Source organism: Streptomyces sp. RPT161, from assembly GCF_027533845.1.
Classification (GTDB): Bacteria; Actinomycetota; Actinomycetes; order Streptomycetales; family Streptomycetaceae; genus Streptantibioticus_A; species Streptantibioticus_A silvisoli_A.
On the sequence record NZ_JAPZVN010000004.1, the window covers coordinates 227366 to 339989 of the forward strand.

The 112624-nt window shown below is 69.9% G+C and carries 106 protein-coding genes, 3 tRNA genes and 1 pseudogene (2 of these 110 cut by a window edge); 53 read left to right on the plus strand and 57 right to left on the minus strand.

Annotation, left to right across the window (positions count from 1 at the left end):
* Together O5O46_RS12045 and O5O46_RS12050 are read right to left on the minus strand one after the other, a co-directional pair.
* Positions 1-436, minus strand: the 5' portion of a protein-coding gene (locus tag O5O46_RS12045; protein ID WP_443072467.1) for a TetR/AcrR family transcriptional regulator. It extends 173 nt beyond the left edge of the window; 436 of the gene's 609 nt are visible here — the first part of the coding sequence; its start codon is at positions 434-436; its stop codon lies off the left edge, out of view.
* Positions 433-1947 carry a 3-hydroxyacyl-CoA dehydrogenase gene (locus O5O46_RS12050; RefSeq protein WP_269855347.1) on the minus strand — a complete coding sequence of 505 codons (1515 nt, stop codon included), beginning with the start codon at positions 1945-1947 and terminating at the stop codon, positions 433-435. Before O5O46_RS12050 ends, O5O46_RS12045 begins: the two co-directional genes overlap by 4 nt.
* Before the next feature lie 119 nt (positions 1948-2066).
* Here O5O46_RS12050 and paaN point away from each other — a divergent pair, with 119 nt between their 5' ends.
* Both paaN and O5O46_RS12060 read left to right on the plus strand, forming a co-directional pair.
* Entirely contained in the window at positions 2067-3758 is a 1692-nt protein-coding gene (gene paaN / locus O5O46_RS12055; RefSeq protein ID WP_269855348.1) for a phenylacetic acid degradation protein PaaN, read from the plus strand.
* Positions 3759-3837: 79 nt separating this feature from the next.
* The gene (locus O5O46_RS12060; protein WP_269855349.1) at positions 3838-4599 is read left to right on the plus strand and encodes a TrmH family RNA methyltransferase; all 762 of its coding nucleotides are present in this window, start codon (positions 3838-3840) and stop codon (positions 4597-4599) included.
* 9 nt (positions 4600-4608) lie between these two features.
* Here the strand turns inward: O5O46_RS12060 and O5O46_RS12065 are convergent, their stop codons facing one another.
* Together O5O46_RS12065 and O5O46_RS12070 are read right to left on the minus strand one after the other, a co-directional pair.
* A complete protein-coding gene (locus O5O46_RS12065) occupies positions 4609-5862 on the minus strand; it encodes an HTTM domain-containing protein (RefSeq protein ID WP_443072469.1) in 1254 nt (417 codons plus the stop codon).
* Complete coding sequence (locus O5O46_RS12070; RefSeq protein ID WP_269855350.1) at positions 5859-6620, minus strand: DUF5819 family protein; 762 nt, start codon at positions 6618-6620, stop codon at positions 5859-5861. The genes O5O46_RS12065 and O5O46_RS12070 overlap by 4 nt, the downstream gene beginning before the upstream one ends.
* A 204-nt stretch (positions 6621-6824) precedes the next feature.
* On the opposite strand from O5O46_RS12070, the gene paaA reads away from it, so the two are divergent.
* From paaA to O5O46_RS12100, 6 genes are all read left to right on the plus strand, one after another.
* Positions 6825-7814 carry a 1,2-phenylacetyl-CoA epoxidase subunit PaaA gene (paaA, locus tag O5O46_RS12075; protein ID WP_269855351.1) on the plus strand — a complete coding sequence of 330 codons (990 nt, stop codon included), beginning with the start codon at positions 6825-6827 and terminating at the stop codon, positions 7812-7814.
* On the plus strand, positions 7811-8104 hold the full coding sequence (gene paaB, locus O5O46_RS12080) for a 1,2-phenylacetyl-CoA epoxidase subunit PaaB (protein WP_269855352.1): 294 nt from the start codon (positions 7811-7813) through the stop codon (positions 8102-8104). The genes paaA and paaB overlap by 4 nt, the downstream gene beginning before the upstream one ends.
* On the plus strand, positions 8101-8823 hold the full coding sequence (paaC, locus tag O5O46_RS12085) for a 1,2-phenylacetyl-CoA epoxidase subunit PaaC (RefSeq protein ID WP_269855353.1): 723 nt from the start codon (positions 8101-8103) through the stop codon (positions 8821-8823). Before paaB ends, paaC begins: the two co-directional genes overlap by 4 nt.
* A complete protein-coding gene (gene paaD / locus O5O46_RS12090) occupies positions 8817-9308 on the plus strand; it encodes a 1,2-phenylacetyl-CoA epoxidase subunit PaaD (RefSeq protein WP_269855354.1) in 492 nt (163 codons plus the stop codon). Before paaC ends, paaD begins: the two co-directional genes overlap by 7 nt.
* Entirely contained in the window at positions 9308-10414 is a 1107-nt protein-coding gene (gene paaE / locus O5O46_RS12095; protein ID WP_269855355.1) for a 1,2-phenylacetyl-CoA epoxidase subunit PaaE, read from the plus strand. The genes paaD and paaE overlap by 1 nt, the downstream gene beginning before the upstream one ends.
* A 119-nt stretch (positions 10415-10533) precedes the next feature.
* Positions 10534-11664: an acyl-CoA dehydrogenase family protein gene (locus O5O46_RS12100; RefSeq protein ID WP_269855356.1), complete on the plus strand. Its 1131-nt coding sequence runs from the start codon at positions 10534-10536 to the stop codon at positions 11662-11664.
* Between the two features lie 189 nt (positions 11665-11853).
* Here O5O46_RS12100 and O5O46_RS12105 read toward each other — a convergent pair whose 3' ends face one another.
* Together O5O46_RS12105 and O5O46_RS12110 are read right to left on the minus strand one after the other, a co-directional pair.
* The gene (locus tag O5O46_RS12105; protein WP_269855357.1) at positions 11854-12186 is read right to left on the minus strand and encodes a rhodanese-like domain-containing protein; all 333 of its coding nucleotides are present in this window, start codon (positions 12184-12186) and stop codon (positions 11854-11856) included.
* Positions 12187-12246: 60 nt separating this feature from the next.
* A complete protein-coding gene (locus O5O46_RS12110; RefSeq protein ID WP_269855568.1) occupies positions 12247-13041 on the minus strand; it encodes a hypothetical protein in 795 nt (264 codons plus the stop codon).
* 243 nt (positions 13042-13284) lie between these two features.
* Between O5O46_RS12110 and O5O46_RS12115 the strand changes: the two genes are divergently transcribed.
* Positions 13285-15774, plus strand: a complete 2490-nt coding sequence (locus O5O46_RS12115) for an ATP-binding SpoIIE family protein phosphatase (protein WP_269855358.1) — start codon at positions 13285-13287, stop codon at positions 15772-15774.
* A gap of 27 nt (positions 15775-15801) precedes the next feature.
* On the opposite strand, the gene O5O46_RS12120 is transcribed toward O5O46_RS12115, so the two are convergent.
* Positions 15802-16854 carry a hypothetical protein gene (locus O5O46_RS12120; protein ID WP_269855359.1) on the minus strand — a complete coding sequence of 351 codons (1053 nt, stop codon included), beginning with the start codon at positions 16852-16854 and terminating at the stop codon, positions 15802-15804.
* Between the two features lie 82 nt (positions 16855-16936).
* Here O5O46_RS12120 and O5O46_RS12125 point away from each other — a divergent pair, with 82 nt between their 5' ends.
* Positions 16937-17377, plus strand: coding sequence for a MarR family winged helix-turn-helix transcriptional regulator (locus O5O46_RS12125; protein ID WP_269855360.1), 441 nt, complete (start codon positions 16937-16939; stop codon positions 17375-17377).
* Between the two features lie 79 nt (positions 17378-17456).
* Here O5O46_RS12125 and O5O46_RS12130 read toward each other — a convergent pair whose 3' ends face one another.
* Positions 17457-17816: a winged helix-turn-helix transcriptional regulator gene (locus O5O46_RS12130; RefSeq protein WP_269855361.1), complete on the minus strand. Its 360-nt coding sequence runs from the start codon at positions 17814-17816 to the stop codon at positions 17457-17459.
* Between the two features lie 105 nt (positions 17817-17921).
* On the opposite strand from O5O46_RS12130, the gene O5O46_RS12135 reads away from it, so the two are divergent.
* Complete coding sequence (locus O5O46_RS12135; protein ID WP_269855362.1) at positions 17922-18569, plus strand: FMN-dependent NADH-azoreductase; 648 nt, start codon at positions 17922-17924, stop codon at positions 18567-18569.
* Positions 18570-18665: 96 nt separating this feature from the next.
* Here the strand turns inward: O5O46_RS12135 and O5O46_RS12140 are convergent, their stop codons facing one another.
* A complete protein-coding gene (locus O5O46_RS12140) occupies positions 18666-19241 on the minus strand; it encodes a TerD family protein (RefSeq protein ID WP_269855363.1) in 576 nt (191 codons plus the stop codon).
* A gap of 263 nt (positions 19242-19504) precedes the next feature.
* On the opposite strand from O5O46_RS12140, the gene O5O46_RS12145 reads away from it, so the two are divergent.
* Positions 19505-20008: a hypothetical protein gene (locus O5O46_RS12145; RefSeq protein WP_269855364.1), complete on the plus strand. Its 504-nt coding sequence runs from the start codon at positions 19505-19507 to the stop codon at positions 20006-20008.
* 105 nt (positions 20009-20113) lie between these two features.
* Here the strand turns inward: O5O46_RS12145 and O5O46_RS12150 are convergent.
* Positions 20114-20197, minus strand: a tRNA-Leu gene (locus O5O46_RS12150).
* Between the two features lie 417 nt (positions 20198-20614).
* Here O5O46_RS12150 and O5O46_RS12155 point away from each other — a divergent pair.
* The 7 genes from O5O46_RS12155 (at position 20615) to O5O46_RS12185 (ending at position 29368) form a co-directional block, all read left to right on the plus strand.
* Positions 20615-21478, plus strand: coding sequence for an FhaA domain-containing protein (locus O5O46_RS12155; protein WP_269855365.1), 864 nt, complete (start codon positions 20615-20617; stop codon positions 21476-21478).
* A gap of 10 nt (positions 21479-21488) precedes the next feature.
* Positions 21489-22001 carry an FHA domain-containing protein FhaB/FipA gene (locus O5O46_RS12160; RefSeq protein ID WP_269855366.1) on the plus strand — a complete coding sequence of 171 codons (513 nt, stop codon included), beginning with the start codon at positions 21489-21491 and terminating at the stop codon, positions 21999-22001.
* A gap of 72 nt (positions 22002-22073) precedes the next feature.
* Positions 22074-23657 carry a PP2C family protein-serine/threonine phosphatase gene (locus O5O46_RS12165; RefSeq protein ID WP_269855367.1) on the plus strand — a complete coding sequence of 528 codons (1584 nt, stop codon included), beginning with the start codon at positions 22074-22076 and terminating at the stop codon, positions 23655-23657.
* Positions 23658-23676: 19 nt separating this feature from the next.
* Complete coding sequence (locus tag O5O46_RS12170; protein WP_269855368.1) at positions 23677-25077, plus strand: FtsW/RodA/SpoVE family cell cycle protein; 1401 nt, start codon at positions 23677-23679, stop codon at positions 25075-25077.
* Positions 25074-26531 carry a peptidoglycan D,D-transpeptidase FtsI family protein gene (locus tag O5O46_RS12175; RefSeq protein ID WP_269855369.1) on the plus strand — a complete coding sequence of 486 codons (1458 nt, stop codon included), beginning with the start codon at positions 25074-25076 and terminating at the stop codon, positions 26529-26531. The genes O5O46_RS12170 and O5O46_RS12175 overlap by 4 nt, the downstream gene beginning before the upstream one ends.
* 153 nt (positions 26532-26684) lie before the next feature.
* On the plus strand, positions 26685-28682 hold the full coding sequence (gene pknB / locus O5O46_RS12180; protein WP_269855370.1) for a Stk1 family PASTA domain-containing Ser/Thr kinase: 1998 nt from the start codon (positions 26685-26687) through the stop codon (positions 28680-28682).
* 239 nt (positions 28683-28921) lie between these two features.
* On the plus strand, positions 28922-29368 hold the full coding sequence (locus O5O46_RS12185) for a hypothetical protein (RefSeq protein WP_269855371.1): 447 nt from the start codon (positions 28922-28924) through the stop codon (positions 29366-29368).
* A gap of 117 nt (positions 29369-29485) precedes the next feature.
* Here O5O46_RS12185 and O5O46_RS12190 read toward each other — a convergent pair whose 3' ends face one another.
* From O5O46_RS12190 to O5O46_RS12215, 6 genes are all read right to left on the minus strand, one after another.
* Entirely contained in the window at positions 29486-30235 is a 750-nt protein-coding gene (locus tag O5O46_RS12190; protein WP_269855372.1) for a class E sortase, read from the minus strand.
* 38 nt (positions 30236-30273) lie between these two features.
* On the minus strand, positions 30274-31497 hold the full coding sequence (locus O5O46_RS12195; protein ID WP_269855373.1) for a class E sortase: 1224 nt from the start codon (positions 31495-31497) through the stop codon (positions 30274-30276).
* A complete protein-coding gene (locus O5O46_RS12200) occupies positions 31494-32132 on the minus strand; it encodes an aminodeoxychorismate/anthranilate synthase component II (RefSeq protein ID WP_269855374.1) in 639 nt (212 codons plus the stop codon). The genes O5O46_RS12195 and O5O46_RS12200 overlap by 4 nt, the downstream gene beginning before the upstream one ends.
* On the minus strand, positions 32132-32305 hold the full coding sequence (locus O5O46_RS12205) for a hypothetical protein (protein WP_269855375.1): 174 nt from the start codon (positions 32303-32305) through the stop codon (positions 32132-32134). Before O5O46_RS12205 ends, O5O46_RS12200 begins: the two co-directional genes overlap by 1 nt.
* A gap of 68 nt (positions 32306-32373) precedes the next feature.
* Positions 32374-33093 (minus strand): class E sortase, encoded by a 720-nt coding sequence (locus tag O5O46_RS12210; RefSeq protein WP_269855569.1) that lies wholly within the window; start codon positions 33091-33093, stop codon positions 32374-32376.
* A 33-nt stretch (positions 33094-33126) separates the two neighbouring features.
* A complete protein-coding gene (locus O5O46_RS12215) occupies positions 33127-33891 on the minus strand; it encodes a DUF881 domain-containing protein (RefSeq protein ID WP_269855376.1) in 765 nt (254 codons plus the stop codon).
* 138 nt (positions 33892-34029) lie between these two features.
* On the opposite strand from O5O46_RS12215, the gene crgA reads away from it, so the two are divergent.
* Positions 34030-34287: a cell division protein CrgA gene (gene crgA, locus O5O46_RS12220; protein WP_269855377.1), complete on the plus strand. Its 258-nt coding sequence runs from the start codon at positions 34030-34032 to the stop codon at positions 34285-34287.
* A 330-nt stretch (positions 34288-34617) separates the two neighbouring features.
* Here crgA and O5O46_RS12225 read toward each other — a convergent pair whose 3' ends face one another.
* Together O5O46_RS12225 and O5O46_RS12230 are read right to left on the minus strand one after the other, a co-directional pair.
* Positions 34618-35466: a rhomboid family intramembrane serine protease gene (locus O5O46_RS12225; RefSeq protein ID WP_269855570.1), complete on the minus strand. Its 849-nt coding sequence runs from the start codon at positions 35464-35466 to the stop codon at positions 34618-34620.
* A gap of 162 nt (positions 35467-35628) precedes the next feature.
* Positions 35629-36162 (minus strand): peptidylprolyl isomerase, encoded by a 534-nt coding sequence (locus O5O46_RS12230; RefSeq protein WP_269855378.1) that lies wholly within the window; start codon positions 36160-36162, stop codon positions 35629-35631.
* 196 nt (positions 36163-36358) lie between these two features.
* Between O5O46_RS12230 and O5O46_RS12235 the strand changes: the two genes are divergently transcribed.
* Positions 36359-37096, plus strand: coding sequence for a DUF5324 family protein (locus O5O46_RS12235; protein ID WP_269855379.1), 738 nt, complete (start codon positions 36359-36361; stop codon positions 37094-37096).
* Positions 37097-37260: 164 nt separating this feature from the next.
* Here the strand turns inward: O5O46_RS12235 and O5O46_RS12240 are convergent, their stop codons facing one another.
* The 4 genes and pseudogenes from O5O46_RS12240 to O5O46_RS12255 form a co-directional block, all read right to left on the minus strand.
* Positions 37261-40446: a BTAD domain-containing putative transcriptional regulator gene (locus O5O46_RS12240; protein ID WP_269855380.1), complete on the minus strand. Its 3186-nt coding sequence runs from the start codon at positions 40444-40446 to the stop codon at positions 37261-37263.
* Positions 40447-40721: 275 nt separating this feature from the next.
* Positions 40722-41672, minus strand: coding sequence for a serine/threonine dehydratase (locus O5O46_RS12245; RefSeq protein WP_269855381.1), 951 nt, complete (start codon positions 41670-41672; stop codon positions 40722-40724).
* A gap of 82 nt (positions 41673-41754) precedes the next feature.
* Positions 41755-42275, minus strand: a pseudogene (locus tag O5O46_RS12250) (MFS transporter); the annotation flags it as partial.
* A 126-nt stretch (positions 42276-42401) separates the two neighbouring features.
* Positions 42402-42474: transfer RNA gene (locus O5O46_RS12255), tRNA-Ala, on the minus strand.
* Positions 42475-42613: 139 nt separating this feature from the next.
* On the opposite strand from O5O46_RS12255, the gene O5O46_RS12260 reads away from it, so the two are divergent.
* Positions 42614-43165 carry a helix-turn-helix domain-containing protein gene (locus tag O5O46_RS12260; RefSeq protein ID WP_269855382.1) on the plus strand — a complete coding sequence of 184 codons (552 nt, stop codon included), beginning with the start codon at positions 42614-42616 and terminating at the stop codon, positions 43163-43165.
* A gap of 30 nt (positions 43166-43195) precedes the next feature.
* Entirely contained in the window at positions 43196-44347 is a 1152-nt protein-coding gene (locus tag O5O46_RS12265; protein ID WP_269855383.1) for a serine/threonine-protein kinase, read from the plus strand.
* 1 nt (position 44348) lies between these two features.
* Here the strand turns inward: O5O46_RS12265 and O5O46_RS12270 are convergent, their stop codons facing one another.
* From O5O46_RS12270 to dnaA, 11 genes are all read right to left on the minus strand, one after another.
* The gene (locus tag O5O46_RS12270; protein ID WP_269855384.1) at positions 44349-45593 is read right to left on the minus strand and encodes a hypothetical protein; all 1245 of its coding nucleotides are present in this window, start codon (positions 45591-45593) and stop codon (positions 44349-44351) included.
* A 126-nt stretch (positions 45594-45719) separates the two neighbouring features.
* On the minus strand, positions 45720-45860 hold the full coding sequence (locus O5O46_RS12275) for a DLW-39 family protein (protein WP_255926153.1): 141 nt from the start codon (positions 45858-45860) through the stop codon (positions 45720-45722).
* A gap of 156 nt (positions 45861-46016) precedes the next feature.
* Positions 46017-46093, minus strand: a tRNA-Ile gene (locus O5O46_RS12280).
* Positions 46094-46154: 61 nt separating this feature from the next.
* The gene (locus O5O46_RS12285; RefSeq protein ID WP_269855385.1) at positions 46155-46793 is read right to left on the minus strand and encodes a DUF3566 domain-containing protein; all 639 of its coding nucleotides are present in this window, start codon (positions 46791-46793) and stop codon (positions 46155-46157) included.
* Between the two features lie 3 nt (positions 46794-46796).
* Positions 46797-49415 (minus strand): DNA gyrase subunit A, encoded by a 2619-nt coding sequence (gyrA, locus tag O5O46_RS12290; RefSeq protein WP_269855386.1) that lies wholly within the window; start codon positions 49413-49415, stop codon positions 46797-46799.
* A gap of 49 nt (positions 49416-49464) precedes the next feature.
* A complete protein-coding gene (gene gyrB / locus O5O46_RS12295) occupies positions 49465-51498 on the minus strand; it encodes a DNA topoisomerase (ATP-hydrolyzing) subunit B (protein WP_269855387.1) in 2034 nt (677 codons plus the stop codon).
* Positions 51499-51792: 294 nt separating this feature from the next.
* On the minus strand, positions 51793-52314 hold the full coding sequence (locus O5O46_RS12300; RefSeq protein WP_269855388.1) for a DUF721 domain-containing protein: 522 nt from the start codon (positions 52312-52314) through the stop codon (positions 51793-51795).
* The gene (gene recF / locus O5O46_RS12305) at positions 52311-53444 is read right to left on the minus strand and encodes a DNA replication/repair protein RecF (protein WP_269855389.1); all 1134 of its coding nucleotides are present in this window, start codon (positions 53442-53444) and stop codon (positions 52311-52313) included. The genes O5O46_RS12300 and recF overlap by 4 nt, the downstream gene beginning before the upstream one ends.
* A gap of 52 nt (positions 53445-53496) precedes the next feature.
* Positions 53497-54384: a phosphogluconate dehydrogenase (NAD(+)-dependent, decarboxylating) gene (gnd, locus tag O5O46_RS12310; RefSeq protein WP_269855390.1), complete on the minus strand. Its 888-nt coding sequence runs from the start codon at positions 54382-54384 to the stop codon at positions 53497-53499.
* Positions 54385-54723: 339 nt separating this feature from the next.
* Positions 54724-55854 carry a DNA polymerase III subunit beta gene (gene dnaN / locus O5O46_RS12315; protein WP_269855391.1) on the minus strand — a complete coding sequence of 377 codons (1131 nt, stop codon included), beginning with the start codon at positions 55852-55854 and terminating at the stop codon, positions 54724-54726.
* 813 nt (positions 55855-56667) lie between these two features.
* Positions 56668-58449, minus strand: coding sequence for a chromosomal replication initiator protein DnaA (gene dnaA / locus O5O46_RS12320; protein ID WP_269855392.1), 1782 nt, complete (start codon positions 58447-58449; stop codon positions 56668-56670).
* A 483-nt stretch (positions 58450-58932) separates the two neighbouring features.
* On the opposite strand from dnaA, the gene rpmH reads away from it, so the two are divergent.
* The 10 genes from rpmH to O5O46_RS12370 all read left to right on the plus strand — a co-directional run bounded on the left by rpmH (position 58933) and on the right by O5O46_RS12370 (position 65798).
* Complete coding sequence (gene rpmH, locus O5O46_RS12325; RefSeq protein ID WP_003975051.1) at positions 58933-59070, plus strand: 50S ribosomal protein L34; 138 nt, start codon at positions 58933-58935, stop codon at positions 59068-59070.
* Positions 59071-59086: 16 nt separating this feature from the next.
* The gene (gene rnpA, locus O5O46_RS12330; protein WP_269855393.1) at positions 59087-59464 is read left to right on the plus strand and encodes a ribonuclease P protein component; all 378 of its coding nucleotides are present in this window, start codon (positions 59087-59089) and stop codon (positions 59462-59464) included.
* Complete coding sequence (gene yidD / locus O5O46_RS12335; RefSeq protein ID WP_269855394.1) at positions 59461-59790, plus strand: membrane protein insertion efficiency factor YidD; 330 nt, start codon at positions 59461-59463, stop codon at positions 59788-59790. The genes rnpA and yidD overlap by 4 nt, the downstream gene beginning before the upstream one ends.
* A 3-nt stretch (positions 59791-59793) precedes the next feature.
* Positions 59794-60903, plus strand: coding sequence for a membrane protein insertase YidC (yidC, locus tag O5O46_RS12340; RefSeq protein WP_269855395.1), 1110 nt, complete (start codon positions 59794-59796; stop codon positions 60901-60903).
* A gap of 54 nt (positions 60904-60957) precedes the next feature.
* Positions 60958-61467, plus strand: a complete 510-nt coding sequence (locus tag O5O46_RS12345; protein WP_269855396.1) for a Jag family protein — start codon at positions 60958-60960, stop codon at positions 61465-61467.
* 140 nt (positions 61468-61607) lie between these two features.
* Positions 61608-62339 (plus strand): 16S rRNA (guanine(527)-N(7))-methyltransferase RsmG, encoded by a 732-nt coding sequence (gene rsmG / locus O5O46_RS12350; RefSeq protein ID WP_269855397.1) that lies wholly within the window; start codon positions 61608-61610, stop codon positions 62337-62339.
* A 236-nt stretch (positions 62340-62575) separates the two neighbouring features.
* Complete coding sequence (locus O5O46_RS12355) at positions 62576-63667, plus strand: ParA family protein (RefSeq protein WP_269855398.1); 1092 nt, start codon at positions 62576-62578, stop codon at positions 63665-63667.
* Positions 63664-64791 (plus strand): ParB/RepB/Spo0J family partition protein, encoded by a 1128-nt coding sequence (locus O5O46_RS12360; protein ID WP_269855399.1) that lies wholly within the window; start codon positions 63664-63666, stop codon positions 64789-64791. Before O5O46_RS12355 ends, O5O46_RS12360 begins: the two co-directional genes overlap by 4 nt.
* A gap of 136 nt (positions 64792-64927) precedes the next feature.
* Positions 64928-65176 (plus strand): hypothetical protein, encoded by a 249-nt coding sequence (locus O5O46_RS12365; RefSeq protein ID WP_269855400.1) that lies wholly within the window; start codon positions 64928-64930, stop codon positions 65174-65176.
* Between the two features lie 4 nt (positions 65177-65180).
* Positions 65181-65798: a GNAT family N-acetyltransferase gene (locus tag O5O46_RS12370; protein WP_269855401.1), complete on the plus strand. Its 618-nt coding sequence runs from the start codon at positions 65181-65183 to the stop codon at positions 65796-65798.
* Between the two features lie 72 nt (positions 65799-65870).
* On the opposite strand, the gene trxA is transcribed toward O5O46_RS12370, so the two are convergent.
* The 7 genes from trxA to O5O46_RS12405 all read right to left on the minus strand — a co-directional run bounded on the left by trxA (position 65871) and on the right by O5O46_RS12405 (position 75403).
* Positions 65871-66194, minus strand: a complete 324-nt coding sequence (gene trxA / locus O5O46_RS12375; protein WP_269855402.1) for a thioredoxin — start codon at positions 66192-66194, stop codon at positions 65871-65873.
* Between the two features lie 50 nt (positions 66195-66244).
* On the minus strand, positions 66245-67222 hold the full coding sequence (gene trxB, locus O5O46_RS12380) for a thioredoxin-disulfide reductase (protein ID WP_269855403.1): 978 nt from the start codon (positions 67220-67222) through the stop codon (positions 66245-66247).
* Between the two features lie 171 nt (positions 67223-67393).
* Positions 67394-68278 carry an anti-sigma factor family protein gene (locus O5O46_RS12385; RefSeq protein ID WP_269855404.1) on the minus strand — a complete coding sequence of 295 codons (885 nt, stop codon included), beginning with the start codon at positions 68276-68278 and terminating at the stop codon, positions 67394-67396.
* On the minus strand, positions 68275-68970 hold the full coding sequence (sigM, locus tag O5O46_RS12390) for an RNA polymerase sigma factor SigM (protein WP_269855405.1): 696 nt from the start codon (positions 68968-68970) through the stop codon (positions 68275-68277). The genes O5O46_RS12385 and sigM overlap by 4 nt, the downstream gene beginning before the upstream one ends.
* 8 nt (positions 68971-68978) lie before the next feature.
* Positions 68979-70706, minus strand: a complete 1728-nt coding sequence (locus O5O46_RS12395; protein WP_269855406.1) for a protein kinase family protein — start codon at positions 70704-70706, stop codon at positions 68979-68981.
* Positions 70707-70854: 148 nt separating this feature from the next.
* The gene (gene murJ, locus O5O46_RS12400) at positions 70855-73035 is read right to left on the minus strand and encodes a murein biosynthesis integral membrane protein MurJ (protein ID WP_269855407.1); all 2181 of its coding nucleotides are present in this window, start codon (positions 73033-73035) and stop codon (positions 70855-70857) included.
* A gap of 43 nt (positions 73036-73078) precedes the next feature.
* Complete coding sequence (locus O5O46_RS12405) at positions 73079-75403, minus strand: DUF6049 family protein (protein WP_269855408.1); 2325 nt, start codon at positions 75401-75403, stop codon at positions 73079-73081.
* A 156-nt stretch (positions 75404-75559) separates the two neighbouring features.
* Here O5O46_RS12405 and O5O46_RS12410 point away from each other — a divergent pair, with 156 nt between their 5' ends.
* Positions 75560-77038, plus strand: coding sequence for a CCA tRNA nucleotidyltransferase (locus tag O5O46_RS12410; protein WP_269855409.1), 1479 nt, complete (start codon positions 75560-75562; stop codon positions 77036-77038).
* 129 nt (positions 77039-77167) lie between these two features.
* Here the strand turns inward: O5O46_RS12410 and O5O46_RS12415 are convergent, their stop codons facing one another.
* The 3 genes from O5O46_RS12415 to O5O46_RS12425 all read right to left on the minus strand — a co-directional run bounded on the left by O5O46_RS12415 (position 77168) and on the right by O5O46_RS12425 (position 80389).
* Complete coding sequence (locus O5O46_RS12415; protein WP_269855410.1) at positions 77168-78439, minus strand: MFS transporter; 1272 nt, start codon at positions 78437-78439, stop codon at positions 77168-77170.
* Positions 78440-78632: 193 nt separating this feature from the next.
* Positions 78633-79715: an inositol-3-phosphate synthase gene (locus O5O46_RS12420; RefSeq protein ID WP_269855411.1), complete on the minus strand. Its 1083-nt coding sequence runs from the start codon at positions 79713-79715 to the stop codon at positions 78633-78635.
* 50 nt (positions 79716-79765) lie between these two features.
* Positions 79766-80389 carry a PadR family transcriptional regulator gene (locus O5O46_RS12425; protein WP_269855412.1) on the minus strand — a complete coding sequence of 208 codons (624 nt, stop codon included), beginning with the start codon at positions 80387-80389 and terminating at the stop codon, positions 79766-79768.
* A gap of 403 nt (positions 80390-80792) precedes the next feature.
* Here O5O46_RS12425 and O5O46_RS12430 point away from each other — a divergent pair, with 403 nt between their 5' ends.
* A complete protein-coding gene (locus tag O5O46_RS12430) occupies positions 80793-83483 on the plus strand; it encodes a transglycosylase domain-containing protein (protein ID WP_269855413.1) in 2691 nt (896 codons plus the stop codon).
* Positions 83484-83600: 117 nt separating this feature from the next.
* Positions 83601-85103: a glycosyltransferase family 87 protein gene (locus tag O5O46_RS12435; protein ID WP_269855414.1), complete on the plus strand. Its 1503-nt coding sequence runs from the start codon at positions 83601-83603 to the stop codon at positions 85101-85103.
* A gap of 4 nt (positions 85104-85107) precedes the next feature.
* Here the strand turns inward: O5O46_RS12435 and O5O46_RS12440 are convergent, their stop codons facing one another.
* The 3 genes from O5O46_RS12440 to O5O46_RS12450 all read right to left on the minus strand — a co-directional run bounded on the left by O5O46_RS12440 (position 85108) and on the right by O5O46_RS12450 (position 87707).
* Positions 85108-86142: an alanine racemase gene (locus O5O46_RS12440; protein WP_269855415.1), complete on the minus strand. Its 1035-nt coding sequence runs from the start codon at positions 86140-86142 to the stop codon at positions 85108-85110.
* A 40-nt stretch (positions 86143-86182) separates the two neighbouring features.
* Positions 86183-87301: a lipid II:glycine glycyltransferase FemX gene (locus O5O46_RS12445; RefSeq protein WP_269855416.1), complete on the minus strand. Its 1119-nt coding sequence runs from the start codon at positions 87299-87301 to the stop codon at positions 86183-86185.
* 97 nt (positions 87302-87398) lie between these two features.
* The gene (locus O5O46_RS12450) at positions 87399-87707 is read right to left on the minus strand and encodes a hypothetical protein (RefSeq protein WP_269855417.1); all 309 of its coding nucleotides are present in this window, start codon (positions 87705-87707) and stop codon (positions 87399-87401) included.
* A gap of 257 nt (positions 87708-87964) precedes the next feature.
* On the opposite strand from O5O46_RS12450, the gene rpsF reads away from it, so the two are divergent.
* The 4 genes from rpsF (at position 87965) to rplI (ending at position 89668) form a co-directional block, all read left to right on the plus strand.
* Complete coding sequence (gene rpsF / locus O5O46_RS12455) at positions 87965-88255, plus strand: 30S ribosomal protein S6 (RefSeq protein ID WP_269855418.1); 291 nt, start codon at positions 87965-87967, stop codon at positions 88253-88255.
* 75 nt (positions 88256-88330) lie between these two features.
* Positions 88331-88909, plus strand: a complete 579-nt coding sequence (locus O5O46_RS12460) for a single-stranded DNA-binding protein (RefSeq protein ID WP_269855419.1) — start codon at positions 88331-88333, stop codon at positions 88907-88909.
* Positions 88910-88967: 58 nt separating this feature from the next.
* Complete coding sequence (gene rpsR / locus O5O46_RS12465) at positions 88968-89204, plus strand: 30S ribosomal protein S18 (RefSeq protein ID WP_014143881.1); 237 nt, start codon at positions 88968-88970, stop codon at positions 89202-89204.
* A 17-nt stretch (positions 89205-89221) separates the two neighbouring features.
* Positions 89222-89668, plus strand: a complete 447-nt coding sequence (gene rplI, locus O5O46_RS12470) for a 50S ribosomal protein L9 (RefSeq protein ID WP_269855420.1) — start codon at positions 89222-89224, stop codon at positions 89666-89668.
* Positions 89669-89796: 128 nt separating this feature from the next.
* Here rplI and O5O46_RS12475 read toward each other — a convergent pair whose 3' ends face one another.
* Complete coding sequence (locus O5O46_RS12475; RefSeq protein ID WP_269855421.1) at positions 89797-91194, minus strand: MATE family efflux transporter; 1398 nt, start codon at positions 91192-91194, stop codon at positions 89797-89799.
* A gap of 447 nt (positions 91195-91641) precedes the next feature.
* Here O5O46_RS12475 and dnaB point away from each other — a divergent pair, with 447 nt between their 5' ends.
* Positions 91642-93153, plus strand: coding sequence for a replicative DNA helicase (gene dnaB, locus O5O46_RS12480; protein ID WP_391858296.1), 1512 nt, complete (start codon positions 91642-91644; stop codon positions 93151-93153).
* A 56-nt stretch (positions 93154-93209) separates the two neighbouring features.
* Here the strand turns inward: dnaB and O5O46_RS12485 are convergent, their stop codons facing one another.
* Entirely contained in the window at positions 93210-94736 is a 1527-nt protein-coding gene (locus tag O5O46_RS12485; protein WP_269855422.1) for an FAD-dependent oxidoreductase, read from the minus strand.
* Between the two features lie 419 nt (positions 94737-95155).
* Between O5O46_RS12485 and O5O46_RS35310 the strand changes: the two genes are divergently transcribed.
* Positions 95156-96367: an alpha/beta fold hydrolase gene (locus tag O5O46_RS35310; protein WP_333482361.1), complete on the plus strand. Its 1212-nt coding sequence runs from the start codon at positions 95156-95158 to the stop codon at positions 96365-96367.
* On the opposite strand, the gene O5O46_RS12500 is transcribed toward O5O46_RS35310, so the two are convergent.
* From O5O46_RS12500 to O5O46_RS12515, 4 genes are all read right to left on the minus strand, one after another.
* On the minus strand, positions 96354-97454 hold the full coding sequence (locus O5O46_RS12500; protein ID WP_269855423.1) for an alpha/beta hydrolase: 1101 nt from the start codon (positions 97452-97454) through the stop codon (positions 96354-96356). The genes O5O46_RS35310 and O5O46_RS12500 overlap by 14 nt on opposite strands.
* A 69-nt stretch (positions 97455-97523) precedes the next feature.
* A complete protein-coding gene (locus tag O5O46_RS12505) occupies positions 97524-98621 on the minus strand; it encodes a DUF1648 domain-containing protein (RefSeq protein ID WP_269855424.1) in 1098 nt (365 codons plus the stop codon).
* Positions 98618-99058, minus strand: coding sequence for a GntR family transcriptional regulator (locus O5O46_RS12510; RefSeq protein ID WP_269855425.1), 441 nt, complete (start codon positions 99056-99058; stop codon positions 98618-98620). The genes O5O46_RS12505 and O5O46_RS12510 overlap by 4 nt, the downstream gene beginning before the upstream one ends.
* 73 nt (positions 99059-99131) lie before the next feature.
* Entirely contained in the window at positions 99132-99632 is a 501-nt protein-coding gene (locus tag O5O46_RS12515; RefSeq protein ID WP_269855426.1) for a DUF2269 domain-containing protein, read from the minus strand.
* Positions 99633-99756: 124 nt separating this feature from the next.
* Between O5O46_RS12515 and O5O46_RS12520 the strand changes: the two genes are divergently transcribed.
* The 3 genes from O5O46_RS12520 to O5O46_RS12530 all read left to right on the plus strand — a co-directional run bounded on the left by O5O46_RS12520 (position 99757) and on the right by O5O46_RS12530 (position 103911).
* On the plus strand, positions 99757-100389 hold the full coding sequence (locus tag O5O46_RS12520) for an HAD family hydrolase (protein WP_269855427.1): 633 nt from the start codon (positions 99757-99759) through the stop codon (positions 100387-100389).
* A gap of 1094 nt (positions 100390-101483) precedes the next feature.
* Positions 101484-103130, plus strand: a complete 1647-nt coding sequence (locus tag O5O46_RS12525; RefSeq protein WP_269855573.1) for a globin domain-containing protein — start codon at positions 101484-101486, stop codon at positions 103128-103130.
* A gap of 82 nt (positions 103131-103212) precedes the next feature.
* Positions 103213-103911 (plus strand): pyridoxamine 5'-phosphate oxidase family protein, encoded by a 699-nt coding sequence (locus O5O46_RS12530; protein WP_269855428.1) that lies wholly within the window; start codon positions 103213-103215, stop codon positions 103909-103911.
* Between the two features lie 7 nt (positions 103912-103918).
* On the opposite strand, the gene O5O46_RS12535 is transcribed toward O5O46_RS12530, so the two are convergent.
* Positions 103919-104419 carry an NUDIX domain-containing protein gene (locus O5O46_RS12535; protein WP_269855429.1) on the minus strand — a complete coding sequence of 167 codons (501 nt, stop codon included), beginning with the start codon at positions 104417-104419 and terminating at the stop codon, positions 103919-103921.
* Between the two features lie 83 nt (positions 104420-104502).
* A complete protein-coding gene (locus O5O46_RS12540; RefSeq protein WP_269855430.1) occupies positions 104503-105438 on the minus strand; it encodes a LysR family transcriptional regulator in 936 nt (311 codons plus the stop codon).
* Positions 105439-105786: 348 nt separating this feature from the next.
* Between O5O46_RS12540 and O5O46_RS12545 the strand changes: the two genes are divergently transcribed.
* Positions 105787-106197: an SSI family serine proteinase inhibitor gene (locus O5O46_RS12545; protein WP_269855431.1), complete on the plus strand. Its 411-nt coding sequence runs from the start codon at positions 105787-105789 to the stop codon at positions 106195-106197.
* 29 nt (positions 106198-106226) lie between these two features.
* On the opposite strand, the gene O5O46_RS12550 is transcribed toward O5O46_RS12545, so the two are convergent.
* Positions 106227-107360, minus strand: a complete 1134-nt coding sequence (locus O5O46_RS12550; RefSeq protein ID WP_269855432.1) for a cystathionine gamma-lyase — start codon at positions 107358-107360, stop codon at positions 106227-106229.
* Positions 107361-107470: 110 nt separating this feature from the next.
* Between O5O46_RS12550 and O5O46_RS12555 the strand changes: the two genes are divergently transcribed.
* From O5O46_RS12555 to O5O46_RS12575, 5 genes are read left to right on the plus strand one after another with little or no spacing between them, the layout of a single operon-like run.
* Entirely contained in the window at positions 107471-107848 is a 378-nt protein-coding gene (locus O5O46_RS12555) for a DoxX-like family protein (protein ID WP_269855433.1), read from the plus strand.
* Complete coding sequence (locus O5O46_RS12560) at positions 107845-108723, plus strand: DUF3419 family protein (RefSeq protein ID WP_269855434.1); 879 nt, start codon at positions 107845-107847, stop codon at positions 108721-108723. The genes O5O46_RS12555 and O5O46_RS12560 overlap by 4 nt, the downstream gene beginning before the upstream one ends.
* A complete protein-coding gene (locus O5O46_RS12565) occupies positions 108720-109493 on the plus strand; it encodes a DUF2071 domain-containing protein (protein ID WP_269855435.1) in 774 nt (257 codons plus the stop codon). Before O5O46_RS12560 ends, O5O46_RS12565 begins: the two co-directional genes overlap by 4 nt.
* A complete protein-coding gene (locus O5O46_RS12570; RefSeq protein WP_269855436.1) occupies positions 109490-110248 on the plus strand; it encodes a class I SAM-dependent methyltransferase in 759 nt (252 codons plus the stop codon). Before O5O46_RS12565 ends, O5O46_RS12570 begins: the two co-directional genes overlap by 4 nt.
* Positions 110245-110667: a hypothetical protein gene (locus O5O46_RS12575; RefSeq protein WP_269855437.1), complete on the plus strand. Its 423-nt coding sequence runs from the start codon at positions 110245-110247 to the stop codon at positions 110665-110667. Before O5O46_RS12570 ends, O5O46_RS12575 begins: the two co-directional genes overlap by 4 nt.
* 37 nt (positions 110668-110704) lie before the next feature.
* Here the strand turns inward: O5O46_RS12575 and O5O46_RS12580 are convergent, their stop codons facing one another.
* The gene (locus tag O5O46_RS12580) at positions 110705-111091 is read right to left on the minus strand and encodes a phage holin family protein (RefSeq protein WP_269855438.1); all 387 of its coding nucleotides are present in this window, start codon (positions 111089-111091) and stop codon (positions 110705-110707) included.
* Positions 111092-111162: 71 nt separating this feature from the next.
* Here O5O46_RS12580 and O5O46_RS12585 point away from each other — a divergent pair, with 71 nt between their 5' ends.
* Together O5O46_RS12585 and O5O46_RS12590 are read left to right on the plus strand one after the other, a co-directional pair.
* Positions 111163-111480 (plus strand): cupin domain-containing protein, encoded by a 318-nt coding sequence (locus O5O46_RS12585; protein WP_269855574.1) that lies wholly within the window; start codon positions 111163-111165, stop codon positions 111478-111480.
* 124 nt (positions 111481-111604) lie between these two features.
* A complete protein-coding gene (locus tag O5O46_RS12590; protein WP_269855439.1) occupies positions 111605-111823 on the plus strand; it encodes a DUF5326 family protein in 219 nt (72 codons plus the stop codon).
* Between the two features lie 101 nt (positions 111824-111924).
* Here O5O46_RS12590 and O5O46_RS12595 read toward each other — a convergent pair whose 3' ends face one another.
* Positions 111925-112624: the end of a flotillin family protein gene (locus O5O46_RS12595; protein WP_269855440.1), read on the minus strand. The gene runs 812 nt beyond the window's last position; the window shows 700 of its 1512 coding nt (coding positions 813-1512); its start codon lies off the right edge, out of view; it ends in the stop codon at positions 111925-111927.

Genomic DNA, 112624 nt, shown 5'->3' on the forward strand with positions numbered 1-112624 from the left:
CCGCCGCGTCGAGCAGCTCCGCCATCCGCTGGTCGAACTCCCGGCGCCGCTCCAACGCCCAGCGCTCGGTGTGCGTGTTGCCGCGCACCCGCAGCAGCAGGGTGACGTACGGCAGCTCCGCCATCAGCACGTCCGCGGTGCGGTGGACCGCGTACTCCAGCCGTTCGACGGCCCGGCCCTGGCACGCCCGCGGCTCCTCCAGGATGCCGAACAGGCCGTCGAGCGCGCGTCCCACCGCGCGCTCCAGCAACTCCTCCTTGCCGCGCACATGGTGGTAGATCGACGACTTCGAGATACCGGCGGCGCGCGACAGATGCTCCATCGAGGTCCCGTCGTAACCGCGTTCGTTGAACACCTCGACGGCGACCGCGAGGAGGGTTTCGGGCGTGTAGGTGTCCCGCTTGGGGTCGGAGGTGCCGCGCTGTGCCATGGTCATGATGAGAGCACACCTCCCGGCGACGTGCTCCAGCGGCTCAGCGCCACACAGGGCGCATAGCGGCCGGTGGGGTAGCTGCCGTGCAGCCGGTCGAGCACTCCGGCCACCCACCTCGGCGTCAGCCGCTCGCCCCACTCCAGGGGCCCGAGCGGGTAGTTGACGCCGAGCCGCATGGCGGTGTCGACGTCGGCGGGCGAGGCGACGCCCCGTGCGACGGCGTCCGCCGCGAAGTCGACCAGCATCGCCACGGTACGGGCGACGATCAGCCCCGGAGTGTCACGCACCACGCTGACCCGCTTGCCCAGGGCCTGGAACAGGCCGACCGCCGCCGCCACCGCCTCGGGCGCCGCGCCCTGCGCCGGGGCCAGGGCGATCCGGGTGGCGCCCCGGTAGTCCAGGGCCAGGTCGAACTGGATGGTGTCCGTGCCGTGGCTTGCCGCGAGCGAGCCGTCCGCGAGCATCAACTGGCCGGATTCGGGCAGCCCGAGGAAGCCGTATCGGCCAACCCCCGAGCGGCGCACCGGAATTCCGGCTTCGGCCACCAGTTGGACCAACTCGCGGACCGGCGCCGGACCGTCGGTGAAGACCACCGCCTCCGGCGGGTCGCCCGCAGTCGCGGTGTGCGGTTCCGGCTGGTCGTCCTGCGACCCGTAACGGAACCAACCCCGGCCGGACTTGCGGCCGTGCAGGCCGGACTGCACGAGTCGGCGCTGGGCGAGCGAGGGGGTGAACTTCGGGTCCTGGAAGAAGGACTCCCAAACGGACCTGGTCACCGCCTCGTTGACGTCCTGGCCGATCAGGTCGGTGAGTTCGAACGGCCCCATGCGAAAGCCGCCGCTCTCGCGCAGCACAGCGTCGATGGTGGCCGGGTCCGCGGCCCGCTCCTCATGCAGCCGGAACGCCTCCGCGTAGAACGGGCGGGCGATCCTGTTGACGATGAAGCCGGGGGTGTCGGTGCAGCGCACCGGTGTCTTGCCCCAGGCCGCCGCCGTCTCGTACGCGAAGTCGGCCACCGACTCGTCGGTGGCGTACCCGGAGACCACCTCGACCAGCGGAAGCAGCGGGGCCGGATTGAAGAAGTGCAGCCCGACGAAGCGACCGGGCAGCCGCAGAGCGCCCGCGATGGCGGTGACGGACAGCGAGGAGGTGTTGGTGGCCAGCACGCAGTCGTCCGCGACGACGGCTTCCAGGTCGGTGAACAACCGCTGCTTCACGGACAGGTCCTCGGCCACCGCCTCGATCACCAGACCGGCGTGGGCGAGCCCGGCCAGTTCGTCCGCCGGGGTGATCGCGGCCACGGCGGCGTCCCGCGCGGCCTTGCCGATCCGGCCCTTGTCCACCAGCCGGTCCAGGCGGGCGGATATCGCCCCCGCGGCCTGCTCGACCCGGCCGTGCACCGCGTCGTAGAGCACCACCGGGTGGCCCGCGACCAGTGCGACCTGTGCGATTCCCTGGCCCATGGTGCCGGTGCCGACGACGGCGACGGTGGTGCGCGCGACCGGTTCTTTCATCGTGTCCGCTCCCAGAGTTGTCCACAGGACCGAAAGCCCCTCTTGCCCCGACCGACCATTCGGTCAAGACTGATCCCGCACACCATATTGCCCGTACCCACTCAGCGAGGAGTGGCCGCATGGCCGCAGAGCTTTCCGCCGCACAGCTGATCGAACGGCATCGAGCCACTTTGGACAAGGCTCTCCAGGCGATCCGTACGCGCGAGTACTGGTCGCCGTACCCCGAGCACCCGAAGGCCTACGGAGACGGCAGCGGAATGGACGCGGCCGAGGGGAAGGCCGCCTTCGAGGCGCTACTGGGCCGGCGCTTCGACCTGGACCAGACCGGCACCGACGACTGGACGGGCGCCGAAGCCTCCCCGTACGGCATCGAGTTGGGGATCAGCTACCCGCACCCGGACGTCGACGCGCTGCTGCCCGCGATGCGGGCGGCGATCCCGCGCTGGCGGGAGGCCGGAGCCGAGACCCGCGCCATGGTCTGCCTGGAGGTGCTGGCCCGGATCAACGCGGCCAGCCATGAGTTCGCGCACGCGGTCATGCACACCACCGGCCAGGCGTTCACCATGGCCTTCCAGGCGGGCGGCCCGCACGCGCAGGACCGGGGCCTGGAGGCGGTGGCCTACGCCTACGAGGAGCAGACCCGGGTGCCCGGCGGGGCGGAGTGGGTCAAGCCGCAGGGCAAGCGCGATCCGCTGCGGCTGCGGACCACGTTCACGCCCGTGCCGCGCGGCGTCGCCCTGCTCATCGGCTGCAACACCTTCCCCACCTGGAACGGCTTCCCGGGCCTGTTCGCCTCCCTGGCGACCGGCAACCCGGTGCTGGTCAAGCCGCATCCGCGCGCTGTGCTGCCGCTGGCGCTCACCGTCCGGCTGGCCCGCGAGGTGCTGGCCGAGGCCGGATTCGACCCGAACCTGGTGTGCCTGGCGGCCGAGCGGCCGGACGAGGGGCTGGCCAAGTCGCTCGCCGTCCGCCCGGAGATCCGGATCATCGACTACACCGGCTCGACCGCTTTCGGCGACTGGCTGGAGGCCAACGCCCGGCAGGCGCAGGTGTTCACCGAGAAGGCCGGGGTGAACACGGTGGTCATCGACTCCACCGACAACTACCGCGGCATGCTCTCCAACCTCGCGTTCGCCCTGTCGCTCTACAGCGGCCAGATGTGCACCACCCCGCAGAACCTGCTGATCCCCCGCGGCGGCATCGACACCGACGCCGGGCACAAGAGCTACGACGACGTGGTGGCCGACCTCGCGGCGGCGGTGGAGGGGCTGCTGGGCGACGACGCCCGGGCCAACGCGCTGCTGGGCGCGATCGTCAACCCGCAGGTGCTGGAGCGGCTTGAGGCCGCCCCGTCGCTGGGCTCGGTGGCGCTGGCCTCGCGGACCGTGGCGCACCCGGAGTTCCCCGACGCGGTGGTCCGCACCCCGGTGATCGTCTCGCTCGACGGGGCGAAGCCGGACGCGGAGGCGGCGTATCTGTCCGAGTGCTTCGGCCCGGTCTCCTTCGCCGTCGCGGTGGACTCCACGGCGGACGCCACCGAGTTGCTGCGCCGCACGATCCGGGAGAAGGGCGCGATGACGGTCGGCGCCTACACCACCTCGCCGGAGGTGGAGCGGGCGATCGAGGAGGTGTGCGTCGAGGAGCTGGCCCAGCTGTCGCTGAACCTCACCGGCGGGGTGTACGTCAACCAGACCGCCGCGTTCGCCGACTTCCACGGCACCGGGGGCAACCCGGCGGCCAACGCGGCGCTGTGCGACGGGGCGTTCGTGGCGAGCCGGTTCCGGACGGTGGAGGTGCGCAGGCCGCAGTAGCGAAGGCGCGCCGACCAGACGGGGCGGACCCCACCCGGGGCCGCCCCGAGGGCGGCGGGGCGGACCGTAGGCTGAGGCCATGAGCGAGGACGAAGCCATGGCCGCGGCGCTGGAGTGGCGCACCATCGCCCCCGGGGCCGTGCTGCTGGACGGCTTCCACGCGCTGAAGCACGCACTGCGCTTCGGCGCGGACATACGGCTGGTGCTCACCAGCGACAGGGCGGCGGTGCGGGCGCTTTCCGGGAAGCTGGCGAACGATGTCGCCGACCGGCTGGACGCGATGGCCCGGGAGGTTCCGGCCGAGGTGCTGCGGGAGTTGGTGCCCAGGGCCCATCCCACCGGTGTCGCCGCCCTGGCGATCCGGCCCAGCGCTCAGGCCAACATCGGGACGCTGAACCGGCTGCCTCGGCCAACTCCCGTTGTGGTGCTGGACAATCCACGCAACCTGGGCAACGTCGGCGCCGTCATCCGGCTCGCCGCCGGGTTCGACGCCACCGGTGTGGTCACCACCGGCGACCTCGACCCCTGGCACCCCAACGCCGTGCGCGCCTCCGCGGGGCTGCACTTCGCCACGGCCGTGGAACGACTGGACCCCGCCGGCCTTCCCCAGGGACCGTTGTACGTCCTCGATCCGGAGGGCGAGGACATCCGCTCGACCTCCATCCCGGACGACGCGCTACTGGCGTTCGGCTCGGAACGCCACGGGGTGTCGGAGCAACTGCGCGCCCAGGCGACGAAGTTGCTCGCGATCCCGATGCGACCGCAGGTGTCCAGCTTCAACCTGGCCACCAGCGTCGCCATGGGCCTGTACCACTGGCTGTCCACCACGCGGCACGCTTAGACCCGTCCGCTACACCAAGGTGGACGTCGTCGGCTCGTCCGCGGAGCGCTGCCGGGGGATGACGGCCCTGCGGGCCGGGCGCAGCAGACGGACGACGCGGTCGCCGATCCAGCGCAGGAACCCGGTGGGCAGGAAGACCGCGTCCGCCGCGATCATCGCCAGGGAGAAGAACGGCAGCCCCAGGATGACCGCGATCCCCGCGTGCTCGCACATCATCAGGGCCAGCAGCACGTTCTTCACCCGGCGGTTGAACAGCGTGAACGGGAAGGCGACCTGCACGATCACCGTGCCGTAGGTGATCAGCATGACCATCAGGCCGTTGCCCGCGAGCGCGTGGGAGAGCGCGGGCCAGGGGGTGAAGTCGTTGAGGTGCAGCGGGTAGTACAGGGCGGTGCCGTCCTCCCAGCGCGAGCCCTGGATCTTGTACCAGCCGGCCGTCGCGTAGACCAGGCACACCTCGACGACGATGACCAGCATCGCCCCGCCGTGCACCAGGTTGGCGATCATGTCGAGCACGGTTCGCGGCTCACCGGGGGCGTGGCGGCGCACCAGCCACCAGGCCGCCTGCGTCGCCAGCGCCGTCCACAGCGCGACCGCCCAGAAGCCGCTGAGGTCGCCGACCGCGGTGGCCCAGGCCAACACGAGGGCGGAGCCGATCCACAGGACGAGCCCCACCGGATCACGGCCGGGCGCAGCGCAGGCGGCGGCACGGCGGGCCCGCCGGCCGTCCAGCGACCAGACCTGTCCGCAGCGGGTGAACGCCAGGTAGATGGCCATGATGTGCAGGACGTTGTCGCCGCCGTCGCCCACGAACACGCTGCGGTTCTGTAGCGCCAGCACCCCGATCATGAACAGGATCGAGGCGGTACGGGTCCGCCAACCGAGCAGCAGCATGACGCTGAACGCGATGGCGGCCGTGTAGACGACCTCGAACCACAGCCTGCTGTCGGACCACATCAGTACGCTGAAGGCGTGGTTGGTGCCGATCAGGGTGCGGGCCATGTCCCAACTCCACGGGCTGCCCGGCCCGTAGAGCTCGTCGCGGTGCGGCCACTCGCGGAGCAGGAACAGCAGCCAGGTCAGCGAGAAGCCGATGCGGACGACCGCGGACTGGTAGGGCGCGATGGCGCTGCCGGTGATCCGCGACAGGCCGCGTGCGACCGTACGGTCGACGCCGCGCAGCAGCCCGGCGAACGGCGACGGTACGGGCGCGGTGGCCGGGCCGGTCGACGGGCGGCGGGCGGCGGTGGGCTGGTCGGTCACGTGAAGTCCTCGGGGCTGACGGCCCACCACGGAAGGACGCGGTAGTAGGTCCGGGTGTCGATCTTCTCCGTGCTCCACGGCGGGGCGCCCACCGCCGCGGTCGCCGAGCGCACCTGGACGCGCTGTACGTCGCCGCCGTTGAGGTGCGGACCGAAGCGGTGCGCCACGATCCGCAGGACGTAGGACTGGGCGAGGTCACCGCGCAGTCCGTTGGAGCGGTTCTGGTCGTCGTGCGTGTCGGTGTAGAAGGACCAGGCGCGGCGCAGTTCGTTCTGCTCGGTGTGGCTGGGGATCGGGTTGTGGCGTATCCGCGCGATGTCCATCGCGGTCAGGTCGACCCAGCCGGTGGTGACGAGGGTGCCGTCCGGCTTGCGCACTTCGGCGCGCGCCTGGACATCGCTGTTCTCCTGGAGCGGGTTGGGCGCGAACAGCTTCCAGTTCTGCTCGAACTCCGGATAGATGTAGCCGTTGATCGCCTGGGCGTACTTCTGGGAGAGCGTGTTCGTCGGGGCGACGTGCAGGAAGACCATCGCGAGGTGGACGGCGGCGCCCACCGTGACGGCCGCCACGGCGAGGGCGAGCACGATTCGCGAGGTCACCGAGAGACGGGATATCCCGCCCAGTTCGTCGGCACCGTCAGCGGTCCGCGCCGCGTCGCCCGCGGCGGTTCCGGCGTCGCCGGAGGCCGGGGGACCCACGGTGTCGGGTGGGCTGGACCCCGCTGTCTCGTCCGCCGCCCTGGACTCGGGTGGCTCCATGTCGTTCCCCGTCTCTTCGCTGTGGCCGTTCGCACCGGAACGGTACTCATGCCGCCGCCGGTAGGACAGGCCGTGCAGGTTTTCCACAGGGCGGGGCCGCCCCAGAGCGAGGGTTTTCCACAGCCCTGGATCAGCCTTGACACCCTACGTCGCCGGCTCCACCATTGAACCGAACGGTCGGTCGGGAGCAGGGAGGCTTCTGTGATGACCACGGCACCGGCGGCTGGCGCCGCCGACAAGACGGCACCCGCCGAGCTGGTGGCGGAGTTCGACGCGGTGGTGAGTGCGGACGGTCGCGTCGAGCCACGCGACTGGATGCCGGACGCCTACCGGACCACCCTGATCCGGCAGATAGCGCAGCACGCGCACTCCGAGATCATCGGCATGCAGCCGGAGGCCAACTGGATCACCCGGGCGCCCAGCCTGCGCCGCAAGGCCATCCTGATCGCCAAGGTGCAGGACGAGGCCGGACACGGCCTGTATCTGTACGGAGCGGCCGAGACCCTGGGCGTCAGCCGCGAGGAACTGCTGGACAAGCTGCACTCCGGCCGCCAGCGCTACAGCTCGATCTTCAACTACCCCACCCTCACCTGGGCGGACATGGGCGCCATCGGCTGGCTGGTGGACGGCGCCGCGATCACCAACCAGGTGCCGCTGTGCCGCTGCTCGTACGGGCCGTACGCCCGGGCGATGGTGCGGGTGTGCAAGGAGGAGTCCTTCCACCAGCGCCAGGGCTACGAGCTGCTGCACACGCTGTCGCACGGCACCGAGGAGCAGCACGCGATGGCGCAGGACGCCGTCAACCGCTGGTGGTGGCCGTCGCTGATGATGTTCGGCCCGCCGGACGACGAGTCCGCGCACTCCGCGCAGTCCATGGCCTGGCGCATCAAGCGGCACTCCAACGACGAGCTGCGCCAGCGCTTCGTGGACATATGCGTCCCCCAGGCCGAGGCGCTGGGCCTGACACTGCCCGACCCAAACCTGCGGTGGAACGAGGAGCGCGGCCGGTGGGACTTCGGGGCGATCGACTGGGAGGAGTTCCAGCAGGTGCTGCGCGGCAACGGCCCGTGCAACGAGCAGCGGCTGAACCAGCGTCGCACCGCCCATGAGGAGGGCGCCTGGGTGCGCGAGGCGGCCGCCGCGTACGCGGCCAAACAGCTGACGAGGACGGGCCAGGAGGCGATGGCGGTATGAGCGGCGAGAACACCGACTGGCCGCTGTGGGAGGTCTTCGTGCGCAGCAGGCGGGGACTGAGCCACAGCCACGCGGGCAGCCTGCACGCCCCGGACGCCACCATGGCGCTGCGCAACGCACGGGACCTGTTCACCCGGCGCGGCGAGGGCGTGTCGATCTGGGTGGTGCCCGCCGCCGCGATCACCGCCTCGTCCCCGGACGAGAAGGACCCGTTCTTCGAACCGGCGGCCGACAAGACGTACCGCCATCCGACCTTCTACACGATCCCGGAGGGGGTGAAGCACCTGTGACCACGACGACCGTGCCCACCACCGCGGCCCTGTCGCTCGCCGATGACGCGCTGGTGCTCTCCCACCGGCTGGGCGAGTGGATCGGTCACGCGCCGGCACTGGAAGAGGAGGTGGCGCTGGCCAACATCGCGCTGGACCTGCTGGGTCAGGCCCGCTTCCTGTACTCGATGGTCGGCGACGAGGACGAGTTGGCCTATCTGCGGGAGGAACGCGCCTTCCGCAACGTGCAGTTGGTGGAGCAGCCGAACGGCGACTTCGCCACCACGATCGCGCGCCAGCTCTACTTCTCCTGCTACCAGGGCCTGCTGTACGCGGAGTTGGCGGCGACCGAGGGCGAACTGGCGGCACTGGCCGCGCGAGCGGTCAAGGAGGTGGCCTACCACCAGGACCACGCGGTGCAGTGGACACTGCGGCTGGGCGACGGCACGCCGGAGAGCCGGACACGGATGCAGCGCGCCCTGGACGCCCTGTGGCGGTACACCGGCGAGTTGTTCGCCCCGGTGGAGGGGCTGCCGGTGGACCCCGGCGCGCTGCGCGAGCGCTGGCAGGACGCGGTCGGCGCGGTGATACGGCAGGCCACCTTGACCCTGCCGGATGGGCCGGACCACACCCCGTGGGCGGCTGGCGCCGGACGGCAGGGGATCCACACCGAGCCGTTCGGCCGGATGCTCGCCGAGATGCAGCATCTGCACCGCGCACACCCGGGAGCGTCATGGTGACCACGGTGCTGGAGGAGGAGCTACGGCGGATCGCGGGCAGCGTCCCCGACCCCGAACTGCCGGTACTCACCCTGGACGAACTGGGCGTGCTGCGCGGGGTGCGGGTCACCGGCCCCGGCCGGGTGGAGGTCGAGCTGACCCCGACCTACACCGGCTGCCCGGCGGTCGAGGCGATGGCGGCCGACATCACCGAGCGGCTTACGGAGCGCGGCATGGCGGAGGTGTCGGTACGGACCGTCCTGTCGCCACCCTGGAGCAGCGACGCGATCAGCGCCGAAGGGCGCCGCAAGCTCGCGGAGTTCGGCATAGCGCCACCGCGACCGACCAGGGCGGGCGGGCCGGTGCCGTTGACGCTGTCGGTGCGCTGTCCGCACTGCGGCTCGCTGGACACCTCGCTGCTGAACCGCTTCTCGTCCACGGCCTGCAAGTCGCTTCGGCGGTGCGATTCGTGCGGTGAGCCCTTCGACCACTTCAAGGAGTTCTGATGGTGGCCGGTTCCGTCGCCCGGCACGGCGCCTTCCATCCACTGCGGGTGACGGACGTCGAGCGGCTCACCGACGACGCGGTGGTGCTCACCTTCGAGGTGCCCGCCGAGTTGCGTGACGTCTTCCGCTTCGCGCCGGGCCAGCACATCGCGCTACGGCGGTACGCCAACGGCGGGGAGATACGCCGTACTTACTCCGTATGCGACCCGGCACCGGCTGCCGAGTCGGAGGGGCCGCGGCGGCTGCGGGTCGGGGTACGGCTGGTGGAGGGCGGCGAGTTCTCCACCTACGCGCTCAAGGAGCTGGTGAAGGGCGAGACGCTGGAGGTGATGACCCCGGCGGGACGGTTCGGGCACGCACTGCCGCTGTCCGGTCCCGGGCACTATGCGGCGATCGTGGGCGGCAGCGGCATCACCCCGGTGCTGTCGATCGCCGCGACGGTACTGGAGCGGCAGCCGCAGGCACGCTTCTGTCTGATACGCAGCGACCGGTCCACGGCCTCGACGATGTTCCTGGAAGAGGTGGCCGACCTCAAGGACCGCTATCCGGACCGGCTCCAGCTCGTCCATGTGCTCTCCCGGGAGGAGCAGCAGGCCGGTCTGCCGACGGGACGGCTCGACCAGGAGCGGCTCACCGAGCTGCTGCCCGCGCTGTTGCGGCCGGAGAGCGTGGACGGCTGGTTCCTGTGCGGGCCGTACGGTCTGGTCGAGGACGCCGAGCGGGCGTTGCGCGGCCTCGGGGTGCCAAGGGGCCGGATCCACCAGGAGATCTTCCATGTGGACGAGGGCTCCGCGAAGGCCCCCGGCACGGCGGCGACCGGCAACGCCACCGGCGCCACGATCAGTGCGACGTTGGACGGACGCGGTGGCAGCTGGCCCGCCCGGGAGGGGGAGTCGGTACTGGAGACAGTGCTGCGCAACCGCGCCGACGCGCCGTACGCGTGCAAGGGAGGGGTGTGCGGCACCTGCAGGGTGCGGCTGGTCGAGGGTGAGGTGCGGATGGACCGAAACTTCGCCTTGGAACCGGATGAGTTGGCGGCCGGATATGTGCTGGCCTGCCAGTCCCATCCGGCCACCGAGCGCGTGACGGTGGACTTCGACGCGTAAGGCGCGAGGCGCCCACCTGGGAGTCCGACTCCACGCGTCCCGGAGCCTGTTCAGTTGATAGAACCTGTTCTAACCTGACGCCCTGTCAGTAAGTGGTGCAGCGGTGGGAGGGGCGAGCAGTGGACTTCAGCTTCAGCGAGGAGCAGCAGGCCGCCGTGGAGGCGGCGCGCGCGGTCTTCTCGTCGGTGGCGCCCGACGCGGTACCCAGCCCGTCGCTGACGCCGGGTGCGGTCGCCGCCGACTTCGACCGCGCGCTGTGGCGCAGGCTCGCCGACGCCGATCTGCTGGGCCTGGTGCTCGGCCCCGAGTACGGCGGCGCCGGACTCGATCCGGTCGCGCTGTGCCTGGTGCTGCGCGAGGCCGGGCGGGTGCTGGCACGCGTTCCACTGCTGGAGACCTGCGCCGCCGCACTGACCGTCCAGACCTACGGCGAGGGCGAGTTGAAGGCGCGGCTGCTGCCCGCCGTCGGCCGCGGCGAGACCGTGCTCTCCGTCGCCGCCAGCGGCCGCACCGGGCACGAACCGGCCGAACTCGCCGTCACCGCAAGGGAGTCGAACGGAGCATGGCTGCTGGACGGGGCGCAGACCGCCGTGCCGTGGGCGCAGCAGGCCGATCACCTGCTGGTCCCGGCCCGTACCGCCGCCGACCGTACGGTGATCGCGCTGGTGCCGCGGGTGCAGGAGGGTTTGGTCCTGGACGACCAGGTGTCCACCAACGGTGAGCGCTACGCGCGGTTGCGGCTGGACTCGGTGGCGGTCCCGGCCGGTGACGTGGTGACCGCCGCCGGGGCCTGGGAGTGGCTGCGCGATCTGCTGGCCACCGGCACCTGTGCACTGGCGCTCGGGCTGGCCACCCGCGTGGTCGCCATGACCAGCGAATACACCGGTAAGCGCGAGCAGTTCGGGCATCCGATCGCGACCTTCCAGGCGGTCGCCGTACAGGCCGCGGACCGCTACATCGACACCCGCGCGATGGAGGTCACCCTCTGGCAGGCCGCCTGGCGGCTGAGCACCGGCACCGCGGGCCAACTGCCGGTCACCGCCGATGTGTCGGTGGCCAAGATCTGGGCCGCGGAAGGCGTGCGCCGCGTGGTACAGACCGCGCAGCACCTGCACGGCGGCTTCGGCGCCGACACCGACTACGCGCTGCACCGCTATCACGCCTGGGCCAAGACGCTGGAGTTGTCCCTGGGCCCGGCCGCCGCCCATGAGGAACGGCTGGGCGCGCTACTGGCCGCTCACACCGGGTGAGAGTTCGCCTCCGGCGCGGTGCTGTGGGCCTGCTGCCGCCAGGCCCCGGCACGAGCCTCGTCGCGGGTGCGGTGCCCGCGGCCGAAGGCCGCTGACGGACGTCATGGCACCGCCGGACCGGCTCCCCCGAAGCGGCTGCCCGCGTCGTGGCGGAGGGGACCTCCGTCCCGGCGTAGCCGCCATGCGCCCCTAGACGACCACCGCGGGGCCGCCGTGGTCGGTGACCAGCGGGCGGCCGGCCCGCTCCCAGGCGAGCATGCCGCCGTCCACGTTGACCGCGTCCAGACCCTGGGCGATCAGATACTGGGCGACCTGCGCGGAGCGCCCGCCGACCCGGCACACCACATGCACCCGCTGGTCCGCCGGCACCTCGCCGAACCGGGCGACCAGCTCGCTCATCGGAATGTGCACCGCCTGCTCGGCGTGCCCGGCCGCCCACTCGTCGTCCTCCCGGACATCCAGCAGGAACCCGTCGGACGGCACGGCGGCGGCCTGCACCTCGGGCAGCGGGGCGAAGTTCATGGGTCAGCCTTTCCAGGGTCCTGGGGATCGATCCCGTTCCAACGTATCTCGTCGCCCCGGTCAGTCGGCGGCCGGACGCAGCAGCTCCGCCAGCCGCCGCTCCCGTTCCGCGACCTGGGCGAGCAGTTGCTCGGCGATCTCGTTGAGCAGCCCGTCCGGGTCCTCGGGGGCTATCTTCATCATCTGGCCGATCGCACTGGCCTCCAGCTCGGCGGCGACCGCCGCGAGCGCCTCCTTGCGCTCCGCCAGCCACTCAAGACGTGCGTAGAGTTCCTCCGCCTTGCTGGGCGCGGGCCGCTCAGCCGGGGGCCCGGCCGCCCACTCCTCCGCGAGCGCGCGCAGCGCGGCCTCGTCCCCGTAGCCGTAGGCCTCGTTGACGCGGGCGATGAAGTCGCCCCGCCGCTTCTGCTCCGCCTCGTCCTGGGCAAGGTCGGGGTGGGCCTGGCGGACCAGCTCGCGGTAGAGGCGGCGGGCCTCCTCGCCGGGCCGGACCCGGCGCGGCGCCTGCGGGTCGTCCACCTGCCGCACGCCGTCGGAGCCCAGCAGCCCCTCGAACAGCTCCTCGACGCCCGGCATGGGCATCACCAGGGCGCGGGCCTCCCAGGCACGCGCGATGTCCTCGCGCTCACCGGTGTGCGCGGCGACCGCCTCGGCGATCAGCGCGTCCAGTTCGTCCAGCCTGGTGTACATGGGGCCAAGCCGCTGGTGGTGCAGCCGGGAGAAGTTCTCCACCTCGACCCGGAAGGTCTCCACCGCGATCTCGAACTCGATCAGCGCCTGCTCCGCGGCCCGCACCGCCTTCTCCAGGCGGTCCTCCGCACCCTGCTGCTCTGGCTGTACGCCCTCCGGGTTCATCACCCGCCCAGCCTACGAGGAGCCGCGCACCGGCCGTTCCACCGTCGCCCCGAACCGCCGTCCGGCGCGTACCGCGCGGGCCGGCGTGAGCCGATGTCCGGGGCCATAGCGGCTCGCTCCCACCACGGGCGGTCAAACTCGGTATTTTCCCAAACTCCTGTGACGTTTCATGCTTGCCTTGTCAGGGCCGCCACTCCTTCGGCCGCCTCCCACAACGACCTCGGGTGCACGACGTTGGACAAGATGATCAAGCCGCTCGGCGAGCAGTCCCACGACGGACATCCGCCGCCCGACGGAATCGCCGCCCTGCTGCGGCTGGCCGTGGTCTGCGTCGACGCCGACGGGGACGTCTCCTACTGGAACCGGGGCGCGGAGGAGCTGTTCGGCCACCGCTGGGAGTCCGTCTTCGGCCACCGCGCCAGGGGCCTGCTGCCCGCCCCCGCCGAACCGCCCGCGTCCGGCGACCGGGACGCCATCGAGATGCTGGACGGCCTGAGCGAGCCCCGGTGGTGCGGTGCCTTCCCGGTCACCGACCACGCCGGTGCGCTGCGCGACACGCTGTGGTGGTCGTACCGGACGGCCAAACCGGTCGGCAGCGGTCTGCTGGTGCTGGCCGCGCACGCCAAGCCGCTGCGCTCCGGCGCCCTGCGGCTGGCCATCGGCGACCGCATGCTGCCCTATGTGCTCGCCGAGACGGCGGCGGCGGACGGCGTCCGGCTCACGCCTCGGTTCACCCCCGCGCCCCACGAAGGCGCCGAGCCGCGGCTGACCATACGGCTGGCCGATGCACTGCCCCGGGTCAGCCCCGGGCGGCTGGACCGGATCACCCGGCAGATCGCCCGACTCGGCGCCCCCGCGCTCCAGATCGAGGGCAGCGCACCGCTCGCCGTCCTGCCGTACGAGGCGGGCCAGTCGTCGCGGACCGGTCGCCGTGGTGACCCCGCCGTGCCCGCCCGGCGGCGCGCCGAACTCCCCGCCGCGCCACGGCACCGCACCCGCAAAAGGCCGCCCCTCACACCCGTACCGCCACCCGGCTTTCCGTCACCCGCGCCCGGCGGGGTGCTCGACCAGCAGCTCGCGCTGCTCCGGGAGACCGGTGCACGGGTCGGCACCACCCTCGAACCCGAGACCACGGCGGCCGAGTTGTGCTCGGTGGCGGTGCCGCGGTTCGCCGACTTCGCCAGTGTGCTCATCGTCGACGACCTCTTCTCCGACGCCCTGCGCGACGGCTCGCCGTCCGGGCGGGGCAGGGACCGGACCGTCACCGTGCGCAGACTGGCGGTGTCCGGCAACTGCGCCGGTACGTCGTGGGATTCCATGGTGCCGGAGGGCGAGTTGTTCTCGTTGCCCGCGGGACCGAGCGGGCAGGCGTCCGGGCTGGCCGAACCGCTGCTGGTGCCGGTGGTTGATCCGGCGCTGGCCGAGGACGTGGCCGCCGATCTGGGCGCCGCGGCCCTCGGCGATCTGCTCGCCGGGCGTTCGATACTGGTCACCCCGCTCATCGCACGCGGTGTGGTGCTGGGCCAGATGCGGTTCGTACGGGACCCGGACCGGCGGCCGTTCGACGTCAAGGACGCCGCGACCGCGGTGGAGTTCGCCGCGCGCGGCGCCGTGCACCTGGACAACGCGCGGTTGCACCGGCTGGAGTCGCGCGCCGCCGCCACCTTGCAACGCAGCATGCTGCCGAGCAGTCCGCCGCGTATCCCCGGGGTGCGGATCGCCCACCACTACCGTCCAGGCGACCGCCAGGCGCAGGTCGGCGGCGACTGGTTCGACGCCATCCAACTCCCCGGCGGCCGGGTCGCGTTGGTGGTCGGTGACGTGATGGGGCACGGGCTGCTGAGCGCCGCGGTGATGGGCCAGTTCCGCACCGCCGTACAGACCATGGCCGCGCTCGACCTGCCGCCCGCGCAGCTGCTGCGCCACCTGGACAACCTGGCGCACCGGCTCGGCACCACGGACCACCTCGCGACCTGTGTCTACGCGGTGTACGACCCGATCCACCGCACCCTGTCGGTGGCCAACGCGGGCCACATCCCGCCGGTGCTGGCCCGGCACGACGGGCGCAGCGAACCGCTGCGGATCCCGGAGGGGGCGCCCATCGGCGTCGGCGGGGTGCCGTTCGAGACGGTGGAGATCCCGGTGCCGGACGGGAGTTGGCTGGTGCTGTGCACCGACGGCCTGGTGGAGGTGCGCGGGCAGGGTATAGACGCGGGGCTGGCCGCGCTGTGCGCCAACGTCATCGAGCCGCAGCAGACGCCCGAGGACGTGTGCAACCAGATCCTCAGCAAGGTGCACTACGAGGAGCGCGGCGACGATGTGGCGCTGCTCGTGGCGCGGTTCGAGGGCATCGCGCCGCAGGACGTCGCCGAACGGCGGCTGCGGCTCGACCACTCGGAGGTGCGCACGGCGCGTGCGTTCACCCGTAAGCAGCTCGCCGACTGGGGGCTCGGCCAACTCGGCGACCTGGCGGAGCTCTTGGTCAGCGAGCTGGTGACCAACGCGCTGCGGGTGGCCGGTCATGAGGTGCATCTTCGGCTGATGCGGGTGGGCAAGCTGCTGGTCGAGGTCAGCGACGACGACCACAACCTGCCGCAGTTGCGGCGCGCGGACGAGGACGACGAGGACGGCCGGGGGCTCGCCCTGGTCAGCAACCTCTCCCACCGCTGGGGGACGAGCCGCCAGGCGGTGGGAAAGGTGGTGTGGTTCGAACTTCCGCTGCCGTCGGCCTAGTCGGGGCGCCCCGAGCCCCTCGGGGCGTCAGACCGCGACGGCCTCTTCCATCTCCTCTTCGGTTTCCTCTTCCGCCTCGACGGCCGTGACCGCCACGGCCTCCTCGACGACGCGCCGGCGGCGTTCGGTGAGAGCCGCCGCCGCCACCGCCAGGGCGCCGACGGCCAGCCATACGACCAGCGTGAGGACGTTGCCGCCCAGGCCGCGGCTGCCGAAGTAGACCAGGTCGCGGGCGCCTTCGATGAACCCGGCGCCGTTCCAGAAGGCGTGCAGCGCGCCGAAGAACCCGTTCTGCAACTCGGGCCGGAAGATGCCGCCGGAGCTGGTGAAGTTCAGCATGACGAACAGCACCATCACCCCCAGCGTGGTCCAACGCTTGAGGAAGGTGTGCAGACCGGTTCCGACCAGCAGGATTCCGGCCGAGTACACCCAGACCAGCCCCCACACGCCGGGCAGCCCGTGGTCGACGATGTGGAAGACCGGGCCGGCGAACAGGGCGCCGACCGCGCTCACCGCCAGCGACATCCCGACGGCCAGCAGTGCCCGTATCCGCATCGGCAGCACCGCGCCCGCTCCGCCGATCACCGCGACCGAGGCGTAGGAGCCGATGCTCACCGCGACCAGCAGGAAGAACAGCCCCTGCCCGGTGGGGTCGTGCGGTGCGGGCGGGACCACGTCGGTGACCTTCAGCGGCGCGCCCTGCCGGGCGGCGACCGGGGTGAAGACCTTCTCCACGGCCGAGGCGTTGGTATCGGAACCGGCCGAGGCGACCAGCAGTTCCGGCTGCGCACCACCGGCCACGTACGCGCCGAAGACCTGCCGGTCCTCCAGCAGCCGCACCGCGTCGAGGCGGGACGGCACCGTCCGTACGTCGAGCGCTTCACCGGCCTTGTCCTGGAGGGTCTGCGCCATCACCAGTTGTGCGGGCGCCCGTCCGACGACGGCGACCGGCAGATGGTGCGGAGCCGGATCGCCGAAGGCGCCCAGGTAGCCGAGGCCCATGCCGACGCACATCAGCAGCGGGGTCAGCAGATGGGTGAGGACATGGCGGATCGCGCCAGGCTGTGTGTTCCCGGTCATCGGTGGGGCCTCCGAGGAAACTGGTTGGCTTTTGCAACGACATTCACGTTGTACTATACAACCACCTGAAGGGAGAACCACCATGCCCCCCAACCGGGACGAATCCGTCGAGACGATCCAGCGCGAACTGACCGCCTTCGCTCGGCGCGCCAGGGCGACGGCCGCCCGTATGCACCCCGAGTTGTCGCTGGTCTCCTTCACCCTGCTGGCACACCTCGCCGACCAGCAGGGATGCCGGGCGACGGACCTGGCGGCGCACTACCTGCTGGACAAGTCCACGGTCAGCAGGCAGGTCGCGGCGCTGGAGAAGCTGGGTTTCGTGGAGCGCCGCCCCGACCCGGACGACCAGCGGGTGCAGGTGCTGCACCCCACATCGCTGGGGTACGAGACCCTGGCGTCGGTAGCGGCCAGCCGCCGGGCGGTCTTCCGCGAGCGACTCGCGGACTGGTCACAGGAGGATCTGGCGCGGTTCGCGGAGTACCTGGAGCGGTACGGGCGCACATCCGTGCGTCCTGAGTCCTGAAAGTGCGCGCGCCCCGGGATGGAAGGGCCTTCCCGGGGGCAGGCCCCCGAACCCCGAGCACCCACGCCCGCAGGGAGGGTCAGGCGGCCGGGCCGCGGGGGCACGGCGGGGCCTCCGGCATGTGCTTCGCGGCCCAGTCGGCGAGTTCGTTCATCGCGGGGGCCAACGCGTCGCCCGCGGAAGTGAGTTCGTAGCTCACCCGCAGCGGCGGACCTTCGTCCACCTGGCGCACCAGCAGCCCGGCACCGGCAAGTTCGGTGAGACGGTCCGAGAGCATCCGTTCACTGATCCCTGGGATGGACCGGCGCAGCTCGGCGAAGTGCGAGCGGCCGTTGCTCATGAGCACGGCGATGATCACGCCGGTCCACCGCTTGCCGAGCAGCGCGAACACCCGCGTGATGCCTTGGTCGACCGCGCTGCATTCCTGGGGGACCGCCATGCCCTCCATCGTACCCCCCTCCCGGTTAGGGGCTGCAGTTTTGTAAGTAGGTGTGGTATCTATAGTTGACGTACGGATTTCAACTTCCTTGTCGGAGGTACCCCCATGGCCACCCTGCTGCACCTTGACTCGTCCCTGTACCCGCAGGGCTCGGCATCCCGCGATGTCACCGCCACCTTCCGCAAGGAGTGGGAGGCCCAGCACCCGCACGGCAAGGTCATCTACCGCGACCTCGCCGTCGAGCCGCTGCCGCACCTGGAGACGGACGCCGCCCTGGCCGGTTTCACCGCGCCCGACCAGCGCACCCCCGAGCAGTCCGCCGCCTTCGTGCTGCGCGACCAGCTCGCCGCCGAGCTGGAGGAGGCCGACGCCGTCCTCATCGGCGCGCCGATGTACAACTTCACCATTCCCTCCACCCTGAAGGCCTGGCTGGACCAGGTGATCATCATGGGCCGCACCGCGGGCGAGAAGCCGACCGCCGCCGGTACCCCGGTGGTCGTGGTGGCCAGCCGCGGCGGCTCCTACGCGCCCGGCACGCCCCGGGAGGGCTTCGAGTTCGTCCAGACCTACCTGGAGAAGGTGCTGGGCGGCATGCTCGGCCTTGAGGTCGAGTTCATCGTTCCGGAGCTGACGCTGGCCCGCACCAACCCGGCGATGGCCGACCTGATCGAGCTGGCCGACGCCTCCAAGGCCAAGGCGCACGAGGACGCGGCCACCAAGGCCAAGGAACTGGTCAGCCGCCTGGCCGCCTGAGCCCGCCGACCCGTACGGGAGCTGATCCCCGGCGGGCCGCACGGGGTCGGCCGCTCCCGTCGCGGGAGTGGTCGACCCCGTTCCGCTTTCTGCCGGTTACAGCTGGACGCCGTAGTCGCCAGCTATTCCGGCGAGCCCGGAGGCGTAACCCTGGCCGATGGCGCGGAACTTCCAGTCGCCGCCGCTGCGGTACAACTCACCGAAGACCATGGCGGTTTCGGTCGAGGCGTCCTCGGTCAGGTCGAAGCGAGCCAGCTCCCTGCCGTCGGCCTCGTTGACCACCCGGATGAACGCGTTGCGGACCTGGCCGAAGTTCTGGGCGCGCGCCTCGCCGTCGTAGATCGAGACCGGGAAGACGATCCGCTCGATCTCGGGAGAGACGGCCGAGAGCTTCACCCTGACCGACTCGTCGTCGCCCTCGCCCTCACCGGTGAGGTTGTCACCGGCGTGCTCGACCGAACCGTCCGCGCTGCGGAGGTTGTTGAAGAAGACGAAGTGCCCGTTGGACGGCACCTTCCCGGACGCGTCCAGCAGCAGCGCGCTCGCGTCGAGGTCGAAGTCGCTGCCCGTGGTGGTCCGTACGTCCCAGCCCAGTCCGACGGTGACCGCGGCCAGGCCCGGGGCCTCCTTGGTCAGCGAGACATTGCCGCCCTTGCTGAGGCTGACGCCCATGGATCTCCTGCGCAATCCGGCGCGGGCCACGCCACTTGACGATTACTTTGCCCTGTAGGCTCAACGGGCTTGCCGCGCAAGGCGTTCCCGGCCGCCACCCCTCCTTCGGGGGGTGCTTCCCTCAGACCTGCGAGGTATGCCGGACCCGGGGTCAACCAGAAGGCGTACACCCCGTTTGCACCACAGGTGGACGCAATCGGGCCGGGAAGCGGGAAGGCTTGGAGGTGACCAGGACGCTCCCGCGGACCGCGAAAGGACCCCTCATGCCCCCCAAGGCGAGCCTCGTAACGGCCGTCACCCTCGGTGCCGTCGGCCTCGGCAGCCTGGCGGTCGTCGGCGGCCCCGGCGCCGTCGACTGGTTCAAGGGAAGGCATGTGCAGCAGGCCTCGTACGACAACGGCCGGGTCGCCAAGTCGGACCGCGCCTCGATGCCCCGCTGGCTGCCGGACACCGCGCGCGCGGTCCACTACCGGATGTCCACCACCGGCGGCGACCGTCTGCTGAAGGCCACCCTCTCCGAGTCCAGACTTCCGCACGGCTGCAAGCCGGGCGGCACCCAGGCCCGCGCCCATCTGAAGGCCTCCTGGTTCCCCAAGGGCACCGACCACAAGCCCCAGGCCACCTGCGGCGGCACGTACAACGCCGTGCTGAAGGGCAAGGAGCTGTACGCCTGGCAGGACAACGCCTCCTGGGTCGCCGCCCACAAGACCCCCCGCGGACACGCACCGTCCACGGGCCATCACCACCACAAGCAGAAGGTGCACTGACGGCTCGGACCGGGCCCCCCGCAACGACCCGGACGAACGCGACGGGCGGCAGCGGAACGGAACAAAGAAAAAGGTCCCCCTACGAATCCGTAGGGGGACCTGTTGTGCGCGAGGGGGGAGTTGAACCCCCACGCCCTTGCGGGCACTGGAACCTGAATCCAGCGCGTCTGCCTATTCCGCCACCCGCGCATTGGGTGTTGTCAGTTGATTCTGCCACACTCTCCGGGGCGCCCGGTCCGCTGGACCGGTCTTCCCGGGGCTTGTGTGGCGCGCCTTCCGACATGCAGAACACTAGCACGTGCCGGAGGGTGGATTCACATCCGTTTCCCGGCCCCGGGAGAGGGGAACCCTCGGCACTTGCGGGACACTGGCCGGGGGCGCATCTACCATCCCTGTGAAGCCACCGGCGGCGCGGTGCGGCGAACCGGGCAGAGCGCATCCCAGGGCGTCCCCACCATGGGATCCGGGAACTCTGTGAGGGTCGACACTGTTGTAGTCGGTAGCCAAGGGGAACCACCTGTTTCCCCGCCGCGTGGATACGATCAGTAAGCAGTACGACAACGCAGACACGTCAACGTACGAGAACGTCTAGGAGGGAGGTGCCCCGTGGGAGTACTGAAGCGCTTTGAGCAGCGACTCGAAGGGCTCGTCAACGGCACCTTCGCCAAGGTGTTCAAGTCCGAGGTCCAGCCGGTCGAGATCGCGGGGGCGCTCCAGCGGGAGTGCGACAACAACGCGACGATCTGGAACCGCGAGCGCACGGTCGTCCCCAACGACTTCATCGTGGAGCTGAGCACCTCGGACTACGAGCGGCTCAGCCCGTACGCGTCGCAGCTCGGCGAGGAGCTCTCCGGCATGGTCCGGGACTACGCCAAGCAGCAGCGCTACACCTTCATGGGACCGATCAAGGTCCACTTGGAGAAGGCCGACGACCTCGACACCGGCCTGTACCGGGTGCGCAGTCGCACCCTCGCCTCCAGTGAGTCCCAGCCGCACCCCGCCGAGCCCCGAGGGCACTTCGGCGGGCCGACGCCGACGCAGGCCGGACAGGCCCCGCAGCGTCCGGGCGGCTACGGCTTCCCGCCGCCGCCCGCCAGTGCGCCGCCGATGCCGCCCAGCCCGCCCGGTGCCGGACGCCCCGGCGGCGCCCCGGTCACCAGGCTGCCGGGCACCGGCGACCCCTCGGCGAGCACCCGGCGCTGGATCGAGATCAACGGCAACCGCCACCAGATCTCCCGGCCGACCTTGGTGCTCGGCCGCAGCACGGAGGCGGACGTACGGATCGACGACCCCGGAGTGTCCCGCCGCCACTGCGAGATCCGAGTCGGAACGCCGAGTGTGATCCAGGATCTGGGGTCGACAAACGGAATCGTGGTGGACGGGCAGCACACCCAACGCGCTACGCTCCGCGACGGCTCGCGCATCGTCGTGGGCAGCACCACCATCGTGTACCGGCAAGCCGAAGGGTGAAGCGGGGAGAATGTCAGAGCTGACCCTGACGGTCATGCGGTTGGGTTTCCTCGCCGTGCTGTGGCTGTTCGTCATCGTGGCCGTACAGGTCATCCGTAGTGATCTGTTCGGCACCAAGGTCACCCAGCGCGGGACCCGCCGTGCCGCGGGCGCGGAGCAGCGGCCACCGCAGCAGCGCCAGCAGCAGCCACAGGCCCAGCAGGGCCGGAACAACCGCCAGCGGCGCGGCGCGCCGACCAAGCTGGTGGTCTCCGAAGGGTCGCTTACGGGTACGACGGTCGCACTGCAGGGCCAGACGATCACCCTCGGTCGGGCGCATGACTCGACGATCGTGCTGGACGACGATTACGCGTCCTCCCGGCATGCCAGGATCTATCCGGACCGCGATGGTCAGTGGATCGTCGAGGACCTCGGATCCACCAACGGCACCTATCTGGACCGCACGCGGCTCACCACACCGACGCCGGTTCCGCTCGGTGCCCCGATCCGCATCGGCAAGACCGTCATCGAGCTGCGGAAGTAGTCGCGCAATGGGCGAGCGAATGAGGCAGGGTGGCCTCGGCAGGCTCATCAACGGAGGGTGGGGACGTTGCGGATGTACCCCGAGCCGACCGGCGAGGTGCGCATGAGTCTGTCCCTGCGCTTCGCCGCCGGATCCCACAAGGGCATGATCCGGGAGGGCAACGAGGACTCCGGCTACGCCGGTCCCCGGCTGCTCGCCATCGCCGACGGCATGGGTGGCCAGGCGGCCGGTGAGGTCGCCAGTTCCGAGGTGATCTCCACCCTCGTCACGCTCGACGACGACATCCCCGGCTCCGACATCCTCACCTCGCTCGGTACCGCCGTACAGCGCGCCAACGACCAGTTGCGGGTGATGGTCGAGGAGGACCCGCAGCTCGAAGGCATGGGCTGCACGCTGACCGCGATGCTGTGGACCGGCCAGCGGCTCGGTCTGGTGCACGTCGGCGACTCGCGCGGCTATCTGCTGCGGGACGGTGTGCTGACCCAGATCACCCAGGACCACACCTGGGTGCAGCGGCTGGTCGACGAGGGCCGGATCACCGAGGAGGAGGCCGGTACGCATCCGCAGCGTTCGCTGCTGATGCGGGCGCTGGACGGACGCGGCCAGGTCGAGCCCGACCTGTCGATCCGCGAGGTGCGGGCGGGTGACCGTTATCTCATCTGCTCCGACGGCCTGTCCGGGGTGGTCAGCCACCAGACGCTGGAGGAGACGCTCGCCAGCTACCAGGGTCCGTACGAGACGGTCCAGGAGCTGATCCAGCTCGCGCTGCGCGGCGGCGGCCCGGACAACATCACCTGCATCGTGGCGGACGTCCTCGACGTGGAGGACGGCGACAGCCTCGCCGGGCAGTTCAACGAGAGCCCGGTGGTGGTCGGCGCGGTCGCCGAGAACCAGCACGCGCTGCACGACCCCAGTCACCTGCAGACCCCGGCAGGCCGAGCCGCGGAGCTCGGCCGTTCCGTACCCCAGCAGTCCCCGTCCCCCGAGGGCGCATTCGGTCCGCCGGACAGCGGCGAGCCGGTGGGCGCCCCGCCGATGGGCAGCTTCGGGCCGTACGACGAGACGGCCGCCGAGGGGCACGCCAAGCCGAAGCGCAAGCGCAAGTGGCTCAAGCGCTCGGCCATCACCGTGGTGGTGCTCGCACTGATCGGCGGTGGTGTCTACGGCGGCTACCAGTGGACCCAGAGCCAGTACTACGTGGGCGCCAACGGCGACCACGTAGCCGTTTACCAGGGCATCAGCCAGAATCTGCTGGGGATGGACCTGTCCAAGGTCCACCAGGACTACCCGCAGATCGAACTCAAGTACCTGCCGAGCTACCAGCGCACCCAGGTGCAGGGCACCATCGCCACCGACAACCTGGACCAGGCCACGCAGAAGGCGGACGACCTGGGCAAGCAGGCCGCGATCTGCAAGGCGGTGGCCGACGCCAAGTCCAAGCCCGCCAGCGGTGCCTCCGGAAACCCGGCGGGCAAGCCGGGCGACACCAAGGGCGGCTCGCCCAGCCCCGACCCCAGCCACTCCCCCGAACTCCCGCACACCACGAACAACACGACAAAGACGTCGCAGACCACCCAGTCCGCTCCGTCGCCCGGCCCAACGCTCTCGGTGGAAGACCAGAACCTGGCCAAGCAGTGCGACGGCGGGACGCAATAGCAGGAGGGGGCGGCCTGCCGTGAGCACTGTCACCAACACGACCACGATCTCCTCGATCGGGGCGCCGAACCGTCGCAACACCGAACTGGTGCTGCTGCTGTTCGCCGTGGCGATCCCGGTGCTGGCGTACGCCAACGTCGGCCTGGCCAAGGACGGTTCGGTCCCCGGCGGAATGCTCGGCTACGGACTCGGGCTCGGACTGCTGGCCGCGGTGGCGCATCTGATGGTGCGCAGGTTCGCGCCGTACGCCGATCCGCTGATGCTGCCGATCGCCACCCTGCTCAACGGGCTCGGCCTGGTCTTCATCTACCGGCTCGACCTGGAACCGTCGATCACCACCAGGGGCCTGGGCGGCCCGAAGGCGCCTGGGCAGCTGATCTGGTCGGCGCTGGCGGTGGCGATCTTCATCGGCATCCTGGTGCTGCTCAAGGACCACCGCATCCTCCAGCGCTACACCTACATCTCGGGCGCGGTGGCACTGGTGCTGCTGGTCGCCCCGGTGTTCTTCCCGGCGATCAACGGCTCCAAGCTGTGGATCGTCATCCCCGGAGTGGGCTCGATCCAGCCCGGGGAGTTCGCCAAGATCATCCTGGCGGTGTTCTTCGCCGGGTACCTGATGGTCAAGCGGGACGCGCTCGCCCTGGCCAGCCGCCGTTTCATGGGCCTGTACTGGCCGCGCGGCCGGGACCTCGGCCCGATCCTGGCGATCTGGGCGCTGAGCATGATGATCCTGGTCCTGGAGGACGACCTGGGATCCACACTGCTGTACTTCGGCCTGTTCGTGGTGATGCTGTACGTCGCCACCGAGCGGACCAGCTGGGTGATCTTCGGACTGCTGCTGGCGTCCGGCGGTGCCACGGCGGTCGGCATGACCTCCGGGCACGTCAAGGTGCGCATCCAGAACTGGCTCGACCCGTTCGCGGGCGTCGCCCAGCACGGTGCCACCGAGGCCGCGCAGGTGCTGTGGTCCTTCGGCTCCGGCGGAGTGCTGGGGTCCGGGCTCGGCCAGGGGTTCTCCCGGCTGATCGGCGGCATCGGCGTCAAGAGCGACTACATCCTGGCCACCGTCGGCGAGGAGCTGGGCCTGGCCGGACTGATGGCGGTGCTCCTGCTGTACGGTCTGCTCATCGAGCGCGGAGTGCGCACCGCGCTGGCCGCCCGTGATCCGTTCGGCAAGCTGCTGGCGATCGGGCTGTCCAGTGCCATGGCGCTCCAGGTGTTCGTGGTCGCGGGCGGGGTCACCGGCCTCATCCCGCTGACCGGTATGACCATGCCGTTCCTGGCACAGGGCGGTTCCTCCGTGGTCGCCAACTGGGCGCTGGTCGCGATCCTGGTGCGGATCAGCCACACCGCGCGCCGCCCGGCGCCCGCGCCCGCCCCGTCCCCCGACGCCGAGCCGACCCAGGTGGTCCGACTGTGAACAAGCCCCTGCGCAGGGTCGCGATCTTCTGCGGCCTGCTGGTCTTCGCCCTGCTGCTCCGGGACAACTGGGTGCAGTTCGTGCAGGCCGACTCGCTGAAGAACGACCCGCACAACCGCCGCGTGATGATGCAGGAGTACGCGCAGCCGCGCGGCGACATCATCGTGGACGGCAAGCCGATCACCGGCTCCACCACGGTCAGCGGCAGTGACTTCAAGTACAAGCGGACCTACACCGACGGTCCGATGTGGGCGCCGGTGACCGGTTTCGCGTCGCAGGCGTTCGGCTCCAACTCGCTGGAGAGCATCGAGGACAAGATCCTCACCGGCCAGGACGACCGGCTGTTCTTCAACCGCACGATCGACATGCTCACCGGCAAGAAGCAGCAGGGCGGCGACGTCGTCACCACGCTGAACGCCAAGGCGCAGGCCGCCGCGTACAACGGGCTGGGCAACAAGAAGGGCGCCGTCGCCGCCATAGACCCGCAGACCGGCAAGATCCTGGCGCTGGTCAGCACGCCGTCGTACGACCCGGGCAGCATCGCCGGCATGTCCAACCAGGACAAGCAGAACTGGACGAACCTCAAGCCGAACGACCCGGACAGCGTCATGATCGACAAGGCGCTGCGGCAGACCTACCCGCCGGGCTCCACCTTCAAGGTGGTCACCGCCGCCGCGGCGCTGGAGAACGGCCTGTACTCCCGCATCGACCAGCCGACCAACTCCCCGCTGCCCTACACCCTGCCGAACACCACCACCGAGCTGAAGAACGAGGGGAACATCCCCTGCCAGAACGCCACGCTGCAGGTGGCGCTGCAGTACTCCTGCAACACGGTCTTCGGCAAGATCGGCGCCGACCTCGGCAAGGACAAGATGCTGGCGCAGGCGAAGAAGTTCGGCTTCGACCAGACCATCGACACCCCGGTCCGGTCCGCGGCCAGCAACTTCCCGACCTCGATGGACAAGCCGCAGACCGCGCTGTCGTCCATCGGCCAGTTCGACACCGCCGCCACCCCGCTGCAGATGGCGATGGTCGCCTCCGCGGTGGCCAACGACGGCAAGCTGATGCAGCCGTACATGGTCGACCAGCTGCGGGCGCCGAACCTGAACGTGATCGAGCAGACCCAGCCCAAGGAGTTCAGCCAGGCGATGTCGCCGGCGACCGCGCAGAAGCTCCAGCAGATGATGGAGACCGTGGTCTCGGACGGTACCGGCACCATGGCCAAGATCCCCGGCGTCACTGTCGGTGGTAAGACCGGTACGGCGCAGCACGGCATCAACAACAGCGCGCTGCCCTACGCCTGGTTCATCTCCTATGCCAAGACCGCGCAGGGCTCCCCGGTCGCCGTCGCCGTGGTGGTCGAGGACGGTAACGCCAACCGGGACGACATCTCCGGTGGCGGTCTGGCCGCGCCGATCGCCAAGAGCGTGATGGAGGCCGTACTGAACAAGTGACTCCGGTCACGTCCAGCTGCCGGGCTAGCTGCGTTTCCGCACGTCGCGGTACCAGTCCTATATCGGCTTGCGGTGAGGGCCAGGATCGCCGCGGCATGGCCGGTACCGTAAGCCCGAGCAGCACGCAGCCGAAAAGGGAGAGGCTGGAAGACTATGGATGAGCCGCGTCGCCTCGGCGGCCGGTACGAGCTGGGCTCGGTGCTCGGCCGTGGTGGCATGGCCGAGGTCTACCTCGCCCATGACTCCCGCCTTGGCCGCACCGTGGCTGTGAAGACGCTGCGGGCGGACCTCGCCCGTGACCCGTCGTTCCAGGCCCGGTTCCGCCGGGAGGCCCAGTCGGCCGCCTCGCTCAACCATCCGGCGATCGTCGCGGTCTACGACACCGGCGAGGACTACGTCGACGGGGTCTCGATCCCGTACATCGTCATGGAGTACGTGGACGGCTCCACGCTGCGTGAGCTGCTGCACAGCGGGCGCAAGCTGCTGCCGGAGCGGTCGCTGGAGATGACGGTCGGAATCCTCCAGGCGCTGGAGTACTCGCACCGCAACGGCATCGTGCACCGGGACATCAAGCCCGCGAACGTGATGCTCACCCGGACCGGCCAGGTCAAGGTGATGGACTTCGGCATCGCCCGGGCCATGGGCGACTCCGGCATGACCATGACGCAGACCGCGGCGGTCATCGGCACCGCCCAGTACCTCTCGCCCGAGCAGGCCAAGGGCGAGACCGTGGACGCGCGCTCCGACCTGTACTCCACCGGCTGTCTGCTCTACGAGCTGCTCACCGTGCGGCCGCCGTTCGTCGGCGACTCCCCGGTGGCCGTCGCGTACCAGCACGTGCGCGAGGACCCGCAGCCGCCGAGCGCGTTCGACCCCGAGGTCACGCCGGAGATGGACGCCATCGTCCTCAAGGCGCTGACCAAGGACCCGGACTACCGCTACCAGAGCGCCGACGAGATGCGGGCCGACATCGAGGCGTACCTCGACGGCCAGCCGGTCGCCGCCACCGCCGCGATGGGCGCGGTCGGCTACGGCTACGGAGGTGGCTCGTACAGCGACGGCGCGCCGACCACCGCGCTGCCGCCGCAGGACGGTGGCCCCAAGACGTCGATGATGCCGCCGCTGAGCGACGACGACGGCTACGGCGGCGGGTACGACGACCGGCCCGGGCGCCGCCGCCAGAAGAAGAGCCGCACCTCCACGGTGCTGCTGGTGTTCGCGGCCATCCTGGTACTGATCGGCGCGATCTTCATCGGCAAGTCTCTGTTCTCGGGGAGCAGCGCCTCAAGCAAGGTGGACGCCCCCAACCTGGTGGGCCAGTCGCTCCAGGACGCCCAGACCTCGGCGGGCAACGTCGGGCTGAAGGTGGTCAAGAGCGGCGAGGACTACTGCCCCAAGTACGACAAGGGGCAGGTGTGCACCCAGACCCCGTCCGCGGGCACACCGGTGAACAAGGACCAGACGATCAGCGTCGTGCTCTCCAAGGGCGCCCAGCCGATCGACGTCCCCGACGAGACCGGCAAGTCCTTCAACGACGCCCAGCAGGACCTGCAGTCCAAGGGCTTCACCAACGTCCAGGAGAAGCAGGACGACGGCACCTCCGGTAAGGACCCCGGAACGGTCCTCGACCAGAACCCGTCAGCCGGCTCCAAGGCGGACAAGGGCGCCACGATCACGCTGACGGTCGCCAAGGCGCCGCAGACGAGGACCGTTCCCAACGTCACCAACAAGCAACTGGCCGACGCACAGGCGCAGTTGCAGATGAACGGCTTCAAGGTCCAGACCCAGAACCAGCAGTCGACCCAGCCGCCGAACACGGTCATCAGCCAGAGCCCCGGCCCCGACAACCAGGCGCCGATCGGCTCGACGGTCACCCTGACCATCGCCCAGGCCCCGACCCCGCAGACGCTGCCCGCGGACATCAAGGGCAAGAAGCTGAAGGACGTGCAGTCGGAGCTGTCCGGTATGAGCCTGCAGCTCTCGGTGACCGGCCCGAACGACGACAAGGCGATCGTGGTGGACAGCAACCCGCAGCCCGGCAGCCAGGTCACTCCGGGCCAGGCCGTCACCCTGGTGACCATGGACGCCCCAGGCGGCGGCAACGGAAACGGCAACAACGGCGGCGGATGGTTCGGCGGCACGTTCGGCTGAGCAGCCGACCGGAAAGCATAAAGGGTTGCGGACGATAACGTCCGCAACCCTTTTGCATATACGAAAGCTATCAAGGATACCGAGCCCACACTTTCCCGGCATAAACCGATAGCTCGCAGACTATCCAACATGCCACACTTTACGGAATTAGTCACCCTGGACACACCCATAACGCCCTCACTAAGATCACTACGCCCGCAAGGGATCTTGGAATTAATCAGAAGAGAGAACAGTCAACCATGCGCAGAATTATTGCGATTCTTACCGCGGTGGCCTCGCTCGCGCTGGCCGGTTTCGTGATCGCGCCACAAGCAAGTGCAGCCTCATACGGATGCAGTGGTACGCAGATCGACAGCTACCCGGTCACCACTAACGGCGGAACGCAATACGCCACGATCTACCTGTACTACGACTCCGCCACCGGCACGAATTGCGCAGTAACGGTGGCGACAAGTGCCGGAGGTTACGGAACGGCCGAGCCGACGATGGCGTACATAACCCGTTGCTCCGGAACGACGATCAGCAGCTGCCAGAATCAGGTCAACAGCTTTGACCAAGGAAATTACCAGTACTACGCCGGTCCAGTGTCCATCAACGCCGCCGGTTACTGCATCATGGTGACCGGCTCTCGCGAGTACAACGGTGTCAACGCGGGAGAACAATCCCCCGTCGGACATTGCGGATGACAACCGAGCTGACCTTGCGACAAGCCGGGGCACCTAACCAGTTCCGGTGACTCACGCGGTCCGCCGAATTATTCGGCGGACCGTTCCGGTTTCACCCGCAATAACGCTCCACAGAAGTCAGCCCAGCTCCGCCGGAGGCGTTCGCTTGCTGTCTACCTTCTGGGTGCGGACCAGTTCGCCCCAGACGATGTAGCGGTACTCGGAGGTGAAGACCGGGGTGCAGGTCGTCAGGGTGATGTAGCGGCCGGGACCGGTCTTGCCGGACTCCTTGGGGATCTGGTCGATGACGTGCACGTTGTACTTCGAGGTCTGGCTGAGGATGTCGTAGACCTTGTAGACGTACCAGGTGTCCCTGGTCTCGAAGACGATCGCGTCGCCGTCCTTGATCTTGTCGATGTTGTGGAACTTGGCGCCGTGGCCGTCCCGGTGGGCGGCGAGGGTGACGTTGCCGGTCTTGGCCCACGGCATCGCGGACTTCACCGGGTCCGTGTAGTACCCGGCGACGCCCTCGTTCAGCACGTCGACCGAGGTGCCCTTCTTCACCAGCACCTCGAAGTTCCTGCCCATCGCCGGGACGTGCAGGAAGCCGATGCCGTCAGCGGTGTCCAGCGGTCCGGGCGGACCGCCGCCGGCCTGCTGCTGCGCCCAGTGCCGGCGGACCTGGTCGCCTTCCTTCTGCGCCTGGCGGTCGGCTATGACGTTCGTCCACCACAGCGAGTAGACGACGAACAGCCCGAGCACCAGCCCGGCGGTGATCAGCAGTTCACCGATGACGCTGATGGTGGTGGCGATCCTGCCGCGACCGCGTCGGCGCCGATGGGTCGCGGGCGCGACCCGGCTGTCGTTCTCGTGCTCGGTGGTAGCCACCGGTCACCCCGTTCTGTGTACGAGTTGCTGGTCCGCGCTCATCCGCCGAGTAGTGCGTCCGGTTTGCCTTGGCTACGTGGCCGGACGTCGACCATCTTGCCCCACACGATCATGCGGTAGGTGCTGGTGAACTCGGGGGTGCAGGTGGTGAGCGTGATGTAGCGGCCGGGCTTGGTGAACCCGGAGCCGACCGGGATCGGCTGGATCACCCCGACGTTGGAGGGCGAGGTCTGCGGCAGCCAGCTGGTGATCTCGTACGTGTAGTACGTGCTCGCCGTCTCCACCACGACCTTGTCCCCGGGCACCAGCTTGTTGATGTACCGGAACGGCTCGCCGTGGGTGTTGCGGTGCCCGGCGAGCGCGAAGTTGCCGGTCTTGGCCCAGGGCATCGCGGTCTCCTGGGCGCCCGAGTAGTGGCCGACCATGCCCTTGTCCAGGATCTTGGTCTTGTCGGTGCCCTCGGCGATCGGGGCCTCCACGTCGAGCTTCGGGATGTAGATGATGGCGAAGCCCTGACCGGGCGAGAAGGCGCCGGGGTTGCGGTCGTCGCTGGAGCTGGGCTTGCTGTTCCACTGGTGCTGGAGGCTGTTGGTGGCGCTGTTGGACGCCTCGTGCGCCAGGACGTTGGTCCACCACAGCTGGTAGGCCACGAACAACAGCATCAGCACGCCGAGGGTGATGAAGACCTCCCCCAGGGCACGGCAGGCGATCACGCCGAGGCCGTCCTTGGCGGCCCGGGCCGCGCGTCTGGCCTCCAGCCGGGAGGCGGGTTGGCGTGCCACGGGCGCCGGTGCGGGGGCGCGTCCGCCGTGCTTGGCGGCCTTGCGCCGCGCGGCACGGCCGCCCGGTGTAGGGGGCGACTCCTGGTCGCCGCCCGGTGGTTGGGCGGCGTGCCCGGACCGTGCGGCACGGCGGCGGGCGGCGCGGCCACCGGGTACCGGGTCCCCTTCGGCGGGCGGTACGACGGGAAGCGGTGCGGTCGTGTCGGGGCGGCGGCGGGCGGGCGGCTCGACCACCGGGAGTTGGGCGGTGGCCTCCGGTACCGGCCGCGCCTGCGGCACGCCCATCGGGTACGGCGTCGTCGCGGCCGGGTCGGCCGACGTGGGGCGGGGCCAGCGGGAGGGGGCGGCGCCCGGTATCGGCAGCGGGTCGGTCAGCGGATCGGCGAGCCGGTCGACGGCGGCCTCGAACTCGGCGGTGTCCTCGAAGCCGCCTGGCAAACCGGGAGGTTCCGCCGTGTTCTCCGGTCGTAGGGTCGTCACGCCCCGACCTTGCCGACCACCGGCGCGAGCCCCGCCGAACGCCCCACGGCGCCCTTGTCGCCGCAGGCGTCGAGCCAGTTGGCGAGCATGCGGTGCCCCCACTCGGTCAGCACCGACTCAGGGTGGAACTGCACGCCCTCCACGGCCAGTTCACGGTGCCGCAGCCCCATGATGACGCCGGACTCGGTCCACGCGGTGATCTCCAACTCGCCCGGCACGGTGTCCCGTTCCACCGCCAGCGAGTGGTAGCGGGTCGCGGTGTACGGGGACGGCAGGCCGGTGAAGACCCCCCGGCCCTCGTGCGTCACCAGCGAGGTCTTGCCGTGCAGCAGTTCCGGCGCGCGGTCCACCACGCCGCCGTACGCCACCGCGATCGACTGGAGGCCGAGGCAGACGCCGAAGACCGGCACTCCGGTGGCCGCGCAGTGCCGCACCATCTCGACGCAGATCCCTGCCTGCTCCGGCGTTCCGGGTCCGGGCGAGAGCAGCACGCCGTCGAAGCCGTCCTGGGCGTGCGCCGTGGTCACCTCGTCGTTGCGTACCACCTCGCACTCGGCGCCGAGTTGGTACAGGTACTGGACGAGGTTGAAAACGAAGCTGTCGTAGTTGTCGACGACCAGAATCCGTGCGTTCATCAGCCCGCGCTGCCTCCACCGTTCACCGTCACGTCGTTGAACGGCAGCAGCGGCTCCGCCCAGGGGAACACCCACTGGAACAGGACGAAGACGATCGCCAGGACGAGCAGGAGCGAAACGACCGCCTTCACCCACACGTTGCCCGGCAGATGCCGCCAGATCCAGCCGTACATTCGGTGCCTTCCGTTTTTTCCAGGCCACTTCCGCACCAGAGTAAGGGGAGAGGGGTGGGTGTTGCGGGTCAGCTGAGCAAAGCTCTCGGCATCCCTTGTTCAACGGGCTGGGTGGCGTCCAGATGGCCCCAGGCGATCAACCGGTGGCTGTGTCCCCACGGCGGGTCGCACGTGGTGAGGGTCAGATAGCGGCCGGGGGCGGTGTACGGGATGGCGGAGCGGTCCAGCGGGGCGGGCAGCGGGTCGATGACGCCGATGTCGTCCGGGAGCGTGAGGTACGGCGGCCTGTCGATCACGTAGGTGTACCAGGCGACGCCGTCGGTGAGGACGACCTTGTCGCCGGGCCGCAGTTCGGGGAAGTCCTCGAACGGATCGCCGTAGGTGCGGCGGTGCCCGGCCACCGCGAAGTTGCCCTGCGTGCCGAGCCGGGCGGTGCCCGTGTAGTGGCCGAGGCCGTGCTGGAGGTCGTCGGTGCCGGTGCCCTGGATCACCGGCTTGTGCCAGTCGGCGCCGAACCGGGGGATGTACATGATCGCGAACGGCTGTCCCGCCCGGTAAGCGGCGGGCGGCGGGGAACCGGCGACGTGAGCGGTGGTGGCGGGCGACGGGGGTGCGGAGCTGACCGGGGTCCTGGCCCAGCGGTCCTGCAGGGCGCCGACCTCGTCGTCCATGGCGTGGTTGGCGCGCACGCCGGTCCAGTAGAGGAGATAGACCACCAGCAGCACGATCAACGCCCCCACGGTGACGCACAGTTCGCTGACGGTGCGTACGATCCCGCGTACTGTCAGCGTCACGCGGATCCCCTCCAGGCGCTGCCGGGGCTATCCCATGGGCTGTGCGTAGTGGAGGTCCACTGTGCCCGAGTACCCAGGAAGAGTCACCTGGTTGCGCGCCTCGACTTTCCAGCCGAGGCCGTACGCGGTCACGTACTGGCGGTAGTTGGTGATCGACGGATCCTTGTCCAGCGCGGTGCGCAGCGCGTTCTGGTCCCCCACGGCGGTGATGGTGTACGGCGGCGAGTAGACACGGCCCTGGAGCAGCAGGGTGTTGCCGACGCAGCGGACCGCGCTGGTGGAGATCAGCCGCTGGTCCATCACCTGGACGCCCTGGGCGCCGCCCCGCCACAGTGCGTTGACCACGGCCTGCAGGTCCTGTTGGTGGATGACGAGGTCGTTGGGCTGCGGCTGGGGCACGCCGGGGATACGGGCGGTGGCGTTCGGCGGCGCGTCGTTGAGGGTCACGGTGACGGCGTCGCCGGTCAACGGCTTGGTTCCGGCGGCCTGCCCCAGGGTGTCGGTCCTGCGCTGCTCGGCGGGGCTCTGGCCGCTCTCACGGTGGGCCAGGGCGTCGACGTCGCCGCGCAGTGCGGACAGTTGCTGTTCCAGGTCCGCGTTCTGGTGGCTCTTGGCGCGGATCAGGTCGGAGGTGCGCAGCAGCGAGTCGTCGGTGCGGATGTTGCCGCCGTGCGCGGTGTCGTAGCTGGTCCAGAACAGCACACCGGCGAGCGCGAAGACCGCCGCCGAGAGTACCTTCGACAGTGCGGGGCGGCGGGCGGGGCGCACCGGAGCGCCGGCGGAATCGCTCATGGGACCCTTATCTCCTTCGCACCCGCGGAAGCACTACGCTAACGGACGCCCGGGGGCGGCACACCACGCTCCCCGCCTGGCGCAACAACACCGCATCCGCCCTGCGTGTCCCGCAGCGCATCGACAGGAGAGCCCCTCGTGCCGAAGTCACGGATCCGCAAGAAGGCCGACTTCACGCCGCCGCCGGAGAAGACCACCGCAGCGTTCAGGTTGCACACGGGCCGCCGCTGGGTCGCCCCGCTGATGCTGGCGCTGTTCCTGATCGGTCTGGCGTGGATCGTCGTCTTCTACGTGACCACGGGGAACCTGCCCATCGAGGCGTGGGGCAACTGGAACATCGTGGTGGGCTTCGGCTTCATCGCCGGGGGCTTCGTCGTCTCGACGCAGTGGAAGTAGCGGTGCCGCGGGAGGCCCTCGTGCGGGGCCTCCTCCAGCCGGAGGTGTGACACCGGTCGGCAGGCGCGGGCCTACGGCCGCGTCAACCTCTCGCCCCGACCATCCACAGAGTTATCCACAGGGACATCCACAGTGGGGAAAAGGTCGGAAGATCTGTGGATAACCTCTCGGCTGTTGACACCGGTGTGACCGGAGAACCGTCGCACGCCCCACCCGCCGCCTGTCGCGATCTTGCTGGTGAAACGTATATGCGAGCAGGTCACAAGGGCACCGCGCACGGGATGCACAGGCCCTCGCACGCTCTGTGGATAAGTGCGATGAACGCCGTGCTCAGCCGTTGATCCGGATCACTCCGGCGACCACGACGCCCGCGATCACCAGGCCCATCGCGACACACGTTCCCCACTGCACCAGGGCCCGCCGCTCGCGCGGCGCGTGCACCATTCCGTAGGCGATCACCGTGCCCGTCACCAGACCGCCGACATGGGCCCGCCAGTCGATGGTCTGCGACTGGGCGAAGGTGAACAGCAGGTTCAGCACGATGATCGCGACGATCGGCCGCAGGTCGTAGTTGAGCCGCCGCATCAGCACGAACGTCGCGCCGAGCAACCCGAAGATCGCCCCGGACGCGCCCAGCGACTCCGCACCGGCGCCGGCGACCAGGAACGACAGGGCGCTGCCGCCCAGCCCGGACAGCAGGTACAGCGTCAGATAGCGCACCCGGCCCAGGGCGACCTCAAGCCCGGGTCCGATCCACCACAGCGACAGCATGTTGAAGCCGATGTGGATGAGCTGCTGGTGCAGGAAGACCGCGGTCAGCAGCCGGTAGTACTGGCCCTCGGCGACACCGATCGTGGCGTGGAACGGCGGTGGTGGCCAGGCGCCCACCAGCGCCAGGTCCTCCACCAGCCGACTGCCCTGCGCCTGCACGGCGAGGAAGACCGCGATGTTGATCCCGATCAGGATCGTGGTGATAAGCCGCGGGTTGGCCACCAACGTGCCGCCCGCGACGGTGCGCGGCCGGGGTGTCGACTGGTGGCTGGCGCTTATGCACTCCGGGCACTGGAACCCGACCGCTGCGCTGACCATGCACTCCGGGCAGATCGGACGGTCACAGCGGGCGCATCGCACGCCGGTCTCGCGGTCGGGATGCCGGTAGCAGCAGACCGCCTGGTCCATGGTCATCTTCTTCCCTCTACCGACTCCACCGACATGGGACTTCCTCGGCCGACGTGTGTCACGCCGCCCGCGTCGGGCCGCCGAACCCGGCGCCCCGCCCGTCCATACGAATGAATACGGACGGGCGGGGCGTCTGGGTTCCCGGCAGGCCGGGTGGCGCGGTCAGCCCTCGCGCTTCTCCACGACGACGGACTCGATGACCACGTCGTTGAGCGGGCGGTCGGTGCGCGGGTTGGTCTGCGCGGTGGCGATGGCGTCCACGACCTTCTTGCTCGCCTCGTCGACGACCTCGCCGAAGATGGTGTGCTTGCCGGTCAGCCACGCGGTCGGCGCCACCGTGATGAAGAACTGCGAGCCGTTGGTGCCCGGACCGGCGTTGGCCATGGCCAGCAGGTACGGCTTGGTGAAGGCCAGGTCGGGGTGGAACTCGTCGGCGAACGTGTAACCGGGGCCGCCGGTGCCGTTGCCCAGCGGGTCGCCGCCCTGGATCATGAAGCCGGAGATGACCCGGTGGAAGACAGTGCCGTCGTAGAGCTTGTCGGTGCTCTTCTTGCCGGTCGCCGGGTGCGTCCACTCGCGCTGGCCCTCGGCGAGCTCCACGAAGTTCTTCACGGTCTTGGGAGCGTGGTTCGGCAGGAGCCGGACGGCGATGTCTCCCTGATTGGTCTTGAGGGTGGCGTAGAGCTGCTCGGCCACGACGTACCTTCCATAGACTTCACTGACAACCACGAATCCTCGCACGGGCGAAGTTCGCGGGAGTAGCCCGACCGCACGACGGGCCGGTTGTGCCCCGGATGCCCGAACGCACATGCCGTAGGGCGCGCGAGCGGGCATGATCTCTATTCGGGTGGAAAGGCGAAATGTGCCGACCGCCACCGAGAAGGAGGTTCTCGTGACCCGCAAGGACAGCGTGCGCAACGCGGCCGTGGTGACCAGGGACAGCGTGCGCCACGCGGCGGAGGTGGTGGCGCCGTACGCGGGCACGGCGCGCGACGCCGCCGTGCAGTACGCGCAGGAGGCGCGCCAGGCGCTGGCGCCCAAGGTGTCGTCCGCCGCGAACTACGCCGCGCTCCAGGCACGCGCCCAGTACGACACTCATCTGCAGCCGCGCATCGCCCAGGCGGTGGACGCGGTTCCGCCGAGGGTGACCGACAAGGCCGCCAAGGCCACCAAGCAGACCCGCAAAGCGGCCCGGCAGGCCGCGGACTACGCGGCGCCCCGGGTCGGCCAGGCCGCCCAGGCGGCCCGCGCGGCGGCCGAGCCGGTGCGCGAGGAGGCCGCCACACGTGCCGCGGCGGCCGTGGCCGCGCTGCGCGGCGGGGTTTCGGCCGCCGACATCGAGAAGCTGGCCAGAAGGCACAACCGCCGGTGCCGGATGGGCCGGATCGCCAAGATGATGGCGGTGGTGGGCGTGCTGGGTGGCGGGGCGTTCGCCGCGGTGCGGTGGTGGAAGCGGCAGACCAATCCGGAGTGGCTGGTGGAGCCGCCGTCCGCGACCGAGGTCCCGGACGCCAGCCGCGCCCCGCTGCACTCCGTGGACGGCTCGGTCGACTCCCTGGACCCGGAGGTCCGCGCCAAGCAGGACGCGGCTGACGCCGCGAAGGACGGTAAGAAGCCGCACGGCAAATAGGGGGGCAGGGGCTTTGGTGCGGCCGCCAGAGCCCCTCGGACAGGTCACCTGAGCGGTGCGGGCGCGGCCGTTTCGGCACCGTCGGCCTTTCACCCTGAGGGGTGCCCGTGTCGCGGTGGAGGCGATGGGGGCCGGGCCGACGGTGTTGAGTCGGCCACGGCCCGCTACGCGGTTCCCGCCAGCATTCCCAACGCCGCCGAACGGTCCAGGGACGCCCCCCGGGCGTAGGCCGCCTCGAAGCGGAGGTCGCCCAGGGCGGCGCGGGCCGCGTCCACCAGGCCCGGCTCGCGGGCGACCCCGCACAACACCTCGACCACTCCCAGCAGTTCCGCCGCCCGCTCGGCCGCGCCGTCCAGCAACGCGAGGTCCACCCGTGCCTCCGCCACCCGCACCACCACCGACAGGAGGCGCAGCGCGGAACCGCCCACCTCGGCGAGGTGCGCCCGGGCCCGCGCCGCGTCGCCCTCCGCCACCGCCGTCCTGGCCAGTACGACCAGCGCGTTCGCCCGCACCAGGTCACCGGCGAACACCCCGGCGGGGCACTCGCGCAACGCCAGTTCGCACAGTCGGCGGGCCTCCCCGTACTCGCCGCGCAGCCATGCGCTCTCGCCCAGGCCGAGGTGCGCCGCGGCCAGCGCGTCGAACGCTCCCATGCCGCACGCCAGTTCCGCCGCCCGGCGGAAGCCCGCGTCCGCCGCCTCGTACTCCCCGACCCGCGCCAGGCTCGCCGAACGCAGCGACAGCTCCTCCACCATCTCCTGACCGGCGTCCAACTCGGTGGTGAGTGCCAGGGCCTGGTCGAACAGCTCGATGGCGTGCCGCGGTTCACCCTGGAACGCGGCGAGGTCGGCGCGCCACGACAGGGCCATCGCCATCCCCCAACGGTCCCCGAGCGAACGGAATTCGGCGAGCGCCTGGTCCAGCTCGGCGGCGCTGTCGGCCAGTTCGGCGTGCGTCATCCAGAGCTGGATACCGGTGCCCAGCCGTATCAGCGCCCTGGACCACACGTCGGGCAGCGCCGAGTCCGGCAGCACCGGCCGCACCGGCACCCCCGCATATGTCCCCCACAGCATCATCAGCACCGGATACCGCAGCGGCAGCGACTCGCCGTGCCCGGCGACCCTCCTGGCCGCGGCCAGATGCGGCGCGAGTTCCTCGACATCCGAGGTGCCGGACGCCGCCGCCAGTACGCACAGCGCGTACTCCTCCGCCAGTCCGGCGGGCGGGTTGGGGCCGAGCGCGGCCAGCACGTGCCGGGCCGGGCCGGCGCCCTCGTACCGCACCCCGCGCAGCGCCCAGTACGTGGACAGTCCGCCGAAGAACCGCAGCGCGGTGGCGGTGTCGCCGTACGCGACGGCGCGCCACAGCGCGATGTGCAGGTTGTCGTGCTCGGCCTGGATCCGCGCCAGCCAGTCGAGCTGCTCCGCACCGCGCAGATACGGTTCGGCGGTGGTGGCCAGCCGACTGAAGCACCCGATGTGGGCGCGGCGTACGGCATCGGTCTCACCAGCCGCTTCGAGCTGCTCCGCGCAGTACGCGCGGATGGTCTCCAGCATGCGGTAGCGGACGCTGTCCGAGCCGTCCGACCGGTCGGCCACCACCAGCGACTTGTCCACCAGCGACTCGGTCAGGTCGAGCACATCGGCCGCCTCGATGCCCGCCGCCGCGCCAGCGGCCTGGTCCGCGCACACCACCTCGGCGGCGGCCAGCGTCCAGCCCCCGGCGAACACGGCGGCCCGGCGCAGTACGGCACGCTCCGCATCGGTCAGCAGCTGCCAGCTCCAGTCGACCACCGCGCGCAGTGTCCGCTGGCGCGGCTGGGCGGTCCGGCTGCCCCGGGACAGCAGCCGGAACCGCTCGTCACGGGGCGCCTCGGACGGTTCGCGGGCAGGCCGCAGCGCGCCGAGCCGGGCCGCGATGTCGGCCGAGGAGAGCGAACGCAGCCGGGCCGCGGCCAGCTCGATGGCGAGCGGCAGCCCGTCGAGCGCCTCGCAGACGCGCAGCACCGCCGCCAGATCGCCGTCCCGTACGGCGTCCGGACGGACTGCGGCGGCACGCTCCAGGAACAACCGCACCGCCGGGTAGTCCCGCGCCCCCTGGGCATCGGCCCCCGGCGGCGGGAGCGGCAACGGCGGTACGGAGCAGAGGACTTCGCCGGTGATGCCGAGCGCCTCCCGGGTGGTGGCCAGCACCCGCAGCGCCGGGCAGTCGGCGAGCAGCCGGGCGACGAGCGGCGCGACGGCCTCGATGAGGTGCTCGCAGTTGTCGAGGACCAGCAGGGTGGGGCGGTCGCCGAGCACCGCCGTCAACTGCGCCACCGGGTCCTGCGCGGCACGGGCGCCGGTCATCCGGCCGGCGTCCCGCACGCCGAGGGCGCCGAGCAGGTACTGCGGCAGCTCGGCGCCGCCACTGAGCCCGGACAGCCCGACGAAGCACACCTCGCCGGGGTGCCGTCCGGCCGCCTCCACCGACAGCCGGGTCTTGCCCGCGCCCCCTGGGCCGATCAGCGTGACCAGCCGTGCTTCGGTCAACCGCCTCTCGATGGCGGCCAGTTCGTCAACCCGTCCGACGAAGCTGCCCAGTTGGGCCGGGAGCGCGCGGCGGGCGGGCTTGGCGGGTACCGGTTCCGCGCGCAGCACCGCGAGATGCGCCCGGTTCAGCTCCGGTCCGGGGTCGGCGCCGAGGTCCTCGGCCAGTGTGCGCCGCGCCTCCTCGTACACCGCCAGTGCCTCGCCGCCCTGTCCGGTGCCGTGCAGCGCGTGCATCAGCTGGGCGCGCAACCGCTCCCGCAGTGGGTGGGCCGCGACCAGGTGGCGTAGTTCGGGGGTGAGTTCGCGGTGCGCGCCGAGCGCCAACTCGGCGGCGATACGGTCCTCCAGGGCCGCCAGCCGCGACTCCTCAAGCCGGGCGACCTGACCGGCGACGAACGGCGCCGCGCCGACATCGGCGAGCGCCGGGCCCCGCCAGAGCGCCAGCGCCTCCCGCAGCAGCCCGGCCGCCCGCACCGCGTCCCCAGCGCCGAGCGCGGCCCGCCCGAGCCCGGCCAGCCGTTCGAAGCGGTACACGTCCACATCGTCCGGGTCGATGGCGAACCGGTATCCACCGGGATGCCGCTCAATGCGCTCGTCCAGCACGGCACGCAGCCGGGACACCTGCGCCTGTACGGCGTTGACCACTCCCGCCGGAGGCTCCGCCCCGTACAGCCCGTCGACCAGCCGCTCCACCGGCACGACCCGGCCCGCGTCAAGCAGCAGCGACGCGAACACCGCCCGCCGAACCGCCCCGCCCAACGCGACGGCCGCACCGTCCCTCCGCAGCGCCCGCGTCTCCCCCAGAATCCCGAATCGCACGGGGCGATTGTCCCCCGGGGGGCGGGGGCCGAGGATCATCGAGCAGCACGCCAACCGGTTCGAACGACCGGAAACCGGCCGAGGACCGGCCCTTCCCCGCGCCCGGCATCGGCATCGGCATCGGCAAGGTCAACGCCAGCCCGCCGCGACGCCGTCCAGCGCGGCGCCCGCTGCCGTGCGGGACGACGCCGTCCGGCGCGGCCAGAGAACCACCGGGAGAACGAGGACCGGCCCCGCGAGCAGCGCCAGGCGCCCCACGGCCCAGGCCGCTCCCGCTACCGCCGCACCAGATCCGCGGGATCCGTGTTCGCGCCGCACAGGACGACGCAGACCTTCTCGCCCGGAGCCGGGGTGTAGGCGCCGGACAGCAGGGCGGCGTGGGCCGTGGCGGCGGCGGTCTCCACGGCCAGGCGGTGGTTGTCCCAGAGGTGTCGGCGGGCGGCGATGATCTCCTCGTCGGGGACGAGGACGGACCGTACGTCGGCGCGAAGGGCCCAGTCCAGGGCGGTCTGCGAGGCGCGGCGGGCGCCCAGGGCGTCGGCGGCCACCGAGTCCACGGTGACGTCGACCGGCTGACCGGCGGCGATCGCGGCGTTCAGGGCGCGGCAGTCGCGCGGCTCCACGGCGACGACGCGCACCCCGTGGTGGTCGGCCGCGGCGGCGGTGCCCGCGAACAGGCCTCCGCCGCCGACGGCCACCACGACCGTGTCGACGTCGGGCAGCGCCGCGTGGATCTCCTCGAACAGGGTGCCCGCTCCGGCGGCGATCAGCGGATGGTCGTAGGCGTGTGACTCCAGCGCACCGGTCTCGGCCGCGTAGTGGCGGGAGGCCTCAAGCGCCTCGCTGTACTCGGTGCCCACCTGGTGCACGTCCGCGCCCAGCGCGCGCAGTCCGGCGACCTTCACCGCGGGGGCGGTGGTGGGGGTGAACACGGCCGCCCGGATCCCGATCCGGGCGGCGGCCCAGGCGCAGGCCAGGCCCGCGTTGCCGCCGGAGGCGATGACCACGCCGGACGGCGGCATGGTGCCCGCCTCCTGGTGCGAGGCGGCGAAGTTCGCCGCACCACGGGCCTTGAACGTCCCCGTGCACTGCATGAACTCACAGGCGAACCAGACCCCTTCGGCGCCGCAGGCCCCCGGCCCGGCGGCCGCGACGGTCACCGGCCGGACCAGCCCGGCGATACGGTCCACGGCTGACCTCACATCGCGGTACTCGAGTTGGGACATGTTCGACGAGCCTCCAGTGAACGGGTCCGGCTATCTTCACCCAGTAGACCTCCAGGCACGGTGCGAGGAGTCCGTCGACCAGGAGCGCGACGGCGGTCGCCCTGCCCTGGAGGGGGGCGGGTGCCAGGCGCCGGGCGTATCCCGCGAGCAGCGCCCAGGCCGCACCTGCGGCCACCCCGGCGACGAACCGGGCCGCCACGGTCAGCGGGTAGTACGGGCAGACGGCGGTGGCGGTGTTGGCGAGCGCGAAGCCGCCCATCGCGACCAGCGGCAGCCGTCTGCGCCGCCACCCGGCCGTGGCCGCGGTCAGCGGCATCGCGGTCAGCGGCATCGCGGTCAGCGGCATCGCGGTCAGCGGCATCGCGGTCAGCGCGGTACCGATCGCGTGGACCGTCACCGCCTGCCCCTCATCGCGGGCTGGCCGACCCGCAGGTCGGCGCTCATCTCGGGCAGCACGCCCGCGGGCAGCGTCTCGGTGAGGCTGGTGACGAGGACGGCGGTGGCCAGCGCCAGCAGCGCGGCCGTGGGGAGCTTGGGCGAACCCGCTTCCACAGTGGTCGAGTTGGGCTTTCGGGTGAGCCGGTGTGCGGTGTCGTCGGACATGTCCGCATGCTCGACCCCTCACACATATGTGAGGGTCAAGGGCGGCTCGCAGGCGGCCTCGGCCACCCGTGCACAGGAAATGCCCCCGGCCCAACGTCTCCGCTGGTCAGAGGGCATCCGAAGGTGTGGAGCCTAGGGGAGTCGAACCCCTGACATCTGCCATGCAAAGACAGCGCTCTACCAACTGAGCTAAGGCCCCTCGGCATGGGGTGAGCCACGCCGCAGACCAGGGTACCGGGTACTCGGGGGAATCTTGTACACGGTTTTGGCTGGAGCGGGGGTGGGACGGGGTTCGTAGGATGGTTTCGCTGTATTCGCAGCCGCAAACAGGAGCTGGGATGGACACCTCGTCGCCGCAGGACGCCGCCGTGCGTGCGCGGGAGCAGCAGCGGAGCTGGTACGGGGAGCCGCTGGGGGATCTGTTCCGGCGGCTGATCGGGGACCTCGGGCTGAACCAGGCGCGGCTCGCCTCCGTGCTCGGACTGTCCGCGCCGATGCTGTCGCAGTTGATGAGCGGACAGCGGGCCAAGATCGGCAACCCGGCGGTGGTGCAGCGGCTGCAACTGCTGCGGGAGCTGTCCGCACAGGTGGCGGAGGGGGCGGTGACGGCCGTGGAGGCGGCCGCGCGGATGGAGGAGATCCGGGAGGCGGCCGGGTCCGCGCTGCTGGGCAGCGCCACGCAGTCCACCGGCGGGCGGGCGGTGCCTTCGCCGCGCCGGGTGGTGCGCGAGATCCAGTCGCTGCTGCGTTCGCTGGGCTCCGCCGACGAGCTGCTCAGCGCGGCAGGCGCCCTCGCCGACAGCCATCCGCAACTGGCAGAGTTCCTCCGTGTGTACGGCGCCGGGCGCACAGATGACGCCGTGGCGCACTTCGAGGCGCATCAGGACTGAACCGAACACTACGTCTGAGGGGCGCGCGGCATGGGTGAGGTCTTCGCGGGCCGCTACGAACTGGTCGACCCGATCGGGCGCGGCGGAGTGGGAGCGGTCTGGCGCGCCTGGGACCTGCGGCGGCGCAGATACGTGGCGGCCAAGGTGCTCCTGCAGGGTGACGCGCACTCGCTGCTGCGCTTCGTACGGGAGCAGGCGCTGCGCATCGACCATCCGCATGTGCTGGCCCCGGCGAGCTGGGCGGCGGACGACGAGAAGGTGCTGTTCACCATGGACCTGGTGCGCGGCGGTTCGCTGGCACACCTGGTCGGGGACTACGGGCCGCTGCCGCCGCGGTACGTGTGCGTGCTGCTCGACCAGTTGCTGGCCGGGCTGACCGCGGTGCACGCGGAGGGCGTGGTGCACCGGGACATCAAGCCCGCCAACGTGCTGCTGGAGGCGACCGGAACGGGCCGCCCGCATGTGCGGCTGTCCGACTTCGGCATCGCGATGCGCAAGGGCGAGCCCCGGCTGACCGACACCAACTACGTGGTGGGGACGCCGGGTTACTTCGCGCCCGAGCAACTGGCGGGCGCGGAACCGGACTTCCCCGCTGACCTGTACGCGGTGGGCCTGGTCGCCCTCTTCCTGCTCACCGGCCGCAGACCGGACTCCCAGACCCTGGTCGAGCGGTTCCTTGAGTACGGCGTGCCGAACGCCCCGCAGGGCGTGCCGGAACCGCTGTGGCAGGTCATCGCCACCTTGCTGAACCCCAACCCGGAGGCCAGGTTCCGTACGCCCACCGGGGCGCGCAAGGCGCTGGCCGCGGCCATGGAGCTGCTGCCGGAACCGGACATCGACGAGGAGCCCATCGAGGTCTTCGACCAACTCGGTCCGCTACCGGAGGGGTTCGGCCCGGACGGCCCGGTCCGGCTCACCGCACCGGGGGGCACCGCCGAGGCGTACACCGGAACCGGCGGTCTGGGGGCGCCCGTGCCGGGCTCCGGGGTGCGCCTCGCGGTGTCCGCCTCGCCGACCGCGCCGCTGGCCGGGGCGACCAGGCGGTACACCTCGGTGCCGGTGGCGGACAGACCGGCGGCGGCGCGCAAGGCGCCCGGGCCGCGGGCCAAGGTGGTGGTGCCGGTGCTGGTGGTGGCCGTGCTCTGCTTCGCGGTGGGCATCTGGGCGCTCACCGTGGCATAGCTCACCGTCTGCGGGACCGTACCGCCCACACGGCGAGGCCGGCCACCAGCAGGGTGCCGGCGCCGAGGCCGCCGTAGCCGACGGCCAGCAGCATGCGGTTCGGGGTGGCGCCGCCGTCGTCGGCGGATGAGGGGGCCGCGGTGACGCCGAATCCGGCTGCGCCGGCGTCACCGGCGTAGCGCGGGCCGGGCTGCCTGGTGCCGGTGACGGCGAGCCGCAGGGTGACGTCCACACCGCCGGTGGTGTACTTCGCCACGTCGGGGTGCAGGCTGAGTTGCACGTAGTACCAACCGGACACCGGCGCCGAGTTGACCCGTACGTCCGCGGACTCGCGGTTGAGATAGTCCACGGTGGGCGTCTGGGCGGTGACGGCCGCCTGTGCGCCGCTGTACGGGGCGGTCGCGTCGCTCACCAGGCCACGCGCCGGGTTGTACAGCACCAGGCGCACACCGCTGGTGGAGAAGCCGCCGCTGCCGGTGGTGTCGGCGTTGGCGAACTCGGCGGTGGCGGTGAGCCGTTGGCCCCAGTCGACCGGGACCCGGTAGAAGTGGGTCTCGCCGGGCGCCAGATGGTCCTGGTAGACCCCGGTACCGGGCAGCCGGGCGGGGCCGCCGTCCATATCGGGGTCACCGGTGACCGGCGTGGGCGAGCCGTCATCGGCCGGGGGCGTTGCCGTCGTATAGCTCTGCACCGGTCCGGAACCCACTGCGGTGACCGGTGGTTCGGACATGTAGCGGATGTCCAGCGGCCATTCCTCGGCGCTGGACGCCGCCGCGTTGACCCGCTGTACCGACAGCAGGTAGTCACCCGCCTGCTGGCAACTGCCGGTGGGCTTGACGGTGCGCACCACGGCACCGCCCACCGGTTCGACGGCGCCGTCCGCGCCGAACCGCGCGTCGTACGCGTCGCACGGGGTGCCGTCCCGGCCGGATAACTTCAGGCTGACGCCGTCGAGGAAGCCGACCCTGCTGCCGCGCGGTGGAATGGCGAAGACGGAAAGATAGGCGGAGGACCGGGCGTCCAGCCGTACCACGTAGTACTTGGTGCCGCCCTTGGCGAGGGTGTCGCGGTAGGTGTGTCCGGCCGTCAGCCGGGGCGCCGTATCGCTCCTGGCCGTGCCGGATATCCGCTCACCGTGCGGCACCCAGCCCTGTGGGGCGGTGTCCGCCTCCGCGCTCGCGCCGGGCAGCGCAAGGGCCACCAGCGTCGCGAGCGCCGCCAGGATGCCTTTCCGGTCCCTTGCCACGCCCCACCCCTCGATCTTTGCTTACGCGAAGATATTGATGTGCGTATGCGAATTCAATAGCGAGTCCAATGGCGAAGCCCCGACCGCGAGGCGGTCGGGGCCCGACTGAGACTGCGGATACGGGGCTCAGGCGCTCGTGCCGGAACCTGCCGGTACGGAGTCGGTCGCCTCCGTCCACAGGTCCTGCTCGGCGCGGTCCGCCTGGATCTGGCGGTACACGAGGAGCCCGCCGATGGCGGCCAGTGCGACCAGGAGAAACTTCTTCACCGCGCGACCTCGTCCTTCTTACGTTGGGAGTCCTCCGATGCGCCCGATGATACACACCGGTCGATATAGAACGGTGACCTAGGCCCGACTCGGTCAACTCCCGCGAGCGGAAAGCAGAAGGGCCGGGTACTCGATCGAGTACCCGGCCCCTCGCGCTGGTGGGGCTAACAGGACTTGAACCTGTGGCCTCTTCCTTATCAGGGAAGCGCTCTAACCGTCTGAGCTATAGCCCCGCGCTGCACCGAAAGATTAGCGCACAGGTGGCGCTGTCCCAAAATCGATAGCCAGCGACGGTCACTCGTCCTCGGCGAGGGTCAGCTCGACGCCGCCCACGAAGCCCGAGGTCAGGTTGTAGAGGAACGAGCCCAGCGTGGCCAGCGCGGTCAGCAGCACCACGTCGATCACCGCGATGACCGAGGTGAACTCCACGACATGGGAGAGCGACAGGAAGGACTGCAGGTCGAAGCCGGTCTGCTGGCCGGATCCGGTCGCCTCGGTGATGGTGTTGCCGACCGTGGAGAAGACGCCCAGCGCGTCCAGCACCATCCACAGCACGGAGACCGCGACGATCGTGCACACCCCGAGCGCGATGGAGAACAGGAAGCTGACCTTCATCACCGACCACGGATCGGCCTTGGCGATCCGCAGCCGGGCGCTGCGGGTGCGCGGCGCCGTACGGGCGGCGGCGGGGCGCGGCTTGCGCACCCCGCCCTGTACCGGCAGCCCAGCGACGCCCTGAGGCGGCTGGTAGGCCTGCGGCGGGCGGTGCGGCTGGGCGGGGACGCTCGCGCCGCTCTCGGCGGCGGTACGCCGGGCCGCCGCGCCCTCGGTGGCGGAGCCACGGGCACTACCCACCGGGGCGGCCTCGGTGGCCGCTCCCGGCCGTCCGTCCGCCCCCGCGCCGCCCGCGGCAGCGCCCGTGGCTCCACTCACGGTTTACTCCTCCGGCTCATCGGCCGCGGACGGTGTGCCCACGGCACTCTCGGCTGCCTGGGCGTCGGCCTCGTCGATCTCTTCGACTTCCTCGCCCGCCTCGGCGTTGCGGGCGATGCCGACCACGGCGTCCCGCTTGCCCAGGTTGATCAGTTGGACGCCCATGGTGTCACGGCCCGTCTCCCTGACCCCGTTGACCCGCGTACGGATCACACCGCCGCCGAGGGTGATGGCGAGGATCTCGTCGCCCTCCTCGACCACCAGCGCGCCGACCAGCGAACCCCGGTCCTCCACGATCTTGGCGGCCTTGATGCCGAGGCCGCCGCGGCCCTGGACCCGGTACTCGTCCACCGGAGTGCGCTTGGCGTAGCCACCGTCGGTGGCGGTGAAGACGAACGTACCCGCCCGCACCACATTCATCGAGAGCAGTTCGTCGCCTTCGCGGAAACTCATACCCTTCACACCGGATGTCGCCCGGCCCATCGGCCGCAGCGCCTCATCCGTCGCGGTGAACCGGATGGACTGCGCCTTACGGCTCACCAGCAGCAGGTCGTCCTCCGGGGAGACCAACTCGGCACCGATCAGCTCGTCCTCGCGGCCGTCCTCCATCTCGCGCAGGTTGATCGCGATGACGCCGCCGGAGCGCGGGGAGTCGTAGTCCTTCAGCGGGGTCTTCTTCACCAGGCCGGACTTGGTGGCCAGGACCAGGTAGGGCGCCGCCTCGTAGTTGCGGATGGCCATGACCTGGGCGATGTGCTCGTCCGGCTGGAACGCCAGCAGGTTGGCCACGTGCTGGCCGCGGGCGTCCCGTCCGGCGTCCGGCAGCTCGTACGCCTTGGCCCGGTAGACACGGCCCTTGTTGGTGAAGAACAGCAGCCAGTGGTGGGTGGTGGTGACGAAGAAGTGGTCGACGATGTCGTCCTGCTTCAACTGCGTACCGCGTACGCCCTTGCCGCCGCGCTTCTGGGAGCGGTAGTGCTCGGTCTTGGTGCGCTTGACGTAGCCGCCACGGGTGATGGTGACGACGATGTCCTCCTCGGCGATCAGGTCCTCGATGGACATGTCGCCGTCGAACGGCACCAGTTGGCTGCGCCGGTCGTCGCCGAACTTCTCCACCAGCGCGGTGAGTTCCTCGCTGATGATGCCGCGCTGCCGCTCGGGGGAGACCAGGATCGCGTTGTACTCGTTGATCTTCGCCTGGAGGTCGTCGTGCTCGGCGACGATCTTCTGGCGCTCCAGGGCGGCCAGGCGGCGCAGCTGCATCTCCAGGATCGCGTTGGCCTGGATCTCGTCGATCTCCAGCAGGCCCATCAGGCCCTCACGCGCCACCTCGACGGTGTCGCTGCGCCGGATCAGCGCGATGACCTCGTCGATGGCGTCCAGCGCCTTGAGCAGACCGCGCAGGATGTGGGCGCGCTCCTCGGCCTTGCGCAGCCGGAACTTGGTGCGCCGGACGATGACCTCGATCTGGTGCGTCACCCAGTGCCGGATGAACGCGTCCAGCGAGAGGGTGCGCGGCACCCCGTCGACCAGTGCCAGCATGTTGGCGCCGAAGTTGGTCTGCAGATCGGTGTGCTTGTAGAGGTTGTTGAGCACGACCTTGGCGACCGCGTCCCGCTTGAGCACGATGACCAGGCGCTGGCCGGTGCGCGAGGAGGTCTCGTCGCGGACGTCGGCGATGCCGCCGATCTTGCCGTCCTTCACCAGGTCGGCGATCTTCTGCGCCAGGTTGTCCGGGTTGACCTGGTACGGCAGTTCGGTGACCACCAGGCACTGGCGGTTCTGGATCTCCTCGACCTCGACCACCGCGCGCATGGTGATCGAGCCGCGCCCGGTGCGGTACGCCTCCTCGATGCCGCGGCGGCCGACGACCAGGGCGCCGGTCGGGAAGTCCGGCCCCTTGATCCGCTCCAGGAGGGCTTCCAGCAACTCCTCGTTGGAGGCGTTCGGGTTGGCCAGGTACCACTGGGCGCCGTCGGCCACCTCGCGCAGGTTGTGCGGCGGGATATTGGTGGCCATGCCGACCGCGATACCGGCCGAGCCGTTGATCAGCAGGTTCGGGAACCGGGACGGCAGGACCGTCGGCTCCTGGTTGCGCCCGTCGTAGTTGTCCTGGAAGTCGACGGTGTCCTCGTCGATGTCCCGGACCATCTCCATCGACAGCGGGGCCATCTTGCACTCGGTGTAGCGCATGGCCGCCGCCGGGTCGTTGCCCGGCGAGCCGAAGTTGCCGTTGGAGTCGACCAGCGGCATCCGCATCGCCCACGGCTGCGCGAGGCGGACCAGCGCGTCGTAGATCGAGGCGTCACCGTGCGGGTGGTAGGTACCCATGACGTCACCGACGACACGGGCGCACTTGTAGAAGCCCTTCTCCGGCCGGTAGCCGCCGTCGTACATCGCGTACAGCACACGGCGGTGCACCGGCTTGAGGCCGTCGCGGACATCGGGCAGCGCGCGGCTGACGATCACGCTCATCGCGTAGTCGAGGTAGCTGCGCTGCATCTCCGTCTCGAGCCCCACGGGCTCGACGCGGAGCCCGACGCCCTCGACGGCGGCGGGTCCGCCCTCGGGCGTGACGGGAGTCGGGGAGCCCTCAGGAGTGATGGGGGTCTCGTCGGCCATTGCTGGTCAAATCCTTTCGCGCTACGGGCAGTTCGGGGGCCGACTCGACTCAGATGTCGAGGAAGCGGACGTCCTTGGCGTTGCGCTGGATGAACGAGCGCCGTGCCTCGACGTCCTCGCCCATCAGCACCGAGAACAGGTCGTCCGCCTGGGCCGCGTCGTCCAGGGAGACCTGGCCGAGCACCCGGTGGTCCACGTCCATGGTGGTGACCCGCAGTTCCTCGGCGTTCATCTCACCGAGGCCCTTGAAGCGCTGTACGGAGTCGTCCTTGGTGCGCTTGCCCCTCTGCCGCCCGAGTTCGATCAACGCGTCGCGCTCGCGGTCGGAGTAGGCGTACTCGAAGTCGTCCTTGCCCCACTTGATCTTGTAGAGCGGCGGACGCGACAGGTACACGTGCCCGGCCTCGACCAGCGGACGCATGAAGCGGAACAGGAAGGTCAGCAGCAGGGTGTTGATGTGCTGGCCGTCGACATCGGCGTCCGCCATCAAGATGATCTTGTGGTACCGGAGCTTGGAGATGTCGAAGTCCTCGTGCACACCCGTGCCGAAGGCCGAGATCAGCGCCTGGATCTCCTGGTTCTGCAGGATCTTGTCGATCCTGGCCTTCTCCACGTTGAGGATCTTGCCGCGGATCGGCAGGATCGCCTGGTACTCGGGGTTGCGGCCGGACTTGGCCGAGCCACCCGCGGAGTCACCCTCGACGATGAAGATCTCGCACTTGGCCGGATCGTTGGACTGGCAGTCGCTGAGCTTGCCGGGCAGCGACGCGGTCTCCAGCAGGCCCTTGCGCCGGGTCAGGTCACGGGCCTTGCGGGCGGCGACGCGGGCCGTGGCGGCCTGGATCGACTTGCGCACGATGTCCGCGGCCTCGCTGGGGTTGCGGTCCAGCCAGTCGGTGAGGTGCTCGTGCACCACCTTCTGTACGAAGGTCTTGGCCTCGGTGTTGCCCAGCTTGGTCTTGGTCTGGCCCTCGAACTGCGGCTCGCCCAGCTTGACCGAGATGATCGCGGTCAGACCCTCGCGGATGTCCTCACCGCTGAGGTTGTCGTCCTTCTCGCGCAGCAGCTTCTTGTCCCGGGCGTAGCGGTTGACGAGCCCGGTCAGCGCGGCGCGGAAGCCCTCCTCGTGGGTACCGCCCTCGTGGGTGTGGATGGTGTTCGCGAACGAGTAGACACCCTCGGTGTACTGGGTGTTCCACTGCATCGCGACCTCAAGGGAGAGCATCCGCTCCTTGTCCTCGGCCTCGATGCTGATCACCGAGGGGTGGACCACCTCGCCCTTGCGGGAGTTGAGGTACTTCACGAAGTCGACGATGCCGCCCTCGTAGTGGTACCGCACCGACAGCGGGTTGCCGCTCTCGTCGACGTGCTCGGGGCGCTCGTCCGTGAGCGCGATGGTCAGCCCCTTGTTGAGGAACGCCATCTCCTGGAAGCGCCGGGACAGCGTCTCGAAGGAGTACTCGGTGGTCTCGAAGATGTCCGGGTCCGCCCAGAACGTCACCGAGGTGCCGGTCTCGTCCGTCGCCTCGTTCTTCTGCAGCGGGGCGGTGGGCACGCCGAGCTTGTAGTCCTGGGTCCAGCGGTAGCCGTCCCGCTTGACCTCGACGGTGACCTTGGTCGACAGGGCGTTCACCACGGAGACGCCGACGCCGTGCAGACCGCCGGAGACGGAGTACCCGCCACCGCCGAACTTGCCGCCCGCGTGCAGCACGGTGAGCACCACCTCGACGGCGGGCTTGCCCTCGGACGGCACGATGTCCACCGGGATACCGCGGCCGTTGTCCACCACGCGGACCCCGCCGTCGGCCAGGAGCGTCACGTCGATGGTGTCGGCATGCCCGGCCATCGCCTCGTCGACGGAGTTGTCGACCACCTCTTGGACGAGGTGATGCAGACCACGCTCGCCGGTGGAGCCGATGTACATACCGGGGCGCTTGCGGACCGCGTCGAGGCCTTCCAGGACGGTGATCGCGCTGGCGTCGTACGACGCGCCTCCCGGCGCCGCGTCGGTGCCCGTTGTGGATGTATGGATCTCGTTGTGGTTGCCGGAATCGGCCACGAAGCGCCCTTTCTGGCACAGCACGAGCCGACTCCGGGCGTGCAGGAGCGGCTGCGTCGTTCGACATGTTCCGCTGGGGTTCCCCTGCCGAAGGCTGGGGGTGGGCGGTTGTCCCCCAGTCTACCGGTAGCTGTGACATAGATGGGGGTTTGGCGGTACCTGAGTTCGCATGTGCCGCCCGAAGAGGCCTTGCGCCGACTCCCCATACGCGGACCTGGCCTCTGAGACGCTCACAACGGCGCTCAGGGCTTCGGGGCGGTTACTTTGAGCACCTGCGCCGAGCCCCGGTCCCGCGCCGGGCGCCCGATGAGACGCACGTCACCCGTAGGTGTCCCCGGGACCGGTGCTCCCTGGAGCGCGCAGCCGCCCGTAGGAGCGGGCGGGGCCCGACGGCCCCAGGACCTTGATCAACTTTATGGTGCCGTGGCCCAGGTCCGCATTGAGCCTGGCCACCAACTGAGGTGCCAGCAGCCGCAGTTGGGTCGCCCACGCGGTGGAGTCGCAACGTACGGTGAGGACCTTCTCCTCCTCGTCGTAGCGCTGCGGCTCGCAGTGCCTGGCCAGGTCCTCGCCGACGATCTGCGGCCAGCGGCCCATCACCCCGCCGACCGCGGCCGGGGCCTCCCAGCCGCGTTCGGTGATCAGCCGGCTGATCGCGGCGCCCAGCGGCAGCGGATCGCGCCCGTCCGCGCGGGCGCCGCTGCGCAGCCCGCCGCGCCTGGCCTGCTTCTTCTGCTGCGCGGCGGCGCCCCGGGCGCGCGCCTGCTCCTTTGCGGCGCGCAGCGCGACGCGGGCCAGGTCGACACCGGACAGCTGAGGCTCCGGGGGCTGCTCGGTCATCGCCGCTCCACCATGCCCTCGGCCACCGTGAAGCGGGCGCCGGCCAGCACACCGGGCACATCGTCGTCCACCGCGGCGGTCACCAGCACCTGCTCGCCGGGGGCGACCAGTTCCGCGAGCCTGTCGCGGCGTCTGGCGTCCAGCTCGGCGAAGACGTCGTCCAGGACCAGCACCGGCTCGCCGCCCGGCCCGCCCTCCGCGCGCAGCAGGTCGTACGAGGCCAGCCGCAGTGCCAGCGCGTACGACCAGGACTCGCCATGGCTGGCGTAGCCCTTCGCGGGCAGCCGTCCCAGGTTCAGCAGCAGGTCGTCGCGGTGTGGTCCGACGAGGGTGACGCCGCGCTCGATCTCCTGGCCGCGCACCCCCGCGAGGGCGGCCAGCAGCGCCTCGTACAGCTCGTCGCGGGTGGTGGCTTCCGTTTCGCCCGCCGAGTTGCGGTACTCGAAGCCGATCGGGCCACCGCCGGGGGCCAGTTGCTCGTACGCCTTGTCGGCGAGCGGCAGCAGGGCGGCGATCAGGTCCAGCCGCTGGGCGAGCAGTTCGGCGCCGGAGCGCGCCAGGTGCTGGTCCCACACGTCCAGCGTTGACATATCCATGGAGCGGCCGCCGTGCCGCCGGGCCAGCGCGGCGGACTTCAGCAGGGTGTTGCGCTGCCTGAGCACCCGGTCGTAGTCCTGCCGCACGCCCGCCATCCGCGGGGCGCGAGCGGTGATCAACTCGTCCAGGAAACGGCGGCGTTCGCCAGGGTCGCCCTTGACCAGGGCCAGGTCCTCGGGGGCGAACAGCACGGTGCGCACGATGCCCAGCACATCGCGCGGCCTGACCTGCGAGGAGCGGTTGATCCTGGCGCGGTTGGCCCTGCCCGGGTTGATCTCCAGCTCGACCAGCTGCTGGCGGTCGCCGTGGACGACGCTGGCGCGGACCACGGCCCGCTCCGCGCCGAGCCGGACCAGCGGGGCGTCCGAGGCGACCCGGTGGCTGCCCAGGGTGGCCAGATAGCCGACCGCCTCGACCAGATTGGTCTTGCCCTGGCCGTTGGGGCCCACGAACGCGGTGACGCCCGGGTCGAGCGGGACCTCGACCCGGGCATAGGAGCGGAAGTCGGCGAGCGACAGGTGCGCTACGTGCATCGCGTTGCTGTGGCGCGGGGCCGCGCCGACCTCCCCTTTTCCTGCTTGGTGGCTACTTGTCCGCGTCGGCCGACTCGACCGCGTGGCCGCCGAACTGGTTGCGCAGCGCGGCGATCATCTTCATCTGCGGGGAGTCGTCCTGGCGCGAGGAGAAGCGGGCGAACAGCGACGCGGTGATCGCGGGCAGCGGCACCGCGTGGTCGATGGCGGCCTCCACGGTCCACCGGCCCTCGCCGGAGTCCTGGGCGAAGCCGCGCAGCTTCTCCAGGTGCTCGTCCGAGTCCAGCGCGTTGACGGCCAGGTCGAGCAGCCAGGAGCGGATCACCGTGCCCTCCTGCCAGGAGCGGAAGACCTCGCGGACGTCGGTGACCGACTCCACCGCCTCCAGCAGCTCCCAGCCCTCGGCGTAGGCCTGCATCATGGCGTACTCGATGCCGTTGTGCACCATCTTGGCGAAGTGGCCCGCGCCGACCTTGCCCGCGTGCACCGCGCCGTGCTCGCCCTCCGGCTTGAGCGCGTCGAAGATCGGCTGGACCTTCGCGACGTTCTCCGGGTCGCCGCCGTACATCAGCGCGTAGCCGTACTCCAGGCCCCACACACCGCCGGAGACACCGCAGTCCACGAAGCCGATGCCGCGCTCGGCCAGTTCCTTCGCGTGCTTCTCGTCATCCGTCCAGCGCGAGTTGCCGCCGTCGACGATCACGTCGCCAGGGGAGAGCAGACCAGCCAGCTCGTCGATCGTCGCCTGGGTGGCCTCCCCGGCCGGGACCATCACCCACACGACGCGAGGACCCTGCAACTTGTCCACCAGAGCCTTCAGGCTGGGGACGTCGGCGAGGTCCGGGTTGCGGTCGTAGCCGATGACGGTGTGGCCGGCGCGGCGGATGCGCTCGCGCATGTTTCCGCCCATCTTGCCGAGACCGATGAGACCGAGCTCCATCACAGATCCTTCGTTCAGACGTGCCTGACCTAGTCCCGAGCCTAGCCCCGGGCCGGGCACCCGGCCCGGGGCGGTGGGCGGTTCCGGCGGTGCGGCCGGGTTGTGGCGTTCGCCACTTCTGCTGCTTCCCAGAGTGGGAGCTTTGAGACGGCCTGTGGGCGGTTGGCTCGGTAGGAGCGCCGTCGGGCGGCTCGCCGCCGTGGTGACGGCGACGAGGAGTCCGCCGCGACGGCGAGCGATCACGATGGCGGGGCCGTCGGTCTGCTGGGTGGCGCGCATCCGATGCCCAGCCGGCCCGGACGCGCGCCACCGAACTTGGCCGGAAACGCGCCCGTGGGCTCAGCCCGACAGACGCACCGGCATGATCAGGTACTTGTACGACTCCACCGCTTCCGCGTCGACCGCGGGCTTGCCGCTGAGCAGGGCGGGCTTGGTGGACGTGGTGAACGACAGCTGGGCGACCGGGGAGTCGATCGCGCTCAGGCCGTCCAGCAGGAAGGTCGGGTTGAAGGCGATCGAGATGTCCTCGCCCTCCAGCTGGGCGTCCACCCGCTCCACAGCCTGTGCGTCGTCGCTTGAGCCCGCCTCCAGCGTCAGCACGCTGTCGGTGAAGCTGAGCCGGATCGGCGTGTTCCGCTCGGCCACCAGCGCGACGCGCTTGACCGCCTCGACGAACGGGGCGGTCTCGATGACCGCCACCGACGCGAACTCGGTCGGGAACAGCGTGCGGTACTTGGGCAGGTCGCCCTCCAGCAGCCGGGTGGTGGTACGCCGTCCAGCGCCCTCGAAGCCGATCAGGCCCTCCCCGGCACCGGAGCCGGCCAGCGCCAGCGCCACGGTGTCGCCGCTGGTCAGCGCCTTCGCGGTGTCCAGCAGGGTCTTGGCGGGGACCAGGGCGACCGCGGACAGGTCCGGGGTCTCCGGCTTCCACAGGAACTCGCGGACCGCGAAGCGGTAGCGGTCGGTGGCGGCGAGGGTGACCGTGTCCCCCTCGATCTCGATCCGCACACCGGTCAGCACCGGCAGCGTGTCATCGCGTCCGGCCGCGATGGCGACCTGGGAGACGGCGGCGGCGAAGACCTCGCCGGGCACGGTGCCGGAGGCGGACGGCATCGCGGGCAGTGCCGGGTACTCCTCCACAGGCAGGGTGTGGAGTGTGAATCGCGAGCTGCCGCACACGACGGTCACCCGCACCCCGTCGGTGGAGATTTCCACAGGCCTGTTGGGAAGTGCGCGCGAGATGTCGGCGAGCAGCCGGCCGGACACCAGGACGGTGCCCTCCTCGTCGATCTCCGCCTCGACCGAGACCCGCGCCGAGACCTCGTAGTCGAAGGCCGACAGGCTCAGCTGCCCGTCCTCGGCCTTCAGCAGCAGACCGGCGAGCACGGGCGCCGGTGGGCGGGCCGGGAGACTGCGGGCCGCCCAGGCCACTGCCTCCGCGAGTACGTCGCGTTCCACCCGGAACTTCACCGGAACCGCCTCCTGCTGTTGCTGGCCGTCTGTGCCTGGCCGTCTCTCGTCTCATGGCCATCTGCCGGAGAACAGTCTGACGCACGCCACCGACAACAGGTGCGGCTTGGGGTCAAGCCGAGCTTCCCGGTGTCGAGCGCTCCTCGGCGAAGTTGTGCACAGGCCCCGCTTCGATCTTGCTTCCCCGGTATCTCTACGTGGTCGTAGTAATAGGGGGTGTGGATACCGTGGATAACCGGTTCCAGCGCAGGTCAGGGCGGATTTTTTGTCCACCGGGGCTGGGGACGGAGCCGGTGGACAACCAGCCGTCTCTGTGGACGGCCGGAAGTTGTGCACACGCGATGCACAGACAGGCCCTGGTTCTCCCCAGTCTCGTCCCCAGGAATACCCACGTTCTCCCCAGCCCAACCAGTGGACTTGGTGTGACGCCTTTCACTCCATCCGGCGACTGTCCCCGTTTCCTTGCCGAACAGTGGACAGAGGTGTGGAGAAGCCGGTGGAAGCTGTTCATAACTGGCCACAGCCTGTGGGCGAGCAGTGGACAACCGCCAACGGCCGTTGTGGAAGAGGGCGTTGTCCACAACCTGTGGAAGGCGGTTAGCCACAATTCCACACGCCGCTGACCTGGGAGGATGGTGCTTCGACGGGCTTGCCTGTGGAGGCAGTTGGGACAACTTCGTACTCCCCAGCCTGTGGACAGCCAAATCCGGCGGAACCTGTGGAGTACTGCCACACCGAGCCAAGGATTCGAACAACAAGAAGCGCCCTGGAAGTGAACTTCCAGGGCGCCGGCGGTGAATCCGCGCTGCGTACTCAGGACTTGATGCGGTTGGTCAGCTCCGTCACCTGGTTGAAAATGGACCGCCGCTCGGCCATCAGCGCCCGGATCTTGCGGTCCGCGTGCATCACCGTCGTGTGGTCGCGACCGCCGAACAGCGCGCCGATCTTCGGCAGCGACAGGTCGGTCAGCTCCCTGCACAGGTACATGGCGATCTGGCGCGCTGTGACCAGGACCCGGCTGCGGGACGAGCCGCACAGGTCCTCGACGGTCAGCCCGAAGTAGGCGGCCGTCTCCGCCATGATGGCGTTCCCGGTGATCTCCGGAACCACGTCCTCCCCGCCCGGGATCAGGTCCTTGAGGACGATCTCGGTCAACTGGAGGTCCACCGGCTGCCGGTTGAGACTGGCGAACGCCGTCACCCGGATCAGCGCGCCCTCCAACTCGCGGATGTTGCGCGAGATCCGGGAGGCGATGAACTCCAGGACCTCCGGCGGGGCGTTGAGTTGCTCCTGAACCGCCTTCTTGCGCAGGATCGCGATACGCGTCTCCAGCTCGGGTGGCTGGACGTCGGTGATCAGTCCCCACTCGAAGCGGTTGCGTAGCCGGTCCTCCAGGGTCACCAGCTGCTTGGGCGGCCGGTCCGAGGACAGCACGATCTGCTTGTTGGCGTTGTGCAGCGTGTTGAAGGTGTGGAAGAACTCCTCCTGCGTCGACTCCTTGCTCGCCAGGAACTGGATGTCGTCGACCAGCAGGATGTCCATCTCGCGATAGCGCTTGCGGAACGCGTCGCCCTTGCCGTCCCGGATGGAGTTGATGAACTCGTTGGTGAACTCCTCCGAGCTGACGTACCGCACCCGGGTGCCCGGGTAGAGGCTGCGGGCGTAGTGCCCGATCGCGTGCAGCAGGTGGGTCTTGCCCAGGCCGGACTCGCCGTAGATGAACAGCGGGTTGTACGCCTTGGCCGGGGCCTCGGCGACCGCGACCGCCGCGGCGTGCGCGAAGCGGTTGGAGGCGCCGATGACGAAGGTGTCGAAGAGGTACTTCGGGTTCAGCCGGGCCGTCGGCTCACCGGGGCCGGTCGCGGGCGCGGGCTGGGCGGCCAGCGGTCCGGGGGCGCCGCTGGGCGGCGCCGGCAGCGGATCCTGCGGGCGGCCGCCGCCGTGCCGCTCGCTGGGCTGGCGCTGCTGGTAGCCGGGCTGCTGCTGTCCGTAGTCCCGCTGCGGGACCGGGGGGTACGGGTCGCGCTCGGCGAAGCCGCCGTGCTGCTGCCAGCTCTCGGCGCCGGAGTGGCCGTCGTCCTGGGGGCGCGCGTGGTTCTGGGGGTGGCCGTACGCGTCGGGGGCGCTCGGGACGGCGGGGCGCGGCCAGCCGCCGGTGGTGTCGCGGCCGGTGGGGTAGTCGGGGTAGGCGCGGCGGATGACCGGGCCGTCGCCGCCCGGGCGGCCGTACTCGTCCCACTGTCCGCGCTGCTCGCCGTACGGGGCGGCGGGTGCCTGCGGAAGGGGCGGTGCCGGGGCGGGCGGGGTCTGCGGGGCCGCCGAGTCCGTGCTGGCGTCCACGGTGATCGCGATGCGGATCGGGCGGCCGAACTCGCGGCTGAGGCCCTCGGTGATCAACGGCAGCAGGCGGCCCTCCAGCACGCCCTTGGCGTACTCGTTGGGCGCGGCCAGCAGCGCGGTGTCGGCCACCAGCGCCAGCGCCTGGCACACCTTGAGCCACCGCTGGTCCTTGGCCTCGACGCCTTGGCCCTCGGCGAGGAGCTGTTCGAGCACCCGGGGCCATACTGCGGCTAGATCGGCAGTTACATCAGCCACAGTGCACGCTCTCTCGCTCGGTGGGTGGGCTCGCTCGGTGGAACTGAGAGGGCGCCGACGTGTCCCACGAAGGTGTGGTTCTCGGGAAGTGCGGGAAGTATGTCGGGTTGGTTCGGCGGAGGTTCCTGAGTCCAGCCACGGTAGTCAGCGCCCCGTCTGTGGTTCAAGTCGTTGTCCACAGGGTGTGTACAAATGTGCCATGCGTCAGCGGGGCCTGCTTCAGTGGGTCGGGGTCGGCGCGTCGTCCCGGGGGAAGCCGGTTTGACCGGATGGCTCAGCCGCGCGTACCGTGACCAGGTCGAGTTGTCGATGGCTGCTGCCGCCTGCCTTACGAAGGGCACAGATCACTTCAGGTGACTGGATAAGCGGTACACCTAAAGGCGTATCGCGAGAGCTTCGTGGGCGCACGGTGACAGCCAAGCGACGCCCCACACACGTCTCGGACGAAGCGGACGAGACACCAAGCATTCCTGGAGTCCCCGAGTGAGCAAGCGCACCTTCCAGCCGAACAACCGTCGTCGCGCGAAGACCCACGGCTTCCGGCTGCGCATGCGCACCCGTGCCGGGCGCGCCATCCTCGCGACGCGCCGCAGCAAGGGCCGCGCGCGCCTGTCCGCCTGATCGCACGGGTCATGCCGTGCTGCCCACCGAAAACCGGCTGAGGCGGCGCCAGGACTTCGCGACAGCGGTACGGCGAGGGCGCCGAGCCGGACGCCCACTACTCGTCGTGCACCTGCGAGACAGTGACATCACGGACCCGCACGCTACGGGGGGGAGTGCTCCCCCGGCGCGTGCGGGTTTCGTCGTGAGCAAGGCCGTGGGCGGAGCCGTCGAGCGGAACCGGGTGAAGCGCCGACTGCGGCACCTGGTTCGCGAACGGTTGTCCGAGCTGCCCCCAGGTAGCCTGGTGGTTGTACGGGCATTGCCCGGCGCCGGCGCCGCGGATCACTCTCTCCTGGCCCGCGACCTGGACGCCGCATTGCGGCGGCTACTGGGGGGGAGGGGCGCGCGATGAAATATCCGTTGATGTGGCTCATCAAGCTGTACCAGTGGACGATCAGCCCGCTGCTAGGGCCGGTCTGCAAGTACTACCCCTCCTGTTCCCACTACGGGTACGAGGCCATTGCCGTGCACGGCGCGGTCAAGGGCACGGCCCTGACCGCGTGGCGCATCCTGCGCTGCAACCCGTGGTCCCTGGGCGGTGTGGACCATGTTCCGCCGCGCAAGCGACCACCGTGGCACGCTCGACTGCGCGAGGCGCTACGGAAATCCGCCGGCGGGCACCCCGCCGTTGAAGCCAACAGGGCGACCGAGACCCAGCCCACTGCCCAAGGAGCCTGATCTGTGGGAACGATCCTGAGTCCCCTCTATACCGCTGTTTCGTGGATCATCGTTCAGTTCCACTCGTTCTACAGCCTGATCTTCAACCCTGACAGCGGTTGGGCGTGGGGCCTGTCCATCGTCTCGCTGGTGGTCCTGATCCGGATCTGCCTGATCCCGCTGTTCGTCAAGCAGATCAAGGCGACGCGGAACATGCAGGTGCTCCAGCCGAAGATGAAGGCGATCCAGGAGCGCTACAAGCACGACAAGCAGCGTCAGTCCGAAGAGATGATGAAGCTGTACAAGGAGTCGGGCACCAACCCGCTCTCCAGCTGCTTGCCCATCATCGCTCAGTCGCCGTTCTTCATGGCGCTGTACGGCGTGCTGCACAACATCGCCAGTGGCCACCAGGTCGGCGTCATCCACGCGGAGCTGCTGAACAGCGCCCGGCACGCGCACATCTTCGGCGCGCCGCTGTCGGTGAAGTTCACCGACAGCGCCAGCAAGGTCATCTCCCTGGGCGCCTCCCCGACCGATGTGCGGATCGTCACGATCGTCATGATCGTCCTGATGTCGGCGTCGCAGTTCTACACGCAGCGCCAGCTGATGACGAAGAACGTCGACATGACGGCCAAGACGCCGTTCATGCAGCAGCAGAAGATGCTGATGTACGTCTTCCCGGTGATGTTCGCCGTCTTCGGCATCAACTTCCCCGTCGGTGTCCTCGTCTACTGGCTGACCACCAACGTGTGGACCATGGGTCAGCAGATGTTCGTCATCCGCCGCAACCCGACTCCGGGCAGCCTCGCCTTCAAGGAGCGCCAGGAGCGCCTGCGGGCCAAGGGCAAGCTCGTCGAGGAGCCGAAGGCCGCCGCCCGGACCACCGAGGGCGGTCAGCCGGTCAAGCGTCAGCAGCCCAAGCGGCAGACCAAGGCCCAGCGGCAGTCCGGCTCCGGCCAGGCCGCGGCCGTCGGCTCGGCGAAGGACGACACGGGGTCCGATGCCGCGCCCAAGCTGGACAAGGAGCCGGAGGACGCCAAGCCGTCCGCTGGCTCCGCGGGGCAGCCCAAGGGACAGCCCAAGGGCGGGCAGCGCAAGGGCCAGCAGCGGTCCAAGCACCCTTCGAAGAAGTAGCGCCGGAAGAATCCGCGCCCAGCGAGCGCAGCGCAAATGGATAGGAGTCCATCCGTGACGGAAGGCAACACCCCCGTCGTCGAGGGCGAGGACGCCCTGACCCGCCTTGAGCAGGAAGGGGAGATCGCCGCCGATTACCTCGAGGGCCTGCTGGACATCGCCGATCTCGACGGCGACATCGACATGGATGTCGAGGGCGACCGGGCCGCCGTCTCGATCGTCGGCGACTCGGCCAGCCGTGACCTGCAGAAGCTGGTCGGCCGGGACGGTGAGGTGCTGGAGGCGCTGCAGGAGCTGACCCGTCTGGCGGTGCACCGGGAGACCGGTGACCGCAGCCGCCTGATGCTGGACATCGGTGGCTTCCGGGCCCGCAGGCGCGCCGAGCTGACCGAGCTGGGCGCCAAGGCGGCGGAGGAGGCCAAGGGCACCGGTGAGCCGGTCAAGCTGCGGCCGATGACGCCGTTCGAGCGCAAGGTCGTGCACGACGCGGTGGCGGCGGCGGGGCTGCGCAGTGAGTCTGAGGGTGAGGAGCCCCAGCGTCGGGTGGTCGTCCTCCCGGCCTGACGCTGTACGCACCATGTTGGACGGCCCCGCCTGGGGGCCCGGGGGCGCCCGGGCGCAGGCGGGGCCGACACTTGTCAGTCTGCTAGTCGGGCCCTGACCGCGCCGCGGTACGGGCACCGTGGAACTGAAGGGACGGCCCCGTGACGGAGGCAGCCGCCGAGCTTCCCCCCGCGCCCCAGCAAGCGCACACGATTTTCGGCGACCGGTTCGCTGATGCCGTGCGGTACGCAGAACTGCTCGCCGACGCCGGAGTGCGCCGAGGTCTGATCGGCCCGCGTGAGGTTCCTCGGCTGTGGGAGCGGCATCTGCTGAACTGCGCTGTGCTCTCCGACGTGGTCCCGCAGGGGGTCTCGGTGTGTGACGTGGGCTCGGGCGCCGGGCTGCCTGGCATTCCGCTGGCGCTGGCGCGGCCGGACCTGCGGATCACGCTGCTGGAGCCCCTGCTGCGGCGGACGACCTTCCTGGAGGAGGTCGTGATGCTGCTGGGGCTGGACAACGTCTCGGTGGTACGTGGCCGGGCCGAGGAGATGATCGGCCACCTTCCGCCGGTGGACGTGGTCACCGCTCGAGCGGTGGCACCGCTGGACCGGCTCGCGGGCTGGGGGATTCCGCTGCTGCGGCCGCACGGCGAGATGCTCGCGATCAAGGGCGACACCGCGGAGGAGGAGCTGAAGGCCGCGCGTGCCGCGCTCAGCAAACTCGGCGCGGTGGAGACCTCCGTGGTCCAGGCGGGTGTGGGATTGATGGATCCGCCGTCCACCGTGGTCCGGGTGCTGGTCGGCGAGAGTCCGGGTGGGGTGCGCGCCGCGACTCGTCGGGCCAAGGCGGCTCGGGCGAACCGTCCGGGGAATGGCGGTCGGCGGCGTCGCTGACGGCCTCTGTGCTCCATACAAACGGCCAAAACTACATATTTCGGAGTGTCGTGAACTAAACGGACACCCTTCTGTGCATCGTGTTTCACGTGAAACGTCGCTCACTGCTGCCAGGAATCCTCAGCCGTGGCCGCGCGGCGGCCGAGGCGCGCACACGGAAGCCCCACCCTGCGGTGGACTCATCCACAGATTCATCCACAGGAGAACGGGCCTCACTGGTTCACGACCCGGAAAGCATGGCAGGCTCTGTGCATCGCGAGCCTGCAGCCGAGGAGAGTGAATCCTTGCGGTCCGACGCCAATACCGCGGGACCGATGACCGACCCGGTCCCCGGCCCCCGTAGTGAACCGACAGGGGAGGGTGTTTCACGTGAAACGCTGCCTCCCATGGACGACACCCCGATCGGCCGGGCCGCCCAACTGGCGGTAGAGGCACTGGGAAGGGCCGGTGAGGGGCTTCCCCGGCCGGAACAGACCAGAGTGATCGTGGTCGCCAACCAGAAGGGCGGGGTCGGCAAAACCACGACAACGGTCAACCTCGCCGCGTCACTCGCCCTGCACGGCGGACGGGTTCTGGTCGTCGACCTGGACCCGCAGGGCAATGCCTCCACAGCGCTGGGCATCGACCACCACGCCGAAGTCCCCTCGATCTACGACGTTCTGGTGGAAGGTCGGCCGCTGGCAGAGGTGGTGCAGCCGGTCCCGGATGTCGAGGGGCTGTTCTGTGCGCCCGCCACCATCGACCTGGCCGGTGCCGAGATCGAACTGGTCTCGCTCGTGGCCCGGGAGAGCCGTCTCCAGCGCGCCATCGAGTCCTATGAGCAGCCGTTGGACTACATCCTCATCGACTGCCCGCCCTCGCTGGGTCTCCTGACGGTCAACGCCCTGGTCGCCGGCGCCGAGGTGCTGATCCCCATCCAGTGCGAGTACTACGCCCTGGAGGGCCTTGGACAGCTGCTGCGGAACGTGGACCTGGTCCGCGGCCATCTCAATCCCAAGCTGCATGTGTCGACCATCCTGTTGACCATGTACGACGGACGCACCAGACTCGCCGCGCAGGTCGCCGAGGAGGTACGCAGCCACTTCGGCAAGGAGGTGCTGCGTACCAGCATTCCGCGCTCGGTGCGCATCTCCGAGGCACCCAGCTACGGACAGACGGTCCTCACCTACGACCCGGGCTCCAGCGGGGCGCTCTCCTACCTTGAGGCCGCCCGGGAAATGGCGCTCCGCGGTGTCGGCAGAGGCGCCGAGTACGACGGACAGCACGCGCACATGGCGCGCCAGGACAATGAGTACGACCAGCACAGCATGTCGGAGGGGATCAAGTGAGCGAGCGACGCAGAGGGTTGGGGCGGGGGCTCGGTGCGCTGATTCCTGCTGCGCCAACGGGGTCCGACAAGTCCGGTCCCACGGTGGGAACGGCGGTCACCTCACCGTCCGCGGTGCCCGTGCTCACGCCGGAGCGCGGGGTCGCGGCGGCCAAGGTCGCCGGGCTGGTGGACCGGGGTACGCGCGAAGCGTCACCGGTGACCGACCTTCCCGTTTCACGTGAAACCGAGGCCGCTGCCACCGAGGCCGCACCCGCCGAGGTGGCCGGAGCGCACTTCGCCGAGCTGCCCATCGACTCGATCTCCCCGAACCCGCGGCAGCCCCGTGAGGTCTTCGACGAGGACGCACTGGCCGAACTGGTCACCTCCATCAAGGAAGTCGGCCTGCTTCAGCCGGTCGTGGTGCGCCAGACCAGCCCTGGGCGCCATGAGCTGATCATGGGCGAGCGCCGTTGGCGGGCCTGCCGTGAGGCGGGCCTTGAGCGCATCCCCGCCATCGTCCGCGCCACCGAGGACGAGAAGCTGCTACTGGACGCCCTGCTGGAGAACCTGCACCGGGCACAGCTCAATCCACTGGAAGAGGCCGCCGCCTACGACCAGTTGCTTCAGGACTTCAGCTGCACCCATGAGGAACTGGCCGACCGCATTGGGCGCTCCCGGTCCCAAGTCTCCAACACCCTGAGGCTGCTGAAACTGTCCCCGCCTGTCCAACGACGAGTAGCGGCGGGAGTTCTGTCGGCAGGACACGCACGTGCGCTGCTCGCACTGGACGACGTCCAGGAGCAGGACCGGCTGGCTCAGCGGATCGTTGCCGAGGGGCTGTCAGTACGCTCGGTCGAGGAGATCGTGGCCCTGATGGGCGCCGAGTCCAGCTCCGCCAAGAAGCCAAAGGGGCCTCGGGCCGGTAGGCGGCTGTCCCCCGCCCTCACCGATCTCGCGTCCCGGCTGTCGGACCGCTTCGAGACCCGGGTGAAGGTCGACCTGGGACAGCGCAAGGGAAAGATCGTCGTTGAGTTCGCCTCGATAGAGGATCTGGAGCGCATCCTCGGGGAGATCGCCCCGGGCGAGGGCCGGGTGCTTGAGCAGGGCCTGGCCGCCGAGTCCGAACAGGACGACTCGGAGTGAGCTGAGCATTCCAGGACTGACAGGGCGGGTCGCGTTCGTGGAACGCGACCCGCCCTTTATGGGCCCTCGGTATCGGGCAGGTCGCGACCCGGTTACGATGCGGGTGGGTATGGCGCTCCACGGTGAAGGGAAGCCCATGCGATCGGTGAGCCGCACTCTGCTGGGACACGGCTGGCGCAAGGCCGCGCTGGTGGCCACTGGGTTGGGTCTGGGGGCGGTCGGCGGCTTCGTCGGCAGCCTGCTCAAGGAACGCGAGGCGCTGGACGCGGCGCGTGCGGCGGCCGCCCTCCACCCCGTCGAGGACGCTCTGTCCAGCCGCCGGACAGCGTCGCGGCCACTCACAACGGCGGGGCCGACCGACCGTCCGCTAGAGATGAGGGCCTGAGGCCATGGGGCGTCGGCTCGTACCGCTTACGTTGGACAACCTTCCGGATCTGCCCAAGCGTTGTCGCTCCTGTGTGTTCTGGGAACTCGACCCGGTGAGCGGTGAGGCGGCGGCGCAGGCGGGCAAGCCGGAGTTGGAGAAGGAAGCGTGGATCTCGGCCGTGCTGCTGGAGTGGGGCTCCTGCGGCAGGGTCGCCTACGTGGACGAAGTGCCGGCAGGGTTCGTGCTCTATGCCCCGCCCGCCTATGTGCCGCGGTCCCTGGCGTTTCCCACCAGTCCGGTCTCCCCTGACGCCGTGCAGTTGATGACCTCGCGGGTGCTGCCCGGGTACCAGGGACAGGGGCTCGGCAGGGTGCTGGTGCAGACGGTGGCCAAGGACCTGGTGCGGCGCGGGTTCAAGGCGATCGAGGCTTTCGGTGACGCGAAGTGGGAGGAGCCGGGCTGCGTGCTGCCCGCGGACCATCTCACGGCGGTGGGCTTCAAGACGGTCCGACCCCATCCGCGGTACCCGCGGCTGCGCCTGGACCTACGGACCACCATCTCCTGGAAGGAAGATGTGGAGATGGCCATCGACCGGCTGCTCGGCGCCGTCCAGAAGGAACCGGCCCTTCGGCCGTTGTAAGCGCGGTTTCACGTGAAACATGGATGAGGAGGCGCCCGATGGGCGCCCCCTCATCCATGTGCTGGGCCGAGATCAGCCGATGAACGCGTCCAGGTCGCGCTCAAGCGCGGCCTTCGGCTTGGCGCCGACGATCGTCTTGACGACCTCACCGCCCTTGTAGACGTTCATCGTCGGGATCGACATCACGCCGTACTTGGCGGCGGTGGCGGGGTTCTCGTCGATGTTGAGCTTGACGATTTCCAGCTTGTCGCCGTGCTCCGCGGCGATCGCCTCCAGCGAGGGAGCGACCTGGCGGCACGGACCGCACCACTCAGCCCAGAAGTCGACCAGTACGGGCTTGTCGCTCTTGATGACGTCCTCGTCGAAAGAGGCGTCGGTTACGGACTTGAGAGCCACGGCTTTTCTCCTCAGTGTTGCTGTGTGCGGGGTGGGTCAAGTGAAGCGGATCAGATGGCAGCAGCCGACTTCTCCGGCTCTGCGGACTTCTCGGCGTCGTTCAGTGCGGCCAGGTACCGCTCGGCGTCCAGTGCGGCGGCACAACCGGTACCGGCCGCGGTGATCGCCTGACGGTAGGTGTGGTCGACCACGTCACCGGCCGCGAACACACCGGTGAGGTTGGTACGGGTGGTGGGCGAGTCGACCTTGAGGTAGCCCTCGCCGTCCAGCTCCAACTGCCCCTTGAACAGTTCGGTACGCGGGTCATGGCCGATCGCGATGAACAGGCCGGTCACCGGCAGCTCGGAAGTCTCACCGGTCCTCACGTTGCGCAGGGTGAGACCGGAGAGCTTGCCGTCGCCGTGTAGTTCGGCGACCTCGCTGTCCCAGACGAACGAGACCTTCGGGTCGGCGAACGCCCGCTCCTGCATCGCCTTGGAGGCCCGCAGGGTGTCACGACGGTGCACGACGGTGACGGACTTGGCGAACCGGGAGAGGAAGGTCGCCTCCTCCATCGCGGTGTCACCGCCACCGATCACGGCGATGTCCTGGTCCTTGAAGAAGAAGCCGTCACATGTGGCACACCACGACACGCCACGGCCGGACAGCTCGTCCTCGGAGGGCAGGTTCAGCTTGCGATGCTGCGAACCCGTGCTCACGATGACCGCCCTGGCACGGTGTACGTTGCCCGCCGAGTCGGTGACGGTCTTGATCTCGCCAGTGAGGTTCACCGCCGTCACGTCGTCCGCTACCAGCTCGGCGCCGAAGCGCTCGGCCTGGGCCCGCATGTTGTCCATCAGGTCCGGGCCCATGATGCCCTGGGGGAAGCCGGGGAAGTTCTCCACGTCGGTGGTGTTCATCAGCGCGCCGCCAGCGGTGACGGAGCCCTCGAAGACCAGCGGCTTCAAGGAGGCCCGGGCAGTGTAGAGGGCCGCGGTGTAGCCCGCCGGCCCGGACCCGATGATGATCACGTTGCGGACATCGCTCACGGCTGTCTTCCTCGTCTCTGCCGACTGCTGTGGGAACCCTTGCGGAGGCTTCACCCCGCCTAACGGATCCTACGATGCGGGCATTCCCGGGGAGCCCGACCGTCACCGCTCTCCGTCAGTTCACGCGGTGACGGTTCACACGCCGGAGGCGCGCGGGACGCTTCCGGCGGCTCAGCGGTTGTACGTCTGCTGAGTCAGGACGTGGCCCGGCGTGGCGGAACTCGTGCTGGCACACGTCGCGTCGACGACAAAGGCGTCTACCCGGGCGGGGTCGGCCGGATGCGGCAGCACGATCAGGTACGCGGCGTGTCCGTCATACGTCCCGCGGGAGAGGGCCAGCGGTGTCCCGGCCCGGCCGGTGCCCCTCAGCACGCAGGATGGTGCGGGCGCGGCCTGGGTGGCGAACGGCGTCTCCTCCGCATGACCGCCGGACTTCGGGGAGGCGGCACCGGTGTTGTTGAGCAGCTCATGGACCTTCGTGGGCAGCGCCGCGCCGGAGAACATGCCCGGCTGCTGGGCGCCGGTGGTGGCCGGCCCCGTGGATTGGCCGCTGTGGGACGACCCGAGTGAGCTTACGAGGAGTCCACCGAGGGCGAGTACAGCGGCAGCGCTCGCGGCGGCCAGCAGCGTGCGGCCCCGACGCCGCCGCGGCCGGGCCCGGCCCGGTCCGGTGGCAGCGTGCACATGCGCAGCGGGGCGTTGGGTCGAGGGCGTTGTTTCACGTGAAACACGGGTCGTCTTCGCAGCCGAGCCCGCCCGCGCCGGCTTGGACATGTCGGTGGACGTCGAATCGGGCGCGGTTGCGTTGATCAGCGCCTCAGCGGCGAGTGCGGCGTCGATGCGCTCCGCGACATCGGCCGGCATTCGGGACGGTCCGGGAAGGCTGCCGAGCAGGTTGCGGATCTCGTCCAGGGAGTCCCGTACATCGGTGCAGACGACGCAGTCGGCGAGGTGGCCGCGGAGGGCGGCCGTGCGCTCGGGCGGAAGGATGCCCTCGGCGAATGCGGAGATCTCGGAGACCTCGGGATGTTCGTCCGTGCTGGCCGTGGATGTCACTGCTGACCACCTCCGCCCTTCACGGCGTCCTTCGGATCTTTCACTGACGTCTCTGGGACGGATGTCGCCTCCGTCCGGTTCCTTCCCCTGCCGGAACTCGCGCTACTCCCGTGCGTCATACGCAGGTGGGTGAGCAGTGGAAGCAGGCGGGCGCGGCCCCGGGCACATCTGCTTTTGACCGTGCCGGGCGGTACGTCGAGGACCTTCGCCGCCTCGGCGACCGGATAGCCCTGCATGTCCACCAGGACCAGGGCGGCACGCTGGTCCGGAGGGAGCGTGGCGAGGGCATGGATCAGTTCGCGATGGAGTTCCCCGCGCTCGGCCGGGACCTCGGCGGACTCGTGGGGCTCGACCAGTGTCTCCAACTGATCGGTGTCAGCGAGCGGCGCGGTGCGCCGGGAGGCGGCCTTGCGGGCCCGGTCGAGGCAGGCGTTCACGGTGATGCGGTGTAGCCAGGTGGTGACGGCCGACTGCCCGCGGAACGTGTGCGCCGAACGGAAGGCCGACACGAGGGCGTCCTGCACCGCGTCCGCGGCCTCCTCGGGGTCGCCCAGGGTACGCACCGCGACCGCCCACAGACGGTCGCGGTGGCGCCGCACCAACTCGGCGAAGGCGTCGGGATCACCCGCGACATGGCGGGAGAGGAGATCCAGGTCAGTGGCCTCTCCCTGCGATCCCTGGCCCAACGCCATGCCTCCTCCTACGACGACAAGCCGGTGAACGACACGTTCGTTATGGCCTGCTTGTAGCCTGCCCGACTGTAAGTGGTGGGATCCGCATCGGATTTCGGCATTGCGGTGATCCAGACGAGGACAAACCGTGTCGACACCGGGCTCTTGACGGAGAGTTGGGCAGTGTTGCTGTCGGTCCGCGTCGATGCGAGCTGGTGCATCCCCGAGGGCTGCGTCGACGGCGACAGCGAGTCCGTCGCGTACAGCGAGACCGCCGTATACGAACCGCTGTAGCGGAAGGTGATGGTGCCGCCGCTGACCTTCTGCGCCGAGCCGAGGTCGTAAACGATGCCGACGCCCGCTTTGTAGGAGGCCAGTTCAGGGCCGTCGTCGAACGTGTGGGTGATCCAGTACTTCGCCCCGCCGTTGCCATAGGTGTTCTGGACCTGATCAGGGTGCTGCGGGCTCCCGTCCGGCGCGTACTCCTTGGCGTTCTGGATGGCCAGCGGCTTGGGGGTGCCGTGTTGCGTGCCGGTGCTCGTGCTCCCCTTCTGCTGTTGTTGCTGCTGCTGGGTAGACCCCGACTGACCGCCCCGGTTCATCAAGGTGTCCGCCACCTGCCAACTGCCAAGGCCCAGCGCGGCGATGAGCAGTGCGGCGACGCTCCACTTGAACGCCTTGCCCGCACGGCCGGACAGCGCCGGAGGCGGCGGCGGGGGCACCGGGACCTGACGAGTGGGGCCCGGCTGGCCGGGACGCGCCGGGGGCTGACGGTAGGCGGTCTGCGGGAACGTTGGTGCCTGCGGCTCCGGCGGCCGGATCCTGGGCAGCGCGGCGACGGCCTTGGCGAGCTCCTCCGGTGTGGTGAGCGGCTGCTCGTGGCGTGACGGGTGGGCACCGTCGTTGATCAGGGCGCGCATGGCCAGCCCGGACAGACCGCGGTGCACGCCCGCCCGTACCTGGTCGGGGGAGGCCAGGCCGAGGTCCTTGGGCAGGCCCTTGAGCCCGTGGGCGTCCTCCGGGTACGGCCAGCGGCCGGTCAGCGCCGAGTACAGCAGGGCGCCGATCGCCTCGGTGTCGGTGCGCTTGGGGCGCTCCGACTCGATTCCGCGCAGCGCCGCGTCAACCGCCAGTCCCCGGATGCGGTACTGCCCGGACTCGGAGCGCAGCACCGAGCCGGGGTTCAGTCGAAGATGGGAGAGGCCCTCGCGGTGGGCGGCCGCCATGGCCTGGGAGACCTGGCTGACGAGTTGGTACGCCTCGTACGGCTCCAGCGGACCGGAGGCGAGGAGCGGGCCCAACTCCGTTGCGTCAGGCAGCCATTCGTGGACGACGTAGACGAGTTCGTTCTCCTCGACGGCGTCAAGGACCTGAACGAAGCGCGGGTCCCCCAGTAGCGCGGCGGAGCGGGCGGCTGACAGCACGGTACGGGCACGGGGGTGATCGGCGGGCAGCAGGTGGACGCCCACCGCGCGGCGGAGCTTCTCGTCGACGGCACGCCAACTGCTGAAGCCGTCAACGCGGGTGACGCACTCTTCCAGGCGGTAGCGTCGGGCGAGTCTGTGACCGCTGTGCAACTCCGGTGGCTCGGGGTGCGGTGGGGTCGGCGCGGTCTCTTCCGAAGTCTTCCGTTCAGCGTCCTGCGTTTCGCTCTGGGCCGTCGCCCCGTCGCCCGTGACCCCGCCCGCGCCGGCGGCGAGCGGCGCTTGGCCGCTCTCGTTGGCCACGTCGACGGCAGCCGTGCTCCGCTCCGCCACCGTCGTTCCTGCCTCCCCATCCGTTGGACGCGTCGTGCACAGCGTCTATACCGAAGCCGTCCGTATCAAAGCCAAGGACAATTGTGCCCGCAGTCCGCCGCTATGCACGACACACGGCGGCGGGCGATGGTTGCCCGCTGGCGCCACGTCAACGACCCAGACGACCGCGCACCATACCCACCATCGCTGTCAATTCCTCGATGCGCATCCGGCGTGCTGCTGCATAGAAGACCCCTAGCAGAATGATGCCGCCGCCCACCAGTGCGGCGAGCGAACCGAGGAAACCGCTGCCGAGCAACTTGCTGATCCAGTAGGCCGCGGCCCCACCGAGCAGCGCCGCCGGCAGGCTGGCGCCGATCAGCCGGGCGTAGGTACGGACGACGTGCGCTCCGTCCAGGTCACCGCCAAGACGCTTGCCCAGCCGCTTCACGGCGACACCCACGCCGACCACGTAGGCGAGGCCGTAGGAGGCGGCCATGCCGACGACGGCCCAGCGGGCGGGCAGCGTGAGGAAGCAGAGCCCGGAGGCCGCCGCGTTGACCGTCGCGACGATCACCGTGTTGTAGAAGGGGGTTCGGGTGTCCTCGTAGGCGTAGAAGCCGCGCAGCACGACGTACTGCACCGAGTACGGGATCAGTCCGAGGCCGAACGCCATCAGGACGTAGCCGATGTTGCGGGCGCCGGCCTCGCCGGAGCTGGAGTACATCATGGTGGCCATCGGAACGCCGAGCGCCAGGAAGGCGAAGGCGCACGGGACGATGGCGACGGCCGAGGTCCGCAGTCCGTACGACAGGTCGTCGCGCACCGCGGAAGCGTCACCGTCGGCCGCGGCGCGGGAGATGCGCGGCAGCACCGCGGTCATCACCGAGACCGTGATGATGGCCTGCGGCATCTGCCACAGCAGCAGCGCGTAGTTGTAGGCCGTGATACCGGTACCGGGGTGTCCCTGCTTGTCGGCGACCGCGCCCGCCCAGGTGGCGAGCTGGGTGACGACCACCATGCCCGCCTGGTTGGCCAGCACGAACAGGAAGGTCCACTTGGCGAGCTTGGCGGCGTGGCCCAGGCCGTGCCCACGCCAGTCGAAGCGCGGCCGGATGCGCAGGCCGGACTCGCGCAGGTACGGGATCATGGCCAGTGCCTGGACCATGAGACCCAGCAGGGTGCCGATGCCCAGCAACCGCACGCCCTCGGGGGAGATCGAGGCGGCATCCACGCCGGAGGTGCGGGCGGTGCCGTAGACCCAGATGAAGGCGCCGAAGGTGGCGATGACGACGATGTTGTTCAGGACGGGGGTCCACATCATCGCGCCGAAACGGCCGCGGGCGTTGAGGATCTGTCCGAGGACGACGTGCACGCCCATGAAGAACATGGTCGGCAGGCAGTAGCGGGTGAAGGACACGGCGACGCTCATCGTCACCGGGTCGGAGGCGATCTTGTCCGACATCAGCCGCACCAGCACGGGCGCGCCGAGCACCATGACGGTGGTGACGGCCGCCAGGCCCACCACTACGAGGGTCAGCAGCCGGTTGGCGTAGGCCTCGCCGCCGTCCTCGTCGTTCTTCATCGCCCGCACCAACTGCGGAATGAACACCGCGTTGAGTGCGCCGCCGCCGACCAGGATGTAGATCATCGTCGGCAGGGTGTTGGCGACCTGGTAGCTGTCGTTCAGCGTCGAGACGCCGATGGCGCCACCGATGACCAGGGTGCGCAGGAAGCCCGTGACCCGGGAGACCAGCGTTCCCGCGGCCATCACCGCGCTGGACTTGAGCAGGCTGCTCGCCCGGCCCCCGGAGCGGGCGGCCTCGGCGGGCTCCGCGGTGGCCTCGGGCTGCGGATCCGTGGCCACGGTGGCTTCCGGCGCCGGTTCGTCGGGAAGGCCGGTGAACACCGGCTGCTGTTGGGTGGCGGCGGGCTGCTGGTCGCGGAAGAAGTGCGCGTACGGGTCCTGGCCCGGCTGCTGCTGCGCCGCGCCACTGGTGGCGGCGTACGGGTTCGCGCCCGCGTACGGGTTCGGCTGGCCGTCGCCGTACGGCGCGGGGGTCTCCGGCTGGCGGGGAGGCTGCGGCGCCCACTGCCGGGGGTCGGCCGCGGGCTGCTGGTAGCCCTGCGGCGGGTACGGCTGTGCAACGGACGGCGCCGGGGGCGGCGCGGGCCGGTCGTAGCGGGCCTCGGGTGCCGGTGCCTGCTGGGCGTACGGGTTGTGGGCGTACGACTCCGGTGGGTAAGGGCTGGAACCGGAGCGGTGCTCGGGCGGAGGCGGCGGGCTCGCGGCCGTCGCGTCGTCGTACGACGACGCCCGGTCACGCTCCTCGTCGTACGGCGCGTTCATCACTGCCCCACCTTAAGGTTTGCGGCCCAGGCCCTGCCCCTGGCTATCGGTCCACCTTCTCACCCGCTGCCCGGTCCCCCGGGCTTTCCGCCGCGGTGTCAGCGGCCGGGTCACCCGGCTGCTCAGGGACCCTGTCGCCGCCTTCGACGGCCTGCCCACGGCCGCCATCCGGTTCCTGCGGCTCGTCGGCCGTGTTGTCGGCCGCCAGCAGCGCCCGGCGCTTGCGCTGCCGGTACATGCGGATTCCGGCCAGGACGAGCAGCAGCAGTCCACCGGCGATCACCAGCATCACGGTGTCGGTGATGGAGGTGACGTTCACCTGGAAGACCATGGGCTGGCCGTAGGGCGTGCCGTCCGCGGTGAACAACTGGGCGGCCACCCAGGTCTTGCCGTTGGCGCTGGCGGTGGTCCGGAACTTCAGCGAGCGGTTGTGACCCCCGTCGACGGTCACGGCCTGCGGTTGGCCCACGTCGAGGCGGTTGTTCTGGCTGGAGGTCAGCCGCAGCTGCAAGCCGGTGATCTGCTGGGCGAGGCTGTTCTGCACGGTCACCGGGATCGTCGCGCTGCGCCCGGAAAGAGTGATCGACTTCTTGTCGATGATGTGTACGTCCTGGGTGAGGCCGCTCAGATACGCGGCGACGTCGCCCCGGAAGTGCGCCGCGTTGTCCGTGTCACCGCGCCACTGGGTGGACATCGAGCGCAGGACGGCGGTCCCGAACGGGGTGGTGACACGGTCCTTGCGGGAGAGGATCACCAGGAAGCTGTCGAGTGAGTCCTGGACGGACTGGATCTCCTGGAAGGCGTCGGTGGTCAGCTCCTGCCGCCGCAGCGAGGCCGGATAGGCGTCGGCGCTGGGCACCGACTCGTTGGCTCCCGGGTCGGGGGTGGCCTTGGCGGCGGCGCTGAGGGTGGCCGGGTCGGTCCAGCCGCCTGAGCGGGCGGCGGCGATCGCGGCGGCCATGGCCTGCGCCTGGCTGGTGGTGGGCATCCGCTGCGGCGCGACCACGATGTTCCGTTGCTGTTCCGGCGCCTGCTCGTTGATCATCAGGGACTGGGCCAGGAATTTCTGTACGGCCAGTGTCTCGGCGTCGGCTCGTGTCAGATCGCCCATGAACGCCTTGGACAGCGAGCTGTCCGCGACGACCGCCGTGGTGCCGCCGCCGATGGGCCGGGCGGCGGACGGGGTGTAGCTCAGCGATCCGGTCTCCCGCAGGCTGTCGCTGCGGGCGATGATCTTGTCCGCGCCGCCCGCCGTGGCCACGCCGACGATGGACGGGTCGATGGCGCCGTCCGCGGGCCAGGCGAAGTCGGTGCGCGGAGTGACTCCGAGGACCGTCTGCACGGTCACGGCGGCCAGGTCGGTGGCGTCCTTGAGATGGCCGATGGTCCCGGACACGTCCTTGCCGTGGTGGGCGATGGAGGCGATGTCCGGGTCGCCGAACGGCAGGGCGACCACCTCGTCGCCCTGGATCGCCTGCTGGAGCTCGTTGAGCCACTGCTTGGCGTACTCGGTGCCGGCGCCCGGCGTGGCCTGCTTGGGGTCTCCGTCCGGGCCGAGGACCTTGTACGGCTTGGTCATGGCGTCCACGGTGGCCAGCAGGTCCGGATCGATCACCCAGGTCACCGGCAGGCCCTTGGCGAGCGACACCATCTGTTCGAGCCGGCCGCCCGGGGCGAGCTCCGCCGTGAGGTCGTCGTCGCGGAACAGCGGCGACTGCTGGTCGTCGCCCGGGGTTCGGATGTCCATGTGCGGGCGGTCGATCAGCGGCCACAGGAAGGTGGTCCTGGTCTTCTCCCCACCGCTTTGGGAGTACCAGGGCAGGAACGTCCGCTTGATCCCGAGGACGTGCTGGTAAGCGGCGTCCTTGGTGGTGCCGGACGCGGTCACCCCGAGTTGGTAGACCCCGTCGTTGCCCAGACCCAGCGCGCTGACCGGTACATCGAGGGTGAAGGGGAGGCTGATATGCGGCGGGATGTCCGGCAGGTTGGCGGTATGGCCGGGGATCTCGTTGCCGTCCACGGTGGAGAAGCCGCCGTTGGCCGCGGTGTTGCTTATGGCGCTGCGGCTGGTCAGCGGGCCGCCGCCAGCGAGGCGTAGGCCGACGTGGGCGTTGGAGATGGTGTCGTCGCCGTCGTTGGTGACTGTGCCGCTGATGGTGAGCGTGTCGTTCTTGGCCGGCGCGGTGGGGGTGAGCGAGTCCACGTCCACTTCCGCGGTGCTGGAGCCGCTGCCCGTGTCGGCCTGCGCGCTGGTCGCGCTGGGGACCTGGACGAGCCCGGTGAGCAGGGCGGCACCGACGAGCGTCGCGGCGCGTCGTAGCCAGGAACGAGCAGGGGTGGTTCCGGGGTGCCGTGCCGCCTCGCCCACGCGGTCGTCCGTCCGTCTCTCGTCGCCATCGGATTGCGTCCTGGCATGGTAACGATGGCCGCTGAGGGTAAGTGCCGTGGAGTGCTCTCCAAGATCACCGGGAGGGCCGACAATCCTGGAGACCGCGCCCTCCGCGGCCACGTATTCTGTTCTGTTGTGCCGAACGCCAACAATGTCTCTCAATCCCCGACGTCCGCGGAAGCCAGTGCGCTGAGTCAGGCGCAACGTCGCGCCGTGGGTGAACTGCTGCGGGTATCGCCGGTCGCCGACGACCTCGGTCGGCGTTTCCAGGAGGCGGGGTTCAAGCTCGCCCTGGTCGGCGGTTCGGTCCGGGACGCTCTGCTGGGTCGGCTCGGCAACGACCTGGACTTCACCACCGACGCCCGGCCCGAGCAGGTGCTGAAGATCGTGCGCGGCTGGGCGGACGCGGTCTGGGAGGTCGGCATCGCCTTCGGCACCGTGGGGTGCCGCAAGACGGACGCCGAAGGCAATGACTTCCAGATCGAGGTGACGACGTACCGGTCCGAGGCCTACGACCGGGACTCGCGCAAGCCCGAGGTCTCGTACGGCAACACCATCGAGCAGGACCTGGTGCGCCGGGACTTCACGGTGAACGCGATGGCGGTCGCGCTGCCGGGCATCGAGTTCGTCGACCCGTACAACGGCCTTGAGGACCTGGCCCAACGGGTCCTGCGGACGCCGGGCACTCCGGAGGAGTCCTTCTCGGACGATCCGCTGCGGATGATGCGCGCCGCGCGCTTCGCCGCGCAGCTGGACTTCACCGTGGCGCCAGAGGTGGTCACCGCGATGAAGGAGATGGCCGACCGCATCGAGATCGTGTCGGCGGAGCGGGTACGTGACGAGCTGAACAAGCTCATCCTCAGTGATCACCCTCGCGAGGGCCTTCGGCTGTTGGTGGAGACCGGCCTGGCGCAGCGGGTGATTCCCGAACTGCCCGCGCTGCGGCTGGAGCGCGACGAGCACTTCCGGCACAAGGACGTCTACGAACACAGCCTGACGGTGCTGGAGCAGGCGATGGCCCTGGAGACGGACGGCCCCGACCTCGTGCTGCGGCTTGCGGCGCTGCTGCACGACATCGGCAAGCCCAAGACGCGGCGGTTCGAGCCGGACGGTCGGGTCTCCTTCCACCACCACGAGGTGGTGGGGGCGAAGATGGTCAAATCCCGGCTGACCAAGCTGAAATACCCGAATGACGTTGTCAAGGACATCGCGAGGCTGGTGGAGCTGCACCTGCGGTTCCACGGCTACGGCAGTGGCGAGTGGACTGACTCGGCGGTGCGGCGCTACGTCCGGGACGGCGGGCCGCTGCTGGACCGGCTGCACAAGCTGACTCGTTCGGACTGCACGACCCGAAACAAGAAGAAGGCCGCGGCGCTGGCGCGGACGTATGACTCCCTGGAGGAGCGCATCGCCCAGCTGAAGGAGCAGGAGGAGCTCGACTCCATCCGGCCGGACCTCAACGGCAACCAGATCATGGAGATCCTGGGGGTTCCGGCGGGGCCGGTGGTCGGCAAGGCGTACAAGCACCTGCTCGAACTGCGGTTGGAGAACGGGCCGATGGCTTATGACGACGCGGTGGCGGCACTCAAGGAGTGGTGGGCCGGGCAGCAGTAGCCACGACACGGGCCCTCGGCGGTCCGGTGCGATGTTTCACGTGAAACGCGGTGTCCCGCGACGTCATGTTTCACGTGAAACGCCGCGCCGGACCGCCTTCGTGTTTCACGTGAAACATCGCCGAACGCCTCACCGGTGGCGTAGCAGTGCCGTCCCGACGGCGGTGGCGCCGTAGAGCATGGCGATCAGGATCAGCAGCAGTGGTGAGCGGCCATCAGGCGGGAGCATCAGCGCGGCGATCGCGGCCGAGCCGACGAAGGCGACGTTGAAGAAGACGTCGTAGAGCGAGAAGACACGGCCGCGGTAGGCGTCATCCACGGAGGACTGGACGACGGTGTCGGTGGCGATCTTCGCGCCCTGTGTGGTGATCCCCAACAGGAACGCCGCGACCAGCATCGGTGCCGGGCTGAACGGCAGACCGAGCGCGGGCTCCAACACCGTGGCGGCAGCGGCGCAGACCGTGATCCAGCCGGCGATGCCGAACCGCCCGGTGCCCCAGGGCGTGACGACCGCCGCCACGAAGAAGCCGGCACCGGAGACCCCGACCGCGAGCCCGAGCAGCGCCAGTCCCCCGGAAGTGTCCGAGGGGGCCGTCCAGGAGTACCGGCAGAGCATCAGCAGGGTCACGGTCAGCGCCCCGTAGCAGAAGCGCAGCACAGCCATGGCCCCCATCGCGTAGGCCGCCTGGCGGCGCGTCGCCAGGTGCCGTAGCCCCTCGAACAGGCCGCGCACCGTGCTGGTCACGGCGGCGGCTATCCGTGGCTGGAGCAGATGGGGGTCGGGCCCGAGTCGGTCGGCGCCCATCGTGCGGGCGGACAGCCCGGCGCACAAGTAGAGCAGCGCCGCCAGAACCACGACCACGGCATCAGCCCCGATGCCCGCCGCCATCCACAGGTGCACGACGAAGGCGGCCCCGCCGCCCGCGGTGGCGGCGATCGTTCCCGCCGTAGGGGAGACCGAGTTGGCCACCACCAGCCGTTCGCGGTCCACCACCCGTGGCAGGGCCGCCGACAACCCAGCCAGGACGAAGCGGTTGACGGCGGTGACGGACAGCGCGGAAAGGTAGAAGACCCAGTCCGGCACATGGGTGACGATCAGCGCCGCCGTGCCTGCCGCGAGCACGGCGCGCAGCAGATTGCCGTAGAGCAGTACCTGCCGCCTGCGCCAGCGGTCGAGCAGGACGCCGGTGAACGGTCCGAGCAGGGAGTACGGCAGCAGCAGCACCGCCATCGCGGCGGCGATGGCCGCGGGCGACGCCTGCCTTTCCGGGGTGAACACCACGTAGGCGGCGAGCGCGACCTGGTACACGCCGTCGGACAGCTGCGAGAGCAGCCGTACCACCAGCAGCCGCCGGAAATCGAGAAACCGCAGCAGCACGCGAAGATCCCGTACGACGGCCATGCCGACAGCCTCACACAAGCGCGAGGCCCCCGGACGGATTGTCCGGGGGCCCGCGATCAAGACGTTGCCGATGCGTTGCCGACGCTTTAGCGCACGTCGCCACATCCGCAGCGCGGGGCGCTGTTCTCGCCAGCGCGCGGCGCATGTCTCGCCAGCGCGCGCTGTGTCTCGCTAACGCGCGCGCTGTGTCTCGCTAGCGCTCGACCTCGCCCTTGATGAACTTCTCGACGTTGTTGCGGGCCTCGTCGTCGAAGTACTGAACCGGCGGGGACTTCATGAAGTACGAGGACGCGGAGAGGATGGGGCCGCCGATGCCGCGGTCCTTGGCGATCTTCGCGGCGCGCAGCGCGTCGATGATGACACCCGCGGAGTTCGGGGAGTCCCAGACCTCCAGCTTGTACTCCAGGTTCAGCGGGACGTCGCCGAAGGCACGGCCTTCGAGACGGACGTACGCCCACTTGCGGTCATCCAGCCAGGCCACGTAGTCGGACGGGCCGATGTGGACGTTCTTCTCGCCCAGGTCGCGATCCGGGATCTGGGAGGTGACGGCCTGCGTCTTGGAGATCTTCTTGGACTCCAGGCGCTCACGCTCGAGCATGTTCTTGAAGTCCATGTTGCCGCCGACGTTGAGCTGCATCGTGCGGTCCAGGATGACGCCGCGGTCCTCGAACAGCTTCGCCATCACGCGGTGCGTGATGGTGGCGCCCACCTGCGACTTGATGTCGTCGCCGACGATCGGCACACCCGCCTCGGTGAACTTGTCCGCCCACTCCTTCGTACCGGCGATGAAGACCGGCAGGGCGTTGACGAACGCGACCTTGGCGTCGATGGCGCACTGGGCGTAGAACTTGGCGGCGTCCTCGGAGCCGACCGGCAGGTAGCAGACCAGAACGTCGACCTGCTTGTCCTTGAGGACCTGCACCACGTCGACCGGGGCCTCCGGCGACTCCTCGATGGTCTGCCGGTAGTACTTGCCGAGACCGTCGAGGGTGTGGCCGCGCTGGACCGTGACACCGGTCTGCGGGACGTCGCAGATCTTGATGGTGTTGTTCTCGCTGGCGCCGATGGCGTCCGCGAGGTCGAGACCGACCTTCTTGGCGTCGACGTCGAAGGCGGCCACGAACTCCACGTCACGGACGTGGTAGTCACCGAACTGCACGTGCATAAGGCCGGGCACGCGGCTGTCCGGGTCGGCGTCCTTGTAGTACTCGACGCCCTGCACCAGCGACGCGGCGCAGTTGCCCACGCCGACAATGGCTACGCGAACCGAACCCATTCCGGTTGCTCCCTGTGTACTCGATTACTCGGCCCTACGTGTGCGGGGCCTCATTTGGTGGTGTCGGTCGGATTCGTATCGTCGCGACCTTGGTCGGCGGGGCGGCCCTTGGCGCGGCCTCGGCCCGCCCGCTCTGTCTCGATCAGCTCGTTGAGCCAGCGGACCTCGCGCTCCACCGACTCCATGCCGTGCCGTTGCAGCTCAAGGGTGTAGTCGTCGAGCCGCTCACGTGTGCGGGCCAGTGAGGCTCGCATCTTCTCCAGCCGCTCCTCCAGGCGGCTGCGGCGCCCTTCGAGGACCCGCATCCGTACGTCCCGTTCGGTGTGGCCGAAGAAGGCGAAGCGCACACCGAACTGCTCGTCCTCCCAGGCGTCCGGCCCGCTCTGGGCCAGCAGATCCTCGAAGTGCTCCTTCCCAGCGGAGGTCAGCCGATAGACAATCTTCGCCCGTCGCCCCGCAAGTGGCGCGGCGAGCGGGTCATCAGAGGTCGTCTCCTCGGCCAGCCATCCCTGAGCGACCAGCGTCTTCAGGCACGGGTAGAGGGTGCCGTAGCTGAAGGCACGGAAGACTCCAAGCGAGGTGTTGAGCCGCTTGCGCAGCTCGTAACCGTGCATCGGCGACTCCCGGAGCAGGCCCAGGACCGCGAATTCGAGGACGCCGGAACGCCTGCTCATCTTCGCCTCCCTGGCTCATGGATAGCCGTGGTAGTCCTGTCCCCACCTGTCGCCCGTGCTGTCGGGACCTTCTTTATCTCGTTTTGATGTATCGAGTCGATACATCGCGACGATAGAACGGCACTGTGGATCTCGCAAGACATGGCATGGTGAGCGGCATCACATCTGGTGCTCGTAAGAAGGTTCGCGGGCTGTCAACTGTCCGTTATGTGGCGAACGTTGGGGTAGTTCGCCGTTTGACGGTGCGTACTCTGTTCGCCATGCAAACCAACGGGAACCTTGTGGCGCCGGGAGGCGTCATGGTCCTGGGTGCCGTGTGGCCCGGCGGGGCCGCGATCCGGGGGGACCGGAAGTCAACTGCGACCTTCAGGCGACACCGCCTGGCCGAGGAGTAGCTGGAACCATGAGCGAGCACCGCCGAAAGCCGCCGCAGCCGAACGGTGGCGGGCGATCCACGCCCCGGCGCGGGGCCCAGCCGCCCCCGCCCGCCTCCCCAGGACGGCGGGCCACGCCACCACGCGACGCCTCCGGCGCGAGAGGACCCGCGGCCGGACGCCGCCCCGAGGACCCCGCGGGCCAGCCTTACGCCAGCCGTGCGGAGGCCCGGCGGGCGGCGCAGAGCGGTGGCCGCCGCCGGGCCGCAGGGGCGGGCGGCGGCGCAGGAGGACCCGGCGGCGGGCGCCGGGGCACCGGTGGCCCCGGAGGCGAACGGCCGAAGCGCTTCATCGACTACCCGCGCTGGGGCAAGAGTGGCTGGCGCCGCTGGATGCCGTCCTTCAAACAGATCACGGCGATCAGCTTCGTCTTCCTCGGCACGCTGGTCGGCCTCATCGGAGTCGCCTACGCGATGGTCGGCGTGCCGGACCCGAGCGCCGCCTCCAAGACGCAGAAGAACGTCTACTACTGGTCCGACGGCTCACGCATGGTGGTGTCCGGCGGCGGTGACCTCAACCGGCAGATCGTCCCACTGGACCAGATCTCCAAGTCGATGCAGAACGCCGTGATCTCGATGGAGAACGCCTCGTTCTACACCGACCACGGTGTGGACCCCCAGGGCATCCTGCGCGCGATGCTGAACATGGCCAGGGGCGGCGAGACCCAGAGTGGCTCGACCATCACCCAGCAGTACGTGAAGAACACCTACCTGGACCAGTCGCAGACCGTCACCCGCAAGCTCAAGGAGCTGATGATCTCGATCAAGGTGGGCATCAAGGTGCCGAAGCCGGACATCCTCGCCGGCTACCTCAACACCGCCTACTACGGTCGCGGCGCCTACGGCATCCAGGCCGCCTCACAGGCGTACTACGGCGTCAACGCCAGCGCGCTCAAGCCGGACCAGGCCGCCTTCCTGGCCGCCGTGCTCAACGGCCCGAACCTGTACGACCCGGCGGGCGGCGTCGGCGATCTCGCCTCTCCGCAGCAGAACACCGTACGCGCCGAGCAGCGTTGGCGCGAGGTGCTCGACCGCGAGGTCAAGACCGGCGACATGTCCCAGCAGGAGCGCCAGCAGTACCAGAACTTCCCGATGCCGCAGCAGCCCAAGCGGTCCACTGACAAGGCGGGCCAGATCGGCTACATGACGGATCTGGCGGACAAGTACATCTTCAACAACACCAGCATCACGCAGGCCGACCTGTCGAAGGGCGGCTACCAGATCTACACGACCTTCAAGAAGGGCGACATGGCGGCGCTGCAAAAGGCCGTCGACGACGTCCGCAGCAAGAACATCCGGCCGGACCTGCGCCCGGACACCGACAAGTACGTGCAGTTCGGCGGGGCCTCGGTGGTGCCGGGTGACGGCGCGATCGTGGCGATCTACGGCGGTGAGGACTACCTCAAGCACTTCACCGACAACGCCGACTACACCGGTGCCCAGGTCGGTTCGACCTTCAAGCCGTTCGTGCTGGCGGCGGCGATGCGGGACGGCGTGCGCAAGCCCAGCGGCCCCCCGGACCAGCCGGACTCCATGCGCACCCCGGTGTCGCCGAAGAGCATGTACACCGGTGTCAACAAGTGGAAGGTGCTCAACTACGACGGTTCCGTCTGGCAGGACAAGGACGGCAACGAGTGGTTGCAGACGAACGACGACAACGAGTCGTTCAAGTCCATCGACCTGAAGTCCGCGATGGAGCAGTCGGTCAACTCCACCTACGTCCAGCTCGGCATGGACGTCGGCCTGGACAAGGTCAAGCAGGCGGCCCTGGACGCGGGTGTGACCTCGGACAGCCTGGCCAGCACCAACGGTCCGTCGTTCTCCATCGGTACCTCCTCGCCCAGCGCGATCAGGATGGCGGACGCGTACGCGACCTTCGCCAAGAGCGGTCTGCAGGCCGAGCCCTACTCGGTGACCAAGGTGCTGGACTCCAAGGGCCTGCGGTACCAGCACGAGGCCAAGACCAAGAAGGCGTTCGACCCGGCGGTCGCCGACAACGTCACCGACGTGCTCCAGGGCGTCGTCCAGGAGGGCACCGGTACCGCCGCCAAGGCGCTCGGCCGGTACGCCGCCGGTAAGACCGGTACCACCGACGACAACAAGTCCGCGTGGTTCACCGGCTACACCCCGCAGCTGTCGACCTCGATCGGCATGTACCGGATGGACGACCAGTCCAAGAACCCCACGTTCCTGAAGATGTACGGCGTGGGCGGTCTGCAGAAGATCTACGGTGCGTCCTTCCCCACCGAGATCTGGACCGAGTACATGAAGGCGGCGCTCGCCGGGCAGCCGAACGAGAACTTCGAGACCCCGCAGCCCATCGGCACGGTGGTCTACGGTGACGGCGCGAGCTCGCCCCCGAGCGCGTCGCCGTCGACGTCGCCGTCCAGCTCGCCGAGCACCAAGCCGTCCGCACCGCCCTCGCACTCCCCCTCGCCGTCGATCAGCCCGTCGCCGTCCCAGAGCTGTGCCGATCTGCTGAACTGCCAGCCGGGCGGTACGACGTCCGGTGGCGGTCCCGGTGGCGGCCCTGGAGGCGGTCCCGGTGGCGGCCCCGGCGGTGGTCCAGGAGGTGGTCCCGGCGGTACCGGAGGCCCCGGTACGGGGGGCACCAGCAAGGGCACCAGCAACGGTGCTCTGTTCGGCGGGCCCAACGGCTAGCCACCACTAACCGGCGTACGCCGACAACACGGCCGTGGAGGGCATCTCGCCCTCCACGGCCTTTTTCTGTACACCGTGCACGGCCGTCACTCAGGTTCGTACGGCAGGATGTCTCGCATGACGACCGCGCGCGAGAACGACGACAGCGCCGCCCCCGTGCAGGCCGCGACCGTACCGCCCACCGCCGAGGACCCGCTGGCCGAGGCGGGTAGCGAGCTGCTCGGAGGGCCCGTCGGGCGACGCGCGACGACCGGTCGAAGCGGTTGGTGGAATCCGCTGCGGGTGCTCGCACTGGTCGTCATCGGGATGTTCGCGCTCGGCATGGTGCAGAAGGTGCCGTGTTACGACAGCGGCTGGTTCTTCGGCGCGAACGACCAGTACACCCACGCCTGTTACTCCGACATCCCGCACCTGTTCTACGCACGCGGCTTCGCCGACGACCTGGTGCCGTACTTCGACCACATCCCGGACGCCACCTCGGGCGGCATGGGCTACCTCGAATACCCGGTGCTGACCGGGTTGTTCATGGAGGTCGCCTCCTGGTTCACCCCGCACGGCTCCGACCTGGTGCACCGCGAGCAGGTCTACTGGCTGGTCAACTCGGCGATGCTGATGCTCTGCGCGGTGATCACGGTGATCGCCGTGGCGCGCACCCACCGCCGTAGGCCGTGGGACGGTCTGCTGGTGGCGCTGTCCCCCGCGTTCGCGCTCACCGCGACGATCAACTGGGACCTGCTGGCCGTGGCGCTCACCGCGGTGGGGATGCTGATGTGGGCGCGCAGCCGCCCGGTGGCGGCCGGGGTGCTGATCGGTCTGGCGACGGCCGCGAAGCTCTATCCGGTACTGCTGCTGGGGCCCCTGCTGCTGCTGTGCCTGCGGGCGGGGCGGATGCGGACGTACTGGAAGGCGTTCGGCGGGGCGGCGGTCGCCTGGCTGGTGGTCAACGTGCCGGTGATGGTCTTCGCCTGGGACGGCTGGGAGAAGTTCTACACCTACAGCCAGTCGCGGGGCGTGGACTTCGGCTCGCTCTGGCTGATCATCTCGCAGCAGACGGGCAACCCGCTCGACGGCGCGAACGCGTATGCCATCGCGCTGATGCTGCTGCTGTGCGCGGCCGTCGCCGCGCTCATCCTGTACGCGCCGCGCAGGCCGCGCTTCGCGCAGGTCGCGTTCCTGGTGATCGCCGCGTTCATCCTGACCAACAAGGTCTACTCGCCGCAGTACGTGCTGTGGCTGATCCCGCTGGCTGCGCTGGCCCGGCCGCGCTGGCGGGACTTCCTGGTCTGGCAGGCCTGCGAGGTCATGTACTTCCTCGGCATCTGGATGTACCTCGCCTACACCACGGGCGGCAACAACAAGGGCCTGCCGGAGGGCGGCTACGACTTCGCGATCGCGCTGCACCTGCTCGGAACGCTCTACCTGTGCGCCGTGATCGTGCGCGACGCGCTGATGGCGGAGCGGGACCCGGTGCGGCGGGACGGCTCCGACGACCCGTCCGGTGGAGTGCTGGACGGTGCGCGGGACGTGTTCGTACTGGGGCGGCGCGCGCATCAGCCGCGGCACGCCGCCCAGTTCAGCAGCGGTTACGTCGAATGGGGCCGGGAGAACGCGGACGCCTGACGGCTCAGCGCTCGACCACTCGGTCCGACCGCGTGGTGGTGTTCCTCAGGTGGGCCACCAGTTCGTCGCCCACCGCGGGCGGGGCGACATCGCTGGGCAGGAACAGCAGCGAGACCTGCATGTGCGGGGGCTCGGCGAACCAGCGCTGCTTGCCCGCCCAGATGAACGGCGAAAGGTTCCGGTTGACGGTCGCCAAACCGGCCCGCGCCACGCCCTTCGCCCGGGGCATCACACCGTGCACCGCCTTGGGCGCCTCAAGGCCCACGCCGTGCGACGTACCACCGGCCACCACCACCAGGTGCCCGTCGCCGGCGGCCTTCTGCTGGCGGTAGCCGTAGCGCTCGCCCCGGGAGACGCGGGTGACGTCCAGCACCGCGCCGCGGTACTCCAGCGCCGCCGGCTCGCCCAGCCACAGCCGGGTGCCGATCCGGGCGCGGAACCGGGTCTGCGGGAACTGCTGTTGCAGTTGGGCGAGTTGGGCCGGGCTCACATGGCTGACGAACATGGTGCGCAGCGGGAGTCGGGCGGCGCGTAGCCGCTCCATCCAGCCGAACACCTCCTCCACCGGGTCGATGGCGCGCTCGACGCCGTCCAGCGGCAGGTGGATGGAGAAGCCCTCCAGCCGTACGTCGTCTATGGCGCCGTGCAGCTTGGCCAGGTCGTCAGGGGAGACGCCGTGCCGCCGCATGGTGCTCATGACCTCGATCACGACGCGCGCGCCGACCAGGGCGCGCACCCCCTCGACCGAGGAGACGCAGCGCACCACGCGGTCCGGCAGCGGCACCGGCTCCTCGCCCACCCGGTACGGGGTCAGGACCAGCAGGTCACCGCCGAACCAGTCCTTCATCTGGGCCGCCTCGTAGGTGGTCCCGACCGCCAGCAGATCGGCGCCCAGCCGGCCCGTCTCGTCCGCCAGCCGCTCGTGGCCGAAGCCGTAGCCGTTGCCCTTGCAGACTGGCACTATGCCGGGGAACTGGTCCACCACGGTCTTCTGGTGAGCACGCCAGCGCGCGGTGTCGACGTACAGGGTGAGCGCCATGGCTGGGTCGGGACCTTTCCTTGTGTGCGGCGGGACGGATTCAGCGGCGCGACATGTAAATGTCGAGCGCCTTGTGGAGCAGCTTGTTGAGCGGGAAGTCCCATTCGCCCAGGTACTCGGCGGCCTGGCCACCCGTTCCGACCTTGAACTGGATCAGGCCGAAGAGGTGGTCGTTCTCGTCCAGCGAGTCGCTGATGCCGCGCAGGTCGTAGACGCTGGCGCCCAGTGCGTAGGCGTCCCGCAGCATCCGCCACTGCATGGCGTTGGACGGCCGTACCTCGCGCTTGTGGTTGGCGGAGGCGCCGTAGGAGTACCAGACGTGGCCGCCGACGATGAGCATCGTGGCGGCCGCGACCGCCTCGCCCTCGTGCGTCGCGAAGTACAGCCGCATCCGGTTCGGGTCCTCGGTGTTGAGGGCCGTCCACATGCGCTGGAAGTACGACAGCGGGCGCGGCCGGAAGTGGTCGCGCTCGGCCGTGATCTCGTACAGCTGCTGCCAGATGGGCAGTTGGTCGTAGCCGCCCTGGACGACCTCGACGCCGGCCTTCTCGGCCTTCTTGATGTTGCGGCGCCACAGCTGGTTGAAGCCCTTGTGGACGTCCTCCAGGCTGCGGCCCTCCAGCGGCACCTGGAACACGTAGCGCGGCTGCACGTCGCCGAATCCGGCGCCGCCGTCCTCGCCCTGCTGCCAGCCCATGCGGCGCAGCCGGTCGGCGACCTCGAAGGCGCGCGGCTCGATGAAGGTGGCCTCGACGTCGCGCAGCCGCTTGACGTCCGGGTCGGAGATGCCGTTCTTGATCGCTCCGGCGTCCCAGCGGCGGATGACCACCGGCGGGCCCATCTTCACCGAGAACGCGCCCTGCTGCTTGAGGTGGGCGAGCATCGGCTGCAGCCACTCTTCGAGGTTCGGCGCGTACCAGTTGATGACCGGGCCCTCGGGGAGGTAGGCCAAGTAGCGCTTGATCTTGGGGAGTTGGCGGTAGAGCACCAGGCCCACGCCGACCAGTTCACCGCTCTTGTCGAACCACCCGAGGTTCTCGGACCGCCATTCGGCCTTGACGTCGGCCCAGGCCGGAACCTGCATGTGGCTCGCCGCGGGCAGGCTCTGGATGTAGGCCAGATGCTGCTCTCGGCTGATCGTCCTCAGGGTCAGGCTCATTCGGGGCGCTCCCCATCGCTGCAGGTTCTACCGGGCTTTCCCGGCGAAGCCTACTGCGCGAGGGCAAGACCCCGACCTGTGACCGGTCGGAAGGGTGCTAGATGCCGCCCCAGAGCCCGCCGTGCGCCACGCCCAGGAAGAACCCGATCGCGGACGCGCCGAGGCTGAGCACCAGGACGAAGCGCTCGGCCGTGGTGGCCGAGATGAACTGGCCGTAGGCGCCGGTGAAGATCCCCGCCAGGCCGGTCCATGAGGTGAGCAGGTGGAGGCTGCTGAAGATCGACGTGATGATCGCGATCGCGCCGAGCACCGCGGTGACGGCGACGAAGGAGTTCTCCTTGGGATGGGCCTTGCCGTCGGTGTTGAGGATGGCGAGGACGCCATGCGGCCGGAAGGTCTGTGCCATGGGGCACCTCCGTGAGCGGATGGTGGCGCACTGGTGGCGCCATGCAAACCGTCGTGTACAGATTGTCCCGGTTCCCCGCGCGATTTCAAGCGGACGGTGGTGTGCGGGTAGTGTGTACCGTCTGCACCGGTGTCTGTGTGGTCCCGCCCGGCACTCCCAGCCGGATCCCGGGGTCCGCGTCACCGATGCGACGCAACGCAAACCCTCCTGCCACGGAAACGCCGTGGCCGCTGAGTCCAAAGGAGGTGGGTTCCACCATGCGTCACTACGAGGTGATGGTCATCCTCGACCCCGATCTTGAGGAGCGCGCCGTCGCCCCCCTGATCGAGAACTTCCTTGGCGTCGTCCGCGAGGGCAACGGCAAGGTGGAGAAGGTCGACACCTGGGGCCGTCGTCGTCTCGCCTACGAGATCAAGAAGAAGCCCGAGGGTATCTACACCGTCCTCGACATCAACGCTGAGCCCGCGGTCGTCAAGGAGCTCGACCGTCAGCTCAACCTGAACGAGTCGGTTCTTCGGACCAAGGTCCTCCGTCCGGAAATGCACTGAGCGCCTAAGCGCCAGAGCTGAGTACGGCTACCGAGCAGCCAGCAGCACAGCACACCCGCCGAGAGGTCACCCACCATGGCAGGCGAGACCGTCATCACGGTCGTCGGCAATCTTGTCGACGACCCCGAGCTGCGCTTCACCCCGTCCGGTGCGGCGGTCGCGAAGTTCCGTGTCGCGTCCACCCCCCGCACCTTCGACCGGCAGACCAACGAGTGGAAGGACGGCGAGAGCCTCTTCCTCACGTGCTCGGTCTGGCGGCAGGCGGCGGAGAACGTGGCCGAGTCGCTCCAGCGCGGCATGCGCGTCATCGTGCAGGGCCGTCTGAAGCAGCGGTCCTACGAGGACCGTGAGGGCGTCAAGCGGACGGTCTACGAGCTGGACGTCGATGAGGTCGGCGCCTCCCTGCGCAACGCGACCGCCAAGGTCACCAAGACCGCCGGTCGCGGCGGCCAGGGCGGCTACGGCGGCGGCGGTCAGGGTGGCGGCGGCTGGGGCGGCCCGCAGGGCGGTCCCAGCGGCGCACCGGCCGACGACCCGTGGGCGACCAGCGCCCCGGCCGGCGGCCAGGGCCAGGGCCAGGGCCAGGGCCAGAGCGGCGGTGGCAACTGGGGTGGAAGCTCCGGTGGCGGCTACTCGGACGAGCCGCCCTTCTAAGCCCGACGAGGGTCAAGGGCGACGAGTAACTACTTCTTGATCACAGTGGAGAAAGACAATGGCTAAGCCGCCCCCGCGCAAGCCGAAGAAGAAGGTCTGCGCGTTCTGCAAGGACAAGGTCACCTACGTCGACTACAAGGACACGAACCTGCTGCGGAAGTTCATCTCCGACCGCGGCAAGATCCGTGCCCGCCGGGTTACCGGCAACTGCACCCAGCACCAGCGTGACGTTGCCACGGCCGTGAAGAACAGCCGTGAGATGGCGCTGCTGCCCTACACCTCGACTGCTCGCTGAGAGAGGGTGACCGAAGCATGAAGATCATCCTCACCAATGAGGTCAGCGGCCTCGGCGCCGCCGGCGATGTCGTCGAGGTCAAGGACGGCTACGCCCGCAACTACCTGGTCCCGCGTGGTTTCGCGATCCGCTGGACCAAGGGTGGCGAGAAGGACGTCGAGCAGATCCGCCGTGCGCGTCGGATCCGTGAGATCGCCACGCTGGAGCAGGCCAACGAGGTCAAGGCCCAGCTGGAAGCCGTCAAGATCAAGCTGGCGACCCGCGCCGGTGACTCGGGCCGTCTGTTCGGCTCCGTCACCCCGGCCGACATCGCCGGTGCGATCAAGAACGCTGGCGGTCCGGCCGTCGACAAGCGCCGCGTCGCGCTGGTCGCGCCGATCAAGACCGTCGGTTCGCACCAGGTGACCGTCAGCCTCCACGCGGAGGTCTCGGTCAAGCTCGACCTCGAGGTCGTCGCTGCCTGACGCGCTTCGCGCGAGTCACTACGAAGGGTCGGCATCCCGCTGGGGTGCCGGCCCTTCGGCTTTGATGTTTCACGTGAAACCGTCGGCAGCCGCCACGCTGTTTCACGTGAAACAGCACCTGCTGGCCGTCAGGCGCGTACCGCCCCGGTCACCAGCCAGCTTCCGGAGCGTGCCCGAAGCCACAGGAACACCAGGCGGGTCACCAGGAACAGGCCCATGGCCCACCACAGCGCGGTCAGTCCGCCGCCGAGCGCGGGCACCGCCAGCGCGGCGGGTACGAAGACGGCGAGCGTTCCGAGCATGGCCCAGGCCAGATACGGACCGTCGCCCGCGCCCATCAGCACACCGTCGAGCACGAAGACGATGCCCGACACCGGCTGGGTGACCGCGACCACCAGCAGCGCGGACAGTAGTTGGGCACGCACCACGGAGTCGCTGGTGAACAGCGGGATGAACAGCGGCCGGGAGACGGCCACCAGCACCCCGAGCAGAATGCCGGAGGCGATCCCCCACTGCACCATGCGGCGGCAGGCGGCCCTGGCGCCCGCCGCGTCCTCGGCGCCCAGATAGCGCCCGATGATCGCCTGGCCCGCGATGGCGATGGCGTCCAGCGCGAAGGCCAGCAGGCTCCACAGGGTGAGCAGGATCTGGTGCGCGGCGACCTCGGCGTCGCCGAGCCGGGCGGCGACCGCGGTGGCGATCATGAGGATGGCCCGCAGGCTCAGGGTGCGGACCAGCAGCGGTACACCGGCGGTCGCGCAGGCACGGATCCCCGCCGCGTCCGGCCGCAGTGGCGCGCCATGCCGTTTCGCGGCGCGCACGACGACGGTGAGGTAGGCGGACGCCATAGCGAACTGGGCGATCACGGTGCCCCAGGCGGATCCGGCGATGCCGAGCCCGGCGCCGTAGACCAGTCCGGCGTTGAGCCCGGCGTTGGCGGCGAAGCCCGCGACGGCCACCACGAGCGGGGTGCGGGTGTCGTGCAGTCCGCGCAGTACGCCGGTGGCGGCCAGCACCACGAGCATCGCGGGAATGCCCAGCGAACTGATGCGCAGATAGGTGACGGCGTACGAGGTCGCGTCGCCGGAAGCGCCGAACAGGCTCGCCAGCATCGGGGCAGTAGGGACGACGACCGCGATCACGGCCGCGCCGAGCAGTAGCGCCAGCCAGATGCCGTCGACGCCCTGGCGGATCGCGGCCCGCAGATCCGCGGCGCCGACGCGGCGGGCGACGGCGGCCGTGGTGGCGTACGCCAGGAAGACGAAAACGTTGACCGCGGTGTTCAGCAGGGCGGCAGCCACGCCGAGACCGGCCAGCTGCCGGGTTCCGAGATGGCCCACGATGGCGCTGTCCACCATCACGAAGAGGGGCTCGGCGACCAGCGCGCCGAAGGCGGGCAGCGCAAGAGCGACGATCTCGCGGTCATGGTGTCGCCTGACGTCCTTCGGGAGGCGGGTCGGGCGCCGCGCGGGGGCACCGGAGCGCTCCCGCGAGGCGGTCGTGGGTCTCTCGGAGGCCGATTTCACAGGCTTAGGATAATCTTCCACAGGTAATAGACACAACGGGCTTGTGGCCATTACCACTGGTGGCGCTGAGTGATCAGGTCCGCGCCGTTTGTCGTGATCTTGCGCCAACCGGGAAAGTTTTTCTCCTGCACAGCCAGTGGATGACGAACGTGCAGGTCAGAGGCACTGCGGTCAAGGTGTGGGGGTCTTGTCCACAGCGCTTTCCCCCGCCCTGTACACAGGTTTGGCGGGCTTCTCCACAGGCTCTCGCCGTTCATCCACATGGCCTGTGGATAACCATCTTGGCTGACGGGGGCTGTGGCCCTACCGTAGTCCGGCACCCGCCTTCCGTCCGGTCCTCGCACTCGACGCGCCGCAAGCGGAGTCGCGTGTCTTTTTTGTCAGAGCCGTGCCGTAAGAAAGAGGGGCACGGATCGGGGTCCGAAGGACCGGGAGGAGGTGGCGGGGGTGAGCCAGCCCGAGCCCGCGGACGACCACTGGGGGGACGCGCCGCCCATTGATCCGCCGTTCCCGGACGGCCCCGGCGACCGACTCCCGGCGGCCCGGTACCGCCGTTCCGACCGGGACGGCGGCGGTCGCGACGGCGGGTCGAGGGACAACGGGCGGGACCGCGGCGGCTGGTCGGAGGGCGGATTCGAGCGGGTCCCCCCGCAAGACCTCGACGCCGAGCAGTCGGTGCTCGGCGGCATGCTGCTCTCCAAGGACGCCATCGCCGATGTGGTCGAGGTGCTCAAGGCCGCGGACTTCTACCGCCCGGCGCACGAGACCATCTACACAGCGATCCTCGACCTCTACGCCAGGGGCGAGCCCGCCGACCCCATCACCCTCGCCGCCGAACTGACCAAGCGCGGTGAGATCACCCGCGTCGGCGGCGCCGCCTATCTGCACACGTTGGTCAACGCGGTCCCCACCGCCGCCAACGCCGAGTACTACGCCGAGATCGTCCATGAGCGAGCGGTGCTGCGCCGCCTGGTCGAGGCGGGCACCCGCATCACGCAGATGGGGTACGCCGCGGACGGCGACGTCGACGAGATCGTCAACCGCGCCCAGGCCGAGATCTACGCCGTCACCGAGCAGCGCACCTCGGAGGACTACCTTCCGCTGAGCGAGATCATGGAGGGCGCCCTCGACGAGATCGAGGCGATCGGCTCCCGCAGCGGACAGATGACCGGTGTCCCCACCGGCTTCACCGATCTCGACGCGCTCACCAACGGCCTGCACCCCGGCCAGATGATCGTGGTCGCCGCGCGTCCCGCGATGGGTAAGAGCACCCTGGCGCTGGACTTCGCCCGTTCCTGCTCCATCCAGTACGGCCTGCCCAGCGTCTTCTTCTCCCTTGAGATGGGCCGCAACGAGATCGCGATGCGTCTGCTGTCCGCGGAGGCGCGCGTCGCGCTACACCACATGCGCTCCGGCAACATGACCGACGACGACTGGACCCGGCTGGCCCGCCGCATGCCGGAGGTCTCGGCCGGGCCGCTGTACATCGACGACTCGCCCAACCTGTCGATGATGGAGATCCGCGCCAAGTGCCGTCGCCTCAAGCAGCGCAACGACCTGCGGCTGATCGTCATCGACTACCTCCAGCTGATGCAGTCCGGCGGCTCACGCCGACCCGAGAGCCGTCAGCAGGAGGTCTCGGAGATGTCCCGGAACCTCAAGCTGCTCGCCAAGGAGCTGGAGGTCCCGGTCATCGCCCTCTCCCAGCTCAACCGTGGCCCGGAGCAGCGCACCGACAAGAAGCCGATGGTCTCGGACCTGCGTGAGTCGGGCTCCATCGAGCAGGACGCGGACATGGTCATCCTGCTGCACCGCGAGGACGCCTACGAGAAGGAGTCCCCCCGGGCCGGCGAGGCGGACCTCATCGTCGCCAAGCATCGTAACGGCCCCACGGCAACCATCACCGTCGCCTTCCAGGGCCACTACTCGCGCTTCGTGGACATGGCGGGGAACGTCTGACAGGTCGTATCGCCCCCGCTCAGGGGCGGCCCAACCGGCCGCCCCCGAAGGGCAGTTCAGTCGATGGCCTGGGCGAAGTGGAAGAAGCGGTACGGGTCGTAGCAGCGCTTGGCGTGCTGTAGCCGCGCGTAGTTCTGTCCGTAGTACGCCTGGCGCCAGTTGGTCAGAGCCGGGTCCATGTAGTTCTGGAAGGACTCGTGGTTCGAATACGGGTCAAGCGTCGTATAGCCGTGGTTCACCCAGCCCTGGGCGGAATCGATGTCGGCCTGGGCGGGATTCGGCTGGGTAAGGCCGATCTGATAGCCCGCGGCGAACAGTGCGTCGCGGTGGACGAACGCGGTGGCCGTGGGCGCCACGTCGTTGATCTTTCCGCCGTAGGCGAATAGACCGAAGAAACGGAATTGGCCCCCTCGGTTGTCTGCCAGGAATGCGGTGAGCGCTTCCGAAGCCGCGGAACGGCTCAGCGGTTCATGGAAGTACAGATTCCGCTGGGTTGCCCAAATGTCCCTGGGCAACTGCGCCTCGGACGAGTACCCCACCCGATGGCATTGCGCCACGGTGCGTTCCCCGCAGCCGAACACCGTCATCATCGCCTGCTGATAAGGCTGTTCCACGACGTCCCGAGTGGTGTTCGGCCGACCGACGGCGGATACCAGCTCGTTGAGCAGACCGTCGCAGTCCGCTTTCGCTCCGAGATATCCTCCGGTGGCCACCACCAGGGGCTGGGTTCCCGTGGCGCTGTCGGTCTGGAACTCGATGAGCAGTTCCGCGGACAACTCCCTGGGCGCCTGGGCCACCCACTGCTGCCACGCCATGATGACGTCGACCGCGTCCGACCAGTCCCAGTTCAGGTTGTAGTTGGTGATCACGGGCGCCTGTGTCGGCAGCACCTCGTACTCCGTGACCACACCGAAGTTGCCGCCACCGCCGCCGCGCAGGGCCCAGTACAGTTCCGGGTGCTGGTCGCTGGAGCAGCGCACCACGCTGCCGTTGGCCAGCACCACCTCGGCCGACACCAGGCGGTCGCAACCCATGCCGAACTTGCGGGCCTGCTGGCCGAGGCCGCCGCCCTGCAGCCAGCCGCCGACGCATACGGTGGGGCAGGTACCGGTGCACACCTGGACGTTGTACGCGGCCAGCGCGGCGGCGATGTCCACGCCCTGGCCGCCCGGGCCGAGCCGCACGGTGTTCTGGCCGACCTGGACGCTGTTCAGCCCGGAGACGTCGATGACCAGGCCCGGCGACGTCGAATAGCCGCCGTAGCTGTGGCCTCCGCTGCGCGGCGCCACCGGAAGGGAATTGTCCTGCGCGAAGCGTATGCACGCCGCGACATCGGCGCTGTTGGCGCAATAGGCGACGGCCTGCGGGCGTATCGCGTCGAACTGCGCCAACTGGAGCTGTTTCGCAAGGCCGTAACCGGAATCCGTGGGTAGCACGAGGCGTCCGCTGAGCTTGCCCCGCAGAGTGCTCCATGGCGGCGATCCGGCGGCCCATACGGAACCCGTGCTGGCGCTTGCCGCGGTGAATGCGGCCGCGGCGCCGACACCGGCACCGGCTCTTAACAGTGCACGCCTGCTGATCATGACAGACACCTCTCCCCGTTCTGTACTGCCGTGTTGGGTGGAATGCGGAAATCGCGGGCATGCCAGGGCAATCGTCAACGGCGGTGTTTCCTGTGCCGGACGGCCTTACCGATACGCAGAGTTGGGTTACCCGCAAGTAGAGTGAGGCGCCCGTGCCAAGAAAACCTGCCTCCCCCCGTCGGCACGGCAACGCCTGTGGTCCGGACCGCAGCCCGGTAGCCGGGAATTTACACCGGCGCCCCGGCCGTGCACAGGCCCTGACAATGGATTTGTCAGTCCGCTCCATTCGCCGTCAATGACCCGGATAAAGGCCGACCGATCCCGACATCGCGGAAGCCCGACAGGAGCCGACGGACAGGATCCCCGTCGGCTCCGCGCGAGCATCCGGCGTTGTCAGTGGTGCCTGTCAGTCTGGTCACATGAAGCCGTCGACTCCGTGGACGCTCGTCCGCATCCAGCGTGCGCTGCACGCCAGTTGGGCCGCTGACACCTGCTCGGCGGACGACGTCGCGCGTGCCCCCTGGCAGCCGGACAATCCGGCATGGGGCCACTGCGACATCACCTCGCTGGTGGTGCACGACCTGTTCGGCGGCGAGATGGTGCTCGGCCAGGTGCGCCTCGGCGACGAGGAGCGCGGCCACCACTGGTGGAACCGGCTGCCCGGTGGGGCGGAGGTCGACCTGACGCGCGAGCAGTTCCGGCTGGGGGAGTCCGTGATCGGTGGGCGGGCCGTGCCGCGCCCACCCGGCCTGCCGGTACGCAGAAGGGCGGAGTACCTGCTGCTACGCGACCGCCTGGCCCGGCAGTTGGGGTCCGAGCTGCCGCCGTCTCAGGCGGGGGAGGCCGAGCCGGTGCGCGGATGCCTGGAGATGCACGGGCGCCGGCTGTCCTACCTGGACTTCGGCGGACCTGGGCGGCCACTGCTCGCGCTGCACGGGCACTTCTGCGAGGGTCGTACGTTCACCCGCCTCGCCCGGCAACTCGCCCCGCATTGGCGCGTGATCGCGCCTGACCAGCGCGGTCACGGCCACTCGGACCGGCCGGTGTCCGGGGAGCGGGACAGGCCGGACTACTCCCGCTCCGGTTACATACAGGACGCGGCGGCGCTGCTCGACCGGCTCGACCTCGGCCCCACGGTGGTGCTGGGGCACTCGCTCGGCGGGGTCAACGCCTACCAACTCGCCGCCCGGCACCCACACCTGGTCAGCGCGCTGGTGATCGAGGACATCGGAGCAGTGGTCGATGACGACCTGTCCTTCTGCCTGGTGTGGCCCAGCCGGGCGCCGAGCAGGGCGGCGCTGGTCGAACGGCTGGGGGATGCCGCGCGCTATCTCACGGACTCCATACGTGAGTTCGCGGACGGCTGGGGGCTGGCCTTCCGGTCGACGGACATGGTCGCCTCTCACCGGCGGCTCCTCGGCAACCACTGGGGGGACTGGTTGGCCACCGACTGCCCGGCGCTGCTCGTCCATGGCGCGTTCAGCGACACGCTGGACGCCGAGCACGCCAAGGACATGGCGGCCCGGCGTCCGAACACGCGGCTCGTGGAGCTGCCCACGGGTCACACGGTCCACCAGAGCGATCCCAGCGGATACGCCCTGGCCGTGGGCGGGTTCCTCAGCTCGCTGTGAGCTGCCGCCAGGGGCGGACGAAGTCGTGCAGGGCGCGTCGCGCGGCCGGGGCGAGCGTCCGGCCGTTGACCGGGCTGCCCGCCGGATGCAGTAGGTGGTCGAGGCCGGGCAACACCCGTAGCCCAGGACCGGTGGTACGGGCGCTGGCCAGGGCGGCGAGCAACGGCGGGGTGGTGCGGCACGGCACATTGACGTCCGCGGTGCCGCAGGTGACCAGTGCACGGGTGCCGTGGGCGATGCCCCGGGCGATGTCCGGCGGATAGCTGGCGTCGTCGCTGCGGACGAAGACGGCGTTGTGCGGACCGAACAAGGCTTTCAGGAAGGAGGCGATGGATGGCAGCAGCCCCGAGGTACCCACTTGGTGGTGGGCGCGGAACTCCGCGATGGCCCGGTGTACACCGGCCTTGTTCAACGCCGCCGGACGCGCGCTGAGTTGGCCGGCTGCGACGGCCTGGTCCAGCTGACCGGCGAGCTGGTAGTCGACCGCGTCCAGCAGCCGGGTGTCCTGCGGGGCGATCAGCGCAAGCCCGGCGGGCTTCTGCCGTACGGCGCGGTCCACCAGCAGGGCCTGGAGGCCGCCCTCGCTGTGCCCGACGATGAGCAGCGCGTTCGGGTCGGCCTCGGGCTGGGCCCGCAGGGCGTCGTACGCGGCCACGGCCTGACGGGTGTAGGCGGCCATGTCGATGTGGTCGGAGTTGCGGTAGCGGCCCCAGCCGGTGTTGCCGGTGCCGTACTTGTCGAAGCGCAGGCTCATCACGCCGTCGTCGCCGAGGGTGCCGGCGAACAGGGCCAGGGTGTGCGGGGCGAACGCGGGTGGTTCGTCACCGTCGCGGTCGGTCAGGCCGCTGCCCGGGATCAGCAGGGCGGCGGCGAGCCGGTGGCCCGCGCGATGGGCGGGGATGTGCACGGTGCCGTACGCCGTGCTGTCGTCGGCGGTGAACCGTATCGGGCGGTCGGTGGCCGCTATCAGGGGCGCGGGGCGGGCGGCCGCGGTCGCCTGGGCCACCGGTCCGACGGTGGTGACGGCCACCGCGGTCAGTAAGGCGGCCTGGATACGCCGCCGCCAGGCGGTGTTGTGCCAACGCATCTGTCCTCCGGGGAAGTTGGGGAACCGCTGAACCACAAGGGCGGTGGGTGTGATGTGACGGAACGGCGGTCAGTGGACGATCAGCGGCAGGAGGAGCGGAACGCCCACGATGAGCACGAGCAACACCAGTGCGCGAGGGTTGCCGAAGTTGAAGGTCCACCCGAAACCGGACCGTTTCTGCACCATTAGCGAGGGATCGGTGCGGTTGGCGTAGAACGATCCGGCCACGTGCCAGTAACGGTCGTCGTCGCGCTGGACCATGCCGGTCTCCGGCTCTCGCGCCGCGCCGTCCGCCGCGGGCAGTCGGCTGCCCGCCTGCCCGGTGCGCAGTGCGACGCCGACCACGACGAGCAGACCGACCAGCAGCGGCAGCAGGACGAGAAACGGCGACAGGCTTCCGGTGTGCCACATGGACCAGGCCGCGACGAACATCGACAGATTGACGCAGGCGGCGAGCAGCAGCAGGCAGACCACCGCGCGCACCGAGAAGCGCCGGTGCCTGCGCGCGGAGTCGACCGGCCGCGCCGGGTCCAGTTCAGGCCGGGCACGGAACGAGAACCAGGACAGCCCCAGGAGCAGCGCGGTCACCCCGGCCTGCGTGAAGACCAGGAAGAAGACGCTGCCGATCGACTTGGTGGCGTAGTTGTCCGCGTGACCGACCGCGTTGAAGTGCACCGGAAGGCGTTCGGGCACCGACGGGTAGACGACGACGCCGGTCACGGCCGTGGCCGCGACGATCAGCAGGGCGGGGATCGACCAGAGCCAGGGGAAGCGTTCCGTTTCGGTGCGCAGCGAGGTGTCGGCCACCACGCCCTGGCGTAGGCCGCGATACCAATCCTCGTCGCGTTTGACCGCCGCGATCGCCCTGTTGGCCCGGGCGAAGGCGGCCAGGGCCAGGGCCGCAAGCAGCAGGGGCGACATGCCGGGGAAGCCGAAGTGGGTAGTAGCCGTCAGCGTGGTGCACACCGCGATCACTCCCGCGCCGCCGACGCCCACCATCCACCGGTAGCGCCCGCGCTGTTCGGCGATCACCGGGGCGTTCACGCGCGCGGCGGGGATCCGTACCCCGAAGGGCAGGGTGGGGCTGGTCAGCGAGGGCGTGAGCCACACAAGTGCCGTGATCACCAGTCCCAGGAGCGGGTCGACCAGTAGCCCTGCGCTGTTCATGACGCCGAATCTCCTTGCTTCGCCCCGTGGTCCGCGCCGTGTGCGACGAGCGCGGTTGGTGTGAACGAGGCCAGTACGGAGGCGCAGCTGTCCAGTACCGCCGGGTCGCCGACGCCATGCGCGACCGCTTCGGCGAGCAGCGTCCGCAGCCGTGTCTCCCACTCGTCGGTGAAACCGGGTTCCGGTGGACCAGTGCTGGCGTCACGCTGGACCAGGGCGCCGCTCTTGCGGTTGATCCGCAGCAGTCCTTCCCGTCGCAGCAGGTCGTAGGCCTTGTTCACGGTGTGGAAATTGATGCCCAGATCGACCGCGAGCTGCCGGGTGGAGGGCAGCGAACCGCCCTCGACCAGCTCACCGGATGCGATGGCCTCCACGATCCGGTCCCGGATCTGTAGGTAGATCGGCACCTCGCTGCCCAGATCGAGGCTGAGGATCACGTCCGAACTCCCGCTGTCGCTCTGCTATAGCTTTTATAGAACAGTACAGCCAACTGGCCTAGCCCCAGGGGTGTTAGGAATGTGACAGGACCTTGGTGGAGCGACGGGTGCGCCCCCAGGGCTTGGTCACCGAGATCGCGGTGATGAAGACGTACAGCGCCAGCGCCACGCTAGGCGCGATGACGAGGTCCCGGCCGCCGGCTGGCACCGGAAGCCCGGCCACCGCCGCGTCCGCGGCCTGCCCGATGACGGTGCGCAACGCCAGGATCGAGGCCGCGGTGGCCGCCAGCGTCAGCCAGAACTTCGTGAGGACCCAGCGGTGCCGGGCCAGCCCCCAGTGCGTGCCGAGCGACAGCACCAGACCGCTGACCAGTGTGAGCAGGCTGACCGGCGTGACAAGCCAGTCGGCGAGGATCCGCATGGCCGGGTAGGCGGCGGCAGCGGTTGCCGGATCACGGCTCCCGGCACCCGCGATGCCAAGGGCGAGCAGCGCGGCAGTGAGGCCGAGCCAGCCGACGGATACGGTGACGTGGAGTACGAGGACGGCGCGGCGCGTCCGACGGGTGAGGTTCATGGTCCCACCGTCGCCGGGGTCGCGCGTCCAGGCGTCGCACACCGGGAGTATTCGCGACGTCTTCTCTGGCAGCAGACCCGCTGGACCCACCGATATCGTGCCCTGACACTCAGGAGGGGGTTCGGTGGCGAAGCTGCACCTGTTCGACATGGACGGAACGCTTCTGTACGGCTCGTCCGCGAATGTGGAACTCGCGCGGGAACTGGGGCTGGTCGAGGAGTTCCATGCCCTGGACGCCGACTTCCTGGCCGGGCTGATCGACTCGCCCCACTATGCGCGGCGGGCGTACGAGTTGTGGCAGGGCCTGACCGCGGCGCAGGTGGCGGCCGCGTTCGCGGCGGCGCCCTGGCTGGAGGGTATACGTGAAGTCTGGGCGGACATCCGGGCCCGCGGTGAGTACTGTGCGGTGATCTCGCTTTCCCCGGACTTCTTTGTCCGTCGGCTTACGGCGTGGGGTGCGCACGCGGCGTTCGGCGGCAGGTTCCCGGAACTTCCTTTCCGCGGCGCGCCGTTGGACGTGTCCGGTCTACTGGCGCCGGAGTCGAAGGTCCGGATCGCGGATCGGCTGTGCGCGGAGTACGGACTCACCCGCGCGCAGTGCGTTGCGTACGGGGACTCGATGTCGGACGCCGCGTTGTTCTCGGTGGTGCCGACCTCGGTGGCGGTGAACGGCGACCATCATGTGAGCGGGCTCGCCACGTTCTCGTATGCCGGTCAGGACCTGCGTGCCGCCTACGAGTTGGTACAGGGCGTCTGACCAGCGCGAAGGCGCCGGTTCGCCGATTATTACCCACGGGTAATTAGTCGGTGCCGCAACTCGGCGGTCGCCCTAAAGTAGTTGATGACCCGGGATGATGCTAAGTAAGTGAATTCCGGGCGTCTGTGGGCAGAATCACGGAAATTGGCGGAACTTGGATCCACCGGGGGTATCGGGGCTTGTGGATTCCCGGCCGCCCGGTATGGTCGACTGCGATCGTTCGCGGCCTGCCGCCGCGAAGCCGGAGAGTCCGTCGGGTGGAATCGATGTGCAGCAAGGGCAGGGCCGAAGCCGTGAGCCAACCCACCTTAACCTGAACAGCCCTCCGTTACCCGGACTTCCGGCTATTTGTCCTATGCCGCTGCGGGACGTGGCACGCTCTCCCCGTTGCGACCGGCCGCCGACGGCCACGTTGGGGGCTGGTGCGGCGCGTCCGCTCCGCCGGTACTGTGGCGCGGCCCAGCGGGAAGCGGCGGAGCGGCGGAATGCGGATATTGAATGGGGGACAGCCGGAACGCCGCCTGCGGCGTTTCGATTGTGACGTATGAAAACCGACCGGGAGATGTTCGAGGCAGACCATGGACGCTCTGACCAGCAGTTCGGCCGATCGGGGGCCCGGTTCCGATAGCGGATACGCCAAGGGTCGAACTGGCGAGGCGAACGCCGCTTCCGCCGCATCGAGGTCGGATAACCAGGGCGATTGGGACTGGTTCGCCCCGGCGAAGCCGCACTCCACGGACGATCCGGCCAATGGCGATCCCGACACCGGCGACTTTTCCAACTCCGGCCAGGGAGAGGCCGACCCGCACCAGCGGTCGGCCGACGGCGGCGGTGCCGGCATACCCAGCCGTGCCCCGACGGCGATACGGCCGGTGGGGAGCAGCCCCCGGCGAAGCGAGCCCGGCGGTCAGGACCTGGCTCCCGGTGCGCGATGGGGTACGGAGCGGGACGTTCCGCCTCCGGCGGAGGCCACCCGTCCGGGGCTGCCGACCCGGCCCCGGCAGCCCGCGAGGTCGGCCGAGGAAGCGGCGGAAGCCACGTGGAGCGGCCGCCCGGACACGGTGCCCCAGCAGCGCGGCGCGCAATCCGACGCCATGGGACGGCAGATGGGCGCTGTCGCCCCGCACGCAGGGCGCCGAGAGACGCCGCCTCAGTCCGAAGGCTCCTGGTTCGACCCCTCACCGGCCAACCCCACCGAACACCAGCGGCCCTCGCCCACGAACCCGAGCACCGAGGCGCCTCAACCGGCCGCCGAGGCCCGGACGCCGGAGCCGTCCGCCACGTGGGGGAGCACTCCGCCGGTGCCCGGCGTCCACGCTCCGCGTTCTTCCGGTGCCACTGCGGCCGAACCATCCGCCGCGGCACGGCAGTTCACGGCGCCGCAGCAGCCGACGGCCCCGCAAGAAGGGGCTCAGTGGGAGCCCGGCGGACCGGCCGCGCGCCAACCCGCCACCGAAGCACGGCACTCCGCGGCACCCGAGCCTCAACCCCCCGTCACTGCAAGGCCGTCCGCCGCACCCCGGCCCACGGCGCCGGAACCCCCCGCGTCGCGGGGCGAGCCCACGCGTACCACTGTCCCCGCGCCGCGGGCGACCGCCAAGGACGCGACCTCGTCCGCCGACGCCGTGCTCATCCGTCGCACGATGGATGCCATCGAGCCCGTCGCGGACAAGACCACCTCGTACTTCTACGCGCTGCTGTTCCTGGGCCATCCCGAGCTGCGCGACCTGTTCCCAGCGGCGATGGACGCGCAGCGCGACCGGCTGTTCAAGGCGCTGCTGACCGCCGCCAAGCACGTGGACGACGCCGACACGCTCACCGAGTACCTCTCCAACCTCGGTCGCGGGCACCGCAAGTACGGCACCAGGCCCGAGCACTACCCCGCGGTCGGCGAGTGCCTGCTCGGCGCGCTCGCCCGCTACGCGTCCGATGTCTGGAACGAGGAGGTGGAAGCCGCCTGGGTGCGCGCCTACACCGCCATCTCGCAGATCATGATCGACGCCGCGGCCGCCGCGGAGCTGACCTCACCGCCGTGGTGGCAGGCGGAGGTCGTCAACCATGAGCGGCGCACCAAGGACATCGCCGTCGTCACCGTCCGCCCCGACCAGCCGTACCCCTTTCTCGCCGGGCAGTACACCAGTGTGGAGACGCCGTGGTGGCCGCGGGTGTGGCGGCACTACTCGTTCGCCTCCGCCCCGCGCCCGGACGGACTGCTGTCCTTCCACATCAAGGCCGTACCGGCCGGATGGGTCAGCTCGGCTCTCGTCAACCGTGCCCGCCCCGGTGACGTGATCCGGCTCGGTCCTCCCGCCGGTTCCATGATTGTGGACCACGGCACTGACAACGGGCTGCTGTGCCTGGGCGGCGGTACCGGCATCGCGCCGATCAAGGCGCTGGTCGAGGACGTGGCGGAGCACGGCCGCAGACGCGCGGTCGAGGTCTTCTACGGCGCCCGCAGCGGCCATGACCTCTACGACCTGGACACCATGCTCCGGCTTGAGCAGGAGCACTCGTGGCTCTCGGTGCGCCCGGTGGTCTCCGAGGGGCCGTCCGGCGGGCTGACCGGGCCGCTGTCCGAGGTGGTGTCGCGGTGCGGTCCATGGCACTCGTTCGACGCGTATCTGTCCGGCCCGGCCGGGATGATCCGCAGCAGCGTCGACGCGCTGGTGGGTATCGGCATGCCCGCACACCGCATACGTCATGACTCGGTGGCGGAGCTGGTCGGAGCGGCAGGGCACTGAACGAGCGGCGTGCTCAACTCACGGTGTCCGACAAGGCGTTCAACACATCTCGGGAGAAACGTTGAACCAAGATCCTCTTGACTTGACGTTCGCCGCGCGACGGCCTGGTAGCGATGGTGAGCACCAGATCCAGCGGGAACTCGGCACGGTGGAGCGTGCCGACCGTTTCTACCGGGAGCAGGTCCGCGACCGACTCAACGCGCGGATGCGGGAGTTCACGGCGCGGCAGGAGATGCTGTTCCTGTCCACGGCGGACCGCGACGGCGAGTGCGACAGCTCGTTCCGCGCGGGACCGCCGGGGTTCATCCGGGTGCTGGACGACCGGACGCTCACGTACCCCGAGTACCGGGGCAACGGCGTGATGGCCTCGCTGGGCAACATCCGGCAGAACCCGCATGTCGGGATCCTGATGATCGACTTCTCCCGGGACCGCATCGGTCTGCACGTCAACGGTCGCGCCCGGCTGGTCCCCGACGATCTTATGCGCGCCACCCACCCTGATCTGCCGGTCGACCCGGTGCCGGGGCGGCGTCCGCAGGTGTGGGTGGAGGTGGCGGTCGTGGAGGCGTACATCCACTGCTCCAAGCACATTCCGCGACTGGTCAAGGCGCCACGAACCGGCGCCTATGGCGACGGCGAACAGGTTTGGGGCACGGACGACGTCAAACGCAAGGGCGGGGACTATTTCGGCGCCGCCGCCGAGGCACGGCAGCGGGTGGCCACCGAGCCGTGCGGTGCTGGGGGCGCCGACCAGCAGGGCGGATTCGAGTGGTTCGGCTGAGGTCCGCTCACCCGAGGTCGTTGGCGAGCAGTGCCCGGACGCCCTCGATGTTCGCGTCGAGGTAGCCGCGCAGCGAGGGCGGGACCACGTCGACGGACACCACGCCCTCGCGGGTGAACGGGACACGGACGACCTCGTACGTTCCACATGGCTCGTCCACCTCGGGGCCGTGCCGTCGGGACAGGTCCATCGAGGCCAGTCGGCAGACGAAGAAGTGCTGCACCTTCACCCCGCGCACGCCGTCCTCACGAACGTGTTCGACGGTGTCCACGAAGGCCGGAACGACATCCGTCACCTTGGCGCCGAGTTCCTCGTCGACCTCGCGGTGCAGGGCGTCGACCACCGTGGCGTCCTCGGGCTCCACTCCACCGCCGGGAGTGATCCAGTACGGCGGCTCACCCGGCTTGGTGCGCTTGATCAGCAGGAGGTGGTCGCCGTCGAGGAGGATCGCCCGTGCGGTGCGTTTGACCACCGGCCGGGCGGCGGGATCTGGGCTGTCCGCTGCCATGGAGGAAAAATGCCGCACCTCGGCGGTGGTGAAACGCCTTGGCCGGGGCGAATCGGAGTGCGAGATTCCAAGGGCTCCGGCGGTCACCACTCGGCGGCGGCGTTGAGCAGCCGCTCGTGCGCGCGGGCCAGGTGCGGCAGGGCGAGGGTGCCCGCGCGGACCACCAGGTAGTAGGTGCGCAGCGGTGGAATCCGCGGTTCGAGTACCGGGACGACCTCACCGGCGGCGATCGCGGCGGCGCACAGATAGCGCGGCAGCACGGCCATCCCGGCGCCCGACCGTACGCACTCCAGCACCGCTCTCAGGTCCGGTACGACCACGGTGGCGTCGGCGACCGGTTTGCCGCCGAACACCTCCGCCCAGTAGCCGACCAGCAGCGGGAGATCCTCCTCGTAGCCGACGAGCGGAACGCTGTCGAGCGCTTCCACCAGTTCCGCGGTGGGCTCGGACGCCGGTGCCCGCAGCGGTGTGGGCGCGGGCGTCGTGAGGAGCGCGCCGATATGTTCCGCCCATCGCGGCGCGGTGACCAGCACCTGTTCCTCGTCCCACAGCGGCGTGGCGTGCAGCAGCCGGGCCCGTGGCCGGGTGGTGCCGACGACCAGATCGTGCCGCCCCTCCGCGAGGCCGGCCAGCGCCTCGTCCCCGCAGCTGTGTGCGACCCGCAGGGCGAAGCTCTCCCCGGCGAGCGGCGCCAGCGCGGGCAGCACCCGTAGCGCCGTGAACTCTGTGGGACCGGCGAGGTGCAGCGTACGGTCCTGTGCCGCGCCGTCCAGCTCGCTCTCGGCGATCTCGCGGAGTGCGTCGAGGTGGGGCGCCACCTTGTGCGCGAGCTCGTCCCCCACGGTGGTGGCGGCGACGCCGCGCGGTAGACGGAGGAACAACTGGCGGCCCAACTGGCGTTCAAGGCTGCGGATCTGCCCGGTCACCGCGGGCTGGGAGAGCCCCAGGAGCTGCGCGGCCCTGGTGAACGACCCGGCCCGGTGCACAGCGACGAAGGTGCGCAACAGGGCCAGATCCATGGGTGCTCCTTGTTCGGTGCGTATGCAGGAGGCGTTTGCCTGGCGAATCGGCAACGATAAATATGTCGATGGGCACGCTCTATAACTGTGATTGGACACTGACGCAGAGTCAACTAACCTTGTGGGGGCGCTACTTCGCGCCGAGGGGCAGGGCGGTCGGAGCCACGAGGGGGGAGGCTCTGACCGCCCGTTCCCGTTACGCGCCGCTACCGGGCCGGACGCGGCCCCGGGGCCGCGCCGCTGTTCCCGGCTTCGGCCGACACGCCGCCATGCGAGTGACGATCACGGAGAGTGGTTCGTGGACTCGCTATTGCTTCGGTGAGCTGTCCCCGAAGCAGAGGAGACCCCATGGGCACCATCGCCCGCCGAATCGTTCCGCTGGCGCTGGCCTTGTCCGCCGTGCTGGCTCCGCTCGCGGCGGCTCCGGTCGCCGCCGAGCCCGCCGCCCGCGCGGTGCTGAAGCTCAGCATCGAACACCGGCACCACCGCCACGGCCGCAGCGCGCCCACCAGGGTCCTGCTGCTGTGCGGGCCCGCCGGCGGTACGCATCCGTCCCCCCAGGCGGCCTGCACGGCGCTGGAGGACGCGCGTGGGCACTTCAGACGGTTGCGGCGGGCGACGCGGCTGTGTCCGATGGTCGTGGACCCGGTGACGGTCAGGGCGCACGGTCACTGGTGGGGCAGGCCGGTCCGGTTCCGGCGGACGTACGTGAACAGTTGCGTGGCCGCCCGGCAGACCGGAGGGGTGTTCGCCTTCTGAGCCCGCCGCGGTGTGGGGGTTCCGCGCGGCTAACGCGCCGCGTTCAGTGCCTGGAGCACGTCGGCCACGATGTCCTGCGTGTCCTCCACGCCGACGGAGAACCGGATGAACCCCTCCGGAACCGTGTCTCCTCCCCAACGGGCCCGGCGCTCCGCGGTGCTGAGCACCGAGCCGAAGCTGGTCGCCTCCCCGGCCAGTCGCAGTGCGGCGAGGAAGCGGTCGGCGTGCTCGCGATCGGGCAGGACGAAGGACACCACGGGCCCGAAGTTGCGCATCTGCCGCGCCGCCACCTGGTGTGCCGGGTCGGTCGGCAGCCCGGGGTAGCGCAGCCCGGTCACCTCCTCGCGCTGGCCCAGGGCGTTGGCCAGCGCGAGCGCGTTGCGCTGCTGCTGGGCGACCCGCAGATGGAGCGTCGCCAGGGAGCGGTGGGCCAGCCATGCCTCCATCGGGCCGGGGATCGCGCCCACGGTCTTGCGCCACAGCCGCACTGACGCCGCCAACCGTGGGTCCCGTGCGGTCACATAGCCAAGCAGCAGGTCTCCGTGGCCGGTCAGCGCCTTGGTGCCGCTGGCCACCGCGAAGTCCGCACCCAGTTCCAGGGGCCGCTGGCCCAGCGGTGTGGCCAGCGTGTTGTCGACTGCGACCAGGGCGCCGACCGAGTGCGCGGCGTCCGCGAGCCGCCGGATGTCGCAGACGTCCAGGCCGGGGTTGGAGGGCGTCTCGATCCACAGCAGCCGCGCGCCGTCCAGGGCGTCCAGTTGGGCATCGCCTGCCGTTGGCGCCAGCCGTACCCGGACGCCGTACGACTCAAGCCGCTGTCGCAGCGCACGGGTTGTCTGGTAGCAGTCGGAGGGCAGTACCACCGTGTCCCCGGAACACACCTGGGAGAGGAGCACCGCCGATACCGCGGCCATTCCGGAGGCGAAGGCGACCGTCTCCGCCGGGGCTTCCGGCGACTCCAACCCGCAGATCGCCTCTTCCAGACGGCTCCAGGTCGGGTTGTCGTCACGGCCGTAGGTGTAGGGGCCGACCGCCTCGCCGGGCAGGTGGTAGTGCGCCGCGAAGGTCGGACCCGGTAGCGACGGGGCGTACGGCTCGGCGGGTGGCCTGCCAGCGTGCACGCTTCGGGTGCCGTCCCCTGTCCCGGTGGGGCGTTCGGACATCGCTGCCTCCTGTTCGGACGGTCGATGTTTCACGTGAAACCAGGATCCCGCCGGAGGGCGGATCGGTATGCGCTGGTTGTATATGGCCTGTGATCCTAAAAGGCGGGGGGATGCCGGGATGGCGGGTTGTGGCGCCGCGGGCAGCTGTCGCACTGGTGTGGTTCTACGAAGGCCTGTGGTGCAAGGTCGTCCCCGGGCGGGCTGACCAGCGCGCGATCATCACGCAGATTCCGCTGCTACCGCACTGGGCGGTGACACCGGTGATGGTGTCAATCGGCTTAGCGGAGGCGGCGGTTGGGGTGTGGGCCCTCAGTGGAGTCCGGCCGTATCTGGCGGCGGGCGTCCAGACCTGGCTGATCGGATCGTTCAATCTGGGTGGGCTGCTGTTCGCACCGGACCGAATAGCCGAGCCGGGACGGCTGATCGTGATGAACCTCGCGCTGATCTGCCTGATCTGGCTGGTGGCCGAGCGGCGGGCGTCCCGATGAGGGAGACCCCTTGGTCGACCGGGCGGATCCTCACCGCGCAGAGCGGTGGCCCCCGGCTGCTGTTCGGCCGGATGTACGAGGACCCGCGCATCGAGCTGCGCGCCTTCCCCGCCGCCGCCCGTGTGCTGTGCATCGCCTCGGCGGGCGATATGGCGGCCGCACTCGCGCACGCCGGACACGATGTCACCGCCGTCGACATCAACCCCCGCCAACTCGCCTACGCGGCGGACCGCGTGACCCACGGCGCCCCGGCCCGTACCGGTACCGCGGAGCGCCTGACGTCCGTCGGACGGCGTGCCGCCGCCGTGCTGCCCGGCTGGCGGCCCACGGAACTCGCGGCGTTCCTCGAACTGAACGACCCCGCACGCCAGTCGGCCTGGTGGCGGACACGGCTGGACGGCCCGGGGCTGCGCCTGCTGATGGGCGTCGCACTGCGGCCCGCAGGTCCGCTCGCCGCGCTGCTGCGCCCCGGATTCCGCGGCGTGGTCCCCACGCGCTTCGACGCCGTACTGCGTCAGCGCATCGCGGGCACCGTCGCCCGGCATCCGAACGCGGACAACCCCCTGCTGCGGTTGCTGCTGCTCGGACGGGCCCCCGATCCGGCGCCCGCCACGGGTGTGCGGTTCATGCACACCGAGGTGGCCGAACACCTGGAGTCGGTGACCCCCGGCAGCTATGACGCCGTGACGCTCTCCAACGTCCTGGACGGCCCGGGCGGTTCGTACGCCCGACGGCTGCGCGCCGCAGTGGAGCGCGCGGTACGGCCGGGGGGCCTCGCCGTTCTGCGCAGCCTGCGCGGCTCGGGGCGGCCCACCGACGACCGCTGCCCGCTGTGGGGAACCGTGCGTCTGATCCATACAGGAGGCTCCAGGTGAAGCATCTGCTGCGCCGCCATCCGATCCCGCTGCGCACGCACTTCGCGCACTCGCTCGTCCTGACCTACGCCTTCCCCGCCGACGTACTGCGGCCGCTGCTCACCCCCGGCCTGGAGCTCGACACCTACACGTCGGACGGGCAGGAGTACGGTTTCGCGGCGGTCGCGCTGGTCGATCTGCGGGCACTACGGCCGGTGTTCGCGCCACCGGTACTCGGTACCGACCAGCTGATGACCGGCTACCGGGTCTTCACCCGCTTCCGCACTCCGGGCGGGCGGACCATGCGCGGGCTGCGGATCCTGCGCAGTGACACCTCCAGCCCGGTGCTGGCGCTCGGTGGCAACGTGCTGACCCGCTACCACTACCAACTGGCCGGACTGCGCTGCCGGTTGACCGGTGACCGGCTGGAGTTCGCGGTCCGTTCCCGGGACGCGGCGGCCGATCTGCTGGTCGCCGCCGACCTCAAGGGAACCGCCACGCTGCCCGAGGACAGCCCCTTCGCCTCCCTGCGCGACGCCCGCCGCTTCGCGGGGCCGCTGCCTTACACGTTCGAGTACGAGCCGCGCGATGACAGCGTCACGGTGGTGAAGGCGTTCCGCACCCGGTGGGAGCCCCGGCCGGTGGATGTGGAGGTACGGCGGCTGACCTTCTTCGAGCACGGCGTTTTCACAGGTACCCGGCCCGTGCTGGCCAACGCCTTCCATGTGGCGGGCGTGGACTACGGCTGGCACGCGGGCGTACGGCATGGGACGGACGGGAGCCGGATATGACCGTCGAGGCCGTGGACGGTCCACCCGCACCGTCTGGCGCCCGGCATGTCGTCGCCTACAACTGGCCGCTGTATGTGGCGGGTTCTGCGGCGGCCGCCGCCGGTGCGGTGATCGGGCGCCGCCATCGGGCCGCCTGGGCGGGAAGCGCGCTGGCCGCGTGGTGGCTTTCGGCCAGTGTGCTGGCCAGTTACCGTGTATACGACCGTTCGCCGCTGCACAGCTGGCGGTGGCTGGACCGGGTGCTGCCGGAGGGGCCCGGGCGCCATCTGGTGGTCTCGGCCGGGCTGGACGAGGCGAGTGCGGTGTTGCGAGCCCGCTATCCCGGCGCTGCGCAGACCGTCGCCGACCTGTATGACGCGCTACCGGTGACGGAGTCCTCGTTGCGCCGGGCGCGCCGCCGGGTGCCACCGCAGCCGGGCTCGATACCGGCGCGCCCGCACCGGCTGCCGGGCGCCGACGCCTCGTACGACACGGTGATCGCGCCGTTCGCGGTGCACGAACTGCGGCGGGCCGCCGACCGGGAAGCGCTGCTGGCCGAGTGTGCCCGGATACTGCGGTCGGGCGGTGCCGTCGTGCTGGTCGAGCACTGCCGCGACGCCGCCAACACGGCGGTCTTCGGGCCTGGCGCCTGGCACTTCATGCCGAGGCGTGAGTGGCTGAGGCTTGCCGCCCGCTCGGGTCTCACGGTCGCCCACGAAGGGCGGATCGCGGGCTACGTCACCGTACTGGTGCTGCGGAAGCGGAGAGCGGCGTGACGGCGCTGCTCACCCTGGAGGGGCAGCTACGGCTGGTCGGACTGGCGTTGGTGGTCATGGGGGCGGTGCATGCCGTACTTCCCCGGTTGATGGGCTGGCCCGCCGATCTGGCGAGCACCACCTTGCTGACCCGGCAGGTGTCGTATGCGCACCTGTTCTTCATCGGGCTGGTCTGTGTGCTGTTCGGCCTGCTGCCGTTGGCGCTCGCGCCCGAACTGCTCGCCGGGACACGGCTGGGCACCGCGCTGCTCGCGGGCGAGACGGTCTTCTGGGGGTTGCGCTGGGTGTTCCAGTTCACGGTGTTCCCGGCTCGGTTGTGGCGCGGGAACCGGATGCGTACCGCGGCGCACATGGCGCTGGTGCTGTTGTGGACCTGGGTGGCGGCCGTTTTCGGCTATGCGCTGGCCGCCACCCCGTGATGCTGTGTTTCACGTGAAACATCAGCCGTCGTGCACATCAGCGGTGGTCGTCCTCGTCCGGGAGGATCAGATGCATCGCCCAGGCGACGATGCTCACTACGAGGCCGCCGACCAGTGCGGCCCAGAAGCCCGAGACATGGAAGTCCAGCGTGAGCTTCTTCGACAGATACGAGGTGAGCATCAGCATCAGCGCGTTCACGACCAGCGTGAACAAACCGAGGGTAACGACGAACAGCGGAAAGGACAGCAGCTTCACGACGGGCTTGACGAGCCAGTTCACCACGCCGAAGACGAGCGCCACCAGGACCAGGGTGAGCGCTTTGTGAGCGGTGTTGGAGCCGGTGAGCGTTATGCCCTTGATCAACCAGACGGCGACGCCGAGCGCCACAGCGTTGGCCAGCGTCTTGAGCACGAATTTCTTCATGGTGCGATCGTCGCAGAGACTCTGGTGGGGGCAAGGAAGAACTGGTGGAGAGAAGGCGAGGGACCGGGCACATGAAGGCGTTCCGGCTGGACGACCTGGATGCCGAGCGCGCGGCGAACGACGGCGCATACCTGCGCTTCCTGCGGGAGCGGAACATGTCCGCCGGGCTCTACGCGCTCCCGGCGGGCGGCACCGACACGCAGGCGCCGCACCCGCAGGACGAGATCTACCTTGTGGTGAGCGGCCGGGCGTCGATCACGGTGGGAGAGGAGACGACGCACGTGGCCAGGGGCAGTGTTGTCTACGTACCGGCCGGAACGCCGCACCGCTTCCACCACATCACCGAGGATCTGCGGGTGCTGGTGGTCTTCTCCCCGCCCGAAGGATGACCGGCGGCTTCAGGGTCCCGTAAGGGTCCGATCAGGGGCGGATGGGGACCGTGGACCCTCGGTTCCGGGTACTCGTGACCGTAAGCTCGAATCACAAGCCAAGTAGGGGCGGAGGGAGTCGGAAATGAGCGACAACGGGTTCTTGAGCGGCCTGCCCTGGTGGGTCAAGTGGGTCGCCGTGCCGGTGATCGCACTGGTCGTCTTCGGTGGACTGATCGCCAGCATCATCGGGTTCATCGCGGGTCTGCTGTTCAAGGTGGTGCTGTTCGCGGCACTGGTCGGCGGCCTGGTCTATGTGGTGAAGAAGTTCACCTCGTCCTCGACCTCGCGCAGCGACTGGTAGTCGCCCATGGCGTGGACCCGGCAGGAACAGCGAACGCTCGCGGCGGAGGAGATTCCGAACCGCGAGCGTCGCTGTTTTTCCGGCTAACTGCCGGTAGCGGCCTAGGAGTTGTGGCCCTCGTCCTGGACCGGCACCCGCTCGGAGCGCGGTGCCGAACCGTTGGGCGATGCCGCAGATGCCGCAGATGCTGCGGACGCCGCAGTGGTGTCCTTGGCGGTCTCGCTGTTCATGGAGGCGAGTAGCTGGCGGGCCAGGCCGAGCCCGGTGCCGCCCATGGTGAGTGCCTTGGCGAACATGTCGGACATCCCGTCGGCGCCGTTGAGCAGCACCATGTGGTCGACGTTGCCGAAGGCCGCAGAGCCCGCCCTGACGATCTCCGGCCAGTTCTCGGCGAGTTGCTGGGCGACCACCGCCTCCTGGTTCTCCGCCAACGCCGCCGCCCGCGCCTTGATGGCCTCCGCCTCGGCCAGACCCTTCGCCCGGGCCGCCTCGGCCTCGGCCAGACCACGAGCCTGAGCCGAGGCCGCCTCCGCCTCACCGGTGGCCTTCGTGGCCGCCGCCGCGGCCATACCGCGGGCCTTGGTCGCCTCCGCCTCGGCGGCCGCGGCGGTCTTCACCCGGGTCGCCTCGGCTGCGGCGGCCAGCTCGGTCTCCTTCGCCTTGGCCTGCGCGGCAGAGATTCGGGCGTCGCGCTCGGCCTCGGCCAGGGTGCGCTTCTCGTACGCCTTGGCGTCCGCGGGCTTGCGGACGTCCGCCTGGAGCTGCTGCTCGCGGCGGTGCGCTTCGAGTTCCGCGACGCGG

Bases quoted from the DNA above. Each gene is read 5' to 3' on its own strand.
- O5O46_RS12570 (WP_269855436.1), top strand. From the start codon at position 109,490: ATGACCGTCGAGGCCGTGGACGGTCCACCCGCACCGTCTGGCGCCCGG.
- O5O46_RS12060 (WP_269855349.1), top strand. From the start codon at position 3,838: ATGAGCGAGGACGAAGCCATGGCCGCGGCGCTGGAGTGGCGCACCATC.
- O5O46_RS12265 (WP_269855383.1), top strand. From the start codon at position 43,196: ATGGGTGAGGTCTTCGCGGGCCGCTACGAACTGGTCGACCCGATCGGG.
- O5O46_RS12355 (WP_269855398.1), top strand. From the start codon at position 62,576: ATGGCAGGCTCTGTGCATCGCGAGCCTGCAGCCGAGGAGAGTGAATCC.
- O5O46_RS12540 (WP_269855430.1), bottom strand. From the start codon at position 105,438: ATGGATCTGGCCCTGTTGCGCACCTTCGTCGCTGTGCACCGGGCCGGG.
- O5O46_RS12245 (WP_269855381.1), bottom strand. From the start codon at position 41,672: ATGTCCCAACTCGAGTACCGCGATGTGAGGTCAGCCGTGGACCGTATC.
- O5O46_RS12550 (WP_269855432.1), bottom strand. From the start codon at position 107,360: ATGTCCGAACGCCCCACCGGGACAGGGGACGGCACCCGAAGCGTGCAC.
- O5O46_RS12050 (WP_269855347.1), bottom strand. From the start codon at position 1,947: ATGAAAGAACCGGTCGCGCGCACCACCGTCGCCGTCGTCGGCACCGGC.
- O5O46_RS12580 (WP_269855438.1), bottom strand. From the start codon at position 111,091: ATGAAGAAATTCGTGCTCAAGACGCTGGCCAACGCTGTGGCGCTCGGC.
- O5O46_RS12370 (WP_269855401.1), top strand. From the start codon at position 65,181: ATGGGGCGTCGGCTCGTACCGCTTACGTTGGACAACCTTCCGGATCTG.
- paaN (WP_269855348.1), top strand. From the start codon at position 2,067: ATGGCCGCAGAGCTTTCCGCCGCACAGCTGATCGAACGGCATCGAGCC.
- O5O46_RS12420 (WP_269855411.1), bottom strand. From the start codon at position 79,715: ATGGGTTCGGTTCGCGTAGCCATTGTCGGCGTGGGCAACTGCGCCGCG.
- O5O46_RS12185 (WP_269855371.1), top strand. From the start codon at position 28,922: ATGCGCAGAATTATTGCGATTCTTACCGCGGTGGCCTCGCTCGCGCTG.
- rpsR (WP_014143881.1), top strand. From the start codon at position 88,968: ATGGCTAAGCCGCCCCCGCGCAAGCCGAAGAAGAAGGTCTGCGCGTTC.
- O5O46_RS12125 (WP_269855360.1), top strand. From the start codon at position 16,937: ATGCCCCCCAACCGGGACGAATCCGTCGAGACGATCCAGCGCGAACTG.
- O5O46_RS12160 (WP_269855366.1), top strand. From the start codon at position 21,489: ATGTCAGAGCTGACCCTGACGGTCATGCGGTTGGGTTTCCTCGCCGTG.
- O5O46_RS12135 (WP_269855362.1), top strand. From the start codon at position 17,922: ATGGCCACCCTGCTGCACCTTGACTCGTCCCTGTACCCGCAGGGCTCG.
- O5O46_RS12130 (WP_269855361.1), bottom strand. From the start codon at position 17,816: ATGGCGGTCCCCCAGGAATGCAGCGCGGTCGACCAAGGCATCACGCGG.
- gyrA (WP_269855386.1), bottom strand. From the start codon at position 49,415: ATGGCCGACGAGACCCCCATCACTCCTGAGGGCTCCCCGACTCCCGTC.
- O5O46_RS12515 (WP_269855426.1), bottom strand. From the start codon at position 99,632: ATGAACCTCACCCGTCGGACGCGCCGCGCCGTCCTCGTACTCCACGTC.
- O5O46_RS12505 (WP_269855424.1), bottom strand. From the start codon at position 98,621: ATGAACAGCGCAGGGCTACTGGTCGACCCGCTCCTGGGACTGGTGATC.
- O5O46_RS12560 (WP_269855434.1), top strand. From the start codon at position 107,845: ATGAGGGAGACCCCTTGGTCGACCGGGCGGATCCTCACCGCGCAGAGC.
- O5O46_RS12545 (WP_269855431.1), top strand. From the start codon at position 105,787: ATGGGCACCATCGCCCGCCGAATCGTTCCGCTGGCGCTGGCCTTGTCC.
- O5O46_RS12105 (WP_269855357.1), bottom strand. From the start codon at position 12,186: ATGAACTTCGCCCCGCTGCCCGAGGTGCAGGCCGCCGCCGTGCCGTCC.
- O5O46_RS12225 (WP_269855570.1), bottom strand. From the start codon at position 35,466: ATGGACCAGGCGGTCTGCTGCTACCGGCATCCCGACCGCGAGACCGGC.
- O5O46_RS12110 (WP_269855568.1), bottom strand. From the start codon at position 13,041: ATGAACCCGGAGGGCGTACAGCCAGAGCAGCAGGGTGCGGAGGACCGC.
- rpsF (WP_269855418.1), top strand. From the start codon at position 87,965: ATGCGTCACTACGAGGTGATGGTCATCCTCGACCCCGATCTTGAGGAG.
- O5O46_RS12115 (WP_269855358.1), top strand. From the start codon at position 13,285: ATGATCAAGCCGCTCGGCGAGCAGTCCCACGACGGACATCCGCCGCCC.
- O5O46_RS12145 (WP_269855364.1), top strand. From the start codon at position 19,505: ATGCCCCCCAAGGCGAGCCTCGTAACGGCCGTCACCCTCGGTGCCGTC.
- O5O46_RS35310 (WP_333482361.1), top strand. From the start codon at position 95,156: ATGAAGCCGTCGACTCCGTGGACGCTCGTCCGCATCCAGCGTGCGCTG.
- O5O46_RS12425 (WP_269855412.1), bottom strand. From the start codon at position 80,389: ATGAGCAGGCGTTCCGGCGTCCTCGAATTCGCGGTCCTGGGCCTGCTC.
- O5O46_RS12590 (WP_269855439.1), top strand. From the start codon at position 111,605: ATGAGCGACAACGGGTTCTTGAGCGGCCTGCCCTGGTGGGTCAAGTGG.
- recF (WP_269855389.1), bottom strand. From the start codon at position 53,444: ATGCACGTAGCGCACCTGTCGCTCGCCGACTTCCGCTCCTATGCCCGG.
- O5O46_RS12450 (WP_269855417.1), bottom strand. From the start codon at position 87,707: ATGGCACAGACCTTCCGGCCGCATGGCGTCCTCGCCATCCTCAACACC.
- O5O46_RS12555 (WP_269855433.1), top strand. From the start codon at position 107,471: ATGCCGGGATGGCGGGTTGTGGCGCCGCGGGCAGCTGTCGCACTGGTG.
- O5O46_RS12435 (WP_269855414.1), top strand. From the start codon at position 83,601: ATGACGACCGCGCGCGAGAACGACGACAGCGCCGCCCCCGTGCAGGCC.
- gnd (WP_269855390.1), bottom strand. From the start codon at position 54,384: ATGGAGCTCGGTCTCATCGGTCTCGGCAAGATGGGCGGAAACATGCGC.
- O5O46_RS12300 (WP_269855388.1), bottom strand. From the start codon at position 52,314: ATGACCGAGCAGCCCCCGGAGCCTCAGCTGTCCGGTGTCGACCTGGCC.
- O5O46_RS12460 (WP_269855419.1), top strand. From the start codon at position 88,331: ATGGCAGGCGAGACCGTCATCACGGTCGTCGGCAATCTTGTCGACGAC.
- yidD (WP_269855394.1), top strand. From the start codon at position 59,461: ATGAAATATCCGTTGATGTGGCTCATCAAGCTGTACCAGTGGACGATC.
- sigM (WP_269855405.1), bottom strand. From the start codon at position 68,970: ATGGCGTTGGGCCAGGGATCGCAGGGAGAGGCCACTGACCTGGATCTC.
- paaD (WP_269855354.1), top strand. From the start codon at position 8,817: ATGGTGACCACGGTGCTGGAGGAGGAGCTACGGCGGATCGCGGGCAGC.
- O5O46_RS12165 (WP_269855367.1), top strand. From the start codon at position 22,074: ATGTACCCCGAGCCGACCGGCGAGGTGCGCATGAGTCTGTCCCTGCGC.
- O5O46_RS12500 (WP_269855423.1), bottom strand. From the start codon at position 97,454: ATGCGTTGGCACAACACCGCCTGGCGGCGGCGTATCCAGGCCGCCTTA.
- O5O46_RS12445 (WP_269855416.1), bottom strand. From the start codon at position 87,301: ATGAGCCTGACCCTGAGGACGATCAGCCGAGAGCAGCATCTGGCCTAC.
- O5O46_RS12525 (WP_269855573.1), top strand. From the start codon at position 101,484: ATGGGACGGCAGATGGGCGCTGTCGCCCCGCACGCAGGGCGCCGAGAG.
- paaE (WP_269855355.1), top strand. From the start codon at position 9,308: ATGGTGGCCGGTTCCGTCGCCCGGCACGGCGCCTTCCATCCACTGCGG.
- pknB (WP_269855370.1), top strand. From the start codon at position 26,685: ATGGATGAGCCGCGTCGCCTCGGCGGCCGGTACGAGCTGGGCTCGGTG.
- O5O46_RS12440 (WP_269855415.1), bottom strand. From the start codon at position 86,142: ATGGCGCTCACCCTGTACGTCGACACCGCGCGCTGGCGTGCTCACCAG.
- O5O46_RS12140 (WP_269855363.1), bottom strand. From the start codon at position 19,241: ATGGGCGTCAGCCTCAGCAAGGGCGGCAATGTCTCGCTGACCAAGGAG.
- O5O46_RS12585 (WP_269855574.1), top strand. From the start codon at position 111,163: ATGAAGGCGTTCCGGCTGGACGACCTGGATGCCGAGCGCGCGGCGAAC.
- O5O46_RS12070 (WP_269855350.1), bottom strand. From the start codon at position 6,620: ATGGAGCCACCCGAGTCCAGGGCGGCGGACGAGACAGCGGGGTCCAGC.
- O5O46_RS12215 (WP_269855376.1), bottom strand. From the start codon at position 33,891: ATGAGCGATTCCGCCGGCGCTCCGGTGCGCCCCGCCCGCCGCCCCGCA.
- O5O46_RS12200 (WP_269855374.1), bottom strand. From the start codon at position 32,132: ATGAACGCACGGATTCTGGTCGTCGACAACTACGACAGCTTCGTTTTC.
- rplI (WP_269855420.1), top strand. From the start codon at position 89,222: ATGAAGATCATCCTCACCAATGAGGTCAGCGGCCTCGGCGCCGCCGGC.
- O5O46_RS12430 (WP_269855413.1), top strand. From the start codon at position 80,793: ATGAGCGAGCACCGCCGAAAGCCGCCGCAGCCGAACGGTGGCGGGCGA.
- O5O46_RS12485 (WP_269855422.1), bottom strand. From the start codon at position 94,736: ATGATCAGCAGGCGTGCACTGTTAAGAGCCGGTGCCGGTGTCGGCGCC.
- paaA (WP_269855351.1), top strand. From the start codon at position 6,825: ATGACCACGGCACCGGCGGCTGGCGCCGCCGACAAGACGGCACCCGCC.
- O5O46_RS12260 (WP_269855382.1), top strand. From the start codon at position 42,614: ATGGACACCTCGTCGCCGCAGGACGCCGCCGTGCGTGCGCGGGAGCAG.
- O5O46_RS12535 (WP_269855429.1), bottom strand. From the start codon at position 104,419: ATGGCAGCGGACAGCCCAGATCCCGCCGCCCGGCCGGTGGTCAAACGC.
- murJ (WP_269855407.1), bottom strand. From the start codon at position 73,035: ATGAACGCGCCGTACGACGAGGAGCGTGACCGGGCGTCGTCGTACGAC.
- O5O46_RS12415 (WP_269855410.1), bottom strand. From the start codon at position 78,439: ATGGCCGTCGTACGGGATCTTCGCGTGCTGCTGCGGTTTCTCGATTTC.
- O5O46_RS12205 (WP_269855375.1), bottom strand. From the start codon at position 32,305: ATGTACGGCTGGATCTGGCGGCATCTGCCGGGCAACGTGTGGGTGAAG.
- paaB (WP_269855352.1), top strand. From the start codon at position 7,811: ATGAGCGGCGAGAACACCGACTGGCCGCTGTGGGAGGTCTTCGTGCGC.
- O5O46_RS12120 (WP_269855359.1), bottom strand. From the start codon at position 16,854: ATGACCGGGAACACACAGCCTGGCGCGATCCGCCATGTCCTCACCCAT.
- O5O46_RS12365 (WP_269855400.1), top strand. From the start codon at position 64,928: ATGCGATCGGTGAGCCGCACTCTGCTGGGACACGGCTGGCGCAAGGCC.